A 115,343-nucleotide genomic window follows, 5' to 3' on the forward strand; every position below is an offset into this window, starting at 1 on the left:
TTTCCGCTGACACGCGTACATTGTGTTCTTTAACGATACGTTCTACAAAGTTTCGTGCCCAGCGGCCATTCCCTTGAATCGCTCCATTACGGTGGCAGAAATTCACAATCCCTTGGATTTCATCTTTGATAAAGCTGCAATCATAGCCCTTTGCTTCCAGCATGTACAGTGCAATTTGCGATAGCTCATGCGGCGTATAATCGGCGAAAGCAAAGGTGTACGGTACCCGAGAGCGGAAGCCCTGGTTCATATCGAGGAAACGTTCCATATCGCTAGCGTAACCCGCCATAATGACAACCAGATCTTCTCGATAATCCTCCATCGCCTTGATGAGCACATCAATGGCTTCCTGGCCAAAATCACTTGGCGAGTCGGATTTAGCCAGCGCATACGCCTCGTCGATAAACAAGACCCCACCCCAGGCCGCTTCCAACAAATGAATCATTCTCTCTTCTGTCTGACCGATATGCGTTCCGACAATGCTGGATCGATCCGCTTCGATCAATACACGCTCTTCGATCAGATTCAGCCCATATAGCAAATCGACCATGATACGCGCCATTTCGGTCTTCCCTGTACCTGGGGGTCCTGAAAAGATCATATGTAACGTCGGTTTCGTCAAAGCGATCTTACCCAGTCTTTGGGTAATCAAATGGCCCTGCATTTGCTTCATAAAGCTTTGGACCTCTGCCTTGAGTGGAGCCAGCCCGACCATGGCGTCGAGTGCTGCTAACGCAGTATGTAAAACTTCTTCGCGATTGTCAGGGACTTCGTTTTCATCTTGGTTATCTTCAATCCACTCTTCTTCGCCATCGTACTCTTCCTCATCAGGCTGTTCCTGAACGATAGAATGTGTTGGTGCTGCAAGAACAGCAGCGGCTACAGGAGCTGGAGCTGACGCTGCAAAATCACGTTGAACGAGGCGCGCAGACAGCTTATAAACCTGCGTAGGTACTTCAGCTTGCGGCTGCTTGGTTGCTTGATATGCAGTCATTCTCGCTTGGTTAACAAACCGCGCAAAGAGCCAACCCCCGAACAAGACCAATAGTCCTCGCCAGCTTAGCGCAATGTGCTTGATTCCCTCAAAATAAAAAGGATAAAAAATGATGTCCCAGCCATCAGTTATCAACGGCGCCTTACCAACAAGGGTAGCCGAGAAACCATACATGACGATCCAATACGAAAGCATACAACCTGTAAGAGGGACGGAGTCAAGGTTTTGATATCGCTGACGCATAATTGCAACGATAACTGCAATGCCTGCGGCAAGCCCTGCGATCGACAAACCAAAGAGGCCACAAGCAACACTAAAAGCAAAACAACCATAAGCGATAATGGCACAAATCTCCGCCACTTTTCGCTGGAGAGAAAGACCTGATAAGAACAGAAAAAAAGCAGTGGCGCCATAGCAGAGAAATACGACTTCTGCATGATCAACAGCGGGATCGCTGGAAAACGCACCTAGTACAGCCATAAACGCATAAATAGCAGTTAGGCCTAAAAGGACTCGATTTAATAGGTTAAGTGTACGATCCATCTCTTTTCCCATACTTTACACACTCACATTTGCGCTAATTTCTTGCTTCGTGGCTCGAATCACCATGAGTTCCTTAATATTTCGATAAATCGAAAATGGCGCGATTGCCCAGCCTAAAAACAGGGCCAAGACGGCTTTAAAGTAAGGGGCTGTTATAAACTTTCCAACGAACGAGTAGCCCCAAGGTACACTCAGCCCAAGATAACAATAGCCGATGGCTCCTACCACACCCGATGCTCCTGAGTGAACTCCAACATATACGCCAATAACAGCAAAGATGATGGAAATTACAAAACTAACGATTACTTTCCTCTTCGCCTGTTCATTATTCTCTAGCAGGCATTTTTCGCAAAGCATAACAGTAAATCGTTCCGAACATTCGGAACACATCCCTTTCCCACAGTTGTGGCACTGTGCAACCACACTCATTCCTTGATGTTTGTAACAATCCACCCATAGACCCCCTTTAATTTTTCCCTTAGTTTCCCAGATATTTTATCACATTGTTCCCATGAGGTACCATATTTAAATTTGTTCCTATCAGTCCGTTTTTGAGTCTGTCTTTATTCTTTAGACTCAAAGAAGAGGAGGGACGTATGAACATACTAGAAACGATCGGATTACGAATTCGAGAAATACGTGTAGAGAAACAATTGACGCAGGAAGCGCTCGGAGAGCGGATCGGGGCTTCGTATAGCTACGTCGGACGTATTGAACGGGGACAAAAAAATATTTCGCTTCAAACTTTGGAAAAAATCGCCAAAGCTCTTGAGGTAAGTGAAGCCGAATTCTTTACATACTCCCTTTCTGAGGAAACCAAACAAAGTGAAAAAATGAAAGAGATTCGGGAGATTACCGTCATGCTATACAAGCAGGATCTTCAATCAATTGTAAAGATTAAGCCTGTCTTACAGGAGATGTTAAAGCAAATGAAAAAATAAAGTACTTGGCGAGTGCCAAGTACTTTATTTTTTCCTAATTCTTAGCTTTGATAGTTCATTATAGGAATAAATCCCCATAGCTATCCCTCTCATATTAATAACACACCCCTCTAAACAGTAATCCAAAATTTCAACTGTTAAATTAGCGATATTCCGAACCGCCACCCCATATTTGGCGCCCACCTGTATGGGCAGATTTCATATGTTTTTCTTCCTCTACTGATTCCATATGACCTGGTTCCTCAGCATGATGCCAAACGAATCCTTCGGGTGTTTCTCCATTCTGAATTTGCGTAATCTGCTCGGAATTAAAGTTAGCTGCTAATTCAGAATTAGTCACAATTTCATTAGCTAATTGATCATTTAGGTAAGAAAATTGCACATCATCGGTTTGCAAATACAAACTCTCAGGAAGATCATAGTCATATACCTCATTAAAATCAGGAAAAACTCCTTTTGCCCATTGTCCATCAGGCAATTGTATTGTTTTCACTTCATATGGCACACCTGTTACTGGATGCTCCATACCTGCTAAATCCGAGTTAATGGTGTCTAATACCTCAACTTCAGATAAGTTATTTGTGGGTTCAGCCAAACCCGTGGCATCGGCAACGCCATCTGCTCCATCTAAAATATCGAAGACCCCGATAGCAAGAACACCAACCGCCGCAGCCATTCCAATTTTTTTTGCTCCACTTTTAACTTGATCCACATTTCTATTTTTAATACCAACTATCACATTCTTACCGTTTTCATAAACGTAGCCCACGCCATGACCGACATCTTTTGCTGTACTTAAGGCAGCATCTCCAAGCTCGAAGAACCCTTGCTTAACTTTATAATCATCCTTCTGGTAGAGTCCTACACCAACATCTACAGTTCCGCTTGCAATTATACCAAGAACAACCCCCGTTTTCGCAGTAGCACGTTCAGCCCCATATCCGATTTCTTTAATCGTTTGGCTGTTTGTTACCTCTCCTACTACCCTTACCGTTCCACCAATTGCTTTCCCAGTTACTTTTCCTGCGACCAACCCTAAATCTTTTAAAAATCTCATAAATGTTGACTCCTTCTAAATGTTAATACTTAGACATCGTTATATCGCCTGTTACTTCTTTTGATCTTATTAGAAAATCACATAAAATCAGAGAACTTTTCATAGTAATTCATGGTTTAAACTTCATTGTTGCCAATCTACTTGCCAAACTTATGTAAAGATTCACCTATTCGTTAAATAGTTTTTCAGAAAATATTACCTACTTCTATCAATTCATGCTTTACTAGGCTATTCCTCCCTATAGGTTCCAGAATTTGAGAATACAATAAAATTCCCTTTTCTACTCCATCATCTACGCTTACCAGTTCCAAAACTGCCTGATACGCGATAATTCATTGCATCTTCGGATTTAACGTCAGTATTCCTCTTTTTTGGGGCTACTTTTTTCATTTTTTGATTAGAATCTCCTGACAATCTAATCCTCTCCTCCTTTGACATCATATACCATTTTACCGCTTGAGGATCTTTGAGCTTTTGCCTCATTTTTTTGTTATTGGTTTTACTTACTAAAGAGTCATTATCCTTACTTTTCTTCAACTTCTTATTAGCAAATTTTTTTTCTATATTTATTGGACTTGCCTTTTTTACTGCTACCTTAGAACTCAACGTATTCATATGTTGTTTTGGATACAGCCACTTGAGATCAAATCGTTTTTTATCATCAATAATGAAATACTTATTGCCATTAATATCTCTCATCGCAAGCTGGATAAATCTATGCTTGTCTTTAATAAAAATTGAATTAATGAAATCGATTCGGTCCTTTTCAAATGGAATTGGAAACAACACACCTGTCTTCTTATCTTGTTGACTCATCACTTTTGTAAACATTAGTTTTGAATGTATCAACTCAGAATAGGCATCAAATTGAAAACTTCGAGATTTACTATTCATATTTATTGTTTTTTTCAAAATAATCGCTTCTCCTTAACCCTGAACTATTAAATGAATATGAATAGAATAACTGTTCTATATTAATAATTCGAGACTTGACAATAAAGTCCTGTATCATTAAATTCGTATGTCATGACAGTAATATCACAGCAGAAGCCTCTTACCTTTACATATATATTTCTTTCAGATCAGATTCACATTATTCAGAAAAGCGTTTGTTATTATTAAAATCAATAGAATTAGCTATTGGAAATGCGATAAAGCATTTTTATCCACACGTAAATATAATATAGATATGCAGATTTGCATATCCAATATTTACATTATACGAATAATGTGCTATAAATGACTTGTACCTAAATTTTCCAATCGAAAGGTGATGCTAACATGAATGATTTTGATTTAAAGGGGTTTAGAGAAAAACTGGGTTACACACAGGCAGAGCTTGCTTCAGTCCTACAATGTGGGCAAGATTACATTTCCAGGATGGAAAAGAACCCAGGAAACATGTCACTCGAATTCTTTATGAATCTATGTAGCGTGGCTCGTATGCTACCAAATGACGTTTTAAGCAACTTTAAGTTGGAACAGCCCAAAGCTCTTGATATCCCTAATGTATATGGTGAAGAAGCACTAAAGAAGGAAGCCTTGAGATATTACATAGCTCCGAAAATGAGAGACTACATTGAAAAGCCCGAGTATCGCTCAGCAATAAATAAAATCAATGAACTGGATGAATTAATTAATATTTATGGAGCCAAACCTCTTGTCGCATTACTTGGTCCATCCGATGCTGGAAAAAGTACTATGATTAATAGTCTTACAGGTATCGATGCTTTGCTATCTCAATGGACACCAACAACCTCATCAACTGTCTATATCAAACATATAAATGACAAACCCTCATGGATGGGGAAAAATAATGTGAGTATTTTCAAAGCAGAAACACATGATAAGGGTTGGAACTTTAGGAAAATTCACGATATGAACTATTGTAAAGCACATATTCTACATATTGGTGACTATGACATCTTAGAAAAGTATTGTAATAGAAACTCTGAAAATTCCCATAGAGAAGTTGACTCTGCTGTCGTATATTTAGATTCAAACATCTTATTATCTTGTGACATCGTCGATCTTCCAGGATTTGGTACAGAGGAGATGGATGATACAGTAAGAGCACAAAGAGCTAAGGATGAAGCAGATATCGTATTGTTTTTATGTCAGAGTAACAGTTTCCTAAATAAGCAATCTGATATTTTGTTCTTAAAAGACGTAATCCGTACGTTACCTGTTATTAATACGAAAGAAATTCCGTTGCTTTCAAATCTATTTGTTATTGCTTCTCAAGCCCACGTAGTGGGTCCTGAAAAAATTCCACATGTATTAGAAACTAGATCTTTGGCATTTTCCGAGCAACTTTCGGATGAATTAATTAATCAAATTTTCAATATTAGCAAAAAGAACTTTGTTGAGATATTCAAACGGAGATTCTTCTCTTACTCCCTTGATAATCCAGTTCTCCGTGAAAAATTTGAAAATGCATTTAGGGAACTTCTTGTAAATTTATTGCCTACTATTAGAAAGGCAAAATTAAATAAAGCTATTGATGATTTCAAAATAGAATCTCGAACTATATTTTCAAACGAAGTAAAAAAATATGAGGCGATATTGCAAGACCGTGAGAATTCAAGAAAAGAATATGAGAAGGCTGTTCAGGATAAGCCAAAAAAGTTCGGGGAAATAAACGTTCTTCGAAATCAACTCATAACCTTTATTGATAAGTCTCATAAAAGTAATACACTAGAAATTAAGCTTTGGGAAAAGGAGAACATTACGGAACGTTATATCGTGGATTTAATTAATGAGAAGAAATACGATAAAAAACAAGCTAAGGAATATCTTCTTTCCAATATCTCAGATCTTTATTATGCAAAAATGCAAGAAATACTCAAAGGTAGCGTTTCAGAGTTTAACAACATGTTAACTCAATTTTTTGAAGAGGTTGAGAAAAAGGCAAATTCCTTGAGCAAGATATCTGTCGGTGAGGTTCAAATACCATTTGATTTTAAAGGTGCGCTTGCTGGTGGTATTGCTGGGGCTACTGTACTCGGAGGCTTAGGATTATGGGCAGCTACTGTTGGTAACCTGGGCGGTTATATTCTTGTTGCTAAAGGCGTTAGCTTACTAAGTGCTTTAGGAATTTCAGTAGGTGGGACTGCGGCGGCAGCTTCCTTCGTAGCATTAATTGGTGGTCCAGTAACCATTGGTATTGCATTAGCATTAGGGGTGTTTGCGATAGCTACTTCTCTATTTGGCGATGGCTGGAAAAAACGACTTGCTAAAGAAGTAGTGAAAACGCTAGAAAAGAAAAAGGTTATCAACTCCTATTCAGACGCGATCGCTAAGTTTTGGAATGACAGTAAGATCGGATTAGGTGAAGTTGTTGAAGAAATTCTTCGTAAAATTGATGAACACTTGGAGAACTTAAAAACAATAATTGAAACTAATGATCCGAAAACTATCGAAGATATGATTGCATTGAACAAAGGGTTAGAGGATTTTTTCGGACAACTCCCCTGGGAAGGAAGTGAATCAACCGTTTTATTAATTGAAAACAACACGGGGAAGTATTAAAAATCGTTCAGTAACTAAGTATTCCTAATTGGGAATACCAAGTTTCTACCCCCTCATACCTGATTCTATAGGCGCATTAGCACTAAACATGGAACAAAAAAACAAAGGATGTCTCAGAGACATCCTTTGTGATCATAATGCTGTTATTTCTCACTTCGTACCCAATCTCCAATTGGATCTCCATCAAGCTAATATACTCCAATAACCGTATTCCATACCTAACTAGAGATCATAATAGCCATCTTTTTCATCATTATATGTAAGGTAATAAACCATACCATAATTCCAAAAATAATCATCCCACTCCCAGCGCTTTAAATACAGCATCTGTTGGATCTGAGTAAAATACTGGCTGTACTTTAATAAGTAAGTCAGGCGGTACAGTCTGAAAGTCCACTACAGAAGAGGCAGGTATTAAGACTTTTTTCGCACCTGCATCCACACAAACCTGAAGTGTATTGGCAAATTCCTCGACCCTAGCAATTGTTCCACCAACAGTCATACTTCCAAGTACAACCATGCTTTCTTGAACTGAGCGTTCTAATGCGCCTGAGCATAATCCAATCAATTCAGCTATTGCCAGTTCACTCGTCAGCCCGATACCCTGTAAATCACTAATATGCATGAGATAGTCCTTCGTTTTTGTGCTAATCGAGCTACTAATACTTTTACTATTAGATGTAAAATATCGGTATGCTGTATCCAAGCTTTCTTTTGCACCTCTATGAGTCCCTACACCCGACTTTTCGAACTTACCTGTTCCTGAGACAACTTGATTCTCCAGCTTGTATACCCCAATCATACCAGAGTCACCATGTCCAACCGTATATACATGTCCAGGCTTATCCATTCCTTCAGGTATCAGTTTACCACCGCCTTGTTCAGGCACGGAGACATATTCTTCACTAAGCATTTCCTTGTCTACATATGAGAAGTGGACATCATAAAACTCCATACCACCGATCTTTTTGAGTTGTTCCTTGACCCGTCTTCTTCCCTCAAGCGCGTATTTCAGGATCTCCTCTACATTCTCTCTCGTATATTCTCCATTCGGATACAATAGCTTAATAAACCCTGATACTGTTTTACGGACAGCTATAACATCACGCTGATTCAGGTTATTTCCAAGCCTAAAGTAGCGATCAATCGCATCTGCAAATGAACGCTTCCGCATTTCCCTAAAATATTCGGCCATGTAATCAACAATGAATCCATACTTATCTGTAAAGAATTCTGGCCGCATTTTTGGAACTTCCCAACCTGGCAAGTAGTAATGCATTCGATCGAAGAAAGCTGAATCGTTTGCCATTGCTTCAGGAAATGGTGCAAACAAATGAGATGTCTTGATCAACGAATCTAGGCTTTGATTGATGTTTCCGAGGAAAACCATAGAAGCAGATGCTGCCTTTTCCTCTCTGCCGCGTGCAAACGATCCAGATGCCATGTAATCCTTCATAATCTGCACGCCATCTTTATCCTTCATCTGGATTCCAGCGACCTCATCGAAGCTTACAGTGTCCCACATTCCAACAAGTCCAACCTTCTTCGTGGACATGTTATAGAACAAATTGGCTACAGTCGATTGGCCACCAGATATCAAAATGGAGTTAGGTGAGATTTCTTTATAAACATGAGACTTACCCGTTCCTCGTGGTCCCAATTCACACATGTTGTAGTTATTCTCAACAAGCGGCACAAGTCTAAGCAAAAGATGCCATTTCACTCTATACTCAAGCTGAGTCGGTTCCATCCCTGTCGAGCGAATAAGTACATCGATCCATTCCTCTTTCGTAAAGCCCTTCCTGCCCTCGAGCACCTCGTTCAAATCCATATTGGGCATTTGAATTGGCTTTAGGCTACTGATACTGAATGGATTACTGTTCTTTACTTCTTCGTCAAAAAAGTATTCCATCTTGAGCATACACCATATCCCACCAGCAAGGAGTTTGTCGTACTCCTTTACATAGTTCGGTGAGATCGGTACACCTTTAAGACCTAAATTTGAGAACTCCGCTTCGTAGGTATCAATCTTTGCATTCAATGTTACAGAAATCTTATCAATGATGGAGTATTGACCCTGCTCACGAATTTTTGATTTTATCTTCTCAGCTTCATCAGGTCGAACAAAATTTTCTGAGAGGATCTTCTTAACTCGTTCTATTCCTTCTCGGATGTTATCCTCATCATCCGTTGCCGCATACATGCCCAGCAAATATTCAAGGACGTAAACAGGGACATTCGCTCCTTCTTTCATGAGCTTAGTTAGATCCTTCCGAACGACTCTTCCTGAAAATATATCATTTAGCTTCCGATCTAAATCCAATGATTGTTTTTCGCTTATTGGTTCCACTCGTCTTCCTCCCTTCCTTTAAAAATCAAAATCACTAACAATACCTAAGTTAATCGAAAACAATGTTTTTTCTACGATAACATTCGTCTCATCATCTTTGGTAATAAGATAATAGTTGCTATTCCTTTCATATGGTATCGACTTCAGAGCAAATCGAAGCTTAAATGTCCGTTCATCTGGCTTATCTGAGGTACGATCACATATTAGCATTTCCTCATTACTAATTATGGTATCCGTCTCGTCTACCATATAAATCTTCACTGTCCGAGGAACTCGTTTATCCTCCACTTTCTCCGTTTGGAAAAAGGTTAAATTGAACAGACTATTCGTGATCTTTCTTGTTGTGTTCGTGAGCTTCACGTCCACCTTCTCGATTTCACGACTGTTTTTCTGTCCACTACGGATATTCTTAAATGAAATAAGTGGCACGACTATCTCTTGAAGGCTGGCCCCCCCGTGAACAAAATTGGCTCCAGCTCCTTGTATTTTGAAACGGATCGTCGCTTTAGGAACATAAGTCGTGATCTGGTGTTCGTTTTTTATCAGGCTATCCATATTGATATCAAGTAGACCGATTCGTTCTCCTTTTTCTCGCGACAAAAGATATCTCCGTTTGACCTCGAAGGCTTGAATACCTTCCTTTTCAATCTTGTCACTCTCTTCTAAGGCATCACGTTGATATACAAAACCATGGTCCGCAGTGATGAAAATGTTCGTACCGCTCAATTCATCCTTGATAATTTTAACAATATCGTACAATTCATCTATGGCTCTCTCCGCTGCTGTGAACGTATAAACTTCTGTTGATGCCTTGTCTCCCGTTGCATCAATACTATCGTGATAGATATACACCAGTTTTTTGCCCTTGAAGGTTTCCCTGCGACCACCTTTATTCATGTTCTTCAGTTCTTGAAAATGAATTGAGGTGCTATCTGCTACTTCCGCTTGGAGAATACTAATTCGATTGTCCATGCCACTTGATGACTTACCATTCACCAGCACATTACCATTTAGATCGATCTCAAGGTTCATATGCGGAAGCAGTGATGCCATCCCCATCTTCGTAACAGAAGGGACTACACCTAACAATGGTTGAATGTTACAAGCTCCTGTCGTCTCCGAATTCAGCTTGTCGGTCAGTTCTGACGCTATCTCATAACGCAGAGCATCCGATATGATAACAAATACTCGATCACCGTTAAAAATTTTTGGTGCGACAAAGCTTCTATAGAAATCCTTCTGGCTTTGAATACCTGACAGTACCCAGCTGGATTTCAGCTCATCATGTATAGCGGCAGACCAATGGGAACTTAATTCGCCCATATACCAGTTCGTATAAAGGTTTTCAACCATTGTTTTTAGCTTTTTCAATATTTCGCTATTGGAGTCATTATCATAAGCAACATAAAACTTCCTATAGAACATGTCCATTTGGTGATAGTCATTCACATATGCTCGGTACATCTCCACCGCTTGCGCTTTCGGAATGCCCATACTGTATTTCTTGTGAAATTCGAACATCTTAACAGTGTAATACAGGGCTTCATAAATGGATTGGTAGCGCTCGTAATAATGCTTCGCTCGACGTAGGTTTATCAGTTTCGTATACATATCATAGTCTTCCAGTCGCTCCTCCAGACTGTTTGCGATATAGATAATGATAGCTTTATCGAAGTATGGAAATGTATCCGCCGCTTTGAATTCCTCTACAGGAAGTTGATTCACAATATCCAATAGTTTAATTTCCTTCTCGACGATTTCAGCATACTGGTCATACACATGACAATCCGTTTTATGATGCATCCAGTGATCGATGAACACTAACGCATTGGACTTGTTTCGAATAGCAATATAATTCTTGACCATTGATAGACGTTCCCCATTGAACGCATGGCTAACTGCAGTCACGGTCAAATGTATAAACAACGTTTTTAGTGACTTTTGACTTTGCTCATAACCATATCGTTCTGCTACTACATTCCAAAACACATCTGACCCAACGTACTTTGAAATCGAATCCAGGTATTTGTTTTGGTTGTCATCAAGCGTATCCATAAGAACAGCTTTCAGGACATCCTCGAAGTCAGGGATCTTTAGATTGCATAATGCACTCATCATGACTAACTCAATAGTACCTTCAGTAAACGCAGATACCTCCAACCCTTTGAATTTCCGAAGCCGCTCCTTACTCCCGAAGAACTTCTCGTATTTCTTCACCGAACTCCGTAGTGATGGATCAATATTCAATTCATTCATAATGAGAGATATCTTATCTGCATAGAAGGTCTTTGAGTACAGAATCGTATCCAAAAGCCAATTATCTTCCATACTCATGTCCAGGTTGGAATAGATCAAGTAGTTAGAGATCGGATCCTCTTCTTCGAGTAATACCTTCGTATAGAAGCTGTTACCTTCAGTCAGCATATGTACCTTGACACTCTCTATGGAAATCTCATGTATATATTCAGTAAATTCCTGATCTTTATCGAACCAGAAAATAATCTTTCGTTGTTCGCCCTCATTGAGAGGTTGTAGAAATGCTTCTTGCAATGCTTTTGTAACTTCATCCAGATTCACGATTTATCAACTCCTTTTTCATCAGGCTAAAAACAGGGATATACCGATATTAACTGGTATATCCCCATTGTACCCAATTTATTAGATTGGAGCGAGCAAGCTTCAAATTTAGTATATTTGACAGTAACACAGACATACAGATCTATCTCAAGCTGTATATTATATCTGTCATGTGATGAAATTTTTATTAGTGTATCACAGTTCTCAAATCTTTATGAAAATGTTGTTAAACCTTTTTTCGATTTTCCTTATTTATCCTTGATTTAATTCCCCAATTTACATCTACAACACCCTTAAAGAAAAATAAAAGGATGCTAATCTTGTATTCTTAATAGATTATTTTGAAAATGACTTAACGATTACCTCAACTTCACTTCTTACACCATATGCTTTATCTTCCAAAAACGGTGTAACAATGTCGATAGCTTCCTCTCCTAATAAATAATAAATACACTTTATAGTTTCTATCCTAATATGCCAACTCTTATTTTTTAAGAATGGATATAGACTCTCAACATTTTCTTTATCGATTATTCTACCATATGCTGTTAATGCATCTAACTTTGCATATGTAGGCCCTTCTTCGACTATCTTCTTAAGATCATTGGCAATTTGAAAATTATTCTCATTACGAATAATTTCATCAACAGTTTTTTTCCTAACCTCCATATTACTTGATAGTATTTTTTCTATGTATTCATTCATTATTCAATACCTCCAAACCTTGATTTCAGACTTTCTCAACAGTATAAACAGCAGTGAGATTCAAGAGACAATAATTGTGAAAAGTAAGGATACACCAGTAAACTGATATATCCCCATGTTACTTCACGACAGTGTTACTAATTTTTCCTGATATTTCCTAATAAATTCGTAAATAATTCATGTACTCCTTCCTACTATAGTTAGCTCACCAAAATAATGATATATTTAATTCACCCGATTTATTTGATTGGAGCGAGTAAGCTTTCAAATTTAGCGTAATTTACAGCAACGCCGTCGTCCAGATCAATTTCAATCTGCATATCTGCCATGTGATGAAGCTTCTCGTCATATGCCCGAAGTTCTTCAATCTTCAGTTCAAGTGATTTCAGTTCTTTCTTCGCATTGGCAATTTCTTTTGTCGTACCTTCTCCAATAATAACATCAAGAAGAGACTTCTTCTCAGCATCCATCCGAATCTGAAGTTCATGCAAATAATCCGTTCTAATTCTCGACAGAGTAGATTTGTCATAACGGTGCATGTAGATTAAACAGTTAAATGCTTTTTGCTTACCTGAAGTGAATAACCAGTAAATCGGTTTTTTTCTATAAGTTTGTAGGTGATCCTTAAAAAACTCATTTAGAAAGTACCTTCTAATTGCTTCCTTCGCAGTTTCTCCGTCTTTCTTTCCGAGGGACTCTGCGATAAACTGTAAATTTTTCTCTAATGACACCTCTCCAAATGTAACTCTTACAAACTCAGTAAACAGTGAGGTTATATCCCCATCCAAATATTGATCAGCTATAGGGATGATGTTATCTTTATCAATTTTAATTGAAATGTATTTACTTAAATCAAATTTCCCACCAGCAAAAATAAGTCCTTCTACGTCCAAAGAGTATCTCCCAAACATGCACCCAATCGCATAAGAAATGAGACTTTTCATATCACGTTTTAAATCTGCTTTTCGGATACTCACATCTTTATCGTCCACATCATGAGTTAGTTCTTTCTGCAAACAATAAACCTCAATAAAAATTCGATTTAGTTCCTCTTCATTACTTTTCAGTTGTAAAAACTGCCTTTCAGTGAAATTACTCCACTTTTCAAATGCATCTTCTATATCACCATTTTCAACCTTCCACTGAATCAGAGGATGCTTCATAAAGTCCCAACTTGTTTCGAAATTATCCCAATCCATCCGAGAAATCTTTATGTTTTCTCTTACGATATTTGAAATATCATTTCCGCCAAATTTCAAAGGCAAGTTTCTTATGTCGTCAGGCATAATATTGATAGTGGGATTATAAATCTTCATTATATAATTACTTACTTTTGTATTTAGCCACCCCATTAAATTTAGAGTACCTATCTTGTCTTCTTTTTGTTTAGAATAAATATTATTCGAGGCACTTTCTGTGATAAACCCTTCTGACAGCCATCGATAACTTGTATCTGAGGATGAAACCCTTGAAATTGTAATTGCTTCTTCAAAATTGTATTCAATACCTCTCAAGGTTGCCCTCGGTTTCCCCTTATGATCTACGAATGTCTTTAAATTTTTACCATCATCTTCCCAATCTATTACGTAGTCTTTGTTTCCGTACCATTTCCTAAAAGATCCCCCTTTATTACAAGGAAGCCACTTACTATTATTACAAAAATCAATTTCGTGCCAGTAACGAATAAATTTTCCATTTTCACCTGTCGTGATTCCATTTCTCACTTCATAGTTAGTTGAAACTGCTTGGCTCTCTTCAAACAGATTTAAAAGTGACTCATTTAACCAATATGCAATAGGGATACCTGGGACTTTAGCAAAGTTTCGTTGATCAAAACTATAACGTTGAGAGACTATTTCATTATTTGCGGACTTAATAAGCATATCTCTTTTATCTTTTGCAGTTTTCTCATCAATTAATCTAAGAAATATACCCTTATTATTCGGCAGGTATTCTCTCCTCAAAACAAAGGCTGTAGATTGAACAACCTCCCCTCCTATTTCTTCAAAGGCTCTTGTGCCCAAGTGCACCATCGTTGAGATTGTCTTTTTTCTAATTATCTTCTCCCGTAATTTTTCGTAACTCGCCAAAAACATCCAAGAATGTTGGTTAACAGCTGCATAATACCCTTCTGCTTTCAGGTAGTGATCAATTTCCATAAAACAGGCAAATAAATCTGATTTTGAGTCTGGATAATTTTTTTTAAGGAAGTCAGATAAAACTAAATTCATATTTCCATATCCCATATATGGTGGATTAGTCACTAAAACATCATACTGTGTGACCATTATATCAGCCTGTCTTAGCAACTGAGGTAATAGGCTAAGCACTTTTTCTCTTATTATTACTTCAAATATATCTTTCGCTGGATTAACTTTAATGTGATCTAATCTGTGCTCCAGAAAAACCCTATCATAATCAGCAATTTTTATTAAAGAACCATATGTTTTTGCATTTAGAAACTGCTCTACAAACTTTTTCACTTTATGATAATTAGCACCTTCTTTTTCTCCTGCAATAAAAGCTAATTCCTCTTCATTAATTAAGTTTGTTTCTTCAATAGGAGCCAAATGTAAGGTTAAGCCTTCCTTTTCAATACTTCTAAAAAATCGTTTATTATAGGCAAGTGCTTTCATAACAACAGAAAAACATGCAAGTTGATATGCTCGGTGATCAATGTCTAATCCATAAAGATTCTTCTCGATAATCATTCTTGGTATTTCTGTCTCCATATAACCACATTCAAGATATATTTCATATAGAACATCAAACAGATAAACAAGAATATGTCCCGATCCCATCGCTGGATCAAAGCATTTAATATCTTCGATCCTTAACCCTTTATTCGTATTCGAAATAATTTTCTCATCAAAATCTTCACTTTCACATGAATTTATGAAATACTCCCAATTCTCGGTTAAGCTGCTATGCTCTTGATGTGATTCTGTCCAATACCGACCTAAAGAGTTCTCAACCATGTAACGAACAATCCAATCAGGTGTAAAAAGTTGAGTTGCAAAAGGGATCTCTTCTACTTGGAACTTTTTCTTCTCCCTAAAGACCCTTTCTTTCTCCTCGGAAATATAAAATTGATAAAGCCACCCAATAATCTCAACCTGTTCCCAATGAAATTCTGGAATTGCTGTTACATCAGTCATTGCACGTAAAAATGAATCTTTCCCTAACAATCCACCAGGAAACAAAATCTCTTTGTAGTCTTCAATCGTCTCAAACATAAATGGAAGATACTTATTTAAATTATTACACTGTTTGATAACCAAATACTTAAATAGATCTTCTGTTTTATTGTTAAGCTTCAGATCATACACCAATTCTTTATCAATATCTAAATCAACATTTAGTGCCTCTCTAATAATATCAGGTTCATTAGTATTGGAATAACTGGATGATAACACTCTTACCTTTGTAGGAAGATAGTTGTTCACTTCCATATATCTCAATGCAGTAAAGCGATTGAACCAAGTATATGCAACCTCTTCTACAACTTGCGTATACCCAATTTCCTTAATTCGAGAGATTAGTTTCTCCCGTTGCTTCTTTTCTATCGCCGAGAGCTGTTTACCATCAATATAGATAGCATCTGAACTTTCAAATTGAGCCTTCTTAATGTTTTCTACCGTAATGCCTATTTTAAAAGCCCTCGCTTTGACTTTCTCAATCAACTCTTTGCGTGCATTTGTCGCAAAGTTTTTTAATGCTGTCTTATTCATGCGTACTTTTCACCAACCTATATTGGAATGTGTATATAATCGTTAAGAGCCGTGGCCTATGACCACGGCATACTGTACTAATCAACAAACTCGATTTGTTTGTTGCTCTTAATAATCTGTTTCAGCTTTACAGACAATGTGTCCAGCAACATATCCACATCTGCTTCTGTACGTAAGGTCTTAGTAGCAAGCAGGTCATTCACTTTCACTCGTTCTCTCTGAGAAACAGGCTTTACTATAACTGGAGATTTATCTCCTCCACCGCTCCCTCTAACTGGAGGCTCCACTTGTTGCTTTTCTTCAAACTCACTAATTTCACGATTGATAATGAGTTCTTGTTTTTCTTTGAAGGCCGAGCTTTGTGTTATTGTTGCATCCACCTTAAAGATATCGACAAGCTCATTCATATTGCTGTATAGATTCTCATAATAAGCTTTAATTCGTTTTTTTGTCTCATCAGATACGCCGTCTTCATTTGCACGTAACGTTAGATGATTCAAATCCAACTGAATAACATTTTTCGCCGCTACTTTCTTTCCTTCAAGCACACCCTGAATCTGCTCATCGATTTTATTCACAAGCTCAGGAATATCCTTTATTTGGCGGTAAGGTTGTACTTCCGTTAGGATCTCATGCAGCTTTTCAGCATAGCCTTTAATCTCGTCACCTGATAAATACACATCATTTTCCTTATACTTCTCAATTGCATAAAGACCTTTGTCGAAGATTTCCTTTTGGGACGCGAAGAAGCTCTTCACATATGTAACGTCTTCTTCCCAATCTAATAGGTTGTCCTCCAGATCACGAAGCTTAGTGAAAAATGATACGTTATCCAAATTCTTCGTAAACTCGTCAAAATACTCAAGACCACGATCCAAGAGACTACCGCCTGGATACTTTCTTCCTTCATAGCGGCTTTTGAGTGCTTTAATCTCGATTACTTGCTGATCAATTAGATGACGAATATCCTTGATCAGACCATCTTCATCATCCGCCAGATCTGTTTTATTAAATAACTGCTTACAGATGTTTTTCGCAACTTTCAATAATGCTTCATCAACGATAACTCGTTTTACTACAATGGCTTTTTCGACCTCACTCGTCTTGGTCAATGCATTAACGGTATTACCATCTTCAGGATCCAAATACTCTGAACTGAGTCGAATTCGGATTCTCTGTTGTTTCATTAACTCTGCTATTAAACCTGATATGTCAAGGTCCTTCCAACCATATGGCTTATCCTTGTAGCGATCCAATAACATTTTTACTCTTACTTGCTTTTGAATACTATCCTGCAAACTGATAAACTCCATGACTTCTTTTACAGCTAACTCATTAGCGTTCGCCGCCACCCCATCTATAGTCAATTGCTCCGTATTTCTTCGTAAAATCGAAATAAGATCCTTCTCTGAGTCAAGAAACGTCTTCACATAACCAAGCTTTGTATACACATTCTCGACCAACGCTTGAAAACCAGTATTAACTCGTTCTTTAACCGATGATCCTTTGATCTCTGCCTTATTACCGTTTATAAAAAACGTACCGCCTTTGATGGCTTCCTCCAACATATTTCTAACCCTATGTTTACGATCCCTTGCCTCGGCTTGCTTGTTGTTCAAGATGTTTTGAATACTTTCTGAGAGCTGCGTCGGATTCTTCTTTCGTCGATATTCTTCTATTTTGAGGATTTCGTCCATTTCCTCCACATAGGCTTCATTACCACCCAGCTTCAAGATCATTTCTCCTGTTCCAGCGGACATAAGCATTAACTCTTGCTCTGACTTGGCATAGTGGTCAGACAGTGGCGAAAGAATGTTGATTCCGATGCTGGATGTTTGATTACCGATGTTTTTCTCATCCATCTTTTGATTATATGAGAATTGGTATTGAGCCGAATAACGATATCTCTTGTCATCGTATAAATCCTGATAGATATAATTTGCAAGTTCCCGCTTGATGATATCCTCTTCAATTTTTATCAACTTGATCTCACGGTTAATATCCTGCTCATCGTCAGTCAAAAATAAATAGAACTCGCCATTCTTCTGAATAAGTGTTTGGGAAATAAGTTTCCGAAGAGATACCTTGATCTTCTCCTTCAACGCCAGCTTATCTTCATCGATCTGTGTAACCATGAGCGTTGCAATGTTATCTATATTAGCAGGGAGCTCTTTGATATACTTGATCATGAATAGCACCTTAAGTAGTTCCATGTTAAATGGGTCATCTTTTAATGCTGGATTCTCATATGCACCTTCAATTACCCTTGAAATGGATGGGGTTAAGAACTCTTTGATCGTATCATAAAAAGCATAGAAAGGAATTAATGCGCCTTCCTCCGAATCCTTATACCTCAAGCCAGCTTCTTTAAAGGCAGAGAGCATAGAACGCTCCCCTTCTGATAAGTGTTTACCTGAACTACCATGCTTGCGCACTTGCTCGAATACGTTCTGAAGGAGTTTAAATTGATAAGGGAGAAACGGATATACCTCCGCAAATTCTAGATCATTTTCATATCCACGTAAATCCGCAGTGCTATCCTTAAAGCTCATCAGGTTTTTTAGAGTAGCACTTTCACCGTGATAGATTTGCTTCAGTTTATCTGTAACGTGATCCTTCTTTTCGAGAATCCGCTTCTTGATTACCTCGTCAACTGAGATAGAAGATAGAGACAGTCGTGTATCAAATCTTCCTTGAATACGAGAGAAGTCATCTCCTTTTACCTTTACTATGCTATCGATGCTTTCTTGAGAAGTAACCATAATCCACACTTTACCTGAACAATGCGTTCCAAGGTCTTCCGCAAGTGTTTGCAAATTAAGCATTAATTGTCGGCTATCGCCTATGTATTGACCAATTTCATCGACCAGGAAAATGAGGTGGAAATTGTCCCCTCTTTGGGCGATGTACTCCTTAACATCCTTAGAAAACTTCTCGATGCTAATCTCAAAGTTATTCACACCATTTTCAAACCAGTTTCTCGCTGATTCTTCAGACATTGAAGTAACTTTTGTTAAAGCTCCAATGACATAATCGGCATCAAAGTAAAAGGTATTCCTACGTTCTACCCAATCTTCACCTGCCGCTGCTTTAAACGCATGTTTAAAGTCCTCATATACGCCTTCTTTAGTCAAATACTTCTCCATCTCCGCAACACCAGGAATATCACCATAGAAGCCTTGATGTTCGTAGAAGACTTTCGTAAAGACCCGCAGGATGGCATCTTCTTTAGACTTGTTGTCCAGTGAACTTTTCGAATCGATGTTAAATAGGATAACCTCAGTCTCTACGTTAGCTGTTCTCTTCATGTTAGCAAGAATAATTGGATCTTGAATTTTATCAGCGAAGAAATCGACAGCTCGTTTATCTTTTGCTTTCTTATTTGCAAGCAAATAAGCGAGGATTTTCAAAAAGTGTGATTTCCCTGAACCAAAGAAGCCTGATATCCAAACCCCCATTTTATCGGTTGTTCCATCAATACCTTGCTGATAATTCTCATAAAATTTGGATAAATGTTTGTTCAGCTCTCGTGTTACGACATACTCATCAAGTTCTTGATAGATGTTATTTTCATCGGTTTGAGCGACCTTAATTACGCCTTTGATACTACGCTCAATGTCCTTCACGAACATATCTTTGATCAGCACAAAATCTCCCCCTCTGGTTGTTAATCCACTAAACGGAATGCTCGATAATAGTTGTCATCCTTAAAACGATCGAATAAGCGCAAGGATAATCCATCATACTTACCTGGAAAGAACATGATCACTGGAATTTTATCCAGAATCTCTTGAAGATTATTTAAGATATTATGGGAGCGCACAAATGGATAAACCTTGCCTACACCTGTAATGAGTACAACATTATGATCACCCAATTGCTCTTTGATCTTTTGCAGGAAGATTTCAGGCTTTGCAAAGTTAGTCATGGCTTTAAATAAGGTTTCTTTCCCCTGCTTCTCTTCCATTTGGGGAATCCTTTCAAATATTCTTTTTTCCTTCGAAATCTCTATGAGCATCTTATACAGATCGAACTCAATAAGCCTGCGTCCAGAACCTTCATGGCTAAATTCCTTCAATATATGAAGAATATAATCTCTAACCAGCAGTTCGTTCTCAGGTTCATAATCGAACACATAGAAGCTGATCTCGTTCCCTAATCCCCTACCCTCGATAAACTTCTCTTCCTTTATCTTCGGTATGATTTTGTCGAGCCTACTATTTATATTCGCCATATTATACCTCACCCATTGCCTTTACGTAGGCAACGTCTCCGATCTGAATCAAATACTGTTTTAATTGCTCGTCCATCAAAATTCCGTTCAATTCGCCAGTCTTTGTATTTTTTAAAATTCCTGACTCTAGCAAGATTCGCTTGATAACATTTTTCAATTTCGATACGGTTTGCTCTGTCCAACCAGATACCTTTGCGTCTTGTTCTGCTTTCGAGAAAAAATATAGATTAATATCCTTTTTTTCCAATAGATAGTTACTCGATTCAAACTTCTCACGAATAACCTCATTCATAAACTCAAAAAAAAGTCGATCTGTCTTCATAATCGCATACAGATTGATAATTTTTGCTGATTCCAATGATTGCTCCAACACCATTTGGCATAGCGGATCATTAAGTATGCTTGCTCTACGTAATACGGAAGGTAAACTTCGTTTAAGACTTGCATTTACCTGATATTGAAATAAGTTTTCAGAGAGAACTCTCTCCCTTATTTCCTGTTCATCTAACCCCTGTATTTTAAGTCCCACTACCTGCTTGAACTCATAAAGTAGGAAGGAAGCACCAGTTAAAGTGGCACTATATTCTAATTCTATAGTCATAGTTCAACTCCCTGCTTTCACATCGTTACAATAAATTGTCTCTACTCAGTCTCCAAAACTAACATCTCATTGGCAAGCTAACTAATACTCTAATATTATTTCATTCTACCTTCTTTCTCAATGGAAGATACATGTTAAAAAGAAAACCCAGCATTTCAACAGATTAGTTTATTAAAAATGCATTAACTCAACTTATTTTATAAGAGGTTAGACAGTCAATAATAAAGAGCGCCTCAATAAATTCAATAATCCTCTCATAAGTCCTAAGAATTAAAAGAACATAACAAGATCCGACTTACAAGGAATCAGTAATGAATTCATTTTGAATTTTAAAATAAAAAGACCAGTTGGGGTATCTCCCACTGGTCTTTGCATATATGAGTTCCTTATGAGTTCCCTATACTAAAATTAAAATTTCTTATTCATCATCCAGTTGTTTTTCAAAAGACTGTTTGATCAAAAACATAGCGTACTCAATTTCGTTAACAGAGGAAAGACTAAATTCCACATCGCCATTTCCCCAACGTCCAAGATTACTCACATCCTTACAAATGCCTTGGGGATCTTTTATTTCGCGAAAGGCCATATTTAAGCTGATACGAAGTCTACTTTTCTGTGGCACAATATCGACGAAGTTCGTTATCGTTTTGAAAGCAACGTATAGTTTTTTATACTCCATGCGAACGGAGCTATCAAGATTACTGATGCGTTTTCTTAATTCTTCGTACAATGCCAACATTTCCCCCTTTAACTCTGGGTGATCGGCAATAGTATATGAAACAGTCTCTACTTTTGAATTATTTTTGCTGTATTTCGATATTACCTCATCTGAAATTTGTGGATATTTCCAAACCCTAACCGCTAGATCTGCAAGTGAACGAGCACGTTTAGTGATTTCATCTTCATTCCAAACATCAAGTCTGCCAAGTTCTTTATTTAATCGTAAGGGACTATCTGCAAAGCCCCCCTTCATTTCCCTCTTCACGAGAAAGGGTTTATCACTTAGCTCAGAATTGTAACGGGTTAGTGTTAAATTTCCAAGTCTATGTAAGTATGTATTGTGGATTTCCTCCCAACTAATCCCAAGGCTTTCCCTCCACTCAGACGATAGGTTCTTATTCTGGGGCATAATATGTTCTATCGTATAACTCTCAATATCTACAATCTCTTTACGATTAAAGTTTTCCAATTTCCGAAGCAAATAATTTCGATTTCTAAAGTTGTATACATCTTTAACAAGCGATTCCTGTATAAATTCCTCATTCTTCGGAAAACGACGATGGGAATCTTGAAGCAAGAATGCCGCTATGGCACTTTCCATATAATTATCCTTATCAATTTCCTTGCTGATCGTTGCAAATGTTTTATTCAGGGAATTTGTAGGGACCCCGCAAATGGATCTTCGAAATACATATGCCTCAACCAATTCAAGGATTGTAATAAAGTCTTCTTTTGAGAGCTTTTGTTGTCCATAATCATCGTATACTTCAAGTAAGAATGGATATGATACATCAACCTTTAAGGCATTAATATCAACTAGCACCTGATTGATATTCTTATCTTTTTCTGTCTGGAAAGCCAATTTCACGAAATACTTAGAGAATCGGTAAATGTCCTCCACAATCTCATTTACCGTTTGCTCACTCTGTTGATAAACATAATCTTTAAAAACTGTATATACGTCTTGAATATTGGGGATTTTACCCATCTTTACTGTCAGATAATCACGCATAAAACGGTCAAACAAGTTGGAATCGTTTAAATTCCCAAAGCTACGTTCCATTGGATACCAGTATTCAGTATATAGTTCAGCTTGTTCTTTGGGCTCCAATCTCATTAAGACAAAATTCCGAATCAAATCAGCCTGTGATAAATCTAGTCCTGTAGAATTTAGACTTTCGAAAATCAATTGTGGATTGTCATGATCACGATCCAACGAAATATCCACAACAATTAGTTTAGCAATACCTTGAAAAAGCTTATTCAAATCAATTTCACTCTTCTTGATAGAATCTATGAAAAAATTATAGTTTTCGTATACTCTTTGTGAGAATTCTTCAGGAAGACTTTTTTTCGATGTCAAACTTATTAAGGTATCCTTGTCGCTTTTTGTTAGAATAAGTTTATGATATTGATCGCCCTCTTCATCATTGTTGACTAGATAATAGTTCATAATTTTTCTTCTGGTGATATCACAGGGTTGATCGCTTTCTTCAATAGCCTTTCCTAAAGCTAGTAAAAATAAAGTCAATGTGGTCATCCGTTGTTGCCCATCTATGACAAGCAATTGTGGTACTGAGGAAATTTGATATAGCCCTCGCTCAATATATACGATCGAGCCAACAAAGTGCCCCTTAATCTTCTCATCTTCTGCTGCTCGCAAGATATCATTCCAAAGTTGGCGACACTGACTAATTGTCCAGCTATATTTCCGCTGATAAATGGGGATGATGAACTGTTTCGTACCTTGCAGAAACTTTAGTAAATTTGTCTCAACTGCCTTCACTGTAACATCTCCTCAATAATTGATGCTTACTAAGCTCATTTCATTTTACAACTTTTGCACCATCCTTCCAAGTTAATACAAGGTTAGACAGTAATTTCAAATCGATATTCATATATTTCTATCCTAACTGGGCTCTTTTCACTTACAAGAGTCTGAACCTTCATTGGACTATCTTTTTCTTAGCCACTATTCCAAACCTACCTCAACCCTGAATTTACTTCCAATTCCATTTTATAATCCATTTTCATTAATACGGCCTAATTCATCTATAAATATAGCCGTAATTCCAGTCCGCTGTTTAGCTAACAATGGAAGTCTATCCCAAAGATTACGAAACTGCTTAACATCAGGCAATGCAATGCTGTATTTAGCATTTGGATCATCCATTCGTTGAAGTGTTTCCGCCAAAACAGCAAGGAAGTAATTTACATTCATTGGATTTAATGATCCCAATCCTTTTACTTCAATGATCCATCGCTGAGTCCCTCTATTAGCATTAATATCAATACCAGGCGTTCTCCCCCAAGCAATTTGTGTTTCCCAACCATCAGCATGAAGGAAATCCTTCAAGATCTGTTTGAGATTATCCTCCTTAAATATCGATGGTCTAATCTCAACCTGTTTTGTTTGATTGAGTGGAGATGATTTCTGAACCGTTTCTTTAGCAATTATATAGTTTCCTATTAATCCATCCCTACGGATTATTCTTCTAATGATTCCTTTACTCGTCAATAGCCTACAAACTTGATTAACCGCTTGTTGTGGCTCGTTTACACCTAATATTGCATTAGTTATTTCTCGATCAGTTAACCCCTCTTTATCTATTAAAAGGTCCATGATCTTATCTTTTAAAGTTACTTTCACCTCACCACTCCCTTTATGTAATTTATAGGGCTATTATAGATCAATTCCATTTTCTGCGTAAGTAATTAAAGTGTTGTGACTCATGAGTGTGATCTGTTGATTGTGATAATTAGTCTACCTACATAATCCTGTGAGTGCTCAAATGAAACGTATAACATTTAAATTTTCACTATAAATTTATACACTGTTAGATCCATCAATGATTTACTCGTCAGTCAACATAGAATTCGAGAGGGTTATCGTGGCGTTTATTTAGGGGTGTTTCTGAAAAAAATATATAAATCCCCCAAATAATTGATCCCATACTATCATAAACTATGATTAGGAAAGGGTGATGAGCTATGATTTTTGATAATACTGTTTAGCTCCCCCTTTCTCCCCAATCTATATATTGAGGCAAAGAAAGTTCTCTATAAAAACCATTGGATGAATGAGTAGTTAGTTCGGTTAACAAGCTACAGAAAAGAATCGATTGCTTATATTGCGGTTGAATGGAGGATTAAAATGAATCATCCCAAAGCATATGGAACATTTATCAAAAGAGGTGAAAATACGTATCGAACATCTGCTTACATTCAATGGGGTAGCTCAGAGCAGTCAATCGGAGCTTGCCTACTACTTAATCCAGGATCAGCAGACTTTCATAAAATTAATCCTGATTTGAATGTGATATTAAATACATTATTTCGTGCTAAAGGCGAAATAATGACAGACCCAACCATGAAACAATTAATACTACTAATCGAGGGAATATATGGACAATTGCAGCCCATCGCTGGGCGATTCCATATATATAACCTGTTTAATCTCCAAAATCCAAAGTCAATTCATGCTATTGATCTCTTTGAGGCATTGGTTCATAGTGGTGAATACGATATCACAGAGTCCTTAATCTCTTTAAATGAGTTACAAACACATCCGTGGATTCTTACAGGTTGGGGGATCGAACAAAAAGTCAGTTGGAAAAACCTCGAAAAGATAAAGGATATTTGGCTTAACCTAATAAGAGATTCAAGGGTTCCTACCTTTGGGAAAAAGCATAAAACTTACAATAACTATTATCATCCATGCCCTCTTATTCCAACCCATCGGTCACATATGTTAACCGATTTGCTTTCGTTATATAAACAGAAATTCAGCATACAACGTTTTCCCACTTACGCTGCCAGACCAAATCTCCTCAACGAAGCAAATTTACTAGAGGAATGCGATCAATATCAATTAGGCTGGTTTAGATCTTCCACTAATCCAGAGTCAATTCTAAAGGGTTTTTCTCATCTACATATTAAGGAGAACTATAAATTAAGGGCTTATCAGTACAGTGATGGAGCAAATGGAAATGGTGTAGTATGGGCTATACCTGTCAATATGGACTTGCCCCCTGCGAACGAATGTGAATGTTTAGAGGAGCATTTCCTAATCGCTCCAAAGCCAGCCTTTGCATTGGATGACTGCATGCAGGTTATTGATGGAGATAAATCTCCTATTTCTTATTTGCAGGCTTCAGTCGCATTTCACGACATACATGAATTTGGAGCGTTTTGGCACGGTACGAGTTGGGGACGAGATGTGATCCTACCAATCAACGAGGGTGAAAATGCAGATAAATACCAGTGGAAAATGATCGAAGATGAACCTGCGACTCTAGAGCCACATTTCTATTATAGTAACCTAGGTAATCCAACGATTGTATTTCATACAATAAATGACATAGGTACAGTGACAATGAATCGATATGTTCATACTTTTAGTAAATCAGACTATACACTCCGTGTTGAGCGGACCTGCATCGCAACCGCTGGCGGTGGAATTATCTTCTAATTAGAGAATTCGAATAATTTAGCTCCAGCTACATCTGAGATACATGGCATATTACTTATAATAAGGCTGCTTATGTAGATAGCTCCTGAAGAACTCATTACTTCATATGATTTACATGGACTAATCTACCATATTTTGAGCGGACCTGTTGTTACATTTTTATGATATAATTCCCATATCAGTAAATTCAGTATTATCACTACGAAATTTTTAACCATCTAAAGTATGAGTTTTCAGGAGGATCATTACATCATTATGAACAATCATCATCAAAGAATAGTGAAAATAACTGGAGAGTTAAGAGAAGGTAAGTTTGAAATCAAGATTTCCCACTGGAAATTACTCATTGAAACTAATCGTTATTACGAAATCAAACCAGAGAACGGTGTTGTAAAAAGAATCTATAAAGAAAAGCTAAATACCGTTTATGATGAAACAAAGTCATATGTTAACGGCTTTCTCTCTTGTTCAGCATATTGTAATGAAGAGCGTATCAATGACATGCAAATAGAGATTCTAAAACTATTACAATTAAAAATCAAAACTTATATAAATGAGCTACAACTTAATCAAAGAGCTATTGACCGTTATTCCTTGTCAGGATAATGACATACTTCAGTAGATATTGTATTACAAATAAAAACAGCCATGTGGAATGCAAAGAGTTATCCTCTTGCAGGCCTACTCGGCTATTTAATATTTGTCTTATAGTAATTCTGGAGTTCCTCAAGGCATGACCCAACTCGAAAAATAGAACAATGTATTCCCCATTAACTCTGGATCACTTGCTTTACTTGCTTTTACTTACCATTTCTCCGTTAACTTAAGCTGCTTAATGCGATTTATAACCTCATTTAGAGTTCTTCCCACCACTTCTACACCAAATTACGAAGTGTTACACTTGTAAGTTGCAGTTTAACTGTTTTCACCAATTTCAAGTTAATATATACATAAATATCTTATATCTTCTTTGACTATGTAAAATGTTTGTGCTAACTCCAGGCAATTTTCATAAAACTTTTATACTGCTCATCAGCGATAGTATATAAACTCCGAATATGGTTAATTATCACTTCAGGATCAAATCCCCACCAAAATCTAATGCTGTTGAAATTGACACGGTACCCTCACTAGTTATATGAAATTTAGCATATCTGTAACTATTGTTCACATCATTTATATGTTGCAGTGCGATATCTCTTTTTAAAGGATTATTTATATCTGCGACATTAAAACAATAAACATCTGCAGAAGGATAATTTTCCTGAAAAGAAACAACTATTCTGATATTTGCACCGTTATCAGTTTTTACATTCATAGAGAAAAAAGAAGTCCCTTCTTCACCAAGTTCTTCATTCATATAAAAATCAATCTGGTTAATATAATTCTTAAAAGTTTGTGTAATATCAATCATTTGAACCCCTCCTTAAGTAATGGAGTAGCATGTATAAGTATACTTTATCGGCCTCTTATGGTAAATACCTCCTATATCCATTCTTCTAAAAATATAGTTTTTGCATTTATTTACGCTGGAGACAAATTGACATGGTCATTATAATCTTGATATTTAGCTCTTGGCTTGCTTGCGGAGTGTTGATAACAAAAGGGGAGCACCATTGCTTGCCACGAGGTTACCTACCATAGACTTATAGATAAAGTTCAAATTAAAAAAGCGCCCCCCTTTGGCGCGCTCTTGTTATCTTGTATGTGATTCCTACTTTATCCAAAACTAACTCCATCAAAAATAACAGCTGCATGAAAACTCGCGGTATTTAAAACCACTTGTCCAACCCTTTCTGAGGAATAATTGAAAAGATCACTGGTGAAGAACGCATTTGATGTTTCCATGAATATGTCCATAAACACGAGTAAATAGTCATTAGTAACTTTAGTAGTGGAATAAATCATCTCCGCCTTTGCAGATAAATCTTGATTATTGATAATCCCCTTAGAAATTTGCTCCCTGTACTGTGGTAAAAGTTGATCTTCCATCACAGCTCTAATATTTTGCTGAGCTTGATTAATCAATTCCACATAATTTTGTGGTCTTACATATTGTTTTTGTACTATAGATTCTTTTAAAATTTGCACTATTACACTAGTTGTCTCAACTGTATAAGCAATATTACGAATTAATGTATTCATATATTCCGAATGACTAGAACACCTTTGTCTTTTTTGAAGCAAAATTTGTTTCATTTCAATTTGCAATTCATTTTTTTTCGAATAGTTAACAATTTCATGGAAAATAGATGATACACATTTTTCTAATTTTTCATCAGCCATTTGATTATTCCCCTTTAAGGATAGATAAACTCCGATTATGACAACAATAGAAAATTAGTTTAGTTTTATTTCTATTATTTAGATTGTACCAAATTCCCTGATAATACTTTGTCGAATTATGATTATCACTCTCATTTTTATCATTATATTTCATATCTGACACTCTCATCAAAAATAAAAGACTTATATAAAAGCTTAATTCCATTGTAATAAAAAATATAAATTACGGTAATTAATAATAATTCGCTTAAACAAAAAAAGCGCCTAACGGCGCTAGAGTTTTTAGGATGTTCAAATCATATTTGGCGAGATTATTACTTCATCTAACGATTATTTTTTTAAAAATTTAACAGAAATGATAACTTAGCTCAAGTTATTAACTATACTCCGTCGGACATCCTGCAAAATATTCCCCATAAGTTTTTGATAGTATTCTTGTAAAAATCCATCCTCGTAAGCTAATTTACAGCATTCATTACATGCCTTTTCATATCCGTTTAACATCCCAGAGAATCTTAATGAATAGCTGTACTTTGTATATTCAATATCCCTTCCGAAAATACCCTTTTTCCAATCTAAACTACTCCAAATTTCAATTGCTTCACGATCATACTCTAAATAATCATTATAATTAAATCTACCATATTCTAATACATTTTCATTAATTAATTCTCTTATTTCAAAATTAATATTTAACGACAACCGTTCAAAGGAAGCGAAATCTATAGTAACTATTTTACTTTTTACTGTAGTTTGAATTGTAGCATTCGGATACTCCATCTCGAATTTATCGTAGATTTTCTGTAGTTTGGTTTTGAAATCATCAAAAATATTATTGACTTGATAATAATATTTTTGAGTAAGCTCTTCACTAATATTCGTTGCATAGCTTAATGAAAAATAATTTTGGCAAGTATCAAAAAACCTCCACAGGCGATTTCCTGCTGCCTCTCGACACTTGCTCTCAGAAGTAAAACGATAACTTGAATCGTAATCGGTATCCACGCTAAGATAAGCGAACTCTTTTTTTAGTTCTATTTTCTCCGTCTCTTTAATTAATTTCATTAATTCTTCCCTTAAATCTGAAGTGGAGTTTTCCTTAATTGAAATATCCCCAAAGGAACATTCCTTTAATGCAGATTTAATGATCACAATCTTCTCATTAATCTTTTTAGAAACCAATTTACTAAATTCATTTATGATTGTATCCATCCATTCAAAAATATGTTTTGACAATTGATTAGATAGCTCAAAAGATACATGCTCCATAAAAATTTCCTTCACTTGATTTAAATCAAAAGAATATTTATCATTCAATTCATTTATATCAATATAACAATCGTAATAAGACGCGGGCTGAGCTCCTTCACTCAAGTAATCGAGTTGCTCCGTGTGTCTTAGTTTATAACAATATAATTCACCATCATAATCTTTATCTGGCCCTACTTCAAATAGTAAGAAATCAGCGGGCAACTTAATCCGCCCTTTAGTGATTTCCTTTGCCATAAACTCTACTTCACTCAATACCTTCGTAATCTCCTGACAAACCCCATCGTAAAAATCACCCGAATTCTTCTCATAATAGGCAAAAGAAGATAGCTTTTTAGTTTTATACCCGATTAGCATGGATTGTACCATTGTTTTCCTTTGTGAGTATATGCTTCTTTCAAATTCTCGGAATCCCTCTTTACTGGCCCTATCATAGGAGGAATACTCGTATCCTGATTTATCTTTATTAATAAATAATGGCGCTATGTACTCTTTATCTATATAATCGAAACTTTCAGTTGTAGGATACTTCACCTCATAAGATTTTAATTTTTCGTCAATAATTTTTTTTAATTTAATAATACTCGCTGTCTCTCCCACTTGATTAATATCATCGACAACACTAATAGCACCAGTTGGACAGTTTTTCAAGACAGGTATAAAGGACTTGTATTGTTCATTTGTAATCATTCCAGTGCCCCATGCTACTGCCTTACCATCAGACCTTTCTGTCATCAGTTCACTTTCCAGTGAACATGTCCCACAAGCTACACATTTATCGGATACAACAATACGTTTCATTGACTATTCCCCTTATAATTAATAACTTGATCCATCTTCTCTAAATACTCAAAACCAGTTTGTATAACGTTGATTGAAAGTTGTGTTAATTCCCCAGCTGAATCAATAATAGGGGCATCCATAACTTTTCTTATAGTGGAAGCTGTATTAATACAAGACATAAGCTTCTCTTTGTCATCTTTCGTGTAATTCTGTCTGAATGCCCCCTTATCTGTGATAATAGCGGTTGTTGTATCAATCGTTTTTCTGAAAATCAGATTTAGTTTTGCTAACAACTCAGAAAGTTTATGGGCTCTAATTTCAACGCCATTTAAAGCAACACAAATCGTTTCAGCTTGTGATATAGTAACGTCAGCCTGTCTATTTCGTACAGAGGCCATATTAGCATTCATTTCAGCCTCCTTGGCAATGACTCCAGAAATACCACCTTTGATGAAGAATGCCGCTAGTGATTGCTCTGTCGTCAATGCCTTTGCTTCAATCTTTACATTTGTGTTAGAGGACACTGAATTGAGAGATACTAGCTCACTCATATTAACTTTTCCAAATCCATCTCGATCATCAAAATCTATTCGCATAATTTGCTCATAGACTTCAATAAAAGTATTAAAGGATGTCGCCATTATCCCCTTTTTTCGATTCATCAGTTTTTCTAACGCTGCTAAGGTTAATGCCTGTTGGTTATTCACTTTAATTTCTGCCTTTGCGAGCTTTTCAAAAGCTTGTATATTTCTTTTCTCAGCAAGTAAATTATTTTTATCCGCCTCAACCATGTTTATCACAAATCTAATCATATTGATCCTCCTAAAGCTTCAAAATTGCATCTTGATTCATAAAAAATTCATCAAATTCATTATAATTTTTAAAGCGAACTCTCTCTCCAAATATTCCTAAGATATCATCAAGAGAAGCTGAGATTCCATTCACATCATTGTTTAGTGTTGCGTTTATCATTATGTTAAAAGCTGTATTAATTTTTTCATCCCACACTTTAAACTCCTCCGAAATGCACTCCTTCAAGTTATTTCTTTGTGTTTCCATCTCCTTTAAAGCTGAATTTGCTATAAAATTGATTTTATCTTCCAACTCAGAATATTCTCCTAAAGATTCATATGCTGCTCTCATTTTATTAGAAAATTTATATAACTCAGTACAAACTGTTGAAAGCACCATCGTACCTATAATAGCTCCCACTCCTGGGATAGGAATTAACATTTGTCCAATGATAGCTCCTTGTATACCGCTTACCATTCCTACTCCCTTTTCACCGATCTGTTCCATAAATTGCTTACTGTCAATTTCACCATTCATGTATGCTATCAGCGAATCTTTAATGAGTAGTGAAACAGAAATTATTTGTGCTACAATGTTGGAATTACCCACTGTCTGTAATGCTTTTACAGAGCTTTGATTTAATGTATTAGTTAGGGCTGTGGTTGTCACTCTTATCAATCCACCAGTAGTGGCTGTGGTTGCTACTGCAATACTTGTTTCTTTAATGGCTTCATCAAGATTCTTTTCACCTTTGGCCATCATAACCAGGTTTTGTACCCCCATAACTGCCAGAGGTATCACTGAGGCTTCGATTGACCCCTTGGCACCCGCCTTAAACTCATTGCTTATATTTTGGGAAGTTCTAACAGCAGCAATACTATGAATTGCAGATCTCGCCTTAACATCATCTACAATCATTTTTGTTCTGGATGTTAAATTAGCGTTCTTTGTTTGGTCAAATGCGACTGTCCAATTGCTCTTGTCGGCCTTGCTACGATTAAATCTTCCACTGGTTATACGATAATTTTGTTTCAGATTTGCTACTTCTCTAACGTTGTCATCTGTTAAAAATGGATTTCGTCTCAACCGCTTATGTATCATTTTTAAGGGGACAATATGATCCGTGTCTGGTATATGCTCCGTATATTTTATTTTTCCATATTTTTTTAAGGCTGCTAATCTTGATCGATGTATTGTCTTTCCAGAATAATGATCTAAAACAACTTTCTTACTATCAAATATTTCATTCTTAAATTTAATTCTTTTTCCAACGTTATCATATTTATATCGTTCATACTCCTGACTAACTCCTAACTTCAAATCATTGTCCGCATTCATATTTCTGTCCTCCTCAAGAATCCCTTTTACTCTACTGATATATCATGGCCATGGCCTGTATTTTCTCTTTCATAATTTCCTTCAAGCTTTGAGGCTTGATTACCTTTATGTTGGGTCCTTGGCTTAATAACCACATGATACACCCTGTCCCATACACCTGTGCTTCGATAATCCAACTATGCTCATTCCTTTTAATTACATTTCCATTTGGAAACCTATCTAGAACAGCAGAAAGCGAAGGCCCCCAAAATTCAAACTGTAATCTGATTAACTCACCCGAATACATAAATTGAATTCGGTTTCTGAGTTCGCCTGCTTCAAAGCGCTTTTGTTGTAAAATTCTAAAAGAATCATCTGTTAGATCACACTTCTTCAATCGATCAAGCCGAAAGAAGGCTGGTTCATCATACTTGCTATTTTCGATATTAGCGACTAAATAAAAATAAAACTCTGAAAACACTATGGAAAGTGGCATTACTCTTCTCTGAGTTTCATTACCATCCATTCTTTCATAGGTGATTTGAATTACAGTTTGTCTTCGAATTCCGTTGCTAATCACCCAAATAAGCTCCAACAATGGTTTATTGTGATTCAATGGTTTGTAATGATGCATTTCATTTTGTATAGCTTCTTTTATACTTATTCTCTCATGTTTCTCAGCTTGATTTATTATCGATTGGATTACTCCTTGCATCTCTGATCGAGTAAATGCTCTACTTTCTATCAGTATTTTTGTAACAGCTAATAGTTCAACTTCCGTGAGTTTCTCCCTACTACTAGTGGTCTTCTGATACGCCTTTACAGAATAACTATAGACAAGTTCTTCTCCAGTATGTCGTTCATATAAATAGCTTCTTATATCATCAATATCCCGCTGGATAGAACGTTCATGAACGCCAAATTCTAAAGCCATTTCACTTTTGTTGAATTTCTCGCCATTTTTTATCATCTCATATAACATTAATATTCGTTTTAACTTTCTCGTTTTATCCATATTTCCACCAAACAGCCCTTTTCATCTATATTTTACCACAACTGATAGACATATCTTGTCACTTTCATTGCATTAACCTTCATTGCTTTTATCAATGCCTTTTTTTCATTTGTTGAACTCGATACGAAGAGATTAAGGAGCTAATATTCCCACTTATTTTTTATCCTTTATTACAATAAAATAACGGACCTTTCTTGAAAAGAAAAGTCCGTTATACTATTAGTTGTTTTGAACGATCTTATAGAAAAACCACTTTATACTTCCACCATCCGAGTTAAACCCATTAACGAAGTTCCTATAACAGAAAATCCACTCTGACAACTGTTACATTTCGGAAAAATCACCACTAATTATCCATTTTGTTGATTTAAAAGAATCCATTTCTAAATTAATGTTTAAGCCGTATTTTATAAGATCTATATTTATTTCACTATTTACATTGAAATCTTCTTCATAATTTATTGCTAAATTGAAGTTTAATAAACCATGTTTTAATCTACCTTCTGCAATCGATTGCCATGTAGGTTCATGATAATACCAAACTAATTCCTCTGGTAAGTTAACCTCTTCACGTGGTTTGAACCTTGCTTCATAAATGATATTATTATCAATTTTCCTTTTATGATCTGTTTTCACATCTACTTCCACGGTCTTAATATTCAAATTCAAACCAGTGTCTACTTCTTTTAAATAACCACTATCATATTCCACTTTAATAGAAGTTGCTCCTAATGTCATAAGTAAATTGATAATTTCCTGAAACTTATGTTCGAAAGTCCTCTTATGGAATTCCTTAACAGGATAATATGTATTTTTTAGATGAGGATTACAAACATAAATAGTTGTTGGTTTTGGATGACCGAGTGGAAATTTTAAAAATGGGGTATCATTTTGGGATAATTGGATCACTTTTTTGCTCATGTAGTAATTTTGTAGTTCTTCAAATTCTTCTATTGATAACTCTTGATTGCCTATTGGACCTTTCAACAATTCATCAAATAATTGTTGCATCCCGCCAAACGAATTATATGTTGTATGTCTTGTATTAAAGTCCGATAAACTTAACTTTGTAACTCTTCTAGATTTAATCACGTCTTTAACGGTTCCTACAGGTGTTTTTCGAGCTACGTATTCAGATATCTCTTGAGTACCATATAAAAAAACCGTTTCTTCAATTTCAATAAATTGTCTTTGATAATATGGCAAAGAAAACAAGGCTTTTAAGTTAGTTGTTTCGTTCATTTATGTTGCTCCCCACTTATAAATTATATTTACTTTATACTGGTAAAGTTTAATTGGCAACCCTTTTTAGCGCTGCTACTTTGAGTGTAATAGTAGACATTATTAAATTACTGATGGTGATGACGTTGCAGAAATCATTATAGATGGGTAAGCTAGATTTAATATTACCATTGATTAGGAGAATGAAAATGAGTAAATTTGCGCCCTTGATAAAATATCTCGAAGAAAATTGTTCCAAGTCTACTGTTGTTACATTTGTAGACCTTGAACAAATTTTAGGATTTAACTTACCGAAATCCGCTTTCAAAAAATCCGATTGGTGGAGAAATAGTAGATGTGTTCCGAATAGACCATGGGTACATGCGGGTTGGGAAGTAGAAAATGTCATCTTAGGGGACTCAGTTACATTTTCCAAAAATTTAAATTTCAAAAAATGTACTAATACGGAATATTTAGCCTCACGATTTAAAGATTTACGAACTTATGGTTGCTCAGGTTTTATGTATCTGAATTCCAAAGAGTTTTATGAAATTATGAACATAACCTTAACAAAGGATGGATTTTTCATAACGCTCTACGAGCATAATAGCGTAAGATTACAATTCGATCTAGAAATCTCAAACTTTAACGAATCTATATTTGATTTTGAATTTGAGGCACAGGATGCAAGATTCTTATTTTATAAAGAAATTGACGAAAATGATGACTTTCTAGATGAATTTGATGATGATGATTTTCTCGATGAAGAAGCTTTACATTGTCAAAGTTGTGGTAAGTCAATTAATTTTGCTGGAGAGTGCTACTGTAACAAAAATCCTCTTAGTGTCACCGTAACAATATCAGACAATATATATATTTTTAATGAATTTTGTAAAGAAACAATTGATTATCTTTATAATTATAACTATAAAATAGCCATTTGGAATGTGATCAATAATAATGTTAAGTATATTTATTTCAAAGAAATAATCTTACAAGATAAGGGATTTTATATAGAAGATAACTGGGTTTCGATTAATGAATTCCTAAATACCACTCAAGTTATCAAAGAGGTTTCATTTCAAACTTGTGATAAATGCCTTGTTACAACAAGAGTTTATTGGAATGAGACAAAATGGCTCTGTAAACCTTGTGAACTAGCCTTAGATCGAAAACGAGCAGGACAGTTTGAATAATCAAACTGCGCTTTATACCTTACTTATCAATAGAATTTCCAATAAAGGGAGACAGCATAATTTAAAATATAACGATTAGTGCGACCCCGTTGAATCATAATAAGCGAACAATTCATGACATTCTTCCTTTATGAAAGCATTAGTTCCACTTTTCTCAGAATCCTTGCCAAAAATCATTTTATTGAGGATAGGATGACGAAGCTCCGATATTAATCTTTATTTTCAGGAAAAGCAAGATCTTCAAGCTATTGTGAAAATCAAGTCTGTCTTGGTATAGGTATTAAAGCAAATGAAAAAATAAACGTACTTGGCAGCTACCAGATACGTTTATTTTTTCATGTATGCCAATTTCATATACTTTCTTTTTGCTTTTACTTGCTGGATATAATGACTAAAAATCCTATAGTTTTTTTAAGATATGTAATAACAGTTTACGAAATGGTGATTTACCGAATGTCTATCCTCTCATGTAACAATCTATTTTTGTAACCCATTAAACTTATCAACAACTTTTGTAATATTATTCGATGTTTCCACAACCTTGCTTGCAGTTTGGTAAGGTTTTGAGTTCTTAATAAATGTTGGCAAGTTTTCATCGAGGACTCTTTTATTTTCATCAATATCATCCAAGTGATTACGCTTTAACCCGCTATTTTTCACACTCTTGTATGTATTTCCCATATTATCTATTGCGCTACCTAAAGACTGGCCTTTTTTATCAAATGAATCAACTACCTTATCTGCTTTGCTAAATCCCTTTTGTACAGTCTTATCAACACCACCAATAGCAGAAGTTGCAACTTTGCTAAAAGTTTTGCCTACTGGATTATTGTTTAAAAAATCATACCATCCCAATGTATTCACACTCCTAATTTTCGTCAAATATTTCATTACACTTCTATTATTGCGTTAAACAATTTTCATGTGCACAATGAATAGCTAATTTTAATTATGCCAAAACTATTAACCTTTGAAATTAAAGAATAATGTTCTTAGCCAACTTAATTCCTCATTTAAACTGTTATTTCACAAATTTATAACCTTCTGTATATCGACAGTTGTGTTTAAAATTCGTGCATCCATAAAACGGCCCTCGTGAACCTTTTCTATAGACTAAAAATCCTCCACATCGCGGACATAACTTTGGCTTTTTCAATATCTCTACATGTTGATTAGTATAATCACAACCAGGGAAATTCGTGCACCCCAAAAAGATCGTATTCCCCACTCTACGCGTTAAATGCCCTATTTTGCATTTTGGACACTTTGGATTCTCTGTTACGCTCTCTTCTTGCGTCACTAATTGATAGGGAATCCTATCCTTCTCAATTAGTTCTTTTACAAAAGTAGACATTCGCTGCTCAGAAGTTAAGATGTAGCAAGAATTTCGTGTACGTGTTAGCCCCACATAAAACAGGCGGCGTTCTTCCGCAAATTCAAACGACTCTTGATCCGTAAGCACACAAGAGAGCACAGGATCATCCGCGATTTTATTCGGGAATCCCACGAGACTGTTCTCCGCATTCAGCAAAATAACATGATCTTCTTCCAGCCCCTTGGATTTATGGGTGGTCAAAAACGAGATCCGAAGCTCGCGGTACTTTGAATAGGTAATCTGGGTCTTGTCTGCATTCAGAAGAAATTCAGATTCCTCATCTAAAAAGTTGATATCAAAACCATTGCGTCCAAGTAGAAGGATTTTTGTGTTTTTCCCATATTCCTTCACGATGCGTTCGATGGCTACGCGGAGTGCTGTCGCCTTGTCTTTTTGGTACCCCAAAATACGAAAAGGTTCTGGATTTTGATGCATGGATTTCAATTCTTTTCGGAACTGATTTTCATTCCGCATTACAAAGCGACCAGCCACATCCACAAGCTGCTGCGAGTTCCGATAGGTCTGCTCAATCTTCATCAACTCATGGGTTCCAAAATATTGACCAAAGTTGGTGAAGAGCTGTAAATCAGAACCCGCAAAACGGTAGATCCCCTGCCAATCATCCCCAACACACATGATTTTAGCTTTCGTCTGCTCTTGAATTGTTTGAATCAGGCCAAAGCGGCTTTTCGATATATCCTGATATTCATCAATAATAATATAAGTGTACGGAAAATACGGTTTGTTTCTCCTAACAATATCAGTAGCTTGATTAATCATATCGTTGAAATCGATACTTTTTATCTTCTTTAAATGTTCTTCATAGTAGCTGTATATCGGCCGAACAAGAGATATAAATAGTTCCGTTCGTCGCTTTAAAAAAGGAATCTCGGGTTTCGTTTGGTTTTGCTGAACAAATGCTTCAAATTGATCTACTTCATATCCACTGGACTTAAACAAGTTGATGAAAGTCGCTATCAGCTTCACAAATTCCTTAAAGTATTTATCTTGATTCTCTTTATAAACACTATTAAAAATCGACAGATAATCGGCCTCTTTAAACTTTACCCCATGAGCCAGCAAATATTCCCGTAACTTATCAAGAAGCACCCCCTGCTTATTGAGGTAAGAGTATGTTTCAATCAAAGTCGTTCCTTGAGAAGCATGCTGCTCTCTTTTCCATCTCATGGAGTCTAGGTACTTTTGTTCCTCGATGGGGCTCAGCCAAGGCGTACGCTCCACTTCATCGACGCCAAAATGTTCAATATACAGATCATGCTCAGGTAAGTAAAAATCAGGCTTATACTGACGGTATTGTTCTGTTCGTGTATCAAACGGATAGTCCCGTTCATACTCATACTCCACCGAATTCAAGAATAAAAAATTGGCAATCAAGGTTTCTTCGAAGCTCTTTACCGATTCCCCTGCAAGAGTTTTCAATTGGCTTTTCTGTACATGCGCTGCATGGTCTACATAATCAGATTTCGACATTTTTCCCTTTAAGGTCTCAAAATCCAGGTTACGATGGAAGTCATGGTACTCCCCCAAATTCTCAAACTCAGAATAATCTTTCGGAATACTAAGGTAATATCCAAAGAATTCGATAAGATGCCTAATTTGTTGGTCCTCTTCAAATATCGTATCCTTCATATACGCCTGAATGACTCCCGCAAGATCGCTAAAAATGTCTGGCTTCGCTTGATGATGCTTAGCAATAATCTCAAGACCTAAGGCATGAAAAGTTTTTACGTCTACAGGGAGGTGGAGTCGGCTTTCGATTCGCTCCTTCATTTCTAGCGCAGACTTCTTGGTAAAAGAAATCAGCAATATTTCTTTAGGTTTCACGTGTTTTCGCTCTACCAAATACTTCACTTTGCCTGCAATCGTTAATGTTTTTCCGCTGCCAGCTCCAGCTAATACCAAATTGCTATCTTCATCCGTGACCACAGCGATTCGCTGCTGAGCATCTAGAGACTTCCCATCAATATTGGAGAGTAACTCTTGAGCTTCAATCAATTCTCTCTTGATGTATTCCTTGTTCCAATCTGATCGATACTTGTTCAACTCTTTATAAGCGTCAATGCTTGCGGAAGTCGATTCGGAGATCCCACTGATATCGCCTGAGCTAAAGTAAACAAACGTGTCTTTATACTGAGAAATCAATTTCACAGCTAAAGTATGTGTGAAGTAATCCTTACGAGCTTTCTTTACATCCACAAGAAAAGTCGCAGCATGTTCAGTTTTCCCTGTGATTTCTTCATTTAATTGTATAATACTTGTGCGTAACTTGGAGAAAACACTCCAATACTTTTCTTTTTGAGCTTGAAAAAGAGTTTCAATTTTCAAAAATCGAGGATCAAGATTACGTTGTTCCGTGGGTACTCCTTCAAAATAACGCTCAAGTATAGGGTTAATCGCATGAGGAAATTCCTGCGTATAGAACTGATGCATGTGTTTTGTCGTCAAATTGGTAATTTGCTCTTCTGAAATATAGAATCTCTGCAATGATATTTCTGCAAACCGTCTTTGCAACCCCATGTCCGAACCAGCATAAAGCTTCAGTTGGACTTCAAGCTGTTCCAACATCTTATTCCACTTTCGATTTTCCAAATATGCTTTTATCCATGTAATCAATTACATCACATTGCCCTTCATGCTTAATAAAACTAAGCGAAATATTTTCCCATTAATAATGTATCAAATTAACATGCGAAATACACTTAAAAATAATAATGAAAATCTTACTAATTAAATACTATCTGCTCTATAAAAAAATCCAGCGCATGTCGATGCTGAATTAAGATTTTAACTGTATGCAACTGATCATGCTTTAACAAATTATATTAGACTTATAACTCTGTCTGCTATTAATAGGATGCTCAAGCAAAATAACCATGAAAAAAGCAAATGATATCGCATTAGAAGAGTTCCAGGCTAATTATGCTGAAGAATTTAGTAATTACACTTTCGAGACCAATGAAGTCTATTCCTATAGTGAAACAGAGGTCAAATCGCTTGCTACAAAATCACCTTTCTCGATGATAAAGTAGTGCCTATAGCAGCTTATTTAATTTCTAAGAAGAATGGAGAAATTGTTAATCAATTCAAACGGTGAACAGTAATGATTAAGAGGCCTCTTTAAAATGGGCTCTTTCGTCAATCCAAAACCAAACCTAATGAACCCGACTTTCGTATGGCTCACTGTTCGCGTATAAGCCCTCTTATTTCCATTCCTCACAAACCCCTTTATGTATGAAAAAAGGTGCCCCTACAGAGCAAACAAGTAGACTTCCTTTTAACATATCTACTTCATAAATGAACATTTTTTTGTCAAATAAAGAGATTATTTTTTATGTCAATAAAAATAAAGTTGTAGGCTAATGACGACGATTATTTGTTAACTTATGGAAGGGTTAGTTTTAATATATGTAGTATTTGGAGCGAAAAAGAAGTTATCTGAATTGGTCCTTCCCCAGAAGTTTACTGCATTTGACTATCATTTAGGATAAACTAGAAAATAGTCGTTTAAATGGGCATGAGTTAACGCATACAATCAATCGAAATGAGTTGATGGATCTTGGGGGCATGGAAAGAATTTAAAGAAGGCTTCAATAACGCTGTTCAAACGTCAGGAAAACCAAAATCCATACCAAAAACTTCTACTAATCAAACACCAATCAATCAATCTGGGGAAGAACAAATGAAACAAGAGACAAAAGGTTGTTTTGGGTGTTTAGGTTTTATTGTGGTTATCATATTGATTGGTAGTATTTATTTCGCAGTCACAGATGATAATGAACCTAAGCAAGCGAGTCCCTTACCTGCTGTCAATGTAATTGAAATTCAGAATCCCACTAGAAGCAAACCATCAACTGAACCATCGCCGACGATTATTCCCGAAATTACAAGGAATTTAAGTGATATAGTTTGGAAAGAAGAATCGTATATTCAGAATCTAAAACAGACTGTTCCTCTAAAAAACGGCATAATAAGTGACACAAAGCTTCGTACTAACAAGTTTACAAAAAGTGAAAGCACCACGAAAATAAAGAACGGATTAATTCTAGAACTGGTTGTAGTGTCGGATACCCTTAATAAATCTACTCTAGATCAAATGGCTTATAACATTTTTAACAAGGTTCATTCCCAAAAAACAAGTGTCTCACTGACAAGTGTATTTATTACATTCTCTTTAAAAAGGGGAAACGAATCTTCTGAGTGGCAAAATTATATTTTGGGAATCAATTCAATTAACAAATATTTCAAGAATAACAACACAAGTCCCGATGGATTGTTTAATTGGATTGAGCAGAATTTTAAACTACCTGAAGGGGATTTTTTAGAAGAAGATAATTCGTGGACGACATTAAGTAGGAAGGCATCGCCCAAATAGATCCTTATTGTGATCGTCTTATCAATTTGTAACTATTTATTGACCTGACGGGGGATATTAGTTCAAGGGCAACAGCGGCGACTAAGGCCTGGGTAATAAAGTCTTGGTCGGCTCTTTTTCCTTTAATGATTTTTTTTTGAGTTTGACCTACTTTTAAATTATGGCATAATCCATTCCCCCTATAAATCAAATCATCAAGCCTTTTAAAGCAGGATTAAAATCCCCTTTTGTCGAACATAGGCACCAGGAGGGATTCAATGAAAATCAATTTATTTGGAGACGTAGATCTATGGGAGACTATAGGACCAATAATTTTAGGTGGGATTGCAGTTGCAGTTATTGGCCTTATGTGTTTTCTCATTATTCGGAGGATTGATAATGGATCAATACGTAATTTGGTGGGTATTTTATCGGTAATATTAATTGTTTCGGGATTCTTCGGGACAGTTTACTTTGGAAGTGCATTATGGGGGAGTCGCTGAAAAGTGGCTCTTTTTTGTATCTGAATTTAAAAGGTTCCACTGATCTAATCCATCTGTCCCACAATGTTATCTTTGAAGTTGGTACGCTCCTAGAACTCCTTAAGAAATAAAATCCTACGTATGGCTATGCTCAATGGATTGGGGCAAATGAAAATAAATAAATACAAAAACAAATAAATCGAACAAAAGAAATTTCCTTCTGTTCAATTTAAGTTGATAATTCAAATGTACGTTAATTCCGTAAAGAAGGCTCCAAATGTTGACTCCATATCCCTTCAGCAACTTGTCGAGGTGTAAGATTCTCCTGACTTCCATAGATACTAAAGCTCATTTTTAAGAATAATCGTTTTTCGCCGTCCTCATTACACACAAGCGATTCATTGTGTGCATTATCGCTATGACTATGTGAATGACCATAATAAAGAAATATCTGGTCATAACCACTCGTAAAAAATCTATCTCTCCATATTTTCATTGAAGCTTTTTGTTGTCCATTCACATATAAGTTAAAAATATTCTTTTTTTCGGTTATTTTATCATTTTCAAACTGAAAGTTTGGATTCTTCCCTTTTACCTTCGTAAGAATTTCTTCTAATGTTGCGACAATTTCATTATAGCTATCACGCATAAAATCGTTTCGATTTAATTCTGTATTTTTCCTCAAGTTGGGAATTTTCAAATTATCAAACCCAGTTTCCTTTTCAACCTTTTGGGCTATTGAAGTCCTCGGCTTCAAATCTGGTATTTCTCCAAGGGGTTCTACTGCAAGCCAGGGAACTCCTTGAATTCGATATACAAGTTTTTCTAGTGCCTCAGCGTATTCTTGGTTATCGGAAAAATCGATAACATTATATCCTTGCAAATGGAAGGGGAGTATTTTATTGAAGTCCCCTTGGCCTCTCCCTATAAAAATAAACTTGTCAGGGTTTCTTTTTAGAGTCTCCAAGGACAATAAGGTTTCAAAACCAACGCCCCCAGCTAGAGTATCTGCCTTTTGGGCATATTTCTCTGTAAGCACAAAAACAACAAAATCTCGGTCACGTATATTTTGGATCATCATCACATTCAAATTTGTGGTTTGCGTTTGTGTTATTGTTATATCTATTATAGCTTCAATACCTCTTTTTCTAAGATCCTGCATTAAATCGTACACCCATTGCTGGTGTTCAAGGCTATCCCAACTGTAACTTAAAAAAGCTGTCTTGTGCTCCGATCCCATTACAAGTGACCTCCCAGAGAATTATACTTTCTTCGAATATATAATCAGATGGTTAAAAAAAACGAGAATTTAAACCATTATCATATACCCACTCTTGATGTTCTAGGCTATCCTAACTATAACTTATTGAGGCTGATTTATGCTCCGATTTCATATAATTGAACCTCCAGTATAATATATACCGTATCTAGTATGTAATCTATAATTAGGATATTGAAATTCTAATTTTAGTAATGTAAAAATGGCAGTGCATAACTCTCCCATATCTCTTTAACTATTTGGCGAGTTGTAGGATTGTCATGAAGTTTCAAATTACTAATACCTTTCCTTAATAATAATTTCTTATCATTATCTTCTCCACATGAAAATGAATCGCTATATGCACTAACATTAGAAGAGTATTTGAAAGGCTGACCATTATTCAAACGTTCTTTATTAAAACGACAACGACAAACATGTATATTGTTAATCTTATTTTGTGAATTAATCCATATTTCTATAGATGTCTTATATTCACCACTTAGATATAAATGAAAGGTTCTTTTTTGTTCTATTATTTTTTCTATTATTGTACTAAAATTTGGATATTTCAATTTCACTTCATCAAGTAATTTTTCAAATATTAAAATGATTTCATTATAGTTTTGTTCTATAAAATAATTTTTCTCCGAATGTGTATTCCCTCTCAGATCGGGTATTTGAAAATCCGCAAATTTTATTTCTCTCTCATATTTTTTTTCAATCGTAGCCCCTAGATTCATTGCAGGAACAGCACTAAGAGGCTCTAATTTAAATAAGGGTATCTTATTTATGCGGTGCACTAGTTTATTGAACGCCTCATTGTATAGTCGGTCATCAGAAAAATCAATGATATGATATCCTCGTAGATGAAAGGGGAATATTTTATTAATATCGCCCTGACTTCTCCCAATAAAAATAAACTTATCGGGATTTGTCTTTAAAGTATCCAAGGACAATTTTGTTTCAAAACCTACGCCCCCTTCTAAGGCATCTGCCTTTTGGGCGTATTTCTCTGTAAGGACAAAAATAACAAAATCACGATCACGCAAATTTTGGACCATCATCACATTAAGGTTTATAGTGTGGTTTTGTGTTATCGTAATATCTATTTCAACGTCTATATTTTTTCTTCTGAGGTGTTGCATTAATTCGTATACCCATTTCTGGTGTTCAAGGCTATCCCAACTGTAACTTATAAAGGCTGATTTATGCTCCGATTCCATATAATAAGACCTCCAGAGTGATATTACATCAAGTATATAAGCTTGAGAATAAAGGGTAAACAATGAAAGTTAGGCTCTTAATGAGATAAGGCTCTTATCCCCCGACAAGGAATTGTCCGTAAGTGAATTGACATGATCCTCACTCATATCAATACAAGTTCGTTAATCGTGATTTGGTAATTATTTAGAATGGTTAGCGTCTATTACAGATCATGCAGAAATATAGGATTTGATACAAACGTTAATAACCAAGCTAATTGATACTTGAAAAAAGAAAACCAAAAGAATATAATAAGAATATAAAAAGAAAGTAAAAAGAAAGTAAAAAGAATATCTAAAGTAAGATCTAAGAAAATAAAAAAAGTGAAGTGATTTAATGATTATTATTAAAGTAAATGAAGTACCAAATTCAAAAGAATCCTTGAAGGCGCGCGTTCGCCGAGCCTGGAGAATGAATGTTGATCGCTTATACAATCAAGAAGAACTCGCTGCGGTGTATCGAGGTGAAATTCTTGAAGTTTACAAGATCATCAGTTACAAAAAAGATGAGCAAAGACCTGACCGAGTTGCTTTTGAACTTGAGGAAATCTCAAGCCAGCTAAAGGGGAAAAAAATAATCTATAAAACAGCTAATCCAGCAACAATCTTGGATGTAACAGATTTAGTATTTGTATAAACGAAAAATAAATAATAAAGAGGAGACATGTAAATGATGAGAGACGGACTTCTTTATTCGGATACGGAAAAGGCGATTTTGGATTGGGTGGCTTCCAAAGTGGAAACCGTGCAGGAGATGGAAAAAATCGCGCCATTGCTTGCAAACCTGATGCAACGCTCATCTGAAGGAGCTATTCAGAAGCAAATTGAGGATAGAAAACGAGAAGCTGGTCATAAAGAGTTCTTTTGGGCTAGAAAATAAAGCAAGGCATATGTGAACATTTATTAATAAATTTGAAGCAGCTAGTCTAACTCCGAGAGATCGGAGTTTTTTATTTTTAGGGTATTTAGGCGGGCGTTTAGTGAGGGATAATTTCAATGCATGAATCTGAAGAGGATGAATATTTTGAAGGTGATTACGGATATAGAATATGTGATTTTCGTGGTAAAGAGGCGTCCTACGGAGTAAATCAGTAGGCATCCTATCGAGTTGTATATCTTCCTAAACAAGGCCGTTCATGATGTTCGAAATCAGTGGAATAATCCGTCGTCTTTTCATTGCAAACTTAATGCTGAATCCATCCACTTTCATACTGATCTAATATATAGTACTTTTCTCCATAAAACATCCATTTGTGATGCAAAGAGTAATTTTATTTAACTTGGCAGATCATCCACCATCATATTATAGTAATTATTAGATTTGAATTTGTATTTTAGTAATTTTTTCTAAAATCTTAAACTTAAAATCCTCAAATATCTCTAATGTTTTTAATAATGTAGGAATAATATTACACATAGAGGAGAAAAAATTTGACGATCGATGTATCATTTGAACAGTTTGAAGACATATGGACAGACTCCCCAGATGTAATTTTAGATACGAATTGTTTTCTTGAAATACATAGGAAGTCAACTTCTGATCAGGAAGCTATATTGTCCATCCTAAGAGGTGTCGAAAGATCTGTATGGATTCCCGCCCAGGTTAAAGAAGAATATATGAAAAATTACCGCCATGTAAAAAAAACAGCGGAAGAAAAGTATAGCGAGGTTACCAAACAAATAAAGCAAGCTACTGTAAATGCCCGAAACTCTCTAGAAAAACAGTTCATCCAATATAAAGGCAATAATTACCCTAAAATCAATGAACTAAATGCTTTTATTCTAGCAAAATTATCCGAAGTCGATGAAGAAGCAGCTAACTATCAAACGGTAATTCAGGCTGAAATTCAAAAGAATAAGCTAATGCTGGAAAATGACAAAACAACAGAATTTTTAGAGGACATCGAAGTATCCGACAGAGTCGGTGCCCCTTTCACGTATCGGCAAAAAATTAATATATACACTGAAGGCAGTACTCGTTATCAGCATAAGATTCCGCCTGGTTATGAGGATAACAGCAAACGAAAAAATGACGAAACGAGTCTGGAGAAATATGGTGATCTGCTGATTTGGAAACAAACTCTTCATCATGCGGAGTCATCAGAGAAATCCGTCATTTTCATTACTAACGACGCAAAGGAAGACTGGTGGCTTCTCGATAGCGACAGAAAGCCAATTGAACCACGCAAAGAATTACTTGATGAGTTTGGGGAATATAGTGAAAATTCATTTATTATGTTGAACTTATCAATGTTTATTCAATATGTAAATCAACTTTATGGATATACAGATTCACGGTGGATCAAACTTCGAATGGAGCAGCAAGAATTTGCTCTTCAATGCATTGAACTTAGTGGTGGCTGGGATGTAATTTTGGATGAGCGAATGGCTCTTACCCTCTACCTCATTCATAGTGGTGACTTACAGGATTATTTGGATAATCCGTTATCGGATGTTGAAATTTTGGAATATCTGGATTATGACATCGACATAGAGTCTTTCGATATAGATGAGGAAGATTCTAAAGTCATTATCGTAGGTTATTTTAATGCAAAGATTATTGTTCAAATATCGGAAAGTGCCTTCTCTGATTATGATATCGATCATCACAATCAAGAGATTATTATAACGGGTTGGATAAATATTAAATGTGCGGTAACATTTGAGGATCATAATTACACCATTCCAAGAGAATCAATTGATTTAAACATCGGTGGTTTTGAGGCAGTAGCAGTTTCCCGACAATATTATGAAGACGATAAAGAAACTGAGACGGAAGATCATTTACCATTTTAAAGAGGGTTCATTTTGTGTATATTTTAACCGCCCTCGCTACCAAGCTATGCGGCCACATTAGATCCATAGCAACGAGGCGAGTAAGACTTGTATAATAAAGTCTTACTCGCCTCTTTTCCAACAAATTAGTTCCGCTTTCCTTATTGAAGAACTTGCTTACGACAATCTGTACTTTCGTACGCACTTTCAATCGCTAATGGGTTGTAGCTGCTTATCATTTGATTCTTTTTACATAGATGATCTCCTATCCGTATGTCTACAGAGGCACCAATTCGGTCTCTGTTATGATAATTCGTTTAGTCATATCAGACACTCCATTTCTAGTGGCCTATTTCTCGCGTATAAATTCTCATTATTAAGATGGGGGTTAGTCATATTGTTATTAGACAAAATGAATTTAATCAAATAAAGTATTTATATTCATGCATCCCTTTTAATTGCGCCTCTTTTTTGAGATGTTATGTCGACATTAATCTTACGGCAGTGTCATCATAAGCTACGGTTTAAGGGCCTAATTCTTGTCCAGGAATGACAAAAACGACTCAGCATAATGCTAAGTCGTTTTTGTCATTCCTTCCATACTATATCTACTTTCTTCCATAAGACCTTTTTATAATGTCCTCTTTATCAATGTTTATTGCTTTTGAGTAGTACGGATCGATCGAAGTCAAGGGCGTCTTACGTGTCTTCGCGCCTCGCTTTAGCAGTTTTTCAATACTACTGAGCTTCTCAGCTTCTTTGAACGCTGTAATTGAAAGCACATATACCACTCCCTTCCCTTTATTTGATTATACTATGCATCAAGATCGTGATCAAACAACATTTGAACAAAATCCACGCCTAATTGGGTCACGTCAATATACTTCCCTTGATCATCCAATGTTATAACCATTATGCCTTGTTTTCCAATAATGGACTTCATTTTTATTGTCAAGTAAATCCTTTCAACTTTATCTAAGCCCGTAAATGATTGTTTTGAATAACTAAACTGGTAGAACATTTTATCATATAATATTCCTCTTAAAATCCCTGTTCTTCTAGAGCTTTTAAAAAGTTCAGTTTCAAGTTCATCATTTTCGACTAATGCTACCTTCTGCTTATTTTCAGTATCCTTCTCACCCAGCATATCCAGAATTAATATTTGCAGTCCAAAATTAATTATATGATTGCTTCTAATATCTTTGGGTTCTTTTATTTCTTCTAAACCTTCACCAATTTCAAAATACAGATCTATTAATTTTTTGTCATTATCCTCTGCTGTACCTCTATATTGGTAAGACCCATCTAAAAATTTTTTATGTAATTCAGAGGGCATATTATAATATTGTTGCTGTAATGCATTCATATTTTTATTTTCCATGATATAGCTTAGCTCATGATTCAATTTAATACTTGTATTATCCGCATCTCTTTGTAAGTAATAACTATAAAACTGTATTCCTACGATGGAAGGATGTAGCTCAGCAAATTGTTTTAACAGGTCAAATAAATACTCCATCTTTTTAAATTTATTGATATGACCAAACTCTTTCCATAATCCTTTTGTTTGATCCCTTAAATCATACTCTAGTTGATCATTTTTTCTTGATAAATTTGATATTTCATTATCTTTTAATTTAAGTGCATAGCTATGTTCGTTCTCTAATTTAGTTTTTATTTTCCTGTTACTAAATATAAAAAATTAAATGATTACTACGAACAAAAACATAATTAGTGTGATAGTGGCTCTTGATATTGAAAGTTCTTTTTTGAAGAATTCAGTAAATAAACTTACTGATATGGCTGCTGAAGGAATTATTATTATCCCCAAAAAATCATAAATATCATCAATTTTAGAACTTAAGAATGAGCGAGCTACTTTTAGTATGTTGGTATCCTTCACTAATTTTTCTCCTTCGTCCCTAATTTTCCTTCATTATATTTCTATATAGCATTTTAAACTTCTTCCAATATAATTACTAGAAAATATTATCATTGGGATATTACCGCGTGGCCAATGGCTTTTCGCCGCTGTTTTATAATTAGCACAGCAACACTGTTATATTGAAGAATATCCTTTTTAAAAATTTGTAAGTTTGTACGTAAATAATATCTGTTGATTCTTTGAATCGCTGTTGAGCTATAGCTATATATCATTCGATTTTTCTCACATAGATAATTCCCTATCCATATATACAGGGGTGCATTAACATTACACTTTAGTTCGGCGTCAATTGTGATGATTGAAAACTCTGCATTCGCTTTTTGATCGTTTCATAGCCTACTTTATTTAGTTGATTCATCACATACCCAAAACCGTTTTGTCATATCTTTATTGCATTTCTAACGGACTTCAGTTCGCGCATACGCCCTCGGCTTGCCCACCTTCAAAGACCTTATGTTATGAGAGAAAAAGGCTCTACAAAGCAAACAAGCACTTGGTAGCCACCAAGTGCTTGTTCTTTCAAAAGGTACTTTAAAACACTCAATTTTCGGTATAGAGCTATAGTATGAATTTCCTTACTTCGCGATATCTTTTATAAAAGTTTTCAGTTAAAAAGAGATCTAGTTTCTCTCCCTGCTCGCCTGATCTAGTCCCAATTGTAAATGCAGCCAACATGATAATACTGGTACTAATTAGTTTACTCGTCATATTTTCATCAAGGTGAACCTCCGAGTATCCCTTTGCTGCGATGTTTTTACGAACCACATTAATATCCCCTCGAAAACCAGGGGAATCTAATAAGTGAAAAAAGTGAGCCCTAACATTCGCTAATACTTCATATAGAGTTTCTTGTGAATATTCTCCCTTTTCAATTCTATTCCAAAACATGTTTAAGAACATATTCCAAATTTTTATGTACGCCACATTTATTTCTGCGGATTCAACACGAATTTCATCAGTTGATATAACTCTTAAAAAATCAAGAATTGATTTGCAATCTTCAAGTCTAAGATTTTGTTGTTGAATGTTCGGTATCGCTCTTTTTAAATAATCAAAAATTTCATCCATTTTACTTCCATCCTTTTATTTTTTTATTAGTGTTCAACCCCAAAGGGACCTACTGTACAACATTGTAGCTAACTCACGGTTGATAAATTGTGGATCATTTGAATGAAGTTGCTCTTTACATATTTTCCTTAAATAAAGTAAGCCCTCAACATATTGATTGCCTAACCCCGCTATATTTTCTAAAGCCCCTGAAAAAAATCCATAAAATTCCTGAAAGGACATATTTTCAAGTTCCTTAACACTTCCAAAACCATTTAATTTTTTATCGATAATACATTTATAAATGATTTCTTCTATATAACTCATAAATGAATCAAAAAAAATTTTATCTTTTTCAAACTCGTATGAAGTAAGATTTTGATTTCCAAGTGAACTATCAATTGATTGAGCATAATTAGGTTCTCGAAAAGTAGGGATTTGAAAAACTCGGTCAACAAATTTCTTGTAAAAATATGTAGATACCTGAAAAGCTTCGTATAAGCTTTGTTTAGCAAGATCAACAGAATTACTATTATTATTACTATTACTATTATGAATAGTTTTGTTTCCTCGTATTCTAATAGAATGAAGAAGTGTTAACACTTCATTGTCGAGATACCCTCCCCTCTCAAGTAGACTTAAATTCAGAAAAAGGCTATCTGATTTTTGCAAGTTTAAGTATTCAAAAATTATATTAACGATTTCTTCCCCTAGCTTCCGTAATTTATATAAACTAGTGTCTGCATCGTTAAAAATATTATGTTCAGCTAAATAACCCAACTCATACAATGACGGGTATGCATTTTTAATAAACGTAAAATTTGAAAACATAATTCCCCCCTTATTATTTCATCATTTTTTCTATGTCTTCAAGTATAAACAATATCATTATCTAAACAAGTAGAAATTTCATATTGGTTAAAAACCTGTTGAAGATTGTGAATACAATAATACTTTAGCTGAAACATCGGATAATTGTAATGGAAATCCAGGTCTGATTATACATGAGGCGCTCAGCCCTCATGACTTCGATAATCGCACTACGCATTTTGATGAATTGCTACCATTAGTATCGCGGAACTATAGGGGATGCAAAATTTAAACGTTGTGATTAACCAGCTTATCAAGAGGCGATATAATCCTAGACCGCTTTTGCGCTGTGAAGCGAGTTGACTATTGGAGTTACATTAATAAAGAAGGCATATTAATAGTACGTTATTACCTATTTCTTGGTGCACAATACTTTATAATGAAGAATATCCTTACGAACAAATTTTACGTTCGGACGCAATAATAACTATCGTTACTTTGAATCACTGATGATGAGCTAGAACTATGTATCATTTGATTTTTCTCACACATATGATTTCCTGACCATATGTTTACAGAACACCTATTAACATTGCGTTTTTTAATTCGACGTCTGTTGTAATGAATAGGTTAGTCATAAACAATTAAGATTTAGCTCCGTTTCTAAATCAAAATAAAAGCACCCTATTTTGGGTGCAATAAGAACTTTGTGTATTTAAATTGCCCTATGGCATTTCTTTCAGTTTTTTTTCTATAGTCTGAGCATCTATCAAAGCACTCTTTGACCACTTATCAATTTGCTTCAATGTATCTCTATAATCAGCTTCGACTCTTTTTCTTTTTAAACGATCACCCATATCCGCAATTTCACGCCCTCCATGACCCAATATCTCAAATGCTTTCCATATTGAACCATGTGTATCTTTTGCACTTCTCGTATCAGGTGACATACTTTTGTCTTCTAAATATATTGATGCTTTTTTATAAACACTATAATATGCACGGCTGACTGCTGCCCTTTTATTTTCTTCCCCTGATTCTTCAATCAATTTCTCGGCTAACCTCAAATATCTCAACCAGTCAAATGACATTTTATCATAGCTCCAAATCGATTATTATTTTACCTTGGGCAGCTTCTTTTTTGTAAAGCCAATAGTTTCTTACAAATTCATGTAATATTATCATGTCCTCTTCAATCGCTCGGCTTGAATAAATCAAAAAAAACAACTGTTCTTCTCCAGTTTCATAGTCCTCACGAAGTTCCAGTTTGTATGATGTATCGCCGAAATATTTTCTCGCCTCTGCATTTATATCAGTTATTAAATCATTTAGATATTCATGGTTTTCTAAGAATCGCACAATTTCTATAGGATTCTCCAAGTTAATGTCTTTTAACGTGGAGTCAGGTGTATAACTAGCTAATTTTAATAAATACTCTCCAATTCCCAGCAGTTCTTCCTGACTTATTACGGATATGTTTATTCTAGGCATGGCTAATAAAAAATTACTAATGATCTTAGCCAACTCTTTTGCTGTATCTGGACGTAATTCATGAACCACATTTTCAATTACATTTTGCTTTTCTTCATTTGTCATCATGTAAATCACCTCTACACCCCCAGTATAGCATATGCATTTCATTTACAACAATTGCATTTAATACATTATTATCCTTTTGTCATTCAAAAAATATACAGTGGAACATGATCCACTTAACTGTTAAAACTACCTATACACTAAATCCATTTCCTAAACTTGAATTGCCTTTTAAAGTTCTTCTCTAATACAACAACCTTCGTGTATTCTTCCAGCTCCTAATAATCAAATACCTCAATTGTAACTATGCCAATCTAAAAATTCACAATCAACATTTTCACATGTCAGGAGCAATCTGACTATTGTTATTGAAGAACGACCTTCCGAACAATTTGTACGTTCGGACGCAAATAATAACTATCGTTATTTTGAATCGCCGATAAGCTGTAGCTGCTTATCTTTTGGTTTTTCTCACAGATGAGTCCTCATCCATATGTCTACAGGGGCATCGATTCGACGTCGGTTGTGATGATTCGTTTAGTCATACTATCCCCTTATTTTAATAAGCTCTCCTCGCGTATAAGCACTTCTACTTCCCCCATTAAAAACATTTATGTATACCTCATTCTCAGTCTAAAAACCGAAAAAAAATTCATTTTTATATTTCCAAAATGAATCATATGTTCGTTAGTCAATTATTGTTTCCATATTTCATCTATCCCCATTTTGCGGATAAATCCATGGGAACATGTGTACTTTCCGTTAATATTCTGTGGACAAGCTGTTAATAGAAAAACATGTTTACAAACACAATATATTGGGTTATTCTTTATTCACAAGCACAATATACAGAAATGGAGGTGTCCATAATGGCAAAACCTAGTTCTCAAAAAACTTCAAGTCCTAAGATGTCGACTGTCGCTTCGAAAGCTCTACAAACCAAACAAACAAGTAAATTAACCAAGTCTTTAGCTGCCAGCGTCCTCTCCCAATCCAAATAATGTTAAATGCCAAATCAAGGAGTGATTCTATGAGCAAAACATTCAAAATTAGAGTCGACGGATTGAAGTCACAAACCAAAAATGATCTAAAAAGGTTTGAACGCGAAATCTCACGTGAAGTAAACAAGCAATTTGATAAATTAATCAAAAGAATAAAGTAAGCATCATAACCTACATTTCTCCTCCTTCAGATGCGGGTACATCTGAAGGAGAACTCTTAACTCCCAGGTAACACCAACTAATTAATTCTCGGTCTTTTACTGTCGAGTTAATTCCCTCTCGAATCACATACGCCTTATCTCCAAGAGTGGTTCTTTATCATATATCCATACTCTTCTTTTCGAAAATAACCATAGCTTCTACACATAAGGTTTATCATACAAAAATAATTGTAAAGGTGTGATCCAGATGGTGAAAATAACTGGCTTTAAAGAATTAAACAGCAGATTGAAAGAAATAAGTAAAGGTGCTCAGGAACTTGGTGTTCAAAATCAAATGTCCTTTGAGGAGCTCTTCCCAGATTCCTTTATTCAGAAACATACCCCGTCTGAAAATATTTCTGCCTTTCTAGAAGGCGTTGGTGTTAAAAAGAAAGAAGATTTCGAGGCACTACCTCAGGAAGAATTAGAGAGCTATGTTCGTTCTACGACGAAATTTACGACTTTTCATGAAATGTCCCAGGCTGCTCTTGCTGAAGTGGTATATAAAAAATTAGGCTTTTAGTTTTACAGTTAGACAAGCCCCTGCATAGAAGCAAGGGCTTGTCTACTTAATAGTGACCTTACCTTAGACAATATAATAATGGATCATAATGTGGTCCATCCTCTAGACATTAATGAATAGCATTGCACTTGATTTACATATAGAAATAATGAACAAGAATAAAATAGAAGTGGCAGTTGAAAATATTCATCACGCTTTCTAGGAGGGCGAGTGTTTCATGCAAAAGGCAATCATGGTTCATTTTTTTAACGATAAAAGTTTCAAAAGAAAATAAAGTATTAGACTAGCGGTAGCTTCATTAAGTTAACGGGCAGGATACTTCCAATATGTGTTAATATAAGCTTGTTATAGAGTGGAAAATTGAAAAAGTGGACTAAGGAGTGCCTCTCATGACATCAGTCACACAAAGAATTGCACAAATCAAGCAACCTCCATTCAAACGAACTGCACTTATCTTCTTCAAAAGCTTCTATTCAACGAACCAATCGTCTTCTAAATGAATATTTATTGAATCAATATCACTTTTCACCTTTTTGATTATTGTTGGTCCTGAAGGCCACAAATTAATTTGATTTTGAATATAATTCCCTACCCCCATAGCAAATTGCAAATGAACTTTTCTCTCACTTCTTTCCTTTTCCGTAACAGTACAAGAATCTCCATAACTGATTATTGGAATCTCAAGTAGAGTTTCCTCTCTACTTTTAATTTCCACCTTATAGATTATAATGGGGAACTCATCAATATCGGCCGACACTTCAACTTTTGCTATCAATTCAATCATTTCACAGTTTTTCACTACCTCAAATGGCAATGTATAATTAAGCACATACACAAACAACACCTCCCTTTATGATATTAGTTATATAACATTTTTTTCCTTTGGGAGGATTCTAATATGATATTAAACCCTGGTTTAGAGGTGCATATCAATAATGTCAAACAAAATTTAAGTAAAATTCTAGACAATAATTTGGAGATAAAAAATTAATGTCTATGATTCTGCACACCAATATATATTTTATTACGGTGGTTCAATTGAGATAGACATTTGGCTACATGAAGCTACTAATAAGCTGCATTATGCTTCTTATACAACGCTAACTGTGCCTACTCTATTCATTTCTATTATTAGGATCACTCCATCTAGGCAGGGTCTTGGCTCTACGGTTCTTAATGAATTTATAAACTTTTCTAAAGTTATTGGTATTGGACGTATATCGGCAGTCGCGGAGAATTCATTTTCTGAAAACTTCTTTAAAAAGAACGGTTTTATCAAGCAAAATGTGAATAATGTTTATTCAATAGAAATTATATAAAAAGGAGTAGAATTACAAATGATACATGTACCATCAAGCTTAACTTTTTCACTTTCAGGGATAAGTAAATGGCTCGATTGAGCAGTTATGATAGGGATAACCAATGTCCGTGAGTAAGGTATTGAAAGAACTATAGAGCTATGACAATAGACTGCCGAAAAAAACAGCAGACTATTCCGCTAACGGGCAGGTTTGTTTAAGAATACATTTGGATAAAGTGGGAGATATTACTGGAAACTTCTCCAGATGGGCGGTTATTATGAAAAAATTACTGATATCGTTATTGGCTATACTTATCTTTTCAACTATTTCAGTAGAGGCTGCGCCTGAATATGCAAAATGGGGTAAAATTGCAGTAGAGGAAACACAAAAACGATACAACGCAGACATAATTGATTATAAGCACATCGGTCGTACTGAACTAGCACCAAAAAAGTCTGAAGAGAAATTCAAACTATGGATTAGAAACAAAGCAGGTAACGAGTTTGGGGTCTTTGTATCAATCCAATTTGACCCATCAACTGATACAATCCAATCGATTCAGTTTTCTGAAACTAATCGTTAGAATTAATAAATCTCTCTATTTTCGTTAACGGGACACTATAGCTCAATAACACCACAACGAAGCTGCCGACATGAATCGGCAGCTTCGTTGTGCTAACGGACAAAATTGCTAAACAAATCCTCCGATGATAAAGACACCATTCTTGGGCAACCCTACACGAATAAACGCATTCGGGGGTGTTAATGGTGGTTCTGAAAAAGCTGGTCTTAATTTTGTTCTTAACAACAATATCGTTGTTAAATCCTATAATAGCTTTTGCAAATATTAGATTGGATCAATTAAAAAGTGCAACGGATTTTAAGCTGTTTACCCCATATTACTCCTTAACGAGTTGGAAGCTTGAAATCAAGGAACCGTATCCTCTTGATACTGACCGACTAATTACGAAGGTTAGACTCCATTACTTCGATAAATCGGGAAGAACGTATATGTTTGGGATAGAACAGCATAAAGCAATAGAATACAAAAGCAAGCGATCTGAAACAATAATCGATGTTCGTAGTAAAACAAGTGAGACCAGAGTTATAGAAGAGAATTTTAAATTTAATACGAGTGGTGAAATTGTTAAATTGAACGGAATTGAAGCTAGATTTGATCATGGAACACTAGGGGGATGTTTGCGGTGGTTGCAAGATGGTACTTACATTGAGATGGATAGCTTTCGATTGTCTAGGAAGCAGATGGTTTTATTGGCGAAATCGATGATTGAATTGAACTAACGGGTAACGCTAGCTTAACCTAAAACGAAGGCAGGCAGTCATCAGGACCGCTTCCTTTGTTTACTACATTCAAGTTTTCGGAAAAAATCTAACTAGTTTACAGCCAAGTTCTTCCTTGTTAATTATTCCTGATTCGATTATAATTCTACTGGAGTGGTAAATTTCTAGAGCGCAATCAAGAACTTGACTGAGAACAGCATTTAATCCTACAAACCTTTAGAGACTACTTATACTTCAGAAACTACTTATACCTTCAGAAACTACTTATACTTCAGAAACTACTTATACCTTCAGAAACTACTTATACCTTTAGAAACTACCTATACCTTCAGAAACTACTTATACCTTCAGAAATTACTTATACCTTCAGAAACTACCTATACTTTAGAAATTACTTATACCTTCAGAAACTACCTATACTTTATAAATTACTTATACTCCAGAAATTCCCTATACCTTCAGAAATTACTTATACTTCAGAAACTACTTATACTTCAGAAACTACTTATACTTCAGAAACTACTTATACTTCAGAAACTACTTATACTTCAGAAACTACTTATACTTCAGAAACTACTTATACTTCAGAAACTACTTATACTTCAGAAACTACCTATACCTTTAGAATCTACGTATACCATTAGAATCACTACTTGTGAATGTAATTATAACTCTTGAATTATCTTGTGAACCTATATCCTATAAGAACATAAATATTTGCTGATTCTAGAAATGGTTCTTGTTTCCTCCAGTTGCCACTCCAATAAACTCTTGGAGGAAAACACATGAAAAAGTTTTATAGAACTTTCAAATATATGGCTAGTAAACCTATTTATTGGGTTAAGTTCACTACCCGTCTTATTATCGGTGTTCTCATAGCTGTCATCAGAAGGTTTATTCTTGATTATCTGTAAAAAAGGGGCTCAGCCCCTTTTTTTGTTGAGCTTATGCTGAAAAACTTTCACTAAAGTCAAAGGGTCACTTAGATACACATTATATAAAATAAAGTATTAGACTGGCAGTGCTACATTAAGCTAACGTGCAGGTTAGTTGAACAAGATAAGTGGAGTTTTATCTCGCATTTGACGCATACTGTGCAGTAAGGAAGGGATAGAACGGTGAGAAAACTCTGCATATCGCGGCAGCCCTGAACTAAAGAATAAGGATGGACTGCCGCTGTTATTTTAAACTATGTTTCCCGTTTATTCAGCGAGAGAAATAACATCATTTGTTTAATGGTTCGCCATAGAATATATGAAAATGAAGATGTTTTGAGTCTTGGTACTCCCCCAAATTAGTCAGCACCCTGCAAGCACCATACTCAGACTGCACTTGGGATGCCACCATTTTTACAACGTCCATCAACTCAATTAAGAGATCGTTGTCGCTTTGTTCCAGTGTTAGAAGTGACGAGACGTGCTTCTTCGGAATCGTAACAATGTGAACGGGATAAAAAGGGCGTGTGTGATGATAAGCAAGGACGTTATCAGTCTCAAAGACTTTCTGTACATCAGTACGACCACTTAATACCTCATCGCAATAAAAATCTTCAATCAATATGATCCCTCCAAATATTGTTTTCTTTATTATGGAATTCGTTATATTTAATCATTATCCTGCCAGTTAACTGAATGAAGCTTTTTCATCGAGAGTCATAGTGAACTGTTGCGCAGTACGAAGAGTGAAGTCCAATAAGACGCAAACTATGCAATAAAAAAAGGTACAAACCTTATGATCTGTACCCGTATGAAAATGAAAATATAAAAGCAAAGAACAAAATAATAATGGCAACTGGAATTAAACTTAACACAACCCAAAATTTAGCCTGCTCACTTCTAATGCCTGTAAACCACTTGTAATAGATAAAAAGAAGAATTATTGCGGTTGGAAAAAAATATAAAGATTGAATAATATTAAACCAATATGTATTTATATCCCAATATGCATCTGGTACAGGATGAATATTCTTGTAATCTCTATCAATTTTGTTTCTGGTTATGATAAAGAAATAGGAAATAACAGAATAATAAGCCACTAGGGTCGCCTTTATCCACCATATTAAAAATTTATTAAAAACTATTACTAAAAATACAATTGCTAGAAATATAAACAAACCCATGTATTTTTCTAAAATAAAAATCACCTCAATACTATTTTATCTAATTAATGTACTTGCCTCCACTAAATTTTAATTTTTGGTTGTTGCGCAGTACGAAGATATTGTGTAATAAGAGAAAGCGTGCTTATTCTAATGGAGAACATTAGTTTAATGGAAACAACGGGGACCAAGACTTAAGCAGGAAGTTCATGGTCACCGCTTCTTCTTTTGATAAACAAACCCAACTAAGCTTAATAAAGATCATCTTTTCGGTCGATCTGTACGTTCGAACGCAAATAATAATTGTCATTACTTTGAATCGCCGATGAGCTGTAGCTGCTTATCATTTGATTTTCCTCACACAGATGATCTCCCATCCATATGTCTACAGACGCGCCGAATAACATTGCACTTTTTCAACATTATTGCATTTAGACAAGTAAAACGTGTCCCACTTGTTCCAAGTGTAAGAAATCAATAACTAAGTGAGTAAAAAAGAATACTAAGGAGAGGTTTTGATATATTCGGCGCACTATCGTTAATCATTTTTTCCAAATCGTTAATTGATACCATATTCTTTTATTAAAATCACCATACAAAAGGAGAGGCTAATAAAAGGCCTCTCCTTTTGTGTTATTAAAATCATTTTTTAGATAATGTACGTTGAACTGCATCTTAGATAAATGGTCATCATTACTTAACGAAGGATTTTTGTAACAATCGCGATCAGACATTGGTAATAAAATCTTGCTCGCCGCTTTTTTTTTCTTATTGAAGAATATCCTTCCGAAAAATTTGTACGTTCGTACGCAAATAATAACTATCGTTACTTCGAATCACCGATGAGTTGTAACTGCTTATCATTAAATTTTTCTCACATTGATGATTCCCCATCCATATGTCTACAGGAGTGCCCATTAACATTAGACTTTTTAGTTCGGCGTCGGTTGTGATGATTCGTTTAGTCATACTATACCCTCCATTTCTAATGGCCTCCGTTTCGCGTTTAAGCCCTCATAATTTAAAAATTCTTAATGCATGAACAAATAGTCGCCTACGGAGCAAATCAATGGGCCTACCTCTAAGTTCCATGACTTCCCTACATAGCCTTTCTTGATGTTCGAGATCAGAGTCAAAATTCGTTGCTTTTATCATTGTCAACTTTAATTTTATAGTTTCGGATGATTTATATTTGCCTTTCAGGATTTTCATTGGCAACTATATTTAATTTAGTCAGCCCGTTTTTATAAGAAAGGGACTCTCCATTATACAAATAGAGAGCCCCTTTGCGAACTTTTTAGTCAGATGCATGGTTGTAGTGAAATCTAACGTCTATACTTCCCGCATTTTTTTCACACTTCCCACTTTTATTTAGCACTTCCCATATTTCTTTAACGCTTCCCACTTCTATTTAACGAAATCAAAAGAATTCGTATCAAAACCTCTACTACTCCACCGTAACGCTCTTCGCCAGGTTACGTGGTTTATCCACATCGTGGCCCAGGGCCAGCGAAGCATAGTAAGCCAGCAATTGCAGCGTTACTACGGACAAAGCAGATGTCAGCAGCGGCAGGGTCTTAGGAATCACGAATGCCTGATCTACCGATCTCAGCAGGTCGGTTACATGCTCTTCATGAGTGATTGCCAGCACGTCTGCGCCGCGGGCTTTCACTTCTTTGATGTTGCTGACTGTTTTCTCCAGAACGGATTCCTGGGTGGCCAAGGCAATGACTGGAACGCCTTCTTCGATCAGTGCCAGGGTACCATGCTTCAGTTCACCCGCAGCATAAGCTTCGGAGTGAATGTAGGAGATTTCTTTCAGCTTCAGCGAGCCTTCCTGAGCTACCGCATAGTCTACACCGCGGCCGATGAAGAACAGGTGTTTGTGCTCGGAGATTTGCTCAGCATAGGTTTTAATTGCTTCTTTCTGTGCCAGAATTTCTTCCACTTGCTCAGGCAGTGACTGCATAGCGGCGAGAATCTCGGCAACCTGTGCTTCGCTTTGTGTTTCGCGTACTTCAGCCAGATACAGACCAAGCAAAGTGAACGCGATAATCTGCGAAGTATATGCCTTAGTGGACGCTACAGCGATTTCCGGTCCAGCCAGTGTCACAAGCACGTCATTGGCTTCACGGGCGATGGAGCTGCCCACTACGTTGGTGATTGCCAGTACATGCGCACCGTTTGCTTGACCTTCACGCAAAGCAGCCAGTGTATCAGCAGTCTCACCGGATTGGCTGACTACGATGACCAGTGTTTCCGGTGTTACGATTGGTGAACGGTAACGGTATTCCGATGCGATATCATTCTCTACCGGGATACGCACCAGGGATTCAATCAGGCTGCGTCCAACCAGACCCGCATTGTAGGCTGTACCGCAAGCCACGATCTGGATGTTGCGGATATTCTTGATTTGCTCAACGGTCAAGTTTAGCTCCGGCAGAATAACCTTGTTGCCTTCGGCATTCATGCGGCCGCGCATAGTGTCGCGGTAAGCCTTAGGCTGCTCGTGAATTTCTTTCAGCATGAAATGCTCATACCCGCCTTTTTCTGCGGTAACTGCATCCCAATCGACAGTAATCATTTCCCGAGAAATAAAGTTGCCTTCAATCGTCATCAGTTCGACAGCATCCCGTGTCAATACAGCCATTTCGCCGTCGTTCAAAATATATACGTTGCGGGTGTATTCCAGCAGTGCTGGAATATCAGACCCGATAAAGTTTTCGCCTTCGCCAAGGCCGATAATCAGCGGGCTGGCTTGACGCACAGCTACCAATTTATCCGGCTCATATTCAGTCAGAACACCCAGTGCAAACGCACCGCGCATGAAAGTGATCGCTTTTTGAACAGCTTTTACGATATCTCCTTCATATTCACGGGCGATCAGGTGAGAAATAACCTCTGTATCTGTTTCGGAAGTGAAGTGGCATCCGCCGGCAATCAACTCTTCTTTAAGGTCCAGGTAGTTTTCGACAATCCCGTTGTGAACTACCGAGAACTTCTGGCTTTCATCGGTGTGAGGATGGGAGTTCTCATCAGAAGGTTTACCATGAGTCGCCCAGCGGGTGTGCCCGATTCCGGCACTTCCTGTCAGCGGAGTGGTTTCAAGTCTCGACTCCAGGTTTGCCATACGGCCCTGAGCCTTCACGACCTGCAGTCCTTCCTTGGTAAATACGGCAATACCTGCCGAATCATAACCACGGTACTCCAGCTTCTTCAATCCTTCAACCAAGATCCCCTGCGAATTCTGATTACCAATATATCCTACAATACCACACATTATATTTTCCTCCGTCCATTTTATCGTAATGTGGGCGGCATAAGGAAAGAAACGTGCCGTGCGGCATGTTACTTGAGAAAAAGCAAATATTCTGTTGTAGTCATAAGTCCAACAAAATAAACCTGTCACCTGCTAGGTGTTCATGAAATGCACAGTCTTCTCCTCTGCCGCAGCAGACCTCTGTTTACTTTCCAGATCGCACATACCCATGAAATAACATTTCTAATTTGCACCCATAGTCGCGTTGTAAGAGTGGTCGCCCGCTCATTTTCCGCTTCCATTTACGGCTCTGGTGCATCACCGGGAGGTCCCCGCCGAACATTTCGAACGCCTCCACCTCGTCAGCTTACATCTGCCGTGATCCGTTCAAGCCTTGCCCTGATTGGCATCTTGCAGGCTTTCCCTTCTCCCCCGCGCAAGATCAAGCTCTGGCGCTTGCTATTGCAGTAACCTTACTATCCCCGCTTTCCTTCTGGAATGACACTTAATCATTATATGCACCTTACATCACTTTGGCAATGCTATAACTCGTGAAACCTTTTGGAACGCTTCAACAAACTGGATATATTGATCAGGAAGCCGGTGAATAAATCTGTCGATTGCATCCACCGGCTGCCAGTAGAAATAACAAATTAGACCAATTCGCGCTGTACTACATCAACAATTTGACCGACAAAAAGATCCAGTTCAGCCTTATCCGGTCCTTCTGCCATTACACGGATCAGCGGTTCGGTTCCGGAAGGACGTACCAGCACACGGCCATTATCGCCAAGCTTGCCTTCTACCTCATTAATCGCCGCTTCAATTGCCGGATTGTTAGGGTAGTTGGTCTTATCCTGCACACGTACATTCACAAGCACCTGCGGATATTTGGTCATCATTGATTTCAGCGCACTCAGCTTCTTCCCTGAGACCTTCATCGTATCCACCAGCTGAATCGCCGTGAGAATGCCGTCTCCGGTTGTATTATAGTCGAGGAAAATGACATGCCCGGACTGCTCTCCGCCCAGGTTGTATCCTCCGCGGCGCATTTCTTCCATCACGTAACGGTCGCCGACAGCCGTCTTGGCTGTATTCAGCGATAATTTCTCAGTCGCTTTGTAGAAACCGATGTTACTCATTACTGTAGAGACAATAGTTCCATCCTTCAGCTTACCTGCACGGTTCATGGCATCTCCACAGATGCAAAGGATAAAGTCACCGTCAACCTCGTCGCCCTTCTCGTCGATGGCAATCAGGCGGTCGGCATCGCCGTCAAAGGCAAGTCCTAAATCCGCACCTTGGCGCAGTACTTCCTCACGCAAAGTTTCAGGGTGGGTGGAACCGAAGCCATCATTAATGTTCAGCCCGTCAGGCTCTGCTCCAATGGCAATGACCTCGGCGCCAAGCTCTCTGAATAGCCGCGGGGCCAGCTCATACGCTGCACCGTGTGCGCAATCAAGCACCACTTTGATTCCTTTGAAGCTTTGGGAAATGGTTGTCTTCAAATATTCCAGATAAAGATATTTAGCATCGTTATCTACCGTAACTGTACCTAAGCCAGATCCAACAGGACGGGGCAGCTCATCCTTCTCCGCATCCATCAGTTCTTCAATCCGCAGTTCCGTCTCGTCAGTCAGCTTGAAGCCGTCTCCGCCAAAAAATTTAATGCCATTATCCTCCACCGGATTATGTGACGCAGAGATCATGACGCCCGCATCGGCCTTAAGCAATCTTGTAATATATGCAACAGCAGGTGTACTCACTACACCCAGACGTATAACATGTGCCCCAATGGACAACAGGCCGGCTACAAGCGCCGATTCCAGCAATGGACCGGAAATCCGTGTATCCATCCCTATGACTACCTTAGGCTTCTCTACGTTACCCGCAAGCACATACCCTCCGCAGCGGCCAATACTGTAGGCCATTTCTGCTGTTAATTCCCGGTTTGCAACTCCGCGTACACCATCTGTTCCGAAATACTTACCCATCTTTATTTCTCCTTTGATTACGCTGGTTCAGCTTAATGAATTATTGTATGAAAGTTTAATTATTCCGTGTACCAAAATACATCTAAATAGACGTATTCCAGTTTTAAAAGTTACGTTCCGCCTGTGCTTCCGGCATTATTGCTATTCCCGTTGCCAGTGGGGATACTGCTGCTTTCTGCCGTACTCTCAGTCGGGGATGGTGTGGGCGTGGCTGCACTATCGCCGTTGTGAGAGGGGGAGGGCTCGGCAGTAATTTCTTCACCGGCAGCGGGCTCAGAACTCGGCTCAGGGGTGACTGCCGTCTCGGTAGCTGGCGCCTCCGAACTTTCTGGCGTTGAAGGTACTTGCAGATCCACTGTTGCTGTAAGCGGCTGAGCGGAATTCACCAGCGAGATGAACCTTGGCAGTGAGACCTGAAGGGTTATCTGATGAACACCGGCGGCATAACCGCCGACATCAGCGACCACACTGATATTGTCCTGATCCAGTTGATCCAGCAGGGTAGGTGCCCCGGATACAGTCAGTGACACAGTTTTGCTGGACGGATCCGTCATCAGGGCTGTAAGTCCGTTGGCCACCCCTTGCAGCTTAATGGGAACCGCCTCAATCGTCCGCTGGGCAATTTCTGCGGTCGTCACCGACACCTTTACCGTTCCCGGATCGACCTTCGTGGCTCCCTCAGGAGGCTTAAGCTCCAGTGGCAGCTGCTGTGTACCCGCAGAAGTGATAGAACTTAAATCCAGGGTCGCCTCATAGGAGGACAGCCCTGCCAGCACCTCCTTGTTCCCAAACACATTCACCGCATCGACCTCAGGAGTTACCCTGGATACGACGAGGGAGCCGGGAAGCTGACCGCTGAAGCTAATATCCAGCGGCAAGCTTTTGAAAGGCAGGGTGATCGGCAGTTCCACAGATACGGAAGCAGGCTCGATCACTGCATCTTCTATTTCCTTGCCGCTGCTGTCATAGGCATACAACTTTAGTTTCTTCTCTTTGAAGGTTTCACTTTCGCCATCCAGCTCGATGATCCCCTGCACCTTAGCCACCCTGCTCAGCTCGCTGTCAGCCAGCGTAACCTCAGCCGTCTCCGGCTGAATCACCGGGGTGCCGACCTGATAACCCGCCGCCGGCTCGCCCTTCGTACTTATTGTGACCGGAAATGACTTTGTAGTCCGCAGTTCCACATGCACATTCACTTGTTTAGGCTCCATGGATTCATACATCACCCCGCTGGGCAGCGAATAGTTTAGCGGCAGCGTTGTATCCCCCGGCTGTAATCCGCTTAAATCCACCGAAACCTTATAGGCATCCGACAACTTAAAGTTAAGGTCCGATCTTTTGCCCCGAACCTCCAGCCTTACGCTGTCAACGTCCATGGTGTAGATATACTTTTCGTCATCAAATCCGCTTCTCGCTATCTTAACATTCTCAATGATTTTCGATTCAGTATTAACTGTAGTCTGGTTCGTAGGCTCCGTATCCACATGTACAATGGTCCATAAAATCACACCGAAGACAAGCGCAAGAATTTTGTTGAAGTTATTGTTCTTCATCCACTTATCCATTGCTCTTGCCCCCTCTCCGTTTCCAGAAAGCAGAACTTTTCTCCTTCAGCGGGGAAGTCGCACTAAGCTCCTGGTGCAGCTTCGAGATGAGCGATTCTTCCTTAATGTCCCTTACAATTTGCCCGTTAATCGCCAGCGAAATTTGCCCGGTCTCTTCGGAGACCACAACAGACACAGAATCCGCGACTTCGCTGATCCCAATGGCTGCCCGGTGACGTGTCCCCAGCTCCTTGCTGATGAACGGATTCTCCGACAACGGCAAATAACAAGCTGCGGCAGCGATTTGACCATCCTGCATAATCAGCGCACCGTCATGCAGCGGGGTGTTGGGAATGAAGATATTGATCAGCAGCTCAGAGCTGACAACAGAACGCATCGGAATACCGGATTCAGTAAATTCATTAAGTCCAGTCGCCCTTTCGAAGACAATTAAGGCCCCTATCTTTCGCTGGGATAAATAATTCATGGCTTTAATGACTTCGCCGATTAATTTACTGACTTCCTCATCATTCTCCGAGGTTCGTCCAAAAAATTTCCCCCGTCCAAGCTGCTCCAGTCCCCTTCGCAGTTCAGGCTGAAAGATAATAAAGATCGCAAAGATCCCAAAGGTATAAATCTGATTCATCAGCCATTTCAGGGTATACAAATCCAGCAGGGTGCTCAGCGCCCAAATAATAACCAGCACCAATATCCCCTTCAGGAGTTGAACCGCCCGCGTTCCGCGAACCATATTGAGCACTTTATAAATAATATAACTGACAATCAGAATATCGATTATATCTTTAATGGACTCTTTCCATGTAAGGTCAGTAAAATAACTCATTGCCTAAAACCCCCGTCATTTCATATTAGCTGGGTTTATGTAAAATGTCTGTAAGTTCTGTATCAATATCTAGGTTATAACGTTCACGCTCAGGTTGCAAGTTTAGGTCGTTGGGGTTTTATGTTTCAGACGTTTAAAGACAACAAAAAAGCGCCATCTTTCCGGAAAAAGAGGCGCAAATGAGTTTTCTGCTAAAAGCAACCATATCTAATTAACGGTAGGCAACTTCAGAGAACATGTTCGTCACTTTATACCAGAGCCAACTTACCGCTTGGTCTATGCTTTTGACTTGCCCGGAAATATGAGCGGTTGAAGCCTTGTACAGAGTGCCGTCGATCACAGTCACATTGCCGTTGACTTCCCCATATACTTGAGTTTTACCGTTCTCCACCGTAAGATCGCCGGAAATGATTTTGCCGGAAGGTACGATAACCGTATCTCCTTTGATGACAACCTGATCGAGGTCGCTTCCTCTGACTACAAGCTGTCTATCCTGATTCCAAAAAGTAACTGAGCTCATCAACATCACAAAAATAAACAAGGACGCCGCAGTAAGCGCGGGATGTCGCTTGATCCAGGTGATAAACGCTCTTTCCTTCTTGGATTTCGGTAATGAATTCATAATCCGGCCTACAAGATCCTCCGAGGCAACAGGGTTCTGGTGCATTAGCGAGAACATCAGCATATCGGTCTGTTCCAATTCTTTGAACTTCGCACGGCAATCCGGACAGGATAGAAGATGCTCCTTCAATTCCCTCTGCTGCAGTTCGGGCAAGTCGTCATCCAGGTAGTCGTGCATCATAGAGACGGCCAGTTTGCATTCCATAGGAGCCAATCCTTTCATGAGTGCTATTTAATTATTTCAAAACAAAGAGACAGGGCGCATAAGACTTGCTTAACTTACATACGTCGCTCCCTGAAGGACGTTTCATAAAAATAAATCTATTTTTACATTTTAGGGCCTAATTTTTTACGTAAAAATTCACGTCCGCGGTGAACCCGTGTCTTGATCGTCGTTACGGGCATATCCAGCACGTCACTGATCTCCTGAAGCGACAAATCCTGCAAATAACGCAAAATCATCACGGACCTGTATTTGACGGGCAAACTGTCGATAGCCTCATAAATCAGCGACTGCGTCTCAGAGAGCAAAAGCTCTGTCTCTGGTGTTACATTGTCGCTGGGAATCATCGAATAGCCGTCAATACCTTCCTGATCGTTCATCTCGGCATCCAGCGAATACGTTGGTTTGCGCTTGCGCAGCCTATCAATGCAGAGGTTCGTGCCAATCCGGTAAATCCAGGTTGAGAACTTCTGCTTATCATCATAACGGTCCAAATTTCGATACACACGCAAAAAAGTCTCCTGAACGATATCCTCCGCTTCATGGCGGTTGTTCAGCATCCGGTAAGCCAGATGATATATCTTGTCTTTATATAGTTCCACAAGCTCGGCAAATGCCCTTTGGTCGCCTTTCAAGGCGAGCTTTGTCAATCTGCCTTCCAAATTCTCCACCTGTTAACTCCCCCAGACTTGCCGCCCTTGGTATTTCATCTCTTGAATGTCCACGGTACAAGCATTTAAATCGTAATTCATGTTCCGGCAAAAATCAAGGATTGTATTGTTACCTATAGGTATATTGGGCAAAATCCACGCATTGCTTAGACGGTGATTAATCGCAGCTGCGAAGATCTGGTTCTCTTGCCGGGCCCTTAAGGCCGGCTACATAGAAAACACAAAAACCCGTCCGGCCTCCTTACCAGAGGCGGACGGGTTTGAAGGAAGCGGCTTTGCCGGCTTCGAAAAATCAACGACTAAGAGAGTGACATCATGAATATTAACTACAGTAGATCAACTTCAAAGATCTACTTCTTGAAGATCAAATATTGCAAACCATCAAGTCAGATCAGAGTATCAGCCCGTGTTCCGCAGACCGGCGGCAATACCATTGATCGTGAGCAGCACCTCACGCAGCAGTTCGGCGTCATCGCCTTCAACCTCGCGAAGAGCTCTCAGCTCGGACAACAACTGCACCTGCAGGTAGCTGAGTGGATCAACGTATGGATTGCGCAGCCGGATAGATTCCTGAATCACAGGAACGTTATCCAAAATATCCTGCTGGCCGGTAATTTTGAGAATGAGTTCTGAGGTCAGCTTGAATTCGGCTTCGATCTGGCCGAATATCCGCTGACGCGCTTCCTCATTCTTACCCATGCTTGCGTATTCCTTGGCGATAATCAGATCGGCCTTGGCAATAGCCATTTGCAGGGTGTCAATGAGCGTAGTAAAGAAGGAGAAGTTCTCATACATATGCTGCATGATCTTCAGGTTCTCTTCCTTATCCTCATAGAAGCTCTGCAGCCCTGTTCCAGCGGCGTACCAGGCCGGGAGCAGATAACGGCTCTGCGTCCACGCAAATACCCATGGAATGGCGCGCAGATCCTCAAAACGGTCACTATTCTTACGCTTCGAAGGACGGGAACCGATATTGAGTTCTCCAACCTCGGGCAGCGGTGTTGATTCTTTGAAATAAGCAAAGAAATCCGGATCACGGAAGATCAGATCCTGATATTTATTAAGCGAGACTTCGGAAATCCGGGCCACAATCTCTTCCCACTTGCTTTCGTACAGATCAGCCTCAGGCATTCTGGCATTAATAGCTGCCGTCACAAGCGCCGAGGTTGCCTGCTCCAAGCTGCGGTAAGCAATACCTTGCATCGAATACCGGGAAGAAATAACCTCTCCCTGTTCCGTAATCTTGATGCCACCGCCAATGGTTGAGGCCGGTTGAGCAAGAATACTGCGGTTCAGCGGCATCCCGCCGCGTCCGAGCGCACCACCACGTCCGTGGAAGAATTTCAGCTTAATCCCGAATTCCTCTGCAGTAGCCGTAATTTGCTTCAATGCAACGCGCAATTCCCAGTTCGCGGTAACTACCCCGCCGTCTTTGTTGCTGTCTGAATAGCCAAGCATAATTTCCTGCACATCGCTCATCGCACTAACAGCATCACGGTAGATCGGCATACTAAGCAGTGTACGCATAATTTGTGGCGCATCATGTAAATCATCAATGGTCTCAAACAGCGGCACTGCCTGCAGTGTACATACGACAGTTCCATCATTATCTTTGCGGAACAAGCCGACTTCCTTCGCGAACACCATAACCTCTAAGATGTCGCTCGCTGCTTCAGCCATACTGATCAGATAACTGGTGATGCATTGCTTGCCGTATTCCTCCTGCGCAGTGAAGATTGTACGGTACACCGCAAGACATTCCTCTGTGCTCTCACTGTAAGTCTGATAAGGTGAAGTCAGCGGACGAGGATCATTCAGCAGATTCTCCAGAATTCGAATTTTTTCATTTTCCTCTAGTTTAGCGTAATCCTGCGTGATGTTCATTTTGGCCAAAATTTCTGTCATCGCATTTTCATGCTCCTGACTGTGCTGGCGAACATCCAGTGTAGCCGTGTGGAAGCCAAACAGCTCCACCTGGCGGATCAGCTTCTTAATGTAGGTATCCGCTACATAATCCGCATAGTGATGACGCAGACTGCGGTCTATCACGTTCAAATCATCTATAAATCGTTCTGGTGAGGAGTAGCGCTCAGGCGTACCCTTTTTCTCATCATCCAGCACGTTCTGTATCTTGGAGATCATGTAACTTAGTTTAATCCGGTACGGCTCGTTGTCATTGCGCCAGGCATCAACCCGGTTAAGATTGATAATGTTGCGGTCCTGTTCAATGGAATCCACCAGTTCCTGCGTCACCTCAACGATGCTTGTACTAAAACTCAGGTACTGCATGAGTTCGCGCATGATACGCTGATATTCCCGGATAGCCAGCTTGCGCTGCAAGCGCAGCGTCTGCAGCGTAACCGCAGCAGTCACTGAAGGGTTGCCATCGCGGTCCCCGCCGATCCATGAGCCAAAACGCAGATACGTCGGTACATGCCAGTTCTGGCCTGGATAGTATTTGCTCAGACATCGCTCAAGCTCTTGGTACACATCCGGCAATACTTGAAAAATCGTCTCATGGAAATAATACATTCCATTACGCACTTCATCGAGTACCGTAGGCTTGCGGTCACGCAGCTCATCGGTCTGCCACAACGTGATGACCTCGTTCAGCAGCTTCTCGCGTAACTGTTCGCGTTCCCGGAAGGTCAAGGTAGGATTATCCAATCCCATTACATCATCGGAAATCCGTTTATGAATATCAAGGATCGCCCGGCGCATAGCTTCCGTAGGGTGAGCCGTCATGACCAGCTCTAGTGAGAGGCCATTCATGATTTCATGGACATCCTCATGGGAGAAGTCACGCTCGCGTAGTTCCTGAATAGCGCTTTCTATGGACCCGGGCTGTACAGTCTCCCCGGCTGAACGTTCATAGTCGCGTTTTCGGCGAATGCGGTGATTCTGTTCGGCGATATTCACCAATTGAAAATAGATGGCAAATGCCCGTATCACCAGGTGGCGATTCTCCGGATCCAGTGAATTAATTAGCTCTTTAAATTCATTGTGCAGTTCAGGCAAAAACAATGAGCGCAGCGATTTACTGGTCTCGCGGATCTTCTCCACGATTTCCAGCAATTCGTTACCGCCTTGATGAACCAAGACTTCGCCCAGAATATTCCCCAGGAACCGTACGTCCCGCCGCAGCAGATTGTTGGAGTTGCTTTTGCTAACGGTAGTCGTAAGTTCGGTCATGCTGCTCCCCCCATCCTCTTCCGGATCAATGTTCTTAACATTGTCTATTTGAAGCTTTCCACATATCATACAATAAAACCGCCCGGAAATCTTCAACTTATTGCGCTGTAAAGCGTCGCAGTAATTACGATTATACACCAATTTGGCGTTTTATACAGTCATAAAATACTTATTATATTGGCTGACTAACAGGGTATTTATGTAAAGACAATGGCTGGCATAAATTTATATAATCTATTCATATAAAGGACCATTAAAATTGGGGGTTTTCATTTCGTGGCATTATGAGGATTTCCTGACGCCCTAGCATTCTAATAACAAGACCCTGTTCAATCGAACAGAACGGCTTGGATTGCCTAACCTTCCAAATACCTAAACCTATCATAAAGCACGGTCAGAGAGCCTTGAGCGAGTTCTCCTGCCACATCAGGCGGATGTTAGGTCCTCCCCGTCCAAAGCGCGCATAAAACCCACTTGGGTTATGGAGAGCTTCATTATCACTCTATCATTCACTTAAGTAAACAAAAAACTCCTACCGGAGTAAGAGTTAAATGTCAGCTGATTAGCTGAGTATCGGGATGACACGATTTGAACATGCGACCCCCTGGTCCCAAACCAGGTGCTCTACCAAGCTGAGCTACATCCCGAAACTATGAAATTATGGAGCGGGTGATGGGAATCGAACCCACGCTATCAGCTTGGAAGGCTGAAGTTCTACCATTGAACTACACCCGCATAGGTGTACAATCGGGATGACACGATTTGAACATGCGACCCCCTGGTCCCAAACCAGGTGCTCTACCAAGCTGAGCTACATCCCGTTAATATTAAAAATGGCGCGCCCTGAGAGATTCGAACTCCCGGCCTTTTGATTCGTAGTCAAACGCTCTATCCAGCTGAGCTAAGGGCGCAAAAATTATGGAGCGGACGACGGGAATCGAACCCGCGACCCTCGCCTTGGCAAGGCGATGCTCTACCGCTGAGCCACGTCCGCAAATAAGTGGTGCGCGTGAAGGGACTTGAACCCCCACGTCGTAAGACGCCAGATCCTAAGTCTGGTGCGTCTGCCATTCCGCCACACGCGCATAATACTAATAAAAGTGAGCCATGAAGGACTCGAACCTTCGACACCCTGATTAAAAGTCAGGTGCTCTACCAACTGAGCTAATGGCTCGCATTTGGCAGGGGATATAGGATTCGAACCTATGATGACGGAGTCAGAGTCCGTTGCCTTACCGCTTGGCGAATCCCCTATGATGGATACCTTTATAATGCCCATAATTTCTATAAATATCAAGAAGTTTATGGTGGAGGCTGAGGGGATCGAACCCCCGACCCTCTGCTTGTAAGGCAGATGCTCTCCCAGCTGAGCTAAGCCTCCATATGTATGCCTTCAAAGGGTAATGATAAGTATTGTTGGTGACCCGTATGGGATTCGAACCCATGTTACCTCCGTGAAAGGGAGGTGTCTTAACCCCTTGACCAACGGGCCATGTAAATCTGTGGAGCTCTCAACCGGATTCGAACCGGTGACCTCTTCCTTACCATGGAAGCACTCTACCTACTGAGCTATGAGAGCATGGCTCCCCGAACAGGACTCGAACCTGTGACAACTCGATTAACAGTCGAGTGCTCTACCAACTGAGCTATCAGGGAATATCCGCTTGGCGGCGTCCTACTCTCCCAGGACCCTTCGGTCCAAGTACCATCGGCGCTGGAGGGCTTAACGGTCGTGTTCGGGATGGGTACGCGTGGAACCCCTCCGCTATCGCCACCAAACGGGCATTTACAGCGTAAATGCTTCAGGAACCTTAATTCCTGAAAACTGAATCCGAAACGAATCTGCGTCTTACTGTTGGATAAGCCCTCGACCGATTAGTATTGGTCAGCTCCATGCATTGCTGCACTTCCACCTCCAACCTATCTACCTCGTCGTCTTCAAGGGGTCTTACTAATTGGGAAATCTCATCTTGAGGGGGGCTTCACGCTTAGATGCTTTCAGCGCTTATCCCGTCCGTACGTAGCTACTCAGCCATGCTCCTGGCGGAACAACTGATGCACCAGCGGTACGTCCATCCCGGTCCTCTCGTACTAAGGACAGCTCCTCTCAAATTTCCTGCGCCCACGACAGATAGGGACCGAACTGTCTCACGACGTTCTGAACCCAGCTCGCGTACCGCTTTAATGGGCGAACAGCCCAACCCTTGGGACCTACTTCAGCCCCAGGATGCGATGAGCCGACATCGAGGTGCCAAACCTCCCCGTCGATGTGGACTCTTGGGGGAGATAAGCCTGTTATCCCCAGGGTAGCTTTTATCCGTTGAGCGATGGCCCTTCCATGCGGTACCACCGGATCACTAAGTCCGACTTTCGTCCCTGCTCGACTTGTTGGTCTCGCAGTCAAGCTCCCTTATGCCTTTGCACTCTTCGAATGATTTCCAACCATTCTGAGGGAACCTTTGAACGCCTCCGTTACTCTTTAGGAGGCGACCGCCCCAGTCAAACTGCCCGCCTGACACGGTCCCCGTACCCGATTAGGGCACTAGGTTAGAACCTAGATACGATCAGGGTGGTATCCCAACGGCGCCTCCGCAGAAGCTTGCGCTCCTGCCTCTACGGCTCCCACCTATCCTGTACAGATCGTACCCAAATTCAATATCAAGCTGCAGTAAAGCTCCATGGGGTCTTTCCGTCTTGTCGCGGGTAACCTGCATCTTCACAGGTATTAAAATTTCACCGGATCTCTCGTTGAGACAGCGCCCAAGTCGTTACGCCATTCGTGCGGGTCAGAATTTACCTGACAAGGAATTTCGCTACCTTAGGACCGTTATAGTTACGGCCGCCGTTTACTGGGGCTTCGGTTCACAGCTTCGGATTACTCCTAACCGCTCCCCTTAACCTTCCAGCACCGGGCAGGCGTCAGCCCGTATACTTCGCCTTGCGGCTTCGCACAGACCTGTGTTTTTGCTAAACAGTCGCTTGGGCCTTTTCACTGCGGCCCCCTCGGGCTATTCACCCTACCGAGGCACCCCTTCTCCCGAAGTTACGGGGTCATTTTGCCGAGTTCCTTAACGAGAGTTCTTCCGCGCGCCTTAGAATTCTCTTCTCGCCTACCTGTGTCGGTTTGCGGTACGGGCACCTTCTCCTGGCTAGAGGCTTTTCTTGGCAGTGTGAGATCATGACCTTCGCTACTATAATTTTCGCTCCCCATCACAGCCCAGCCTTAACGGTGTGCGGATTTGCCTACACACCAGCCTCACTGCTTAGACGGACATCCATCAGTCCGCGTCACTACCCTCCTGCGTCACCCCATCGCTCATAGCGGATTACGGTGGTACAGTAATTTCAAACTGTTGTCCTTCGACTACGCCTTTCGGCCTCGCCTTAGGTCCCGACTTACCCTGAGCGGACGAGCCTTCCTCAGGAAACCTTGGGCTTTCGGCGGATCAGATTCTCACTGATCTTTTCGTTACTCATACCGGCATTCTCACTTGTATGCTGTCCAGCGCTCCTTACGGTACACCTTCAACCTGCATACAACGCTCCCCTACCCCAGATGCAAAGCATCTAGCCATAGCTTCGGTGGTGTGTTTAGCCCCGTTACATTTTCGGCGCAGAGTCACTCGACCAGTGAGCTATTACGCACTCTTTCAATGGTGGCTGCTTCTAAGCCAACATCCTGGTTGTCTGTGCAACTCCACATCCTTTCCCACTTAACACACACTTGGGGACCTTAGCTGATGGTCTGGGCTGTTTCCCTTTTGACAATGGATCTTAGCACTCACTGTCTGACTCCCGGCAAGAAGTTAATGGCATTCGGAGTTTGACTGAGCTTGGTAACCCTTGCGGGCCCCGCACCCAATCAGTGCTCTACCTCCACCACTCCATTCACCGAGGCTAGCCCTAAAGCTATTTCGGGGAGAACCAGCTATCTCCGAGTTCGATTGGAATTTCTCCGCTACCCCCACCTCATCCCCGCATTTTTCAACATACGTGGGTTCGGGCCTCCAGTGCGTGTTACCGCACCTTCACCCTGGACAGGGGTAGATCACACGGTTTCGGGTCTACGTCCACATACTCAATCGCCCTATTCAGACTCGCTTTCGCTGCGGCTCCGGCTTCTCACCTTAACCTTGCATGTTAAACGTAACTCGCCGGTTCATTCTACAAAAGGCACGCCATCACCCATTAATAGGGCTCTGACTTTTTGTAAGCACACGGTTTCAGGTTCTATTTCACTCCCCTTCCGGGGTGCTTTTCACCTTTCCCTCACGGTACTGTTTCACTATCGGTCGCCAGGTAGTATTTAGCCTTAGCAGATGGTCCTGCTGGATTCATACGGGGTTTCACGTGCCCCGCACTACTCGGGATCCGTCTCGGAGAGAACACAGTTTAGGTTACAGGGCTTTTACCTCTATCGCGGGCCTTTCCAGACCTCTTCACCTACCATATTCCTTTGTAACTCCATGTGAGACGTCCCACAACCCCAAGAGGCAAGCCCCTTGGTTTAGGCTGTTCCGCGTTCGCTCGCCGCTACTGACGGAATCACTATTGTTTTCTCTTCCTCAGGGTACTTAGATGTTTCAGTTCCCCTGGTCTGCCTCTATCTCCCCTATGTATTCAGAGAGAAGTAACTGCGAATTACCACAGCTGGGTTTCCCCATTCGGACACCCCCGGATCAAAGCTTGCTTACAGCTCCCCGAGGCAGTTTCGTTGTTCGCCACGTCCTTCGTCGGCTCCTGGCGCCTAGGCATCCTCCGTGTGCTCTTATTAGCTTAACCAATGCGTTTTTCCAGAAGGAAAATCGCTAGCATCGCTATAATTAAAACTTGTTTACACAAGTTTCAGCTAAAAGATGTTCTAAAACGCAAATTCGTTTCGGTATCCAGTTTTCAAGGATCAAGTTTAAAGAAGTATTGAGTTTAAATCATTTTGGTGGAGCCAAGCGGGATCGAACCGCTGACCTCCTGCTTGCAAGGCAGGCGCTCTCCCAGCTGAGCTATGGCCCCATAAAAGTACTATCCTGTTAAATGTTATATGGTGGGCCTTGGTGGACTCGAACCACCGACCTCACCCTTATCAGAGGTGCGCTCTAACCAACTGAGCTAAAAGCCCATATAACATAACATTGAATCAACCAAAGGATTGGTTGTCCGCTTGGCAGCGTCCTACTCTCCCAGGACCCTTCGGTCCAAGTACCATTGGCGCTGGAGGACTTAACGGTCGTGTTCGGGATGGGTACGTGTGGAACCCCTCCGCTATCGCCACCAAACGCATACGAAAGAGACTTGCTCTTTCAAAACTGAACACGAGTGAGTGTTTTGGAAGCTGAACTTCCGATTTGAATGTCACCGTTGCAGGTGACGATTCTCCATAGAAAGGAGGTGATCCAGCCGCACCTTCCGATACGGCTACCTTGTTACGACTTCACCCCAATCATCTACCCCACCTTCGGCGGCTGGCTCCCTTGCGGGTTACCCCACCGACTTCGGGTGTTGTAAACTCTCGTGGTGTGACGGGCGGTGTGTACAAGACCCGGGAACGTATTCACCGCGGCATGCTGATCCGCGATTACTAGCAATTCCGACTTCATGCAGGCGAGTTGCAGCCTGCAATCCGAACTGAGACCGGCTTTGCTGGGATTGGCTCCACCTCGCGGCTTCGCTTCCCGTTGTACCGGCCATTGTAGTACGTGTGTAGCCCAGGTCATAAGGGGCATGATGATTTGACGTCATCCCCACCTTCCTCCGGTTTGTCACCGGCAGTCACTCTAGAGTGCCCAGCTTAACCTGCTGGCAACTAAAGTCAAGGGTTGCGCTCGTTGCGGGACTTAACCCAACATCTCACGACACGAGCTGACGACAACCATGCACCACCTGTCTCCTCTGTCCCGAAGGCCGCCACTATCTCTAATGGATTCAGAGGGATGTCAAGACCTGGTAAGGTTCTTCGCGTTGCTTCGAATTAAACCACATACTCCACTGCTTGTGCGGGTCCCCGTCAATTCCTTTGAGTTTCAGTCTTGCGACCGTACTCCCCAGGCGGAGTGCTTACTGTGTTAACTTCGGCACCAAGGGTATCGAAACCCCTAACACCTAGCACTCATCGTTTACGGCGTGGACTACCAGGGTATCTAATCCTGTTTGCTCCCCACGCTTTCGCGCCTCAGCGTCAGTTACAGCCCAGAAAGTCGCCTTCGCCACTGGTGTTCCTCCACATATCTACGCATTTCACCGCTACACGTGGAATTCCACTTTCCTCTTCTGTACTCAAGCCACCCAGTTTCCAGTGCGACCTCAGGTTGAGCCCAAGGTTTAAACACCAGACTTAAATAGCCGCCTGCGCGCGCTTTACGCCCAATAATTCCGGACAACGCTTGCCCCCTACGTATTACCGCGGCTGCTGGCACGTAGTTAGCCGGGGCTTTCTTCTCAGGTACCGTCACTCCGGTAGCAGTTACTCTACCGGACGTTCTTCCCTGGCAACAGAGCTTTACGATCCGAAAACCTTCATCACTCACGCGGCGTTGCTCCGTCAGGCTTTCGCCCATTGCGGAAGATTCCCTACTGCTGCCTCCCGTAGGAGTCTGGGCCGTGTCTCAGTCCCAGTGTGGCCGTTCACCCTCTCAGGTCGGCTACGCATCGTCGCCTTGGTGGGCCGTTACCCCACCAACTAGCTAATGCGCCGCAGGCCCATCTCCTTGTAGCAGATTACTCCGCCTTTCATCCTTCGTCCATGTGAACAAAGGAATTATCCGGTATTAGCTACCGTTTCCGGTAGTTATCCCAGTCAAAGAGGTAGGTTGCCTACGTGTTACTCACCCGTCCGCCGCTAAGTTAATCCGGAGCAAGCTCCTTCATAACTCCGCTCGACTTGCATGTATTAGGCACGCCGCCAGCGTTCGTCCTGAGCCAGGATCAAACTCTCCAAATTGGTATTCAGAAAGAGCGATTGCTCAATTTGAAACATCTGACGAGAATTTACATTCTCAAGATGAAATTTCTAAAGCGTATAAATACGCCGCGAAACCCATCAGTTTTGGATCTCACTTGCGTGATTTCCCACTCACTCGTTGTTCAGTTTTCAAAGATCAATGTCTCTTTTTAACTCTTCACCGCGTCTCAGCGGCGACCTTTATAATATATCACAGTGTTTATCATTTTGGCAAGTCTTTTTTTGAAAAAAAGTTTTTTTCGTTTTTCCTTGCCTGCAGCTGCTTTTCAATACATAGAAAAGGAGCGCGAGATATAATGTATCATAGCGGCTCCCTTTTAGTCAACCTATTTAGTTAATTTCATGGACAAGCGATTGAATCCTAAGTATCAGCCCTCTAATTTTAATGTTTAAATTGGGATGACCGGCCGCCCCACGCATATTTAGACAGCTCTTTCTGAGGAGCAAAACGTGCGTACATACGAAATACTGTTTTATATCGATTGGCAATAGCATGCCTGATATTTTGGTCCAAGCGTTGATCACTTAAATCCAGAAGCATCTCATCAAGCTCTTTACGCAAAACATAGTCCAGCTCCTTACATTCCTTCTCGTTGAACAACATTCCCAACATATGCTTGGCCTCCTTCATGAAATTTAATATTTACAGAAACCTCAAATGCCGCTGCTTGTGTGATAGAAGATAGTCCATGGATGACGGGAAGCTGTACCTGTTTATCCGTTTACACTAGATTAACCGGAGCACAGTATCTATAACCATAATTACGAAAAAATCGCCTCTATGGTCTTGCCGCAAATACATAGCACCGGTTGTCAGGAAACCCCAAAATCGTATGGCTTTAATGTTATGCTCAATTCCCGGTTTTTTTATGATAAAAGTGAAAATGTAATCGTGCTTTCAATTATTGCGGCGATCAATAGAAGGATCACAATCCACACTGATGCCGTTAATGTTTGCCGCATAAAGACTGGCCAAGCGTTGCTCCGCTTTTCTTTATTGGCGGCTGTACCGAATATACCTGCGAATATTTTACCGCCGAACTGCAGTCCAAAAGCACAGGCGATAATGATTGCCGGAATTTCGATAACCCCGTGCGGCAGTAGCCCCTTAACGATAAGCGTAAACAAATCCTGTTCCTGAAGCACCGACAAGTGGATTAAATATCCGATAACCGCACCATTGATGAGCAGAAAAAATGCGGGAAGTATTCCAAAGAAGGCACCGAGGAAAATAATGAACACACTCTTGATACTATTGTTCAAGAATATAAATTTGAAAAAACTCCACTGCGGATGGTCGGACTCTTTAAGATCTTTACTGATATTACTGAGACCCTGCAGCTGCTGTTCAATCAATTTTTGCATAGCGCCGGTGCCTATCCAGCCAATCACGCCTCCTGCGATGAATAAAATGGCTGCCAGTATTAAGGCTTTGCGGATCGTGGTTAAATCTTTGGCAAACGTAAAAAAGGATAGCATAGACACCTCCTGGAAGTTTTGACGTCACCCGCTTAAAAAGCCTTAACTACGATTTCTATCCTAGAGGAGGTCATAAGCGGTGGGTACGAGCATACATTTAGAACAAACAAGCATTTCGCATAGGAGAGGAGCGCTGTCAGTATGAATTCTTTTTATGTATTCAGCGGCAAGAAGATAAAACGGTTCATTTACATTTTTGCCGCTGCGCTTCTTGCCGCCGGTGTCGTTTATGTCGAGAGGGGCAATATTACCGTTTTTTCCGAAACGGCCCCTTCTGCGATATACAGCGTGCCGACGGAGAAGAAGCTGATCGCTTTAACTTTTGATATTAGCTGGGGAGAAAAAAGGCCCGAACCGATCCTCAAGGTGCTGGAAGAGAAAAAAGTGGATAAAGCCACCTTCTTCCTCTCGTCACCCTGGAGCAAGACTCATCCGGAAATTGTAACAAGCATTAAAGATTCAGGATATGAGATCGGCAGCCATGGTCACAAGCATGTAAACTACAGCGCGCTGAGCAACGAGGAAATCCGCACCCAAATTTCGACAGCACATACTGTGCTTACCGAATTGACTGGCAAGGAACCGAATCTGATCCGCATGCCAAACGGCGATTTCGACAAAAGAGTGCTTCAGGTGGCCAGCGACCTTGGTTATAAGGTCATTCAGTGGGATACCGATTCTTTAGACTGGAAGAACATCGGTGTGGACAATATCGTAAATCGAGTAACGACAAAGGCTCATCCCGGAGATATTGTGCTTTTGCATGCCAGCGATTCCTGTAAACAAACTCACGAGGCTCTTCCGCTTATCATTGACAAGCTGCGCAGCCAGGGCTACGAATTTGTTACTGTGTCCGAGTTAATCAGCCAAGGCAGCGCCGAGGGCAAGGAAGTACGTGATTCCGCTTGGCTGGACGATGGAATTGAAGACGCTGCCGGAATGTAGACTAACCCGCCACTCTCTCCTGCTTCTTCTGTAATTTTTAATGGCGCGGTGATATCAGCTCTGATATATCGGGCGTTGGAGTGTTCAGCTTCGGATAACTTAAGTCCAGCCCTTCCAGCGTCTTCACCACAATGGCTAATGCGAGATAATTGCGGTACCAGCGGCGATTGGCCGGAATCCAATACCAGGGCGCGTTTTTTGAACTGCTTTCTTTAAATACATCTTGATAAGCCTCCTGATAATCATCCCAATATTCCCGCTCCTGCAGGTCACTGGCGTCAAACTTCCAATGTTTCGTCGGGTCCTGCAGCCGCTCCTGAATTTTCTCAAGCTGCTTCTCCTTGGAGATATGCAAAAAGAGTTTGATGATCGTTGTCCCTTCCTCCACCAGCATTTCTTCAAACTGGCGGATATAACGAAACCGGCGTTTCATCTCATCTTTTTGCAGACTGCCGTGCACGCGGGGAACCAAGACATCCTCATAATGCGAGCGGTTGAACGCGGCAATATAGCCTTTGGGCGGCGTCTTCATATGCACTCTCCACAGGAAATCATGGGCTTCTTCCTCCAGAGACGGTTTTTTAAAGCTGGTGACGATAAAACCCTGAGGGTTGATCCCGGAGAAAATATGCTTTACCGTGCCGTCTTTCCCGCTGGAGTCCATTCCTTGCAGGATGACAAGCAGGGAATGCTTTTTCTGGGCAAATAGAATATCCTGCAGCTCGGTGAGACGTTCTTTAAGCTCCTTCATCTTGACCTCGGCTTCCTCCTTGGTTAAGTCGCCGCTTTCGTTCGGATCAAGCTTGCTCAGGAGCGTTTCGTTTGTGTCTTTTATCATATAGCGCTTGATGTTCATATATTCCCCTCCTCAAAGTTTTGTGAGCATGAACAGCCGCATCTTTAAAATATGTAGTATGTCTTTAAGATTAACCTCCTCCTCCTGATTTTAATCGCCGGCTGGAGGAATCACAAAGAACCCTGCTTCTCATCTGGAGAACGGGGTTCTTTGTATTTCATAATTATCCTGTTCGTGGTTTCAGAATACGGTGCAGCATCAGAATTTGGAATGCATTGCTTGCAATAAGCGGAATTACAATAAATACGGTAGCGCTGTCCACTCCTATGCGGAGCACACCAATCGTCTCCACTATCGTGATGGCTGTCATAAAGAAAAATGTCGGAATCCAGGCTGAACTATTCGTGCTTCGTACTTTAAAATAGGACACAATAATGGCTGTAAGCAATATAACGATGCCCAGAATCAAATCAGAGACGACGTTTCGTTCTCCTCCTACAAAAGTTCGCAGAAAGATCAGCTCAAGCAGGGCAAGCACAGCCAGCACCAGTTGTATGTACTGCCAGACCTTCCGCCGAAACACACCCGTTCCCATATAGTTGAGAATCAGATACGCAAAGAAGCCGAGCTGCGAGTAAACGCTGACAAGCATGCCATAGCCAAAAAGGATCAGGGGGTAAATGAAGAGATCGGCAGTGCTTTTGAACTCGATACGGCCATTCACAGCCTGCAGTGCAAGTCCAGCTACTACCGCTCCGCCCGCACCGATCAGAAGCGTGGTCCAGAACAAATAAAACCATTTCTTTATACTCAGCCAGTTCACCTCCCCGTGTCAGATTTATTTTACCAAGCTTACCGTCAAAAAACCATTATACTGCAACATAAATGTGTGTCCGCGCGGCATACTACAGTCAGGAATCCTACAAAGGAGGGGCAGCACCAATGAAATGGAGGAGTTTATGGTCCGGAGGCCTGGCTTTAATCTTAATTATGGCTTTAACGGCCTGCGGAGGAGAACAGAGCAGTTCATCATCCGGGCAGATGGGATACAAGGAAATGAAGACCATGGTTGTTGATATATTGAAAAGCGATGAGGGAAAGAAAGCCGTAGAGGAGGCACTCTCCAGTCCAAGCTCCGGCTCCGAAGGAAGCGGCGGCGGGTTGAGCATGAAAATGATGCCGCTCCAAACGACGGAACAAATCCGGATTGCCGTTAAAGACACAATTACAGCTCCTGAGTATAAAAAAGAAATTGAAAAAATCATGACCGATCCGAAATTTGCCGGTGAATTTGCCAAAGCGATCAATACCCAAAGCAAAGAGCTGCATCTTCAGTTGATCAAAGATCCAACGTATCAAAAATCAATTGAAGAGATTATGAAGTCGCCCGAAATGATGAAAATGTTCCTAGACCTTACTAAAACTTCAGATTACCGTAAGCAATCCATGACTATTATGCAGGAAGCGATGCAGAATCCTTTATTCCGCATGGAAGTGCTCGGTTTGCTTAAAACGGTAGTCCAGGATGAACTTCAGCCGAAGGTTGAAAAGAAAGGCGGGGACAAAGGAAGCGGAGGCGACAGCCAGAAGCAACAAGGCGGCGATGATTCTGATTCCTAAATAAAAAGAGGCCTTGTCCCACTTAGAATGGGGACGGCCTCTTTTTAATGCCAATCTGAATTACTGCTCATACTTCGCAATCAATTTATCGGCAATCTCCGCAAACAGCTGTGCAGTGGCTGTTTCGGGTTTATATACGGACGGTGAGAAATCCGGTTCGGAGATATGATTATCCGGTGCGCCAAGCGGCACCTGGGCCAGCAGCTCCGTATGCAGTGTCTCTGCTAGTCTCGCCCCGCCGCCGCGGCCGAAAATATAGTCCTTTTTGCCGCATTCCGAGCATTCATAGTAGGCCATATTCTCAATGACCCCAAGAATCTCATGCTCTGTCTGCAAAGCCATTGATCCTGCTCTGGCCGCTACAAAGGCTGCTGTTGCATGGGGCGTAGTTACGATAATTTCCTTGCTGTGCGGCAGCATCTGATGCACATCCAGCGCCACATCACCCGTACCTGGAGGCAAGTCAAGCAGCATGTAGTCAAGCTCTCCCCAACCTACGTCGCTGAAGAACTGGCGGAGCATCTTGCCAAGCATGGGTCCTCTCCAGATGACTGGACTATTCTCACGGATGAAAAAGCCCATGGACATGACCTTCACTCCGAAACGTTCTACAGGTATAATTGTGCCTTCTTCGACAATCGGTCCCTCTTCAATCCCCATCATGTCCGGAATACTGAAGCCATAGATATCAGCATCAATCAATCCGACCTTCTTCCCTTTTCGGGCGAGTGCCACTGCCAGATTTACCGTCACGGTTGATTTGCCGACCCCGCCCTTGCCGCTGGCGATAGCGATGAAGTTCACGCCGGAGTTCTCACCAATCAGCTCATGGCCCTCAAGGCCCGCTGCATGCCCTTTAAGCTTGTCCCCTTGACGATCTTCCGGCTCATCTTCCACGCTCTCTCCGCGCAAGATAGAGCGCTCATAGTCGGTGGCATCACGCAGCCGGATATGTAGATTGCCGGCTCCGCCCGCTGTAAGCAGATCACGCACCTGCTGCTCCAACTCCATACGGCTCTTCTCATCTTGGTCCAGACATACAAGCGATAAGGATATGCGGTCTTCCTTGATCATAATATCGCGAATCAACTGCAGCTCCACAAGGCTTTTTCCGGATTCCGGGTCTGTAAGCGACTGCAATAGTTCCTGAATTTGTTCCCTGGTCAGCATGGAAAGCACCTCTGTTCCTTCCGGACGGGTAAGGTTCCGGTATTTTTGTCTATTATAGCATTCCCCCTCTGCGGATGAGTAGTCCCTCCTCACTGCTGCTCTGAAGCATAACGCATAATCCCGCGGTAAATGCTCGTTGCCACCTTCCGCTGATAGACATCGTCTCCAAGCAAAGCCGACTCCTGCGGATGTGACAGAAAGCCTACCTCCACAAGCACAGCCGGCATTTTCAATGCTTTTAACAGATACACTGTATTCACAGTTTTAGCTACACGATCGGTATTCTCCAGCGTAGCCCTGAGCTCATCCTGCACAAAGCCCGCCAACGCTTTATTCCCTTCGTTGTTGGGATAATAGAAGGTTTGCGCTCCGCTCCAGCGGCCGGAAGGGACACTGTTCATATGCACGCTGATAAAGAGGTCCGCGCCCTTCTCTTCAATAGTCCTTACCCTTTGCTTCAGATCCTCTGTCTTGCGCTTGGAATATCCTTTGGTGCCCTCCTGGGCCAGGTCATAATCACCTTCACGCGTCATAACTACAATCGCCCCCGCCTGCTGCAAATAATCGCGCAGATAGAGTGATACCGAGAGGTTAATATCCTTCTCAATCAGTCCCTCACGGCTGACCGCCCCTCCGTCCGGTCCGCCATGGCCGGCATCGATGGCTATGATCTTACCGGACAATGGCAGGCTCCAATAGTTCAGCGTCTTGGCGGTAGGCATATCATAGGCAATGATGCCGATCATCACAGCAAGCAGCACTGCGCCCAGCATGCTTTTTTTAATACTGTTCCATGAGATCCAGACCGAGACCTTCCGCTGCTTTCGGCCAGACATAACAAAGACCCCCTCGTCCCGATAGATTCTACTCATCTATATGGGACAAGAGGGCCAAATAGTACTGGCTCTTCGTATTTAGGCGTTAACTTCCTGAGACATTCCCTCAATCAAAATTTGCGCAACCTCAGGCCGTGTAAATTCCGGAGGCGGGCACTGGCCATCCCGCAGCAGCGCACGCACCTTCGTACCGGATAATGTCAGATGCTGATCACCCGGATGAGGGCAGGTCTTGCTGGAGGCCATATTTCCGCATTTGATGCAGAAGAAGCTGTGCTCAAAAAATAGCGGTGTAATCCCCAACTCCTCAGCAGTGAAGTTGGAAAAAATCTCTTGTGCTTCGTAAGTTCCATAGTAGTCGCCTACACCGGCATGGTCACGGCCCACGATGAAATGGGTGCAGCCGTAATTTTTGCGGACCATGGCATGGAATATTGCTTCTCTTGGACCTGCGTAACGCATAGCTGCCGGGAAGACTCCAAGGAACGTACGGTCTGCCGGGTAGTAATTCTCCAGCAGTGCCAGATAACTTTTCATCCGCACATTGGCCGGCACATCATCGGATTTGGTCTCGCCGACCAGAGGATTGAGGAACAGAGCGTCTACAACCTCCATAGCACACTTCTGAATGTACTCATGCGCACGGTGAACGGGATTTCGGGTCTGAAAGCCAACAACCGTTCTCCAGCCTTTATCAGCGAATATTTGCCGCGTCTTGGCCGGATCAAAGTAGAACTCCCCGAACTTCTCCGGCTGCGGACGATTCAAGACCGTTATAGGTCCTCCTACATAGGTTGACGGACGGGCCAGCAATTTGCTGACGCCAGGGTGCTCCGGATCTGTCGTTCTGAAGACGTTCTGTGCTTCAAGCTGCTGATCTACGCTGTAAATGCTCTGCACATCCAGCAAACCATAAATCACACCATCTTCTTCACCGATCAAAGACACGGTATCACCAACAGCCAGACCTGAGGCCACCTCATCTTCAACAGCAAGTGTGATGGGAATACTCCATACGGTGCCATCTGCAAGTCTCATGCTTTTCACGACAGAATGATAATCTTCTTCATTTAAAAAGCCGGTAAGCGGTGAGAAGGCTCCCACAGCAATCAAATCCAGATCAGAGATAGTCCATGTATTAATTGCGATTGATTTATAGTCCGAAGCTTGCTGCAGCAGTTCTTCTCTCTGCGCTCCCTCCACTGTACGCTGAATCAGTGTTCCTCCATGTGGAAGTATTGACGTCATCTAATTTCTCTCCTCCTGTGTCTCGCTTCTCGTGCCTTGCTTATTTATGCAGTCCACATTCCGTTTTTTCCGAACCGGACCATCTTCCGGCACGCGGATCTTCGCCAGGCATAACAGCACGGGTGCATTGCTCGCAGCCGATGCTCGGGAAATTGCGGTCATGGAGCGGATTATATACAACATCATTTTCGCGGATGTAATTCCATACATCCTCAGTCGTCCAGTGCGCAATCGGATTAAATTTGACCAGTCCGAATTTATAATCGTATTCTACCTTTTTGGAATTGGCGCGGGTTGGCGCCTGATCACGGCGAATCCCGGTAATCCAGGCATCATATTGGGAAAGAATGCGGGTAAGCGGCTCTACTTTGCGGATCGCACAGCATTGGTTAGGATCGACATTCCATAGCGCATCACCGTATTGAAGTGCTTGTTCCTGCGTAGATATCTGCGGCGACACACGCACGAACTCCATTCCATATTTATCAGCCATAATATCTCTTGTCTCATAGGTTTCTTTGAAATGATAATCCGTATCCAGATAAAAAACATCCGTTGACGGACTAACCTTCTGCAGCATATCAACAAGCACTACATCTTCGGCTCCAAAACTGCAGGCAAAGGTGATGTTAGGGAAAGTTTCTACTGCCCAACGAATAATCTCTTCAGGTGAGGCATTTTCCAGTTCCTCGGCCTTAACTTTAATCAAATCTTCTTTCTCAAGCAGATTCATTTCGGTATTCCTCCATCCTAGTTATGCAGCTTAAAGATAATGCTGAACTTATGACGACAATTCCAACTATTTTTATATGGAATAGTATATAACTTTCCCTGAGGAAGTCAATGCATTTTATAGCATTTATAACGCCATAAAAAGCCAAAAGCCCCTGTCCATAAAGGCAAGAGGCTTGATATCCCTAAAAACCGAGAGATATGCTGTAATAAGAAGAATATATAGTCAGGAACTCTGAATTATCAAACCACAACTTCTAATGTTAAAAAGGCCACCAACTCGTGAATGCGCTAATAGAGTATTGTTCACGTAGTTAACGGGTGTTTTACAACCAGAGTAATACCAGTTTAAAGAAAAACGCGGCAAGCTTATTGAGAAAAGGTAAAACATTGAGATAATACCGAATTCAAAACCTCATGGTTGTATTTTTGGACCCGATTATTCGCCTCCAAGATTTTATGAGCCCATGCTAACGCTCTGTTGTATTGATTGAAATCATGAACCTGAATCCTAAAATGGCAGAAATCCTTATGCAGCTGATACTCCTCATAGGAGGGATTGAGCCCGATTTGCCCAAATTGTTGCCTGATGATCCTCTCAGCCATCTGTTCTTGCATAGTTTCATGGACGTAAGATATCTGGTTAGTATGCACCCTGTACTTTAGCAGCACTTCAGGCAGATTGGTCAATTGGGTTACCTCCCCCAAGCGGTTCCACAGCTCAAAATCCTCAGCATGGGGGTAATCCCAATATTTCACTCCATGATTATCCAAAATGGATTTTCTAAGCATGACAGTAGGATGCACAAACGTACAGTGAAAAAACTGCCAACACCTTATTTCGTCATGAATTAGCGGTTTAGCCGTAGTCCCGGCTATGCCGATATATTCTGCTTGGCTACCGCAAACCCCTATATGCGGATTCGCATCCATAAAGGCCACCTGACGTGCCAAACGGTGCGGCAATGCGATGTCATCCCCATCCATGCGGGCAATATATTCACCCGTACATAACGAAAGGCCTTCGTTCAATGTTCTGATAAGCCCGATGTTTACAGCATGAGAAATCACCTTTATACGGCTGTCATGAATCCCCCTTATTCTCCCCAAGGTTCCATCAACAGACCCATCATCTATAATCAGTAGTTCAAAATCCGGATACGATTGCTGAAGGATACTCTGAATTGACTCCTCAATATAAAGGGATGAGTTGTATACAGGCAACAAAACCGATATTTTCACCATTACTCGCACCGCCTCAACTATACTTAACACTTTATAGATTATGAGGCCATGCCTTGTCTCGATATAAGTAAGTGCCTGTTTCAAATTAAATATGTATGATCGTCCAAACGCTTTTCTCCTGACATTAATTTAATATAGTAAATTATCCGGGGGGGATCCGCATGATATTGAATGAGATCAAGGGTACCTATGACGTTATTTTCAGTTTAGGACATAACTGCCTCGCTGCCGATCAATTATCCCGCACTCTATTACGAAAGGTAGGTGGGGTGATTGATTGGGTGGAAACCCCCGTTTTGGCAGGTGTAAGCAATCTATTGCGAAATCGGTTCGCCCATTTCATGGATTTTCCTAATCTTAGTATTACGGGAATTAATCATAAGGCGGAATGTTATATTGTTAGGGACGCAGCGTACCATGCTTTTTCTCACCATGATTTTCCACTGATTGAAAATACACCGGAGCAGCTTGTCAGCTATCCAAAACTAAAAGAAAAACTACAGCGCCGCATTCCGCGATTCCTCCAGACCCTCATGGACGCTGACAAGGTATTATTTATTCGAACCGAAGCCACAATACATGAAACCGCTGAACTGCTGGATGTGTTAAACGGGATGGTTAAAGGAACATTTAACCTGCTTATTATTAATCATGCACCCGTACATGGAATCATCGAAACTCCTTGGCCCTTTAACAATGTTTGCGCCTTACAAATCCCAGAAGTCCCGGACATGTTCCATGATAATGATCATCTCTGGAGATCCATATTGCATGGCTTTAGTGTTAGATAAAATAAGCCATTGTTATGGTCACAGCGTTATTATGGCAAAAATAAAAGCCTCTGGCCATAAAGGCCAGAGGCTTGATATCCTTGATAACCAAGGGATATTAACGTTTCGAGAACTGTGGAGCGCGACAATTAATTCCGATTAGTTCAGATAGCCGTATATAATAGGAAGTTTCTTTTCAAGAGTTCCGATTAATTCCGATTAGTTTGGTTATGAATTAGGTCGAGATATATAGTCATCAAAAAAACTCTCCATTAATCAGAGTTACACACATCTACTCCTCTAGCGAAATCTTGCCCCGACGCTTCCGTGGTAGGGCGTGATCGTTTTTAACCTATCGAATTTTTCACATATTATCTGTATACCCTTTGCCAGCCTCAGGATTACTCACGATCCCCAGCACCACCAGCACGCCGAGCACAGCATTTACTGCTGCCATTACTTCTTCAAATTTCTCCGGTGTGAATTGCACGTCAAAGATCACGCCAACGGTCTGCACCCCCAGCAGCACTGCTGCCGTCAAAGATACCCATAATCCATAGTTTCTCCATTTGCTTCTCACTATTTGGCCTCCTTACTATTGATTGTCACTGTTTTGTTCTTGGCATCATACGACACTATAGCTCCCAGAGCCTCTGCTATGGCTCTTGCTGGCGTATAGGTTACCCCTTCGTCCGCTACACCGTCAGCCACCTTCTGGCCATCCACGATTACTGATACGATTACATCTTTCTTCACTTCTGAATCCTCCTTTGTACATTTACCAATTTTGATATATGCCGCTGCCACCTGGGATGCTGTTGGTTCCTTGCCGGCACGTAACTGAGACGTTGTGAGACAGAAGGTCATTTGGAAGTGTGGCGCATCTTTAATGGAGACAAAATCCCCGCCCCACTCTAGCCCGAGCGCTTTGGCCCCCTGTACCACCTCTGTCCAATCCCTCATTCCGTCTGCATCACCATCGCGTTTCAAGTCCCAAGATACCTGTTTTCCATCTGGCAAGAGCAACGCAAAGTCGACTGCAAGTCCAAAGTTGTGGTAACTCGTGCCCCCCTTGGCATTGGTCACAATAGCCCCTGGCTTCGTACGACCCTGAGCGTACAGGGCATCCTGCTCTTCAATGCTCCGGAGCCCTTGGGTAATGACTATATTGACTCCCCGGGCGTAACTCCGCTCAATGAGAGCCAACGTAGCCGCTACAACAACAGGATGCAGCCCGATTAGACGTTTATGGGATTTGAGTTTTACCTGCTCTAATGTACGCATCACATCACTCCTTATTTCCCTAAAAATTGATTGCCTGCCGCTGCTCCAAGAGCAATCAAAACAATGTATTTAATCATGTCCATCCAAAGTTTCCGCTCTGCCCCACTGTCCTTGTTAGCTTGTTGAAGCAGCGAGAAAATTTTGCTTTCGAGGCTGTCGAACTTAGCCATAATTGCACTGAACTGAATCTCCATTTTGATTGTCGAACTTTTAATCTCCTTAATACTTTCATCATGACGATGGTCATTCTCTTCCAGTAACCGCAGCTTAGTGTTTGCCGTAACATTTTCGGCAGCTATTCGGGCAAACTCACTAGTCAGAGTATTCAATCCCACTTCTACTTCTTCAAGACGTTGTTGTAATGGCATTACATCCTCAACCCCTCCCCTTACATCTGCTACTCCGTCTGCCATTATGATGTACCCCTTTATCTAGTTGGTGTAAAAAAGAGCCCCCGGATCAGCTTCGAGGGCAAAATAAAAACGCCTCATTAGGCGCCATCCTTAAATTTATTTAGCTGGTAATGGTTCTCCGTTTTCATCCAGATCAGACGCTGCCAGGTAGGTCTTAACCTCAGGCTGCAGTTTGACTGGCACTTGAGCATAAGTTTTCAGCCCCTTAATAATCAACAAGGCATAAATAACAGACATTGTGTCACCTCCCTTCATGAGACGTAGACCGCCTGACACCAGCAGCCCTGCCAACCAGTTACGCATTGTCGCCAAGCAGCGCGGCAACATCCTCGCGAATTACAGCCGGTACTTGTTCCAGCTTTTTAAGTCCCTTGCGGACCAAGCTTGCATATACTTGTGTCATTTACTTAGCACCTCCAGTCAAGGGTAATACCAGCTCGTACAGCTCTGTTAACGCCAATTGCGCACTTACAGCCTCTTTTTGTGCAGAGAGTAACTGCTCATAATTATCAGCGAGAGCCATCTGTGTGCTGGATAGCTCTGTTGTCAGGTCCTTGATTTGCTCGGTTAACGGCTTCTGGTAGACTGGTTCCGTGGGTTCTTCTGGAGCTTCTGGGTTTGTATATAAAAACTCCAGTTCTTCTGTCTCTAAATTCACGCGAAATCGTCCCCAAGACTCGCGAAACTCAACATTATATTGACCGAACTCTAATTCAATCATTCCTACCGTTTCCTCTACACGTTCATTAAGCACCTTGAAAGATGCAAAATCCTGCTCGCGAGTTGTTTTAACAACATCACCGACCATTTCGCCAGTATCAAGAATTACATTTCCCGTCGCTTTATCAAAATAAATTTTTCTTCCGATTTCCATAAAAATTCATCCTCTCAATATAATTATTTTTCCCATGCTTGCCAAGTTAAAGTGTGTGTTCCGATTGTATTGCTAAGTGAAAAGCCATTGCCTGTCCATGTATCGTTACTTGTCCCACCATATTCCCACGAACCGTTAGGGCCGCCGTTGTACGATGCCCAAAGCCATTTCCCGCCAGCGCCTCGATATACAATATAATCACCAGTAGAATCGTAATATTCTATACTTATTGCATAAGGGACAAAAGCTAGTCCACTTACGGAAAATGAACTTCCCGGATTAGCAGACGAACCACTTGCGCTCCTTTTTCCTTCTACCATAGTTCCTGTGAGTCCAAGAATATTAACCCCATTACGGATATTAGAAGCTACGAGCCCCGGGGAGGCACCTGTAACCCACGTGGATCCATCATAGTAACCTTGTGGTGGCTGTAAAAACACTCTATCACCAGACCATACTGTAAAAGCGTTAGCTGGCATGTGTATATTTTCGGCACTTCTGTTTGGCATCGTCCCCGCAGTCCCCGCAATAGTTGTCCCGACCAAAACTCTGGTTTTGTCAAACGTCACAGCAGCCACTACACCCTGTCCGTCATGGTATCCAAAAAGGATAGCCTGGGCTATTGCGCCAGGCGTGACGGTTACAGATCCTCGATTTGGCATAGTTCCTAATGCGTAATAATTGTCCTTCGAACTAAAATATCTGCCCGCGATTACATCGCTGGGATTTGCCGTACCCGGTATCCATAGAATCGACATTTATTATCCCTCCTGTGTAATGACCGCCGTGACCCAAGTAACACTCGGTACGGAAGTCACCACGGCCACATTGACCCAAGTTCCAGCGTTGCAGTTCAGCGTAGGCGCTATAAAAGTGTATCGTCCGCCCCCCATCGCGGTACTTGGTAAAATCACGTACTCTCGTGCAATGCTATTAGTGTCAGTATACTTAACCGATATCTTAACAGTCGCCGAATTGTGTAGAGTTAGGGCTGATTTTACCGTAATTACTGCATTCGCTTCTATCGGAACCTCATAGTAAGCGACAAGGGTTTCACTAGTGGTGGAGAGCGGAGCTTCCTTTGCAACTACTCTATTAGCAGCTACTCCCGGAATTTTCCCGGTGGCGTCTGTGGTAACAACGTCAGTCCAGCGACTCCAGTAATTCCCGTCGGAACGTGTTCTAAATCTCCTCATTGGAGTGCTATTACCCACGTTAATGGCTTCTTGGACGAGGTATCCAGATGCATTAGCATATACAAGCAGTACACACCAATCCATCCCCGGACCATTAACGTAACTGGCGCTTGTTGCTAAGGTGTACATACCTAATGCTGTTTTGTTATTTAGGTTTTCACCAGCAGAGGGTGCTCCCCTTTTAACGAAAGAGTTGCCCGACTCACTAGTCATTACTTCTACCCATGAGCTCCAGAGTCCTTGATCCGTACGAGTACGGTAATACTCAAAAGACCCAAATACTTGAGTAGCTGTTTGTTTAACGAATCCACCACTTCCCTGAGACCTCGAAACTGACAGGACATAGTATGAGTCCGTTGGTGGACGGTGGACGTAGGATGCGTAGTAGTCGCTTAGAAGCATGTAAGAACCGTTGCCATGGTAGTCATTTAAATCTGACCCAGCAGGAACGACTCCCCTTTCCTTGAAGAAGCCGACATCGTTTGCGGAACTCCATATTCTTGTCCATGTCCCCCATACGTTCAACTCTTTCCGTCTGTACCACATTCCTGTTCTACCTACGTCAGTAGCATTAATGGGCATGAACGTTTGCATGGCATAAGAATTGTCAGCGTTCCAGCTAGTGTGCGTAAGATAGCCCTGATTGTTGCCATCCGTTCCAGCCCAAAGACTTCCTGTCCACGATGCGGCAACGACATAAGAGCCATTGTGCACAAGCGCATTGGCGTCACCTACAGTTTGCCCTACTCCGAACAAGCCCGATGTGTTTGCACTGTTCAGGCTCTTCCGCCAAGCCGGGTAATATTGCGGCCCATTATTAGCGTAAATAAATTCACTACTGTTTGTATCGGCGTCCACAGCGTTGGTCGTAGGTGTCGTAATACGGATTGTATAATTGTCAGCGAGCAGGGAGCCAATTACTTCCACAACCGCCCCCGCAAGATGTATTAAACCGAGGCCTGTGTCGGTAATGTGGACATTATAAGCATAGGACCAATCGCCACGCCCTACCCAGTATCCTCCCTCAGGGGAATGTGCTCCCATATTCTTAAGCATCGTTATAAACTCAGGAGTCGTAACGCCCGTATCTGTCCCGCCAAAAGTAACGTATTTTCCTGCCTTGGCAAATCCTTGGGCAGCCGCACCTGTTAGTAACGTATCCCATGCGCCCCATGCGTCGCTGCCGTATAGCGCTTGACGGTACTTAATTGGGGCAGATATATTATACGGATAAAAATACTGAGTGACTGCGGTAGCCCCTACTCTATTGTTACCCCTGACTGAGGCAACGGTGCCGTAAACTGCGGGCCATCCCGGCGAATCGTTAACAAAGAAAATAGTCTCTCCTCCGGGGTAGGTGCTTGGCGCATCAGTCGCTAGTCTAAAATTTTCGGCACTTCTTGCATCCACTCCGTCAAATATCGCAGCTCTATTTTGGACGGCGACATTGAGCCATGGACCCCATTCCGTTTCTGTGCGCGTTCGATACCATTTCCCGTACGGTGCGGTTGTTTGTGTAGCTTCCTGCACAATGTAACCTTGGCCGCCGACATATACATTCAGGATACCCCAAGGTGCTGTTAATGGAGGACGGTTTGCGGGGACAGCCCCGTAAATCTGATATATCCCTGGTTTTGTGTATTGGTTATAATCTACATCTACAATCCCATTAGTTTTAAATATTGAATCTCCAGATACCTCTATCCAGTTCCCCCATACTCCTCCAACCTGAATGCGCTCAAACGTAGTTGGTTTTCGTGCGGGAGTTCCATTTAATGTAGTGGCCCGCTGCAAACGGTAGTCCCACTGATTATTAGAATGAACATATGACTCAATATAAAACCAATCTGTTGAGGCATTTGGAGCATTTACAAAACTTTCTCCGTCAAAAAAACCGTTTACTGTTAAATTATTTAAGTTATACCCAGTAGAAAGATTAATTACTGTCCCAGTCGGGGTTGTTAATCTATGCTTTTGGATCAGATAACCACTTCGCGTAACTGTATCATCTGGTATAGTTTGTACTGCCCTAGGTAATGTTGTGGCAGCACCAGTGTATACAGTACCTTTGCTCCAAGCAACATAACCATGAGGAGACATCTGTTTAATACTAACAACGTAATCGTTTCCGTTGCTCGTCCGGGCTTCAATAGTGATTTTCAAAGTTGAAGCACTAGAATCCCACGAAATCGGAGAAATAGAAATTGCATCTTGTATTGGTCCAGTTACTTCTGTATAAGCATCAGTTTGATAACTTATTGTTCCCCCGCCATCTGTTATGATTTCATAGCGCTTTGTTAATTTCCCCGCAGCATTACCATTAACCCACGTTCCTGCAACTGTAACTTCTACAAAACCAGCGGTTAACCCCGTGTGAACTAGGTTTATCTTTTGATTTGGGACGCCATGAGTGAAAGAGAATGTAAATACACTTTCTCCTAATTTATTTCCACCCAAACTCAAACCGCTTCCCATTACTTGGCCTATTTCATTCAGTGCTGCTACACCATTTGCCGTGCCCTTTTGGGTTGTCGGGATTGAAGCATTCTTTGCCGCTGATTCTGCTGCATCAGCCTTACTGGTCGCATCCTGAGCAGCTGCATTGATAGCTGCGTCTTTGGCTGCATCAGCCTTAGACTGTGCCCCGCCTGGTGTCTCCTTGGCGTTCCAGGTTGTTCGCTCTGGTGCTGTGATGTGGCGGGTTGCATCATCCGCGTGGACTTTAGCTGCCTCTAATGTTGTAGCTGGCGCTGTCCGCCAGGAGGATTTACCCGTGATTCCCTTAATCATATTAGCCAGCCAACCCAGCAAAGTGGTCAGCGTACCAGTTTCGCCAGTGGGTGCGGTGCTGTCGCTTATCGTTCGATTCCCGATGACAGTGTCTGATGCTGATCCTGTGCCACCAGCACCCGCCGTAATCCCGGCAAGCTTCGCCTTTTCAGCCGTGGTGTAATCTTCGGTGCTTAGTTGTTTTCCGCCCACCTTGTCCACCTTGATTGCTGCTACAGCATCCAGATCAGACCGTAAAGCATAAACCAGCGATTCATCGATTACTGCCGTTATGTTTGCTGCAGTGCCGACTACAACGATACAGTCAAATGACTTTTCTATGATGTCGGTACTATCGGCGGGGGCAATATAATCTGCTGTTACGCCAGAGTTGGCGTAAGCATATAGAATTTCCCCTACATCCGGATCATGTGCGAAAACCCCGACCTCTCGAAAATAAAAGCCCGTTGTAATTTCTGCATTTGATAAAACCGCTCCAATTACCGCCTTATTAGGCAGTTGAGTCTTCAGTCTTGTAATCGGCAAATTCTTTTTTTGAGAAATCAGCCCATTTAGCGCTGAAATAGACTGCCCACTAAGTGTTCCATCTCCGACCGCAATACGCGTGTAGTTAAGTGCCGCTCCCGCCTGCGCCTTGCCCTGAAGTGCAATACCTTTTGTCGTTATTGTCATGCCACCAAATACTGCCACAAAAGCCCCTCCTTAAATAATAATTCGTTCTCCAACGTGTATAAACCCACCTATATACAATGGCAGTGTTTCAGCTTGTGATATGGTGACGCTATCTAGTACAGTAGAAAGACGTTTAATTGCATTCACGGCTTCTATAAACTCTTGTGCACGTGTGGTAGTAACATCCGCATTATTAGTAACCACTCGAAAATGATAAGGATCACCGCCATATTCCCACCACTCCTCAACTGAACCCTCCCCAAATAGAATCTTTATTAAACTTTCAACAGCACCAGCTGTTCCTTTATGCCGGTGAAAGGAAATGGCGTTGTTAACCAGGAGTCGCTTTTGTCCCACGGATAATTCCGGATCATAATAGGGCGGACGGTACTGAAGTGCCAATTGATCAGTCTCTTCATTTGTCCATTCTGTCGAGCGACTAAATATATTTAGTGATGTTATCATATCCGTTGTTACTTGAAGTTGTTTATCCAGTGCAGTGGCGGCGGCAGTGATAGCCGGATCGTTTCGGATCGAATGCGGAAGGAGATCAAGCAGGCTTACCGTTTGAATATTAATCATCAACAAGACCTCCATAGGTGATTGTTGTCGTACCCTCCTGTGCAATTTGGGTCATTGTCAAAGCCGTATACACTGGTGCTGTCGGCACTACGCGCAGCGCACCCGCTTCCATGACACGGGTAATCAATTCAGAAGGATTGATATGTCGACCAAGCTTGGACTTTTGCCAGAGCTGATAATCAGCGATTGCGGTTGTTACCGCCGCCTGAATGCTAGATACTTCCGAAGCCCGACTGCGGCTAATGTAATAGGTAACAGTAGTGTTATAAGATTCAGGTGTCGGGGCAATTACCTTCACCTGATCCGTCAATGGCCTAATGCCGCGGTCATCCAATATCTCACTGACGGCATCAAGGATATCCTGGCCTGGAATCTGTCCACCAATAAGCAAAGGAACTATTGTCACCTTACCATCATCCGGGGAATAGGCATGCACATCCAGAATTGCTGCAGATGTGGATTTTGCCCAAAACTCGTACGCCCCCTGCGGACCAGCTGTACTATACGAATCCGGAGCTGCCCGGATGCGATCCCGAAAGGCTTCATCCGTCTCCTCTGCAGAACCTCCACTGCTGATTGTAGAATTGATAACAGATTGAACAAATGGTAATTGATCCATAAGAACATTAATCTGGCCCGGTAAGAAACCATTGCCGCCAGTACCGAGAGATGAGCAAATCGCTGTAACGGTACCGGTGGTTGCTCCGGCAGGTATCTCTACATACTCTGTTGTCGCAAAATATATAGAACCATCACCTCCTAGTATACCGACACGAGTACCCGCAGGAATCGAAGTGACGGCTAACAAAGGAATGGACAGTGTAAATTGCAGCGTGGTGATTGCCGAAGACGCAGGCAATCGCTCCGAACCCTGAAATGCACCCATATGATCCAACAGAACTCCCGATGCATACCGTAACAAATTGCCCTTTGCCGTCTGGTTAATAAGTACTCGTTGTTGAACAATCAGAACAGCCAATGAAGACAAAAACAGCCTCACCGGATCGGCAGGCTGCAGGGTTCGGCCGGTTAGGCCCTCGTAAATAGCAATCACGTTTCGCTGGATATCCGCAGCTTCTTCAGCCACGAACTGTATTTCAGGCAAATCTGCATATAGCACCAAATCACATCACCTCCTCATTTAAACTATATTGCACCACTGCTAGTATCCGGCCTGTCAAAGCATCAATCAGGTCATCCTTAAAAAATATGTCCGTTATTTGCGCTCGTGGCTCCTGTTCAGCCACAGCAGACATAATCTCGCTTATAATACGTGTCTTTGCGAAGGAATAGGGCTCGTCCACTATCCCATAATCTAATCCGATGCTTCGTGCCAGCGGTGCACTGCCCTGCGGTGTCATGAGAATGGTCCGAACGTTTTGGGCAATTTCTTCCGCTATTGTTTCCGGTGCAAAATCTATGTTTGACTGCTGGGTAGTATCTACGGTATAGATCACTTTACATATTCCTCCAATGTAAGATCAACTTTTGCCACACGGACATTCCCCCTGTTGTCAAGCTGCTCCCAGGCTTGTGTCATATTAGTGATCACCCATAGCCCTGTTCCTACACCCTTATTTCCGATAACCAAAGGGAGTGCTCGGCCGGCCCGTTCCAGCTCTGTTAACCTGTCCACTGCTTTCCTGGGGTTGAGGCCATGCTCCCAAGAAAAGCGTATAGAAAAGGTCACTGTGTCCACTCCAGGTCCCAGCCACTCTTTTTTAGGCTTTTGCCCGATAATATCATGTTGAGCCCAGCGTCCCGCACTGCTTCGCACTAAATCCTGGAGCGTAAGAATGTATGCTTCGGAAACAGAAAATACGATAGGCCCAAGGGCGCCGACAGTATAGATATCCGCTTCTGCTTCTCCGCTCATAATACGCCTCCTGAACTTGTAACATTCCCGGTAACGGTCAAATCCCCTTCAATTTTCATACCGCCGACTGCCTTAACATTTAACATACGGGTACTGCGGTCATAAAAGACAAAGCTGCCATCCTCAAACCACACACCCTGTTGATGGACATCACCAGGCGGAGCATCCTCTGAACCATAGTAGGTCCCCAAGCAAAAACCTGCAGAGCGGTCATTATCCAAAAATGCACAAAGAACGGTATCCCCGGGTTCCGGAAAAGCATTTGTACGTGCCCATCCTCCTGGTGTAATAACCAGCAACGGTGCTGACACCATATTGTCCCGGTCAGGAAAGGTAACCCGCACGCTGCCGGATCCCGGGTCTGCCGTAGAAACTTGTCCAATAAAGTTCATGATTACCACCCTAATACCTTTCTTATTTCCAAATCAGTTGTATAGCCTCCGCTTCCGATAACATGTCTCGCAGACTCAATAATGTATTTGCCGTCGAATCGCTTCCAGCCCACTATATTAATAGTCAAGCCAGCTGCCATGCGGATATCTCCCATGAGAGATAATGAGCCTTTTCCGCCTTCTTTATTGCGCTCCCTTAGCCTTTTACGAGCCAGCTGTATGGCCGCAGCTTGATCATCTACCTGTTCGTTTATCTTTAGTATAGGACCAGTCTTCGGAGCACCAACAGGTGTGTACGTTGCTTGTACCGGCTCCTTGCTTTTAGGTGGTGTATACGTAATCGTACAGGCACGGTATGCCGAGTATGCCGTATTGATTGAAAATCCATACCCCTTCACATTGTCCTCACCACGTGTTATAGTCGCGATTGGTAGCTTTTTTTCATATACAGATTCGTCAAACATTACCAGAGTACCGTTTGAAACTTTAATGGCAATCCCTTCCCTGGTCGCTGTCTCCAATAAAAAGCTTAAATCTGATTGCTCTGTCTGTTCCAAATGATCATATGAGGGGTTATCTTCAGCCCTATAAAGCAGCTTTAGCTTTGCCCGTTTGGCTACCTCAGCAGCAACCGTATTTAGATTCGTTTTCTCCCAGGCTCGCGAGCTTTGCTGCATTCGAATTTCCGAACTGATTGGAAGCGACACTGCCTTTATTGCCACCGTATCCGGCGGACCGTTAAATTCAATGCTGTCTACTTCAAATGTCCCAAGTGGCAGCTTCTTAATTTCATTTGCCGCATCCCAATTTATAGTACGTATTGTGGCATGAATTCGATCCCCTTCGCTTGGAACCCAGGCCCCCTGCCAATTACGCCCTGTATCCTCCAGTGAGATAGAAATGTCATCAAGTGAACCGGAAGCGGCATCGTTGTACTGAAAACCTGTCAGCGATTTTGCAATATCCTTGCTTACATCCTTTCCGTTATACTGAAGTACCAGCATTGCCCTTCGGGCGTTTTGGGGCAAATCCAAGGTTAATCCTCCCTTCGCCAAGGCGGAAGCATATCTGAAGTGATGACTGGCTTATCAGGCACGTTTATGGCAATATTTCTAGAAAAGATGACTGTTGCCGCATGGTTGGGATTTGCATTCATGAGCATTGTCATTAATTGCTCGTCTCCATACACCTGAAAGGCGACACTATCCCAAGTGTCACCTTGTACTGTCCTGTAGATCATTAGAAACTCACCCGCCTTTGCTGCTGGATCATTTGCTGAAACCGTTGTTCAAATGCCGGTTGTTGATCCTGGATGGCCTTGGCTACTTCAGCCGCAATAGACGGCGTCCCTCCTTGAATCGTAACTTGTGGCGCCCAGTTGACCTGTATATTCCCCTCCGTTAAGCTGGTTGAACTGGTGTAACCCATTAAGTCATTTGCTTTATCCAGAAGGGAGCGGGAACGCGGCTTCTGATTGAGTGGAATTGCAATTTCAGGGCCTGCTTCTCCGAATATAGAAGGACGTAAAGCTATGCCTCCATCCTCAAAACCCGCATAACCCTCAAAACCAGGATCACGTAGCTGCAAACGGTGTTGCTCTCGACCGGATACCGTTCTTAGATCGGGTGAACCGTTTTTCTTTGCAAACTTGTCAATTTTCTGTGGGAATTGCCCTGTTTGCCCCCATATCAGCATAACATTTATCTTTTTATCACTGGGCATCATGGACAATGCCGCGTTCAGTTCCGAAACATCCTCCATCGCTTGCTGAAATTGCAGCTTTTGAGCATCAGATAATGTCTTATACTTGGCTGCCTGCTCCTCCAGAGTTCCCCCAAGCTTCTTTTCAATTAAACTTTTTTTATTGTCATAAAGAGTTTCATAAGTGTCTTGGGCAATTACCTGCTTTTCCAAAATACTCTGAAGTTCTTCTGAGCCTTTGTCTCGCTTCTCTTTTATTGTTTTTATTGCATTTTTAAGACCAGGTAGCCGATTTATATCATCAAAATTAGCACTAGTACCTTCTACATTAAATCCTACCTCACCAGTTATTGTATTGACCTTTTGACGCAGTTCCTCAAGCTGTTCATTTTTTTTATCCGAGTTAGGGAGTTGCATTAACCGTTCATACTCCGCTTCGAATTTTTTAAGGTCGGAAATTGCAGGATCAAGCATATCCTTCTTCATGGCCAAATTTTGGGAACTGTTTTGAAGTTCAGTCATCTCTTTTTCAAGCTCAGGAAGATTGTCTTCAGTCTCGTATATTTTGTTCTCAAGGGTGATTTTCGCCAAGTCCTTCTCTGCATCGCTTTCCTGCTTCATAAGGTCCAGCTTCTCTTCAATCTTCCCATTCTCAATATCGTATTGACTTATTGTCTTAGGATGTAGCTCCTGCAGTTTGGTAGTCACTTCACGTAAACGCTCCTGTTGTCTGGCTAAAGTTTCTGTATTTTTAGCCAATCCTTCTGAACTGGTTGAGCTCTCTTTTATTTTTTCATTCAAATGCCGATATTCCCAGACAAGGTCATTGGTGAGTTTCGCCTTTCCTTGTGCTGCTTCATATTTCTCTCCAGCTTCGTCCAGTGCATCGCCCATGTGCAGTAATTCCTGCCGGGCATTTTCCTGATGATGTTTATAAGCGACCACCCCAGCTGTCACTAATCCCAGTGCACCCACAGCAATCCCCACTGGATTCGTCAGCAGTCCCAGCGCTCCGGCAAACCCGCCAGCCGCTCCGCCTGCACCGCCAGCAGCACTTCCGATTTTCAGGAATCCCTGAACAATCTTGAGAGTATTCACTCCAATTGCCGCCGCGGGAGCTCCAAGGCCAATGACCATCATGAGCTCTTTATTGTTCCCCATCCATTGAACCAGACCCTGAAGCAGCGGCATCAACTTCTCTCCAAGCGGAACGATCAGTTCGGTCATCATTTCACGGCCGACTGCCTGGAACTGCTGTGTCAACGTACTGTATTTTACAGCAGCAACTTCTTCCATAGTCTGCTTGGTCATGTCGAATTGACTTCGGGTGCTCCCGAGCGCAAGAATGGCTTCGCTGCCAATAGCCGAGAACTGACTGCCGAATAGCTCTCCAGCAAGTTGTGCTTGTTTTACTGGATCTTTAATTTCTTTTAGTTTCTGAATCACTTGCTCCATCGCTTGCTTGCCGGTAAGTGAACCGTTCGACAGCCCCTTGAAAATCTTCTCTCCGCTGCCAAGTGTCTTCTGCAGCTCCAGCATGGCTTTCTTCGCGGAATCTCCGCCCGCTTTTAAATCTTTTGTCAGGGTGTCAGCTACAGTCTTTCCCGCCACTTTCAGAAGTTGGGCGTATTCAGCCGAACCTGCACCGCCCTTTACAAGCGCTGCGCTGAACTTGTCCAACTGCTCTGGCGCAAACAATTCGTATATAGAGGCGCTTACTGAGTCAGAGTCACTCATTATTGCTGTACTGAACTCTTTCACAGCATCTGCTACACCTCCAAGCGAAGAGGCCCCATTTTCGATCCCTGCACTGAAGAGGCTGAACATCTCATTGGCTGAATAGCCCATTTTGTCAAAATACACACTATACTCACTTGTCGTATCAAGTAGTTCATCAGATCGGTCCAAGCCCTTCTGTGCTCCTTGAGCCATCAAGTTATAAGCTTGCTCGGAGTTAATACCAAACCGCTGCATCATCGCATCCACTGCTTTCAGAGAATCAGGCAGCTCTCCTTTAAAAACATCCCGGTAGGTAATCGCATTCTCCGTAGTTTTCTCAAGCTCATCCCCACTTTGCTGCAATACTTTTTTAACCAGCGCCAGAGAGTCACCTAAATCCTCAAAGCCTTTACCATAGTTCTGGCGATAGAGACTGTTAGAGATTTCTTCCATATCCTCCATCTGCTCTGTTGTCATTCCTGTTGATGCCTGCAATTGGGCCATAGCATCAGCGGATTCATTGATTCCGCTCATAATTTTCTTAAGCGGTTCGATACCTGATTTCAATTCAGAGAATAGTTCCTTCTGTCCCTTCATGCCTTCCAAAATGCGGCCAAGTTTAGAAGCACTCTCGCCTAATTCTCCAACTGAATCTTCCGCCGCGTCCGCATCTCGCCGCACATTATCAAAACCTGAAATTCGTGATAACTCCCGAAGAACCCTTGCAACATCTTCTATACTGTCCTCTGCTTCTCCCACCGATCGGCGAAAGGAGGCAGATACAACGGCATTCAATTGATAAACAATATTATAACTATTAATTGCACCACTCGACCCTGCCACGAATTATTTCCTCCTTCCCTTAATCCGGGTAACCCGCTCCACCCATTCCGCCATTTCGCAAAGGGGCAGCGAAAGAAAATACGGAATGGGTGTGTAGGTAAACATGGCCAGAAGGGCGGCGAGATCCTTGACCTCCTCGCCACCCCCACAGCCTACAGCAGCAAAAAACTTTGTGCCCGCAAAGTCAGCCTAGTGAAATCCTTTGCCGGAAGCGCGCGGATTAATCCGACATGAACGCCGGCGGCCTTTGCTACAATGTAGGCCTGATAGGCTTTATTCGTCTCCTTAACCAATTCAGTGCCACCGTGTCTTGCCGCTTCAGCTTGGTATTGACGGTCACAGGCAAGAATATCCACGCCGGTCAACTTGTCGAAATCAATGGTCAAAGTTTCTACAGTATTTCCTTCAAAAGTGACAGGCCGGGCGAAAGTATATACTTCCGCCAAGTCCTCCTCGATTATTTCATTTTCCATTGTTTAGCCCTCCCTTATCACAACGCCAAATTTCTTTTAGTAATTTCAAGATAATCTTTGTCAAACACTCTGTGGACATAGTTATATTTGTCGATCTCCAATATACGCTCACCGTTGAGTTCCACCATCAGATAACTAACCGAGAAATTATTCGTAGTCTCCATAGTTGTCGCAGGTTCAAGATTGCCTAGTGACAGCCCCAGTGGTCTTGCACGTACTGTGATCTTTAGCGCGGATTCATTATATTCAGCAGTGGAGGTATTAAACGTCTGAATTGATGCGCGCAGGGTTAGCATATGAACCTTAGGAGCCATTAGTTCAACTGCTTCCTTTTCCATCGTACGCCATTTGAGGGACAGATTCATTACACCGGTATGTCCTGGAGAAGGAGCCTCTATTTCGCCCGAGATTCCTCCACCTTTGATTGTTTCCACCAGATAAGTAATCTCTGGCAACGTAGCAGTAGCTGTACCCAAATATCTATCCTGATCACTCAAGAAAACTGAATAATCGATAATACGTTCTGATCTATTAGGCATGTTTTTCCTCCTTTAGGCTGTCAATGCAGCCAAATAAGTTGTGTCGTATTCAAGCAGGAATGAGATCTCCTGTGCAGGACCTGGTGGAGTGATATATAAATGGAAAGTAATTTTACCGGACATCAGGTCCGTGGCCTGATTTTCGGAAGCATTAAATTCCACACGACCGCCAAGCAGCGCACCGGATGCCACGAGACCGTTCAGCCAAATATTTACCGAGTCCGTGACTGCAGCGATCAACCGCTTGTTCATCGGATCATCAACCTTTTGCATATAGGTCAGAATCAAGCTGTTCCCGATCCAATTAAACATACGGCGAGCCGGAATAAAGCTGTCTTTCGGATCGGTCGTCCCCGGGAACGAACCTGTGTTGTTCCCCCAGGCTTTCCATCCGCTCGTGCCAAGATTAAGGGCAGTCATAATTCCGAGACTGTTCATATAGCTCACTTGATCGATCCCTAAATACAAGCTCGTCCCATTGGAAAGTGCAGTACCATCGGCTTGAAGTGCTTTATTAGATGGCGATACAAAAGGTACTCCGCCGTAGCTCGCATCTGTTGCTGCGATTAGTCCTGCCAGCTGTGTAGAAAAATGATACTGCTTATCTCCCATTGTAAGCATGGGGTAGGAGGCAATTTGGAGAGTTCCATTATAGCTATTCACAGACTTCCAGGTTCCGGCATCGCTATAAGCCTGAGCCGGATCAATATCTGTCAGCGCCATTGCCTTGAAGTTGCCGTTAATGTTGCTGGCTTTGGCTCTCATAACTGCTGCTACTGAAGGGAAATGAGACCATCCAGGTGCAAGCAGTAAATCTGGGAGAATCCCGAAACGCGGATACACTTGGTTAATCAACTCAAAGCCGGTGTATTCCCCAGATGATGTAAGACCACCGATCACATCAACCAAGTCTACGGCACTTGGATTAATCCGGTCATACCCTACAGAGAGCTGTGCTACATTAGCTGAAATGTTTCCACCAGCTTTCACCGAGATCACTACATGGCCGTTATCATTAAATGCGGCATTAAAGTCGACACCAGCTACGTATGTTGATGTTCCGTCAGACGATTTGACTGTGAGCGTTGGCAACAGTATCCCCTCAGACGTCAGCGTAACTGTACGGTTATTTACAGTGACCGCCTCCGGTGGCACCGTCGTCTTATGCACAGCGGGATCCAGGACATTAACCATAATCAACGGGGCTTTCTTGTATAACACGAAATGTGAGTAGATAAGTTCGCAAAGAGTATAGTTCTTCCAATCATCGCTATAGCCAAGTGCGGCTACAGCCTCAGCATAAGTATAAGCCAGTACTGGAGTATTCACCGGTGCAGCTGTCGAAGCCAGATTAACAGGAGCCGTCCCTACTGCAAACGGAATTCCGCTCATTGCCTCTGTGGGTGCCAGGACTGATGTTGGTTGTTCGATAATTGTTACACCATGTTTATAGGCCATTAATTAATTCCCCTTTCCTAAAAGCCTTTGATATGCTGCATACTCTGCTGTACCGGACTGAACAATACGTTCCTGCACTGCATTCATCCCATTAACCGGTACGATAAGTTCTTCTACATCCGGCTGTTCCGCAATCAGTGGCTGCAAATAAGCAGGAATACCGGTCCGAAAGACAGTTGACTGCAGCAAGCGTCCACCCGGCAAGTTCGGACCAAGATAGATTTTTACTGAATCCAAATTTTCTTTCACCGTTACCACTTGCTCCTCCTGCAATTTAACATTATTTTTAGTTCGACTCATATTTTTACCTCCCGTTTAATTTGCGGTAAAGTCCATGTGGTAATGACTTCACCAACCCATTCGAGCATTGGCTGTTCCTCAATAAGTTTCCATTTCCAGCTATCATTAATAGCGAATTTCTTTTCCAGGATACCTTGCCGCATAAGCAGTATACGTACCCGCTCCATCAGGTTTAATAAATCAATAAATCCTGAATTATCCCGCGGCCGAGTCCTAAAAAGAAGTTTAATCTGGGATTGTATATTATCCTTACCTCCCTCCCCCTCAAATGGTCGGATGATAATGAACGGATATTCGGGATCCTCCTGACTATCTGCAGAATTCGGCGGCAAATCACCTAAATATACATTTGGAACCGCAAATGCATCATCAACCAGCTCATTTTCCAAAAAGGTTTGAATCGCCTTGATCAACAAAAATATCGTCACATCATTTCCCCTTTCGGTAAACACTTCCACTCATAAGCACTGCCCGATTATTATGAATTTATTTTCATACCCTTTAGAACAGATTAGCTTTAGTAGTCATATCAACTTCCACCTCCTTACCAGCCAAGCCGGTTAAGCACATGCTTTAAAATGTCTTTCTATACATACAGGGCATTTGCTAGACAAACTCTCTTATTTCATTAACAAGAGGGCTTATTTTTCTTTGAGCCCGTTGAATGTACTCACTTACGCTACCGGCTGAAATTCCAAGCATCTCAGCTATACAAGCATGGGAAAATCCTTCTCCATGCGCCATCATATAGCATTCTCGCTCCCTTTTACTCAATGGCTCTAAAGCAAAATCAAGCAATGAACGCCGATCATCTGTAATCGAATCACTTCGATTAATAGCATCGCTACTGGTAAACAACTGCATTCGTAACGGTTCCAGTAATATTTCACGTTCATATCCGGCACGACGCTCTATCCCCCTTCTATTTCCCGGACGCCTACCTGTGGTCAGCCACTCAATAATGTATTTGCAGTCACTGACCATTCCAGAAATGATTTTCCGGTCATCAGCATCAGCGTTCACATAAGCACATTCGGCTACCTTCAAAGTATCCTGATAATCTGAAAGCATGCCCTCAAGTTCCCTGGTATACGGCAGGGCTGGTTTTTCAGTCCGTACTGTAGTCATCCTTATGCTCCTTTTGTGAGGGGAATTAATCATATTATGTATTAGTAACGTTGTTATACGAATCAATTAAGCACTTATCATTGTATAAATGCGCTTTGTTCATATATCAAACAATTTAAATAAATATGATTCCCAATACTCAATATCGTATTTTTTATCAATGGTATACTCATTTTCGTATTTAGTCAATTGATTATTGCGAATAAATACGATATTGAGCATTTACTTGCAAAAAAAAAACCTCTATAATGAAATACATCTTAGTAGAAAGAACATTCTGATGATATGAGGAGGACTTGACAGTGCGGAGGGCTGAAGTCTTAAAGAAACTGATCGAGGAAACCGGCCTGAACACAAAAGCATTTGCTGAGAAAGCGGGGATTCCTTATACTACGCTCAGATCAATGTTAATGCGCGGGGTAGGTGGTGCTTCAGTAGATAATGTCATCAAAGTATGCCGTGCTCTAGGAATTACAACTGAAGAAATGGATCGTTTGGCATTTAGACCTGATGAAGAAGTTGTTTCCCACTCGATTCACGAGCTTGCTGAGTTTGAAGCTTTTATTAACAATCCTGAACACAGCCTATTCTTTAAAGACTACCTGGGTGCTCCAGAAGAAAGAAAACGGGAAATGCTTACCTTCTGGAATTTTATTAAGGACCTGGAGAAGAAAAAAACAAATGATCAGTAATAACAACTAATACACATAATCGTGGTGCCAGCCGACGAGCTGGTTTCACGCATCCATATATACGAACATACATTCTCATAACGGAGGCCCATTATGTTTATACATTACAAAAAAACTCATTTAGAGCAATTCATTGAACATATTTATTTAGATCACCACATTACGAGCCCAGAGCAAATTACAATTCATGATCTTTCCATTGAACTAAATATAAATGTACAATATTCCCCTATCAGTAGCCGTGCTTATGAGTCAGTCTCAGGTATGCGATGTATTCTTCTGGATAGCCGGATATCTCCAATCAGACAACGCTTTGATTTCTTACATGAGCTCTGTCACATGCTTCGCCACGTTGGTAATCAGATCGTACTTCCCAATCAATTTGTTAAAGCTCAGGAAGAAGACGCTCACAAATTTGTACTCTATGCGACAATGCCGTATTTCATGATAAGAGCATACGTTTTATCAGATGATTACAATCAGGCAATCCATCAACTCTCGAGCATCTTCGGAGTCCCTAGAGAAATGGCTAAGTTAAGGTTTGATCAAATCTTACGCCGTGAATATGAAGGCGAATTATTATCCGGCAGAACATTGCATAATAAATTCAAGAAAAGCCCAAACACACACAGCAATCATGTTAAAGAGACAAAAGTATTGGCGTATTATGACCCCTACAGCAATTTTGATGGGCCAGACCAACTAATTGTTTGTTTAGATTATAAGACTTTAACTACACAATATGAAATTGTTATTCCTATGGATGAACGGTTTCAAGAAATTGAACTAGAGGCCTTAAATGATATCGTTGTGGAATCAACAATAAGCGGAGACTTAATTTGTTTCGATGGACAATTAACACTCCAAGTGCACCAACTTGTCTACAGGTGTGGATATTCCAAAAGAAATTTTGTACTTCATATGAGGGATATCGTTCAACTCCTCGAAACAGATCGAAGATCTTTAGAGAAGTTTAATTAGTATAAGCATGAACCTTCCGTTAAAATACCAATACAAAAAGCCCCTGGCCATAAAGACCAGAGGCTTGATATCCTTGATAACCAAGGGATATTAACGGTTCGAGAACTGTGGAGCGCGACGTGCTTCTTTGAGGCCGTATTTCTTACGTTCTTAAATATTGAACTTCGAACAGTTCAGATTACCGCATATAATTAGGAAGTCTTTCGATTTATCTTCAGATAAGTTCCGAATAATTCCGATTCAAATATGGTCAAAATATGGTCGCGAAATTTGTTCAGCCATCCAAACTTTCCGCGCTTTCTAAAAAGTGAACCTTTATGCCTATGCACTTCGTTGTTATTTTTTTGCGCTCGATTTCAAGTCTTTTAAGATGGCTGCCATTTTCTCGTCCGTAAACATCGGATCGGATAAATTGAACAGCGACTTCAACGAAAACGCTTTGATATAGTCGATCTTCGGCGATGCCAAAAGATCCGGAAGATACCGCTCCAATACGGGTTTGCTGCAATCATCGGCCAGCAACTGGCCTACTGTTGTATACTCGTCAATCACTTGTTCTACAAAGAGAAAATCCCTTGATTTCAACCATGCCTCGCACAGCTTTGTCCATGCTTGCGCTTCCCGATCGCCGCCGGCCAGTCCGAGTCCATGAGGACCACTTTCAAAAAGATGCATTTCGAAAGAAACCCTAAACTTCCTGAGCGCTGCCGCGAACATTAAACAATTCTCAGCCTGAACAACCGGATCGTCTGCCGTGATCCACATAAAAACCGGCGGTGTTTCCTCCGTTACTTGCTTTTCACTTGATAACAGTTCGATCAGAGCACAGTCGTTCTGCCGATCCCCCATCAATACCGATTTGCACGATGCATTCGTAAATTCGCCCATCGTAATGAGAGGATAACAGAGCACGAGCGCATCGGGACGGCTGCTGTATCGTTCGATCGGATCATTGGCTTGCGGATTGCCGTTGTCAAAACTCGTACCTGCCATCGAAGCAAGATGCCCTCCGGCTGAAAATCCCAGCATACCGATTCGCTGGGGATCAATATTCCATTCCGTCCCTCTGTGCCTGATCGTTCGTATGGCCCGCTGAGCATCATGAAGCTGGCTCGGATATTGTGCCGGAGTAACCCTATAATGAAGGACAAATGCCGAAATGCCGATCGCGTTCAACCACCTGGCGACAGGCTCGCCTTCATGACCGGCCCGATGCGTATAGCCTCCGCCAGGACAAACGATGATGGCAGGAAACGGTCCTTCCCCTTCCAGCAAGTACGGTGTTAAGCTGGGACAACCTTCGTTGAATCCCTGCAATGCGGGTTGGTCGTCCCACAAAGGAATGTTCATTGTTATAACTCCACCAACATTCTTTTTATTTTTTCCGCAACAGCACTTCCGAGCTTCCGGTGTTGTTCTGCTTCGAAATGAATGCCGTCTGCATCACTGGAAACGATCACGGTCGAAGCATCCATGATAGATGCGTCGGTATAAGGACTAAGCATTGCGAATGCCTCGCCCAATTGTTTGGACTTCCCTTCCCCGCCCTTGAACATGCCTGCGAATAATCCGGTTTCCTTGATTGGCGGCGGAACTAGAATCAGAACCTGAGGGACTATCGTAATCCCCGGCCTTGAAAAAGTCGTTTTTACGAGCCCGGCAAGCGACAGGGTGCTCATCGCGATATCCAGCGCAGAGACGGAAAACCGCTCTTTCAAATCATTCGTTCCGAGCATGATCACGACAAGATCAAGCGGCCTGTGAGACAGCAGGCAGGACGTCAAGTACTCTTTTCCGCTCATGATTCCATCGATCGGATCCGTCCACACTGTCGTCCTCCCGGGCAAGCCTTCCTCAACAATGTCGTAGCCGTCTCCCAGTTCCTTACGCAGTACGCCCGTCCACCGAACATCCGCCGGAAACCGAACTCCTCGATTCTGCGGATCGGCTCCCCATGTATTTGAATCCCCGAAGCATAAGATCGTTCTCGTGTCGGTCATCTTTAATTACCTCCAAAATAATATGTCAACCTTTGACTACTCTTTTAACTTTAATTGTCACTTTGGGCTGTGATCGATTTTTTCTAAAGCATCATTAATTTTAGCTATAACTTCGTCCAACGAGCTCTCATTCATTATCCCCATAGCCAAGAGCCTTTTTAAAGGAATATCATTGAAGTACAGCCCCACGAATGCCGAAACGTTCAATCGGAGCCGTACTCCAGGAATCTTTTCCGTTTAGCAAGGATGCTTTTTCTTCCAATCTCATTTTTTGCACTAAGGTAGATAATTTGTTATTCATATCTCTCTCCTCCATACAATCTACTTTAGTTATTATCTATTAACTTATAATAAGTGTATGTTTACCTATAGTAGACACTTATATTGTATATTCTGCTTGTTATCAATTTATCAATTTTACGTAAAGAAATTATGAAGAAGGTTAATAAAAAAGAAGCCCCCACAGCAAGGACTTCTTCTAATCGTAATTCACCTATTTATTTAATGGGTTTCAGATAGGCCAGCATCACTTCTATTGCTTGTTTCATAATGATTGCCGGATCTACGCCTTGGTCCTGATGAAGCAATTTCCCTCTAACCGTTAGACGCTGTAACGTAGCCAAAAACATATTGCTAAGGGTATAGGTTAAAACCTTGGCATCAATATCCAATCGTATGGATCCGTCCTTTATTCCTTCCTGGATAAGAACATAAAAGGGCTGACCTCTTTGCACGAACATGCGAAACCTTTCTTCCAATTCCGTTGTAGGGTAACTCTCTGTGTAATAATGATCAAAAGCGGCAATAAATCGGATGTAAGAGCTATGAAGTTGACTTACCTCCATCGTTCTAGCTAACAAATTGGTCAACTTCTCAAATCCGCAGTCCCCTTTCAGAGGAACAGCGTTAATTTCCTTCATAAAACTTTTTAACATATCCATTTGTACTTCAAATATAATTTCATCCAGCGACCGAAAATATTTATAGTAGGTAACCTTACTAATTCCGCAAGCTTCTACGATCTCCTTTAAGGTTACTGCAGACAATCCTTTTTCCAAAAACAATCGTTTCGCTTCCATAATAATGACTTCGCGTCGCTTGGTTCTGTGTAATTCCAATTGCTCTTTCCACTGATCGTTCAAACACGTTAACCTCCCCTCAATAAATTATTATTATAACATGTGATAGCATGAATATTAAAACAATGAAGTCATTAATAATTTGTAAATATAGCTGCAACACTTCCCCATATGACAATAAAAAAAGATGCTCTCTCCGATTAGAGAGAAGCATCCACCCATAAATCAGACGAGAGCCTGTTCCAAATAGATTTTTTTAAATTGTTCCCGACGTTCAGCGGTTAGTCCGAGCACTGATTCCATGTACGCATTTAATGTTCCGTAGCGTTCTTCCGCTTCATTAAGTGCCTCTTGTAAATAAACAGCATCCACGCTCATCATTTCCCTGAACACGCCGAGCTCTTCCACGTCACCAATCTTCTGGCGAATCGCGTCCACCCATTGATTATTCGCTTCGATGCGATTACGATTGCTTCTTAAATAATCATCCATAACCGTTTCCCGTGGTACGTCGAGCGCGAGCAACAAGATCGCCGCGGCGAACCCCGTCCGATCTTTACCCGCCGCACAATGCCAAAGCAGCGGTTTTCCTTCTGTCTCCAGGAGCCCTTCAAAAAACCGGCGGTAGGCTTTCTGTGCTGCGTCGTTGGAGACAAATTGCTTGTAAGCCCCTATAAGCAGGCCGCCCTGCTTGGCAGCCTCGCCCATGCTCCGAATGTAGGGCAGCAATTCCTGTGGATTGACAGCCCCGCCTAAAGCGGGGAGGCTGACGTTCTCGGCACCGATGATCACCGGGTTCGGCTTCAATTGTTGCTCGCTGTCCGTGCGGAAATCGAAAATATAGCGCAAATCCAACGTTCGAAGCATCTCGAGATCGTCTGCATTTAATTCCGACAATTGGCCGGAACGAAACAACAGACCGGACTTGATTGTTTTTCCGTCGGAAGTACGGTACCCCCCAAGCTGACGAAGGTTCGTTCTGCGCTCAAGATCGTGCCAAAGTTGTTGTGAATTCATCTTATCGTTATCCTCCAATGATTAAGCTTTGGGGGTAAAGCTAGCAACCGAAATTCGCATGTATTCGGCACGCGAACGCGGGAGTTCGACTGCTTTAACCGCAATTCCTTTTTCGCTTATCGTGATGATATTGTATCCGCAAGTATCGAGAAATTGATAATGTTCCATGCCTTCTTCCACCTCCGCAGAGAAAGCGGTGCCTGCAGCCGCGGCGTGGAAGATACCCTGATAAGTCCCGGAATAGTTGGAATGAATGTGACCTGCAAATATACCGATCACGTCCTTCCCGGAGATTACGTGTGCGACCTGATCGCGATTATCGACGAGCATTCCTTTTGCTGCAGAACCGCCGAGGTCGAACAACGGATGATGGAGGGCGATGATGGTGCCCTTAGGCGCCGGCGTTTGAAGCTGGTTCTCCAGCCATGTCAATTGCACTTCGTCGATTTGTCCACCAGGCTGACCGGGGATTTGGGAATTCAAACAGATCAGACGCAAACCATTGATGTCTTGAACATAATAATAAGGTTCTTCTGCGGGCAACTCACCTAGATAGCCTTGACGGAATGCCGGGAGATGGTCATGATTGCCGAGTAATACATAAACCGGTACTTTGAGTTGCTCGGAAGCTTCGTCGAATAGAGATCGAACGAAGGAGTAATCCTCCGCGTCGCCTTCATGTACAAGATCTCCTGTGATCAGAACAAACTCCGGGTTAACTCCGGTTTCGCGAATATGACGGAAGGTTTGCTTTACCTTCTCAAAATGATTGGCATTGGGGAATTGGTTGTTTCTCCCTGGAGCATTGAGATGGGTGTCGGTAAGGTGTACGAATTTCATGTTTGATACTTCCCTTCTTTATCGTTTTGTCGCTTAAACACGGATTTTGGATTACTTATTCTTCGCCCATTCGTCAAGCTGCCTTTGTTTTTCCGCAATGATCTTGTCGATGCCAGCCGCTTTGAGCTTCTCGTTGAACTTCGGCAATTCCTTGGCAGGGTCAAGTGTACCCGTCTCCAGCCCCAGGCGGAATTCGGACCTCACGCTGCTTACCGTAGCCATTTCCGTCTTCACATTCTCAACGTTGAAATTAAATCCCAGCGCTTTTGACTGCTTAGCGGTTTTATTGAATTCATCTAACTTTTTAAAAGTGTCAGGGTCTTGGGTTGACCATGTATAAGACAGGAATTCATTGCCGAACATATAAGGCGTACCGAAATTATAGCCAACATTCTTGATATCGACCCCTGACGGAAAATCGATAACGTTGTCCGACTTCTTCACGTAATGTTTGCCTTCGATGCCCCAAGCGAACAAATTGTAGAAATCCTTGTCGGAATAAAGCATGTCCAGCACCATCATCGTTCTTTCCGGATCCTCCGAGTTTTTTGGAATAGACCACATCAAGGCTGTGATCAGATCGGTTGTGGTATACGTTGGCGTCAGCGGAACCGAAATCATTTCCATGCCCAGCTTTCTGGAGCTTTCCGCATCTGAACCGGGACCCATGTTCGAAAGGAAGGAAAACGCTTTGCCCGCCTTCACCAACTCCCTGCCGTCCTGCTT

The 115,343-nt window shown here is 41.1% G+C and carries 95 protein-coding genes, 14 tRNA genes and 4 rRNA genes (2 of these 113 cut by a window edge); 18 read left to right on the forward strand and 95 right to left on the reverse strand.

The genetic code is table 11. The features are described from left to right. Positions 1 to 1,549: the 5' portion of an AAA family ATPase gene (locus H70357_RS29980; RefSeq protein ID WP_052092333.1), read on the reverse strand. Its footprint begins 929 nt before the window's first position; only the first 1,549 of its 2,478 coding nucleotides appear in the window; the start codon lies at positions 1,547 to 1,549; its stop codon lies beyond the left edge, outside the window. A 3-nt stretch (positions 1,550 to 1,552) separates the two neighbouring features. Then, complete coding sequence (locus tag H70357_RS29985) at positions 1,553 to 1,990, reverse strand: hypothetical protein (protein ID WP_038596844.1); 438 nt, start codon at positions 1,988 to 1,990, stop codon at positions 1,553 to 1,555. Between the two features lie 143 nt (positions 1,991 to 2,133). On the opposite strand from H70357_RS29985, the gene H70357_RS29990 reads away from it, so the two are divergent. After that, on the forward strand, positions 2,134 to 2,478 hold the full coding sequence (locus tag H70357_RS29990) for a helix-turn-helix domain-containing protein (protein ID WP_038596846.1): 345 nt from the start codon (positions 2,134 to 2,136) through the stop codon (positions 2,476 to 2,478). Between the two features lie 142 nt (positions 2,479 to 2,620). On the opposite strand, the gene H70357_RS34865 is transcribed toward H70357_RS29990, so the two are convergent. Both H70357_RS34865 and H70357_RS30005 read right to left on the reverse strand, forming a co-directional pair. After that, entirely contained in the window at positions 2,621 to 3,535 is a 915-nt protein-coding gene (locus tag H70357_RS34865; protein ID WP_063848059.1) for an HNH endonuclease, read from the reverse strand. A 288-nt stretch (positions 3,536 to 3,823) separates the two neighbouring features. Beyond that, complete coding sequence (locus tag H70357_RS30005) at positions 3,824 to 4,447, reverse strand: hypothetical protein (protein ID WP_038596849.1); 624 nt, start codon at positions 4,445 to 4,447, stop codon at positions 3,824 to 3,826. Positions 4,448 to 4,816: 369 nt separating this feature from the next. On the opposite strand from H70357_RS30005, the gene H70357_RS30010 reads away from it, so the two are divergent. Then, on the forward strand, positions 4,817 to 7,066 hold the full coding sequence (locus H70357_RS30010; protein WP_038596852.1) for a dynamin family protein: 2,250 nt from the start codon (positions 4,817 to 4,819) through the stop codon (positions 7,064 to 7,066). Between the two features lie 295 nt (positions 7,067 to 7,361). Here H70357_RS30010 and brxL read toward each other — a convergent pair whose 3' ends face one another. The 9 genes from brxL to H70357_RS30055 form a co-directional block, all read right to left on the reverse strand. Next, on the reverse strand, positions 7,362 to 9,416 hold the full coding sequence (brxL, locus tag H70357_RS30015; RefSeq protein WP_038596855.1) for a protease Lon-related BREX system protein BrxL: 2,055 nt from the start codon (positions 9,414 to 9,416) through the stop codon (positions 7,362 to 7,364). Between the two features lie 18 nt (positions 9,417 to 9,434). Then, positions 9,435 to 11,993: a BREX-1 system phosphatase PglZ type A gene (gene pglZ / locus H70357_RS30020; protein ID WP_038596858.1), complete on the reverse strand. Its 2,559-nt coding sequence runs from the start codon at positions 11,991 to 11,993 to the stop codon at positions 9,435 to 9,437. A gap of 336 nt (positions 11,994 to 12,329) precedes the next feature. Beyond that, on the reverse strand, positions 12,330 to 12,698 hold the full coding sequence (locus tag H70357_RS30025) for a HEAT repeat domain-containing protein (protein ID WP_038596861.1): 369 nt from the start codon (positions 12,696 to 12,698) through the stop codon (positions 12,330 to 12,332). A gap of 239 nt (positions 12,699 to 12,937) precedes the next feature. Next, on the reverse strand, positions 12,938 to 16,429 hold the full coding sequence (pglX, locus tag H70357_RS30030) for a BREX-1 system adenine-specific DNA-methyltransferase PglX (protein ID WP_038596863.1): 3,492 nt from the start codon (positions 16,427 to 16,429) through the stop codon (positions 12,938 to 12,940). 77 nt (positions 16,430 to 16,506) lie between these two features. Further along, complete coding sequence (brxC, locus tag H70357_RS30035) at positions 16,507 to 20,076, reverse strand: BREX system P-loop protein BrxC (protein ID WP_038596865.1); 3,570 nt, start codon at positions 20,074 to 20,076, stop codon at positions 16,507 to 16,509. A 20-nt stretch (positions 20,077 to 20,096) separates the two neighbouring features. Further along, positions 20,097 to 20,663 (reverse strand): DUF1788 domain-containing protein, encoded by a 567-nt coding sequence (locus tag H70357_RS30040; RefSeq protein WP_038596867.1) that lies wholly within the window; start codon positions 20,661 to 20,663, stop codon positions 20,097 to 20,099. A 1-nt stretch (position 20,664) separates the two neighbouring features. Then, positions 20,665 to 21,264 (reverse strand): DUF1819 family protein, encoded by a 600-nt coding sequence (locus H70357_RS30045; RefSeq protein ID WP_038596870.1) that lies wholly within the window; start codon positions 21,262 to 21,264, stop codon positions 20,665 to 20,667. A 418-nt stretch (positions 21,265 to 21,682) separates the two neighbouring features. Further along, positions 21,683 to 23,770 (reverse strand): DUF262 and DUF1524 domain-containing protein, encoded by a 2,088-nt coding sequence (locus H70357_RS30050; protein ID WP_038596872.1) that lies wholly within the window; start codon positions 23,768 to 23,770, stop codon positions 21,683 to 21,685. A 231-nt stretch (positions 23,771 to 24,001) separates the two neighbouring features. Continuing rightward, positions 24,002 to 24,634: a MarR family transcriptional regulator gene (locus tag H70357_RS30055; RefSeq protein WP_231578339.1), complete on the reverse strand. Its 633-nt coding sequence runs from the start codon at positions 24,632 to 24,634 to the stop codon at positions 24,002 to 24,004. Positions 24,635 to 25,138: 504 nt separating this feature from the next. On the opposite strand from H70357_RS30055, the gene H70357_RS36805 reads away from it, so the two are divergent. After that, positions 25,139 to 26,455 carry a hypothetical protein gene (locus H70357_RS36805; protein WP_052092334.1) on the forward strand — a complete coding sequence of 439 codons (1,317 nt, stop codon included), beginning with the start codon at positions 25,139 to 25,141 and terminating at the stop codon, positions 26,453 to 26,455. 255 nt (positions 26,456 to 26,710) lie between these two features. Next, positions 26,711 to 27,061, forward strand: a complete 351-nt coding sequence (locus tag H70357_RS30070; RefSeq protein WP_038596875.1) for a hypothetical protein — start codon at positions 26,711 to 26,713, stop codon at positions 27,059 to 27,061. A 463-nt stretch (positions 27,062 to 27,524) separates the two neighbouring features. Here H70357_RS30070 and H70357_RS30075 read toward each other — a convergent pair whose 3' ends face one another. The 7 genes from H70357_RS30075 to H70357_RS30105 all read right to left on the reverse strand — a co-directional run bounded on the left by H70357_RS30075 (position 27,525) and on the right by H70357_RS30105 (position 35,159). Beyond that, positions 27,525 to 27,869: a YbjN domain-containing protein gene (locus H70357_RS30075; protein WP_038596878.1), complete on the reverse strand. Its 345-nt coding sequence runs from the start codon at positions 27,867 to 27,869 to the stop codon at positions 27,525 to 27,527. 305 nt (positions 27,870 to 28,174) lie between these two features. Continuing rightward, positions 28,175 to 28,741, reverse strand: coding sequence for a hypothetical protein (locus H70357_RS30080; protein ID WP_038596881.1), 567 nt, complete (start codon positions 28,739 to 28,741; stop codon positions 28,175 to 28,177). Positions 28,742 to 29,104: 363 nt separating this feature from the next. Then, positions 29,105 to 30,811 (reverse strand): ferredoxin, encoded by a 1,707-nt coding sequence (locus H70357_RS30085; protein WP_038596883.1) that lies wholly within the window; start codon positions 30,809 to 30,811, stop codon positions 29,105 to 29,107. After that, complete coding sequence (locus H70357_RS30090; protein WP_038596885.1) at positions 30,808 to 31,605, reverse strand: hypothetical protein; 798 nt, start codon at positions 31,603 to 31,605, stop codon at positions 30,808 to 30,810. The genes H70357_RS30085 and H70357_RS30090 overlap by 4 nt, the downstream gene beginning before the upstream one ends. A 10-nt stretch (positions 31,606 to 31,615) precedes the next feature. Next, positions 31,616 to 32,923, reverse strand: a complete 1,308-nt coding sequence (locus H70357_RS30095) for a hypothetical protein (RefSeq protein ID WP_038596887.1) — start codon at positions 32,921 to 32,923, stop codon at positions 31,616 to 31,618. Between the two features lie 31 nt (positions 32,924 to 32,954). Beyond that, complete coding sequence (locus tag H70357_RS30100; protein WP_038596890.1) at positions 32,955 to 33,917, reverse strand: helix-turn-helix transcriptional regulator; 963 nt, start codon at positions 33,915 to 33,917, stop codon at positions 32,955 to 32,957. A 324-nt stretch (positions 33,918 to 34,241) separates the two neighbouring features. Continuing rightward, complete coding sequence (locus H70357_RS30105) at positions 34,242 to 35,159, reverse strand: hypothetical protein (RefSeq protein WP_038596892.1); 918 nt, start codon at positions 35,157 to 35,159, stop codon at positions 34,242 to 34,244. A 188-nt stretch (positions 35,160 to 35,347) separates the two neighbouring features. Here H70357_RS30105 and H70357_RS30110 point away from each other — a divergent pair, with 188 nt between their 5' ends. After that, positions 35,348 to 36,334 carry a DUF7662 domain-containing protein gene (locus H70357_RS30110; RefSeq protein WP_038596893.1) on the forward strand — a complete coding sequence of 329 codons (987 nt, stop codon included), beginning with the start codon at positions 35,348 to 35,350 and terminating at the stop codon, positions 36,332 to 36,334. 477 nt (positions 36,335 to 36,811) lie between these two features. Here H70357_RS30110 and H70357_RS30115 read toward each other — a convergent pair whose 3' ends face one another. Further along, on the reverse strand, positions 36,812 to 37,189 hold the full coding sequence (locus H70357_RS30115) for a hypothetical protein (RefSeq protein ID WP_038596896.1): 378 nt from the start codon (positions 37,187 to 37,189) through the stop codon (positions 36,812 to 36,814). A 166-nt stretch (positions 37,190 to 37,355) separates the two neighbouring features. Beyond that, positions 37,356 to 40,295 (reverse strand): UvrD-helicase domain-containing protein, encoded by a 2,940-nt coding sequence (locus H70357_RS30120; RefSeq protein ID WP_038596899.1) that lies wholly within the window; start codon positions 40,293 to 40,295, stop codon positions 37,356 to 37,358. A 991-nt stretch (positions 40,296 to 41,286) separates the two neighbouring features. Here H70357_RS30120 and H70357_RS30125 point away from each other — a divergent pair. Both H70357_RS30125 and H70357_RS30130 read left to right on the forward strand, forming a co-directional pair. After that, positions 41,287 to 42,102, forward strand: a complete 816-nt coding sequence (locus tag H70357_RS30125) for a hypothetical protein (protein WP_038596902.1) — start codon at positions 41,287 to 41,289, stop codon at positions 42,100 to 42,102. 257 nt (positions 42,103 to 42,359) lie between these two features. Next, entirely contained in the window at positions 42,360 to 42,584 is a 225-nt protein-coding gene (locus tag H70357_RS30130) for a hypothetical protein (RefSeq protein ID WP_038596905.1), read from the forward strand. 232 nt (positions 42,585 to 42,816) lie between these two features. Here the strand turns inward: H70357_RS30130 and H70357_RS30135 are convergent, their stop codons facing one another. Together H70357_RS30135 and H70357_RS34660 are read right to left on the reverse strand one after the other, a co-directional pair. After that, a complete protein-coding gene (locus H70357_RS30135; RefSeq protein WP_038596908.1) occupies positions 42,817 to 43,803 on the reverse strand; it encodes a toll/interleukin-1 receptor domain-containing protein in 987 nt (328 codons plus the stop codon). Between the two features lie 227 nt (positions 43,804 to 44,030). After that, the gene (locus H70357_RS34660; protein WP_052092335.1) at positions 44,031 to 45,047 is read right to left on the reverse strand and encodes a toll/interleukin-1 receptor domain-containing protein; all 1,017 of its coding nucleotides are present in this window, start codon (positions 45,045 to 45,047) and stop codon (positions 44,031 to 44,033) included. 376 nt (positions 45,048 to 45,423) lie between these two features. Between H70357_RS34660 and H70357_RS30145 the strand changes: the two genes are divergently transcribed. From H70357_RS30145 to H70357_RS30155, 3 genes are all read left to right on the forward strand, one after another. Further along, complete coding sequence (locus H70357_RS30145) at positions 45,424 to 45,723, forward strand: hypothetical protein (RefSeq protein WP_038596911.1); 300 nt, start codon at positions 45,424 to 45,426, stop codon at positions 45,721 to 45,723. A 33-nt stretch (positions 45,724 to 45,756) separates the two neighbouring features. Then, positions 45,757 to 45,966 (forward strand): hypothetical protein, encoded by a 210-nt coding sequence (locus H70357_RS30150; protein WP_038596914.1) that lies wholly within the window; start codon positions 45,757 to 45,759, stop codon positions 45,964 to 45,966. Between the two features lie 551 nt (positions 45,967 to 46,517). Continuing rightward, a complete protein-coding gene (locus tag H70357_RS30155; protein ID WP_038596916.1) occupies positions 46,518 to 47,882 on the forward strand; it encodes a PIN-like domain-containing protein in 1,365 nt (454 codons plus the stop codon). A 793-nt stretch (positions 47,883 to 48,675) separates the two neighbouring features. Here the strand turns inward: H70357_RS30155 and H70357_RS30160 are convergent. From H70357_RS30160 to H70357_RS30185, 6 genes are all read right to left on the reverse strand, one after another. Beyond that, positions 48,676 to 49,242, reverse strand: coding sequence for a hypothetical protein (locus H70357_RS30160; protein ID WP_156130966.1), 567 nt, complete (start codon positions 49,240 to 49,242; stop codon positions 48,676 to 48,678). A gap of 321 nt (positions 49,243 to 49,563) precedes the next feature. After that, on the reverse strand, positions 49,564 to 49,764 hold the full coding sequence (locus H70357_RS30165) for a hypothetical protein (RefSeq protein ID WP_038596921.1): 201 nt from the start codon (positions 49,762 to 49,764) through the stop codon (positions 49,564 to 49,566). Between the two features lie 600 nt (positions 49,765 to 50,364). Beyond that, positions 50,365 to 50,874 (reverse strand): hypothetical protein, encoded by a 510-nt coding sequence (locus H70357_RS30170; protein WP_038596923.1) that lies wholly within the window; start codon positions 50,872 to 50,874, stop codon positions 50,365 to 50,367. 33 nt (positions 50,875 to 50,907) lie between these two features. Beyond that, positions 50,908 to 51,684 (reverse strand): hypothetical protein, encoded by a 777-nt coding sequence (locus H70357_RS30175; protein WP_038596925.1) that lies wholly within the window; start codon positions 51,682 to 51,684, stop codon positions 50,908 to 50,910. A gap of 704 nt (positions 51,685 to 52,388) precedes the next feature. Then, positions 52,389 to 52,754, reverse strand: a complete 366-nt coding sequence (locus H70357_RS30180) for a hypothetical protein (RefSeq protein ID WP_052092336.1) — start codon at positions 52,752 to 52,754, stop codon at positions 52,389 to 52,391. A 4-nt stretch (positions 52,755 to 52,758) separates the two neighbouring features. Then, positions 52,759 to 53,262 carry a hypothetical protein gene (locus H70357_RS30185; RefSeq protein ID WP_038596927.1) on the reverse strand — a complete coding sequence of 168 codons (504 nt, stop codon included), beginning with the start codon at positions 53,260 to 53,262 and terminating at the stop codon, positions 52,759 to 52,761. A gap of 1,346 nt (positions 53,263 to 54,608) precedes the next feature. Between H70357_RS30185 and H70357_RS30190 the strand changes: the two genes are divergently transcribed. Then, entirely contained in the window at positions 54,609 to 54,923 is a 315-nt protein-coding gene (locus tag H70357_RS30190; protein WP_038596931.1) for a hypothetical protein, read from the forward strand. Between the two features lie 469 nt (positions 54,924 to 55,392). Here the strand turns inward: H70357_RS30190 and H70357_RS30195 are convergent, their stop codons facing one another. After that, positions 55,393 to 55,758, reverse strand: coding sequence for a hypothetical protein (locus H70357_RS30195; RefSeq protein WP_038596935.1), 366 nt, complete (start codon positions 55,756 to 55,758; stop codon positions 55,393 to 55,395). A 743-nt stretch (positions 55,759 to 56,501) separates the two neighbouring features. Here H70357_RS30195 and H70357_RS30200 point away from each other — a divergent pair. Both H70357_RS30200 and H70357_RS30205 read left to right on the forward strand, forming a co-directional pair. Next, a complete protein-coding gene (locus tag H70357_RS30200; RefSeq protein ID WP_038596937.1) occupies positions 56,502 to 56,807 on the forward strand; it encodes a DUF3889 domain-containing protein in 306 nt (101 codons plus the stop codon). Positions 56,808 to 56,989: 182 nt separating this feature from the next. Then, positions 56,990 to 57,526: a hypothetical protein gene (locus tag H70357_RS30205; RefSeq protein ID WP_052092337.1), complete on the forward strand. Its 537-nt coding sequence runs from the start codon at positions 56,990 to 56,992 to the stop codon at positions 57,524 to 57,526. Between the two features lie 1,224 nt (positions 57,527 to 58,750). On the opposite strand, the gene H70357_RS30210 is transcribed toward H70357_RS30205, so the two are convergent. From H70357_RS30210 to H70357_RS30355, 28 genes are all read right to left on the reverse strand, one after another. Further along, on the reverse strand, positions 58,751 to 59,086 hold the full coding sequence (locus tag H70357_RS30210) for an HIT domain-containing protein (RefSeq protein WP_156130967.1): 336 nt from the start codon (positions 59,084 to 59,086) through the stop codon (positions 58,751 to 58,753). A gap of 1,985 nt (positions 59,087 to 61,071) precedes the next feature. Then, complete coding sequence (glmS, locus tag H70357_RS30225) at positions 61,072 to 62,904, reverse strand: glutamine--fructose-6-phosphate transaminase (isomerizing) (protein WP_038596945.1); 1,833 nt, start codon at positions 62,902 to 62,904, stop codon at positions 61,072 to 61,074. Positions 62,905 to 63,536: 632 nt separating this feature from the next. Next, on the reverse strand, positions 63,537 to 64,877 hold the full coding sequence (gene glmM, locus H70357_RS30230) for a phosphoglucosamine mutase (RefSeq protein WP_038596948.1): 1,341 nt from the start codon (positions 64,875 to 64,877) through the stop codon (positions 63,537 to 63,539). A gap of 110 nt (positions 64,878 to 64,987) precedes the next feature. Continuing rightward, positions 64,988 to 66,442 (reverse strand): CdaR family protein, encoded by a 1,455-nt coding sequence (locus H70357_RS30235; RefSeq protein ID WP_038596951.1) that lies wholly within the window; start codon positions 66,440 to 66,442, stop codon positions 64,988 to 64,990. Beyond that, positions 66,435 to 67,265 (reverse strand): diadenylate cyclase CdaA, encoded by an 831-nt coding sequence (gene cdaA / locus H70357_RS30240; RefSeq protein WP_038596954.1) that lies wholly within the window; start codon positions 67,263 to 67,265, stop codon positions 66,435 to 66,437. Before cdaA ends, H70357_RS30235 begins: the two co-directional genes overlap by 8 nt. Positions 67,266 to 67,476: 211 nt before the next feature. Next, a complete protein-coding gene (locus H70357_RS30245) occupies positions 67,477 to 68,091 on the reverse strand; it encodes a zf-HC2 domain-containing protein (protein ID WP_038596956.1) in 615 nt (204 codons plus the stop codon). Between the two features lie 122 nt (positions 68,092 to 68,213). Continuing rightward, positions 68,214 to 68,780 carry an RNA polymerase sigma factor SigW gene (gene sigW / locus H70357_RS30250; protein ID WP_038596958.1) on the reverse strand — a complete coding sequence of 189 codons (567 nt, stop codon included), beginning with the start codon at positions 68,778 to 68,780 and terminating at the stop codon, positions 68,214 to 68,216. Positions 68,781 to 69,179: 399 nt separating this feature from the next. Then, positions 69,180 to 71,972: a phosphoenolpyruvate carboxylase gene (gene ppc / locus H70357_RS30255; RefSeq protein ID WP_038600882.1), complete on the reverse strand. Its 2,793-nt coding sequence runs from the start codon at positions 71,970 to 71,972 to the stop codon at positions 69,180 to 69,182. Between the two features lie 573 nt (positions 71,973 to 72,545). Beyond that, a tRNA-Pro gene (locus H70357_RS30260) sits at positions 72,546 to 72,619 on the reverse strand. Positions 72,620 to 72,633: 14 nt separating this feature from the next. Beyond that, positions 72,634 to 72,707, reverse strand: a tRNA-Gly gene (locus H70357_RS30265). 12 nt (positions 72,708 to 72,719) lie between these two features. Continuing rightward, positions 72,720 to 72,793, reverse strand: a tRNA-Pro gene (locus tag H70357_RS30270). A 13-nt stretch (positions 72,794 to 72,806) separates the two neighbouring features. Further along, positions 72,807 to 72,883: transfer RNA gene (locus H70357_RS30275), tRNA-Arg, on the reverse strand. A gap of 8 nt (positions 72,884 to 72,891) precedes the next feature. Continuing rightward, positions 72,892 to 72,966 (reverse strand) — tRNA-Gly (locus tag H70357_RS30280). Positions 72,967 to 72,973: 7 nt separating this feature from the next. Further along, a tRNA-Leu gene (locus H70357_RS30285) sits at positions 72,974 to 73,057 on the reverse strand. A 16-nt stretch (positions 73,058 to 73,073) separates the two neighbouring features. Then, positions 73,074 to 73,146: transfer RNA gene (locus H70357_RS30290), tRNA-Lys, on the reverse strand. Positions 73,147 to 73,151: 5 nt separating this feature from the next. Beyond that, positions 73,152 to 73,225, reverse strand: a tRNA-Gln gene (locus tag H70357_RS30295). A 52-nt stretch (positions 73,226 to 73,277) separates the two neighbouring features. Then, positions 73,278 to 73,353: transfer RNA gene (locus tag H70357_RS30300), tRNA-Val, on the reverse strand. A gap of 36 nt (positions 73,354 to 73,389) precedes the next feature. Next, a tRNA-Glu gene (locus H70357_RS30305) sits at positions 73,390 to 73,464 on the reverse strand. An 11-nt stretch (positions 73,465 to 73,475) separates the two neighbouring features. Further along, positions 73,476 to 73,551: transfer RNA gene (locus H70357_RS30310), tRNA-Thr, on the reverse strand. Position 73,552: 1 nt separating this feature from the next. Beyond that, positions 73,553 to 73,628 (reverse strand) — tRNA-Asn (locus H70357_RS30315). 6 nt (positions 73,629 to 73,634) lie between these two features. Then, positions 73,635 to 73,751, reverse strand: a 5S ribosomal RNA gene (gene rrf / locus H70357_RS30320). A gap of 76 nt (positions 73,752 to 73,827) precedes the next feature. Continuing rightward, positions 73,828 to 76,754 (reverse strand): 23S ribosomal RNA (locus tag H70357_RS30325). Positions 76,755 to 76,906: 152 nt separating this feature from the next. Further along, a tRNA-Ala gene (locus H70357_RS30330) sits at positions 76,907 to 76,982 on the reverse strand. Between the two features lie 29 nt (positions 76,983 to 77,011). Continuing rightward, positions 77,012 to 77,088 (reverse strand) — tRNA-Ile (locus H70357_RS30335). A gap of 40 nt (positions 77,089 to 77,128) precedes the next feature. Further along, positions 77,129 to 77,245: ribosomal RNA gene (rrf, locus tag H70357_RS30340) — 5S ribosomal RNA — on the reverse strand. 105 nt (positions 77,246 to 77,350) lie between these two features. Then, a 16S ribosomal RNA gene (locus tag H70357_RS30345) occupies positions 77,351 to 78,906 on the reverse strand. The 16S, 23S and 5S rRNA genes sit together here with 14 tRNA genes alongside, the layout of an rRNA operon. Positions 78,907 to 79,309: 403 nt before the next feature. After that, positions 79,310 to 79,540, reverse strand: a complete 231-nt coding sequence (locus tag H70357_RS30350) for a hypothetical protein (RefSeq protein ID WP_025336637.1) — start codon at positions 79,538 to 79,540, stop codon at positions 79,310 to 79,312. A 254-nt stretch (positions 79,541 to 79,794) separates the two neighbouring features. Continuing rightward, positions 79,795 to 80,406 carry a stage II sporulation protein M gene (locus tag H70357_RS30355; RefSeq protein WP_038596961.1) on the reverse strand — a complete coding sequence of 204 codons (612 nt, stop codon included), beginning with the start codon at positions 80,404 to 80,406 and terminating at the stop codon, positions 79,795 to 79,797. Between the two features lie 141 nt (positions 80,407 to 80,547). Between H70357_RS30355 and pdaB the strand changes: the two genes are divergently transcribed. After that, complete coding sequence (pdaB, locus tag H70357_RS30360) at positions 80,548 to 81,351, forward strand: polysaccharide deacetylase family sporulation protein PdaB (protein ID WP_038596963.1); 804 nt, start codon at positions 80,548 to 80,550, stop codon at positions 81,349 to 81,351. 37 nt (positions 81,352 to 81,388) lie between these two features. On the opposite strand, the gene H70357_RS30365 is transcribed toward pdaB, so the two are convergent. Then, a complete protein-coding gene (locus tag H70357_RS30365) occupies positions 81,389 to 82,207 on the reverse strand; it encodes a PPK2 family polyphosphate kinase (RefSeq protein WP_038596966.1) in 819 nt (272 codons plus the stop codon). 163 nt (positions 82,208 to 82,370) lie between these two features. Next, positions 82,371 to 82,961: a KinB-signaling pathway activation protein gene (locus tag H70357_RS30370; protein WP_038600885.1), complete on the reverse strand. Its 591-nt coding sequence runs from the start codon at positions 82,959 to 82,961 to the stop codon at positions 82,371 to 82,373. Positions 82,962 to 83,089: 128 nt separating this feature from the next. Here H70357_RS30370 and gerD point away from each other — a divergent pair, with 128 nt between their 5' ends. Then, positions 83,090 to 83,767 carry a spore germination lipoprotein GerD gene (gene gerD, locus H70357_RS30375; protein WP_038596969.1) on the forward strand — a complete coding sequence of 226 codons (678 nt, stop codon included), beginning with the start codon at positions 83,090 to 83,092 and terminating at the stop codon, positions 83,765 to 83,767. A 60-nt stretch (positions 83,768 to 83,827) separates the two neighbouring features. On the opposite strand, the gene H70357_RS30380 is transcribed toward gerD, so the two are convergent. From H70357_RS30380 to H70357_RS30400, 5 genes are all read right to left on the reverse strand, one after another. Continuing rightward, the gene (locus tag H70357_RS30380; protein WP_038596971.1) at positions 83,828 to 84,937 is read right to left on the reverse strand and encodes an Mrp/NBP35 family ATP-binding protein; all 1,110 of its coding nucleotides are present in this window, start codon (positions 84,935 to 84,937) and stop codon (positions 83,828 to 83,830) included. An 89-nt stretch (positions 84,938 to 85,026) separates the two neighbouring features. Then, positions 85,027 to 85,773, reverse strand: a complete 747-nt coding sequence (cwlD, locus tag H70357_RS30385; RefSeq protein ID WP_038596974.1) for an N-acetylmuramoyl-L-alanine amidase CwlD — start codon at positions 85,771 to 85,773, stop codon at positions 85,027 to 85,029. A gap of 78 nt (positions 85,774 to 85,851) precedes the next feature. Continuing rightward, the gene (gene sat / locus H70357_RS30390) at positions 85,852 to 87,021 is read right to left on the reverse strand and encodes a sulfate adenylyltransferase (RefSeq protein WP_038596976.1); all 1,170 of its coding nucleotides are present in this window, start codon (positions 87,019 to 87,021) and stop codon (positions 85,852 to 85,854) included. A 40-nt stretch (positions 87,022 to 87,061) separates the two neighbouring features. Next, a complete protein-coding gene (locus H70357_RS30395; protein WP_038596980.1) occupies positions 87,062 to 87,754 on the reverse strand; it encodes a phosphoadenylyl-sulfate reductase in 693 nt (230 codons plus the stop codon). A 368-nt stretch (positions 87,755 to 88,122) separates the two neighbouring features. Next, on the reverse strand, positions 88,123 to 88,998 hold the full coding sequence (locus H70357_RS30400) for a glycosyltransferase family 2 protein (protein WP_038600888.1): 876 nt from the start codon (positions 88,996 to 88,998) through the stop codon (positions 88,123 to 88,125). 161 nt (positions 88,999 to 89,159) lie between these two features. Between H70357_RS30400 and H70357_RS30405 the strand changes: the two genes are divergently transcribed. Then, entirely contained in the window at positions 89,160 to 89,789 is a 630-nt protein-coding gene (locus H70357_RS30405; RefSeq protein WP_038596983.1) for a DUF1796 family putative cysteine peptidase, read from the forward strand. A 343-nt stretch (positions 89,790 to 90,132) separates the two neighbouring features. Here the strand turns inward: H70357_RS30405 and H70357_RS30410 are convergent, their stop codons facing one another. From H70357_RS30410 to H70357_RS30515, 22 genes are all read right to left on the reverse strand, one after another. Next, entirely contained in the window at positions 90,133 to 90,348 is a 216-nt protein-coding gene (locus tag H70357_RS30410) for a phage holin (RefSeq protein WP_038596984.1), read from the reverse strand. Then, positions 90,348 to 91,052, reverse strand: coding sequence for a M15 family metallopeptidase (locus tag H70357_RS30415; protein WP_038596987.1), 705 nt, complete (start codon positions 91,050 to 91,052; stop codon positions 90,348 to 90,350). The genes H70357_RS30410 and H70357_RS30415 overlap by 1 nt, the downstream gene beginning before the upstream one ends. A gap of 11 nt (positions 91,053 to 91,063) precedes the next feature. Continuing rightward, entirely contained in the window at positions 91,064 to 91,465 is a 402-nt protein-coding gene (locus tag H70357_RS30420; protein ID WP_038596991.1) for a hypothetical protein, read from the reverse strand. 96 nt (positions 91,466 to 91,561) lie between these two features. Further along, positions 91,562 to 91,702 carry a CD1375 family protein gene (locus tag H70357_RS36400; RefSeq protein ID WP_231578340.1) on the reverse strand — a complete coding sequence of 47 codons (141 nt, stop codon included), beginning with the start codon at positions 91,700 to 91,702 and terminating at the stop codon, positions 91,562 to 91,564. A gap of 58 nt (positions 91,703 to 91,760) precedes the next feature. Further along, positions 91,761 to 91,868 (reverse strand): CD1375 family protein, encoded by a 108-nt coding sequence (locus tag H70357_RS36405; protein ID WP_197073630.1) that lies wholly within the window; start codon positions 91,866 to 91,868, stop codon positions 91,761 to 91,763. Further along, the gene (locus tag H70357_RS30430; RefSeq protein ID WP_063848060.1) at positions 91,869 to 92,339 is read right to left on the reverse strand and encodes a hypothetical protein; all 471 of its coding nucleotides are present in this window, start codon (positions 92,337 to 92,339) and stop codon (positions 91,869 to 91,871) included. 23 nt (positions 92,340 to 92,362) lie between these two features. After that, the gene (locus H70357_RS30435) at positions 92,363 to 93,097 is read right to left on the reverse strand and encodes a hypothetical protein (protein WP_038596996.1); all 735 of its coding nucleotides are present in this window, start codon (positions 93,095 to 93,097) and stop codon (positions 92,363 to 92,365) included. A 3-nt stretch (positions 93,098 to 93,100) separates the two neighbouring features. Beyond that, positions 93,101 to 97,015, reverse strand: coding sequence for a phage tail-collar fiber domain-containing protein (locus tag H70357_RS36810; protein ID WP_052092339.1), 3,915 nt, complete (start codon positions 97,013 to 97,015; stop codon positions 93,101 to 93,103). A gap of 12 nt (positions 97,016 to 97,027) precedes the next feature. Beyond that, the gene (locus H70357_RS30450) at positions 97,028 to 97,579 is read right to left on the reverse strand and encodes a phage tail protein I (RefSeq protein ID WP_038596998.1); all 552 of its coding nucleotides are present in this window, start codon (positions 97,577 to 97,579) and stop codon (positions 97,028 to 97,030) included. Then, entirely contained in the window at positions 97,572 to 98,699 is a 1,128-nt protein-coding gene (locus tag H70357_RS30455; RefSeq protein WP_038600899.1) for a baseplate assembly protein, read from the reverse strand. The genes H70357_RS30450 and H70357_RS30455 overlap by 8 nt, the downstream gene beginning before the upstream one ends. Positions 98,700 to 98,703: 4 nt before the next feature. Continuing rightward, the gene (locus H70357_RS30460; protein WP_038597001.1) at positions 98,704 to 99,036 is read right to left on the reverse strand and encodes a hypothetical protein; all 333 of its coding nucleotides are present in this window, start codon (positions 99,034 to 99,036) and stop codon (positions 98,704 to 98,706) included. Continuing rightward, positions 99,033 to 99,455, reverse strand: coding sequence for a phage tail protein (locus H70357_RS30465; protein WP_038597002.1), 423 nt, complete (start codon positions 99,453 to 99,455; stop codon positions 99,033 to 99,035). Before H70357_RS30465 ends, H70357_RS30460 begins: the two co-directional genes overlap by 4 nt. Then, positions 99,452 to 99,847, reverse strand: a complete 396-nt coding sequence (locus tag H70357_RS30470) for a hypothetical protein (protein WP_038597004.1) — start codon at positions 99,845 to 99,847, stop codon at positions 99,452 to 99,454. The genes H70357_RS30465 and H70357_RS30470 overlap by 4 nt, the downstream gene beginning before the upstream one ends. Before the next feature lie 2 nt (positions 99,848 to 99,849). Further along, a complete protein-coding gene (locus H70357_RS30475; protein ID WP_231578341.1) occupies positions 99,850 to 100,881 on the reverse strand; it encodes a phage late control D family protein in 1,032 nt (343 codons plus the stop codon). Between the two features lie 2 nt (positions 100,882 to 100,883). Next, the gene (locus H70357_RS30480; protein ID WP_038597006.1) at positions 100,884 to 101,087 is read right to left on the reverse strand and encodes a tail protein X; all 204 of its coding nucleotides are present in this window, start codon (positions 101,085 to 101,087) and stop codon (positions 100,884 to 100,886) included. Beyond that, complete coding sequence (locus tag H70357_RS30485; RefSeq protein ID WP_038597009.1) at positions 101,087 to 104,110, reverse strand: phage tail tape measure protein; 3,024 nt, start codon at positions 104,108 to 104,110, stop codon at positions 101,087 to 101,089. The genes H70357_RS30480 and H70357_RS30485 overlap by 1 nt, the downstream gene beginning before the upstream one ends. A gap of 152 nt (positions 104,111 to 104,262) precedes the next feature. After that, complete coding sequence (locus tag H70357_RS30490; RefSeq protein ID WP_052092340.1) at positions 104,263 to 104,583, reverse strand: phage tail assembly protein; 321 nt, start codon at positions 104,581 to 104,583, stop codon at positions 104,263 to 104,265. Positions 104,584 to 104,600: 17 nt separating this feature from the next. Then, positions 104,601 to 105,122 carry a phage major tail tube protein gene (locus H70357_RS30495; RefSeq protein ID WP_038597011.1) on the reverse strand — a complete coding sequence of 174 codons (522 nt, stop codon included), beginning with the start codon at positions 105,120 to 105,122 and terminating at the stop codon, positions 104,601 to 104,603. Positions 105,123 to 105,134: 12 nt separating this feature from the next. After that, entirely contained in the window at positions 105,135 to 106,580 is a 1,446-nt protein-coding gene (locus H70357_RS30500; protein ID WP_038597013.1) for a phage tail sheath family protein, read from the reverse strand. A gap of 3 nt (positions 106,581 to 106,583) precedes the next feature. Further along, on the reverse strand, positions 106,584 to 106,880 hold the full coding sequence (locus tag H70357_RS30505) for a hypothetical protein (protein ID WP_038597016.1): 297 nt from the start codon (positions 106,878 to 106,880) through the stop codon (positions 106,584 to 106,586). Beyond that, entirely contained in the window at positions 106,877 to 107,308 is a 432-nt protein-coding gene (locus tag H70357_RS30510; protein WP_052092341.1) for a hypothetical protein, read from the reverse strand. Before H70357_RS30510 ends, H70357_RS30505 begins: the two co-directional genes overlap by 4 nt. Positions 107,309 to 107,486: 178 nt before the next feature. Further along, positions 107,487 to 108,008, reverse strand: coding sequence for a sigma factor-like helix-turn-helix DNA-binding protein (locus H70357_RS30515; protein WP_081966003.1), 522 nt, complete (start codon positions 108,006 to 108,008; stop codon positions 107,487 to 107,489). 302 nt (positions 108,009 to 108,310) lie between these two features. Here H70357_RS30515 and H70357_RS36815 point away from each other — a divergent pair, with 302 nt between their 5' ends. Further along, positions 108,311 to 108,700, forward strand: coding sequence for a helix-turn-helix domain-containing protein (locus tag H70357_RS36815; protein WP_052092342.1), 390 nt, complete (start codon positions 108,311 to 108,313; stop codon positions 108,698 to 108,700). A gap of 93 nt (positions 108,701 to 108,793) precedes the next feature. Further along, the gene (locus H70357_RS34670; RefSeq protein ID WP_052092343.1) at positions 108,794 to 109,681 is read left to right on the forward strand and encodes an ImmA/IrrE family metallo-endopeptidase; all 888 of its coding nucleotides are present in this window, start codon (positions 108,794 to 108,796) and stop codon (positions 109,679 to 109,681) included. A 336-nt stretch (positions 109,682 to 110,017) separates the two neighbouring features. On the opposite strand, the gene H70357_RS30530 is transcribed toward H70357_RS34670, so the two are convergent. From H70357_RS30530 to H70357_RS30555, 7 genes are all read right to left on the reverse strand, one after another. Further along, positions 110,018 to 111,031, reverse strand: a complete 1,014-nt coding sequence (locus H70357_RS30530) for an alpha/beta hydrolase (RefSeq protein WP_038597017.1) — start codon at positions 111,029 to 111,031, stop codon at positions 110,018 to 110,020. Between the two features lie 2 nt (positions 111,032 to 111,033). Further along, complete coding sequence (locus H70357_RS30535; protein WP_038597019.1) at positions 111,034 to 111,681, reverse strand: SGNH/GDSL hydrolase family protein; 648 nt, start codon at positions 111,679 to 111,681, stop codon at positions 111,034 to 111,036. 169 nt (positions 111,682 to 111,850) lie between these two features. After that, positions 111,851 to 111,982, reverse strand: coding sequence for a hypothetical protein (locus tag H70357_RS36935; RefSeq protein ID WP_269322432.1), 132 nt, complete (start codon positions 111,980 to 111,982; stop codon positions 111,851 to 111,853). Positions 111,983 to 112,178: 196 nt separating this feature from the next. Then, positions 112,179 to 112,823 (reverse strand): TetR/AcrR family transcriptional regulator, encoded by a 645-nt coding sequence (locus H70357_RS30540; protein ID WP_038597021.1) that lies wholly within the window; start codon positions 112,821 to 112,823, stop codon positions 112,179 to 112,181. 162 nt (positions 112,824 to 112,985) lie between these two features. Continuing rightward, complete coding sequence (locus tag H70357_RS30545) at positions 112,986 to 113,777, reverse strand: tyrosine-protein phosphatase (RefSeq protein ID WP_052092344.1); 792 nt, start codon at positions 113,775 to 113,777, stop codon at positions 112,986 to 112,988. Positions 113,778 to 113,798: 21 nt separating this feature from the next. Then, positions 113,799 to 114,617: a metallophosphoesterase family protein gene (locus H70357_RS30550; protein ID WP_038597023.1), complete on the reverse strand. Its 819-nt coding sequence runs from the start codon at positions 114,615 to 114,617 to the stop codon at positions 113,799 to 113,801. 51 nt (positions 114,618 to 114,668) lie between these two features. Then, positions 114,669 to 115,343, reverse strand: partial view of an ABC transporter substrate-binding protein gene (locus H70357_RS30555; protein ID WP_038597027.1) — the end only. 849 nt of this gene lie beyond the right edge of the window; 675 of the gene's 1,524 nt are visible here — the last part of the coding sequence; its start codon lies off the right edge, out of view; the stop codon is at positions 114,669 to 114,671.

Source organism: Paenibacillus sp. FSL H7-0357 (assembly GCF_000758525.1).
In the GTDB taxonomy this organism is placed as follows: Bacteria; Bacillota; Bacilli; order Paenibacillales; family Paenibacillaceae; genus Paenibacillus_AQ.

Coding starts and splice junctions, on each gene's coding strand:
- H70357_RS30420 (WP_038596991.1), bottom strand. CDS start 91,465: ATGGCAGACGGAGTAGCAGATGTAAGGGGAGGGGTTGAGGATGTAATG.
- H70357_RS30010 (WP_038596852.1), top strand. CDS start 4,817: ATGAATGATTTTGATTTAAAGGGGTTTAGAGAAAAACTGGGTTACACA.
- H70357_RS36400 (WP_231578340.1), bottom strand. CDS start 91,702: ATGTCTGTTATTTATGCCTTGTTGATTATTAAGGGGCTGAAAACTTAT.
- H70357_RS30235 (WP_038596951.1), bottom strand. CDS start 66,442: ATGGATAAGTGGATGAAGAACAATAACTTCAACAAAATTCTTGCGCTT.
- H70357_RS30040 (WP_038596867.1), bottom strand. CDS start 20,663: ATGGCGAATATAAATAGTAGGCTCGACAAAATCATACCGAAGATAAAG.
- H70357_RS30170 (WP_038596923.1), bottom strand. CDS start 50,874: ATGGATGAAATTTTTGATTATTTAAAAAGAGCGATACCGAACATTCAA.
- H70357_RS30395 (WP_038596980.1), bottom strand. CDS start 87,754: ATGAATCTGCTTGAGAAAGAAGATTTGATTAAAGTTAAGGCCGAGGAA.
- H70357_RS30380 (WP_038596971.1), bottom strand. CDS start 84,937: ATGCTGACCAGGGAACAAATTCAGGAACTATTGCAGTCGCTTACAGAC.
- H70357_RS30090 (WP_038596885.1), bottom strand. CDS start 31,605: ATGATTAGATTTGTGATAAACATGGTTGAGGCGGATAAAAATAATTTA.
- H70357_RS30205 (WP_052092337.1), top strand. CDS start 56,990: ATGGTGGTTCTGAAAAAGCTGGTCTTAATTTTGTTCTTAACAACAATA.
- H70357_RS30200 (WP_038596937.1), top strand. CDS start 56,502: ATGAAAAAATTACTGATATCGTTATTGGCTATACTTATCTTTTCAACT.
- cdaA (WP_038596954.1), bottom strand. CDS start 67,265: ATGAGTTATTTTACTGACCTTACATGGAAAGAGTCCATTAAAGATATA.
- H70357_RS30515 (WP_081966003.1), bottom strand. CDS start 108,008: ATGACTACAGTACGGACTGAAAAACCAGCCCTGCCGTATACCAGGGAA.
- H70357_RS36805 (WP_052092334.1), top strand. CDS start 25,139: ATGAATCATCCCAAAGCATATGGAACATTTATCAAAAGAGGTGAAAAT.
- H70357_RS30085 (WP_038596883.1), bottom strand. CDS start 30,811: ATGAAACGTATTGTTGTATCCGATAAATGTGTAGCTTGTGGGACATGT.
- H70357_RS30135 (WP_038596908.1), bottom strand. CDS start 43,803: ATGGGATCGGAGCACAAGACAGCTTTTTTAAGTTACAGTTGGGATAGC.
- H70357_RS30245 (WP_038596956.1), bottom strand. CDS start 68,091: ATGGAATGCAAACTGGCCGTCTCTATGATGCACGACTACCTGGATGAC.
- H70357_RS30530 (WP_038597017.1), bottom strand. CDS start 111,031: ATGAACATTCCTTTGTGGGACGACCAACCCGCATTGCAGGGATTCAAC.
- H70357_RS30190 (WP_038596931.1), top strand. CDS start 54,609: ATGGTGAAAATAACTGGCTTTAAAGAATTAAACAGCAGATTGAAAGAA.
- H70357_RS30545 (WP_052092344.1), bottom strand. CDS start 113,777: ATGAATTCACAACAACTTTGGCACGATCTTGAGCGCAGAACGAACCTT.
- H70357_RS30175 (WP_038596925.1), bottom strand. CDS start 51,684: ATGTTTTCAAATTTTACGTTTATTAAAAATGCATACCCGTCATTGTAT.
- glmM (WP_038596948.1), bottom strand. CDS start 64,877: ATGGGTAAGTATTTCGGAACAGATGGTGTACGCGGAGTTGCAAACCGG.
- H70357_RS30430 (WP_063848060.1), bottom strand. CDS start 92,339: ATGGAAATCGGAAGAAAAATTTATTTTGATAAAGCGACGGGAAATGTA.
- H70357_RS30350 (WP_025336637.1), bottom strand. CDS start 79,540: ATGTTGGGAATGTTGTTCAACGAGAAGGAATGTAAGGAGCTGGACTAT.
- H70357_RS30495 (WP_038597011.1), bottom strand. CDS start 105,122: ATGCCTAATAGATCAGAACGTATTATCGATTATTCAGTTTTCTTGAGT.
- ppc (WP_038600882.1), bottom strand. CDS start 71,972: ATGACCGAACTTACGACTACCGTTAGCAAAAGCAACTCCAACAATCTG.
- H70357_RS30505 (WP_038597016.1), bottom strand. CDS start 106,880: ATGAGTCGAACTAAAAATAATGTTAAATTGCAGGAGGAGCAAGTGGTA.
- H70357_RS30480 (WP_038597006.1), bottom strand. CDS start 101,087: ATGATCTACAGGACAGTACAAGGTGACACTTGGGATAGTGTCGCCTTT.
- H70357_RS30120 (WP_038596899.1), bottom strand. CDS start 40,295: ATGTTGGAACAGCTTGAAGTCCAACTGAAGCTTTATGCTGGTTCGGAC.
- H70357_RS30160 (WP_156130966.1), bottom strand. CDS start 49,242: ATGGAAAATAAAAATATGAATGCATTACAGCAACAATATTATAATATG.
- H70357_RS30500 (WP_038597013.1), bottom strand. CDS start 106,580: ATGGCCTATAAACATGGTGTAACAATTATCGAACAACCAACATCAGTC.
- H70357_RS30075 (WP_038596878.1), bottom strand. CDS start 27,869: ATGATTGATATTACACAAACTTTTAAGAATTATATTAACCAGATTGAT.
- H70357_RS36405 (WP_197073630.1), bottom strand. CDS start 91,868: ATGACACAAGTATATGCAAGCTTGGTCCGCAAGGGACTTAAAAAGCTG.
- pdaB (WP_038596963.1), top strand. CDS start 80,548: ATGAATTCTTTTTATGTATTCAGCGGCAAGAAGATAAAACGGTTCATT.
- H70357_RS36935 (WP_269322432.1), bottom strand. CDS start 111,982: ATGAATAACAAATTATCTACCTTAGTGCAAAAAATGAGATTGGAAGAA.
- H70357_RS30110 (WP_038596893.1), top strand. CDS start 35,348: ATGAGTAAATTTGCGCCCTTGATAAAATATCTCGAAGAAAATTGTTCC.
- H70357_RS30470 (WP_038597004.1), bottom strand. CDS start 99,847: ATGAACTTTATTGGACAAGTTTCTACGGCAGACCCGGGATCCGGCAGC.
- H70357_RS30365 (WP_038596966.1), bottom strand. CDS start 82,207: ATGAACATCAAGCGCTATATGATAAAAGACACAAACGAAACGCTCCTG.
- H70357_RS30095 (WP_038596887.1), bottom strand. CDS start 32,923: ATGAATGCGGACAATGATTTGAAGTTAGGAGTTAGTCAGGAGTATGAA.
- H70357_RS30465 (WP_038597002.1), bottom strand. CDS start 99,455: ATGAGCGGAGAAGCAGAAGCGGATATCTATACTGTCGGCGCCCTTGGG.
- pglX (WP_038596863.1), bottom strand. CDS start 16,429: ATGAATAAGACAGCATTAAAAAACTTTGCGACAAATGCACGCAAAGAG.
- H70357_RS30550 (WP_038597023.1), bottom strand. CDS start 114,617: ATGAAATTCGTACACCTTACCGACACCCATCTCAATGCTCCAGGGAGA.
- H70357_RS34670 (WP_052092343.1), top strand. CDS start 108,794: ATGTTTATACATTACAAAAAAACTCATTTAGAGCAATTCATTGAACAT.
- H70357_RS34660 (WP_052092335.1), bottom strand. CDS start 45,047: ATGGAATCGGAGCATAAATCAGCCTTTATAAGTTACAGTTGGGATAGC.
- H70357_RS30185 (WP_038596927.1), bottom strand. CDS start 53,262: ATGATGACAAATGAAGAAAAGCAAAATGTAATTGAAAATGTGGTTCAT.
- H70357_RS30355 (WP_038596961.1), bottom strand. CDS start 80,406: ATGCTATCCTTTTTTACGTTTGCCAAAGATTTAACCACGATCCGCAAA.
- H70357_RS30080 (WP_038596881.1), bottom strand. CDS start 28,741: ATGGCTGATGAAAAATTAGAAAAATGTGTATCATCTATTTTCCATGAA.
- H70357_RS30405 (WP_038596983.1), top strand. CDS start 89,160: ATGATATTGAATGAGATCAAGGGTACCTATGACGTTATTTTCAGTTTA.
- H70357_RS29990 (WP_038596846.1), top strand. CDS start 2,134: ATGAACATACTAGAAACGATCGGATTACGAATTCGAGAAATACGTGTA.
- cwlD (WP_038596974.1), bottom strand. CDS start 85,773: ATGTCTGGCCGAAAGCAGCGGAAGGTCTCGGTCTGGATCTCATGGAAC.
- glmS (WP_038596945.1), bottom strand. CDS start 62,904: ATGTGTGGTATTGTAGGATATATTGGTAATCAGAATTCGCAGGGGATC.
- H70357_RS30105 (WP_038596892.1), bottom strand. CDS start 35,159: ATGAACGAAACAACTAACTTAAAAGCCTTGTTTTCTTTGCCATATTAT.
- H70357_RS30100 (WP_038596890.1), bottom strand. CDS start 33,917: ATGGATAAAACGAGAAAGTTAAAACGAATATTAATGTTATATGAGATG.
- H70357_RS30450 (WP_038596998.1), bottom strand. CDS start 97,579: ATGATTAATATTCAAACGGTAAGCCTGCTTGATCTCCTTCCGCATTCG.
- H70357_RS30070 (WP_038596875.1), top strand. CDS start 26,711: ATGAACAATCATCATCAAAGAATAGTGAAAATAACTGGAGAGTTAAGA.
- H70357_RS30535 (WP_038597019.1), bottom strand. CDS start 111,681: ATGACCGACACGAGAACGATCTTATGCTTCGGGGATTCAAATACATGG.
- sat (WP_038596976.1), bottom strand. CDS start 87,021: ATGACGTCAATACTTCCACATGGAGGAACACTGATTCAGCGTACAGTG.
- H70357_RS34865 (WP_063848059.1), bottom strand. CDS start 3,535: ATGAGATTTTTAAAAGATTTAGGGTTGGTCGCAGGAAAAGTAACTGGG.
- H70357_RS30130 (WP_038596905.1), top strand. CDS start 42,360: ATGAAAATCAATTTATTTGGAGACGTAGATCTATGGGAGACTATAGGA.
- H70357_RS30180 (WP_052092336.1), bottom strand. CDS start 52,754: ATGTCATTTGACTGGTTGAGATATTTGAGGTTAGCCGAGAAATTGATT.
- H70357_RS30045 (WP_038596870.1), bottom strand. CDS start 21,264: ATGACTATAGAATTAGAATATAGTGCCACTTTAACTGGTGCTTCCTTC.
- H70357_RS30490 (WP_052092340.1), bottom strand. CDS start 104,583: ATGGAAAATGAAATAATCGAGGAGGACTTGGCGGAAGTATATACTTTC.
- H70357_RS30435 (WP_038596996.1), bottom strand. CDS start 93,097: ATGTCGATTCTATGGATACCGGGTACGGCAAATCCCAGCGATGTAATC.
- H70357_RS30150 (WP_038596914.1), top strand. CDS start 45,757: ATGATGAGAGACGGACTTCTTTATTCGGATACGGAAAAGGCGATTTTG.
- H70357_RS30400 (WP_038600888.1), bottom strand. CDS start 88,998: ATGGTGAAAATATCGGTTTTGTTGCCTGTATACAACTCATCCCTTTAT.
- H70357_RS30025 (WP_038596861.1), bottom strand. CDS start 12,698: ATGAATGAATACATAGAAAAAATACTATCAAGTAATATGGAGGTTAGG.
- H70357_RS30415 (WP_038596987.1), bottom strand. CDS start 91,052: ATGCGTACATTAGAGCAGGTAAAACTCAAATCCCATAAACGTCTAATC.
- H70357_RS30145 (WP_038596911.1), top strand. CDS start 45,424: ATGATTATTATTAAAGTAAATGAAGTACCAAATTCAAAAGAATCCTTG.
- gerD (WP_038596969.1), top strand. CDS start 83,090: ATGAAATGGAGGAGTTTATGGTCCGGAGGCCTGGCTTTAATCTTAATT.